Source organism: Streptomyces sp. NBC_01317 (assembly GCF_035961655.1).
Lineage (GTDB): Bacteria > Actinomycetota > Actinomycetes > Streptomycetales > Streptomycetaceae > Streptomyces.
This window is the reverse complement of the sequence record NZ_CP108393.1, coordinates 7710529-7824980: the sequence shown is the minus strand read 5'-3', so window position 1 is coordinate 7824980 and position 114452 is coordinate 7710529. Positions and strand designations below refer to the sequence as shown.

99 protein-coding genes and 2 pseudogenes (2 of these 101 only partly in view) are annotated in these 114452 nt (G+C 72.4%); 46 read left to right on the top strand and 55 right to left on the bottom strand.

Features of this window, described 5'->3' with window-relative positions:
* Positions 1–1121 carry the 3' portion of an N-acetylmuramoyl-L-alanine amidase gene (locus tag OG349_RS33775; protein WP_327238225.1) on the top strand. 880 nt of this gene lie to the left of the window's left edge, so 1121 of the gene's 2001 nt are visible here — the last part of the coding sequence; its start codon lies off the left edge, out of view; its stop codon occupies positions 1119–1121.
* Between the two features lie 100 nt (positions 1122–1221).
* On the opposite strand, the gene OG349_RS33770 is transcribed toward OG349_RS33775, so the two are convergent.
* The 4 genes from OG349_RS33770 to OG349_RS33755 all read right to left on the bottom strand — a co-directional run bounded on the left by OG349_RS33770 (position 1222) and on the right by OG349_RS33755 (position 6096).
* Positions 1222–2334 (bottom strand): baeRF3 domain-containing protein, encoded by a 1113-nt coding sequence (locus tag OG349_RS33770; RefSeq protein ID WP_327238224.1) that lies wholly within the window; start codon positions 2332–2334, stop codon positions 1222–1224.
* A 190-nt stretch (positions 2335–2524) separates the two neighbouring features.
* Entirely contained in the window at positions 2525–4795 is a 2271-nt protein-coding gene (locus OG349_RS33765; RefSeq protein WP_327238223.1) for a glycoside hydrolase family 95 protein, read from the bottom strand.
* Positions 4796–5052: 257 nt separating this feature from the next.
* A complete protein-coding gene (locus OG349_RS33760; protein WP_327238222.1) occupies positions 5053–5553 on the bottom strand; it encodes a hypothetical protein in 501 nt (166 codons plus the stop codon).
* 111 nt (positions 5554–5664) lie between these two features.
* Complete coding sequence (locus OG349_RS33755; RefSeq protein WP_327238221.1) at positions 5665–6096, bottom strand: nuclear transport factor 2 family protein; 432 nt, start codon at positions 6094–6096, stop codon at positions 5665–5667.
* An 86-nt stretch (positions 6097–6182) separates the two neighbouring features.
* Here OG349_RS33755 and OG349_RS33750 point away from each other — a divergent pair, with 86 nt between their 5' ends.
* Both OG349_RS33750 and OG349_RS33745 read left to right on the top strand, forming a co-directional pair.
* Positions 6183–6752 (top strand): PadR family transcriptional regulator, encoded by a 570-nt coding sequence (locus tag OG349_RS33750; RefSeq protein WP_327238220.1) that lies wholly within the window; start codon positions 6183–6185, stop codon positions 6750–6752.
* Entirely contained in the window at positions 6753–7349 is a 597-nt protein-coding gene (locus OG349_RS33745) for an SGNH/GDSL hydrolase family protein (RefSeq protein ID WP_327238827.1), read from the top strand.
* Between the two features lie 68 nt (positions 7350–7417).
* On the opposite strand, the gene OG349_RS33740 is transcribed toward OG349_RS33745, so the two are convergent.
* Both OG349_RS33740 and OG349_RS33735 read right to left on the bottom strand, forming a co-directional pair.
* Complete coding sequence (locus OG349_RS33740) at positions 7418–7660, bottom strand: DUF397 domain-containing protein (protein WP_161307048.1); 243 nt, start codon at positions 7658–7660, stop codon at positions 7418–7420.
* 111 nt (positions 7661–7771) lie between these two features.
* Complete coding sequence (locus OG349_RS33735; protein WP_327238219.1) at positions 7772–9292, bottom strand: alpha/beta fold hydrolase; 1521 nt, start codon at positions 9290–9292, stop codon at positions 7772–7774.
* A 154-nt stretch (positions 9293–9446) separates the two neighbouring features.
* Between OG349_RS33735 and paaK the strand changes: the two genes are divergently transcribed.
* A complete protein-coding gene (gene paaK / locus OG349_RS33730) occupies positions 9447–10730 on the top strand; it encodes a phenylacetate--CoA ligase PaaK (protein ID WP_327238218.1) in 1284 nt (427 codons plus the stop codon).
* A gap of 27 nt (positions 10731–10757) precedes the next feature.
* Here the strand turns inward: paaK and OG349_RS33725 are convergent, their stop codons facing one another.
* The gene (locus OG349_RS33725) at positions 10758–11864 is read right to left on the bottom strand and encodes a calcium:proton antiporter (protein WP_327238217.1); all 1107 of its coding nucleotides are present in this window, start codon (positions 11862–11864) and stop codon (positions 10758–10760) included.
* Positions 11865–12016: 152 nt separating this feature from the next.
* On the opposite strand from OG349_RS33725, the gene OG349_RS33720 reads away from it, so the two are divergent.
* Positions 12017–13729 carry a serine hydrolase gene (locus OG349_RS33720; RefSeq protein ID WP_327238216.1) on the top strand — a complete coding sequence of 571 codons (1713 nt, stop codon included), beginning with the start codon at positions 12017–12019 and terminating at the stop codon, positions 13727–13729.
* A gap of 58 nt (positions 13730–13787) precedes the next feature.
* Here the strand turns inward: OG349_RS33720 and OG349_RS33715 are convergent, their stop codons facing one another.
* On the bottom strand, positions 13788–15320 hold the full coding sequence (locus OG349_RS33715) for a phytoene desaturase family protein (protein ID WP_327238215.1): 1533 nt from the start codon (positions 15318–15320) through the stop codon (positions 13788–13790).
* Positions 15321–15833: 513 nt separating this feature from the next.
* Between OG349_RS33715 and OG349_RS33710 the strand changes: the two genes are divergently transcribed.
* From OG349_RS33710 to OG349_RS33670, 9 genes are all read left to right on the top strand, one after another.
* Entirely contained in the window at positions 15834–17285 is a 1452-nt protein-coding gene (locus OG349_RS33710) for an acyltransferase domain-containing protein (protein ID WP_327238214.1), read from the top strand.
* Positions 17286–17353: 68 nt separating this feature from the next.
* A complete protein-coding gene (locus OG349_RS33705; RefSeq protein WP_327238213.1) occupies positions 17354–23488 on the top strand; it encodes an SDR family oxidoreductase in 6135 nt (2044 codons plus the stop codon).
* Between the two features lie 51 nt (positions 23489–23539).
* A complete protein-coding gene (locus tag OG349_RS33700) occupies positions 23540–24601 on the top strand; it encodes a 3-oxoacyl-[acyl-carrier-protein] synthase III C-terminal domain-containing protein (protein ID WP_327238212.1) in 1062 nt (353 codons plus the stop codon).
* Complete coding sequence (locus tag OG349_RS33695; protein ID WP_327238211.1) at positions 24594–26084, top strand: cytochrome P450; 1491 nt, start codon at positions 24594–24596, stop codon at positions 26082–26084. Before OG349_RS33700 ends, OG349_RS33695 begins: the two co-directional genes overlap by 8 nt.
* Before the next feature lie 4 nt (positions 26085–26088).
* Complete coding sequence (locus tag OG349_RS33690) at positions 26089–27198, top strand: Rieske 2Fe-2S domain-containing protein (RefSeq protein WP_327238210.1); 1110 nt, start codon at positions 26089–26091, stop codon at positions 27196–27198.
* Between the two features lie 39 nt (positions 27199–27237).
* A complete protein-coding gene (locus tag OG349_RS33685; protein WP_327238209.1) occupies positions 27238–28131 on the top strand; it encodes a 3-hydroxyacyl-CoA dehydrogenase family protein in 894 nt (297 codons plus the stop codon).
* Positions 28128–28430 (top strand): acyl carrier protein, encoded by a 303-nt coding sequence (locus OG349_RS33680; protein ID WP_327238208.1) that lies wholly within the window; start codon positions 28128–28130, stop codon positions 28428–28430. The genes OG349_RS33685 and OG349_RS33680 overlap by 4 nt, the downstream gene beginning before the upstream one ends.
* Positions 28423–29529, top strand: coding sequence for an acyl-CoA dehydrogenase family protein (locus tag OG349_RS33675; RefSeq protein WP_327238207.1), 1107 nt, complete (start codon positions 28423–28425; stop codon positions 29527–29529). Before OG349_RS33680 ends, OG349_RS33675 begins: the two co-directional genes overlap by 8 nt.
* A gap of 33 nt (positions 29530–29562) precedes the next feature.
* Positions 29563–30684: an HAD-IIIC family phosphatase gene (locus OG349_RS33670; protein ID WP_327238206.1), complete on the top strand. Its 1122-nt coding sequence runs from the start codon at positions 29563–29565 to the stop codon at positions 30682–30684.
* On the opposite strand, the gene OG349_RS33665 is transcribed toward OG349_RS33670, so the two are convergent.
* On the bottom strand, positions 30662–31324 hold the full coding sequence (locus OG349_RS33665; protein WP_327238205.1) for an O-methyltransferase: 663 nt from the start codon (positions 31322–31324) through the stop codon (positions 30662–30664). The two genes, OG349_RS33670 and OG349_RS33665, sit on opposite strands and share 23 nt — an antisense overlap.
* 86 nt (positions 31325–31410) lie before the next feature.
* On the bottom strand, positions 31411–33705 hold the full coding sequence (locus OG349_RS33660; RefSeq protein WP_327238204.1) for a serine/threonine-protein kinase: 2295 nt from the start codon (positions 33703–33705) through the stop codon (positions 31411–31413).
* A gap of 273 nt (positions 33706–33978) precedes the next feature.
* On the opposite strand from OG349_RS33660, the gene OG349_RS33655 reads away from it, so the two are divergent.
* The gene (locus OG349_RS33655; protein ID WP_327238203.1) at positions 33979–35538 is read left to right on the top strand and encodes an ATP-dependent DNA ligase; all 1560 of its coding nucleotides are present in this window, start codon (positions 33979–33981) and stop codon (positions 35536–35538) included.
* A 79-nt stretch (positions 35539–35617) separates the two neighbouring features.
* Here the strand turns inward: OG349_RS33655 and OG349_RS33650 are convergent, their stop codons facing one another.
* The 6 genes from OG349_RS33650 to OG349_RS33625 form a co-directional block, all read right to left on the bottom strand.
* Positions 35618–36661, bottom strand: a complete 1044-nt coding sequence (locus tag OG349_RS33650; protein ID WP_327238202.1) for a phosphatidylinositol-specific phospholipase C domain-containing protein — start codon at positions 36659–36661, stop codon at positions 35618–35620.
* 360 nt (positions 36662–37021) lie between these two features.
* On the bottom strand, positions 37022–38182 hold the full coding sequence (locus OG349_RS33645) for an NAD-dependent formate dehydrogenase (RefSeq protein WP_327238201.1): 1161 nt from the start codon (positions 38180–38182) through the stop codon (positions 37022–37024).
* Positions 38183–38284: 102 nt separating this feature from the next.
* Positions 38285–39253 carry a LysR family transcriptional regulator gene (locus OG349_RS33640; RefSeq protein ID WP_327238200.1) on the bottom strand — a complete coding sequence of 323 codons (969 nt, stop codon included), beginning with the start codon at positions 39251–39253 and terminating at the stop codon, positions 38285–38287.
* 115 nt (positions 39254–39368) lie between these two features.
* A complete protein-coding gene (locus tag OG349_RS33635; protein WP_327238199.1) occupies positions 39369–41858 on the bottom strand; it encodes an ABC transporter permease in 2490 nt (829 codons plus the stop codon).
* A gap of 40 nt (positions 41859–41898) precedes the next feature.
* Entirely contained in the window at positions 41899–42717 is an 819-nt protein-coding gene (gene modA, locus OG349_RS33630; RefSeq protein WP_327238198.1) for a molybdate ABC transporter substrate-binding protein, read from the bottom strand.
* 177 nt (positions 42718–42894) lie between these two features.
* On the bottom strand, positions 42895–43290 hold the full coding sequence (locus tag OG349_RS33625) for a TOBE domain-containing protein (RefSeq protein WP_327238197.1): 396 nt from the start codon (positions 43288–43290) through the stop codon (positions 42895–42897).
* Positions 43291–43478: 188 nt separating this feature from the next.
* Between OG349_RS33625 and OG349_RS33620 the strand changes: the two genes are divergently transcribed.
* The 3 genes from OG349_RS33620 (at position 43479) to OG349_RS33610 (ending at position 45782) form a co-directional block, all read left to right on the top strand.
* Positions 43479–43898: a TOBE domain-containing protein gene (locus OG349_RS33620; protein ID WP_327238196.1), complete on the top strand. Its 420-nt coding sequence runs from the start codon at positions 43479–43481 to the stop codon at positions 43896–43898.
* Positions 43899–43993: 95 nt separating this feature from the next.
* Positions 43994–44569, top strand: a complete 576-nt coding sequence (locus tag OG349_RS33615; RefSeq protein ID WP_327238195.1) for a TetR/AcrR family transcriptional regulator — start codon at positions 43994–43996, stop codon at positions 44567–44569.
* Between the two features lie 16 nt (positions 44570–44585).
* Positions 44586–45782 (top strand): GDSL-type esterase/lipase family protein, encoded by a 1197-nt coding sequence (locus tag OG349_RS33610; RefSeq protein ID WP_327238194.1) that lies wholly within the window; start codon positions 44586–44588, stop codon positions 45780–45782.
* 41 nt (positions 45783–45823) lie between these two features.
* Here OG349_RS33610 and OG349_RS33605 read toward each other — a convergent pair whose 3' ends face one another.
* The 3 genes from OG349_RS33605 to OG349_RS33595 all read right to left on the bottom strand — a co-directional run bounded on the left by OG349_RS33605 (position 45824) and on the right by OG349_RS33595 (position 48096).
* On the bottom strand, positions 45824–47113 hold the full coding sequence (locus tag OG349_RS33605; protein WP_327238193.1) for a methyltransferase: 1290 nt from the start codon (positions 47111–47113) through the stop codon (positions 45824–45826).
* 76 nt (positions 47114–47189) lie between these two features.
* Positions 47190–47432, bottom strand: coding sequence for a hypothetical protein (locus OG349_RS33600; RefSeq protein WP_327238192.1), 243 nt, complete (start codon positions 47430–47432; stop codon positions 47190–47192).
* Positions 47433–47436: 4 nt separating this feature from the next.
* Positions 47437–48096 (bottom strand): TetR/AcrR family transcriptional regulator, encoded by a 660-nt coding sequence (locus tag OG349_RS33595; RefSeq protein WP_327238191.1) that lies wholly within the window; start codon positions 48094–48096, stop codon positions 47437–47439.
* A gap of 341 nt (positions 48097–48437) precedes the next feature.
* Here OG349_RS33595 and OG349_RS33590 point away from each other — a divergent pair, with 341 nt between their 5' ends.
* Positions 48438–49841, top strand: coding sequence for a DUF2252 domain-containing protein (locus tag OG349_RS33590; RefSeq protein WP_327238190.1), 1404 nt, complete (start codon positions 48438–48440; stop codon positions 49839–49841).
* A gap of 15 nt (positions 49842–49856) precedes the next feature.
* Here the strand turns inward: OG349_RS33590 and manD are convergent, their stop codons facing one another.
* Complete coding sequence (gene manD / locus OG349_RS33585; protein WP_327238189.1) at positions 49857–51071, bottom strand: D-mannonate dehydratase ManD; 1215 nt, start codon at positions 51069–51071, stop codon at positions 49857–49859.
* A 79-nt stretch (positions 51072–51150) separates the two neighbouring features.
* Complete coding sequence (locus OG349_RS33580; RefSeq protein WP_327238188.1) at positions 51151–51723, bottom strand: TetR/AcrR family transcriptional regulator; 573 nt, start codon at positions 51721–51723, stop codon at positions 51151–51153.
* 117 nt (positions 51724–51840) lie between these two features.
* Between OG349_RS33580 and OG349_RS33575 the strand changes: the two genes are divergently transcribed.
* Positions 51841–52299, top strand: a complete 459-nt coding sequence (locus OG349_RS33575; RefSeq protein WP_327238187.1) for a nuclear transport factor 2 family protein — start codon at positions 51841–51843, stop codon at positions 52297–52299.
* Positions 52300–52423: 124 nt separating this feature from the next.
* On the top strand, positions 52424–52987 hold the full coding sequence (locus tag OG349_RS33570) for a universal stress protein (RefSeq protein WP_327238186.1): 564 nt from the start codon (positions 52424–52426) through the stop codon (positions 52985–52987).
* A gap of 39 nt (positions 52988–53026) precedes the next feature.
* Here OG349_RS33570 and OG349_RS33565 read toward each other — a convergent pair whose 3' ends face one another.
* Complete coding sequence (locus OG349_RS33565; RefSeq protein ID WP_327238185.1) at positions 53027–53674, bottom strand: CGNR zinc finger domain-containing protein; 648 nt, start codon at positions 53672–53674, stop codon at positions 53027–53029.
* Positions 53675–53735: 61 nt separating this feature from the next.
* On the opposite strand from OG349_RS33565, the gene OG349_RS33560 reads away from it, so the two are divergent.
* Together OG349_RS33560 and OG349_RS33555 are read left to right on the top strand one after the other, a co-directional pair.
* Entirely contained in the window at positions 53736–54560 is an 825-nt protein-coding gene (locus OG349_RS33560; protein ID WP_327238184.1) for an AzlC family ABC transporter permease, read from the top strand.
* Positions 54557–54856, top strand: a complete 300-nt coding sequence (locus OG349_RS33555; RefSeq protein WP_327238183.1) for an AzlD domain-containing protein — start codon at positions 54557–54559, stop codon at positions 54854–54856. Before OG349_RS33560 ends, OG349_RS33555 begins: the two co-directional genes overlap by 4 nt.
* 28 nt (positions 54857–54884) lie before the next feature.
* On the opposite strand, the gene OG349_RS33550 is transcribed toward OG349_RS33555, so the two are convergent.
* The 3 genes from OG349_RS33550 to OG349_RS33540 form a co-directional block, all read right to left on the bottom strand.
* Positions 54885–55766 carry a hypothetical protein gene (locus OG349_RS33550; RefSeq protein ID WP_327238182.1) on the bottom strand — a complete coding sequence of 294 codons (882 nt, stop codon included), beginning with the start codon at positions 55764–55766 and terminating at the stop codon, positions 54885–54887.
* A 172-nt stretch (positions 55767–55938) separates the two neighbouring features.
* Positions 55939–56376 carry a DUF2267 domain-containing protein gene (locus OG349_RS33545; RefSeq protein ID WP_327238181.1) on the bottom strand — a complete coding sequence of 146 codons (438 nt, stop codon included), beginning with the start codon at positions 56374–56376 and terminating at the stop codon, positions 55939–55941.
* A 157-nt stretch (positions 56377–56533) separates the two neighbouring features.
* Positions 56534–56980, bottom strand: coding sequence for a hypothetical protein (locus tag OG349_RS33540; protein ID WP_327238180.1), 447 nt, complete (start codon positions 56978–56980; stop codon positions 56534–56536).
* Positions 56981–57355: 375 nt separating this feature from the next.
* Between OG349_RS33540 and OG349_RS33535 the strand changes: the two genes are divergently transcribed.
* Positions 57356–58849: a glutamate--cysteine ligase gene (locus OG349_RS33535; RefSeq protein ID WP_327238179.1), complete on the top strand. Its 1494-nt coding sequence runs from the start codon at positions 57356–57358 to the stop codon at positions 58847–58849.
* Between the two features lie 127 nt (positions 58850–58976).
* A complete protein-coding gene (locus tag OG349_RS33530) occupies positions 58977–59282 on the top strand; it encodes a cupin domain-containing protein (RefSeq protein WP_327238178.1) in 306 nt (101 codons plus the stop codon).
* A 91-nt stretch (positions 59283–59373) separates the two neighbouring features.
* On the opposite strand, the gene OG349_RS33525 is transcribed toward OG349_RS33530, so the two are convergent.
* Positions 59374–61926, bottom strand: coding sequence for a sensor histidine kinase KdpD (locus tag OG349_RS33525; RefSeq protein WP_327238177.1), 2553 nt, complete (start codon positions 61924–61926; stop codon positions 59374–59376).
* Positions 61927–62084: 158 nt separating this feature from the next.
* Positions 62085–62588: a hypothetical protein gene (locus OG349_RS33520; protein WP_327238176.1), complete on the bottom strand. Its 504-nt coding sequence runs from the start codon at positions 62586–62588 to the stop codon at positions 62085–62087.
* Between the two features lie 190 nt (positions 62589–62778).
* Here OG349_RS33520 and OG349_RS33515 point away from each other — a divergent pair, with 190 nt between their 5' ends.
* A complete protein-coding gene (locus OG349_RS33515) occupies positions 62779–63288 on the top strand; it encodes a GNAT family N-acetyltransferase (protein WP_327238175.1) in 510 nt (169 codons plus the stop codon).
* 92 nt (positions 63289–63380) lie between these two features.
* Here the strand turns inward: OG349_RS33515 and ppk2 are convergent, their stop codons facing one another.
* The 8 genes from ppk2 to OG349_RS33475 form a co-directional block, all read right to left on the bottom strand.
* The gene (gene ppk2, locus OG349_RS33510; protein ID WP_327238174.1) at positions 63381–64346 is read right to left on the bottom strand and encodes a polyphosphate kinase 2; all 966 of its coding nucleotides are present in this window, start codon (positions 64344–64346) and stop codon (positions 63381–63383) included.
* A gap of 43 nt (positions 64347–64389) precedes the next feature.
* On the bottom strand, positions 64390–64608 hold the full coding sequence (locus tag OG349_RS33505; protein ID WP_327238173.1) for a hypothetical protein: 219 nt from the start codon (positions 64606–64608) through the stop codon (positions 64390–64392).
* Between the two features lie 398 nt (positions 64609–65006).
* On the bottom strand, positions 65007–66770 hold the full coding sequence (locus tag OG349_RS33500; RefSeq protein WP_327238172.1) for a complex I subunit 5 family protein: 1764 nt from the start codon (positions 66768–66770) through the stop codon (positions 65007–65009).
* Positions 66767–67114, bottom strand: coding sequence for a sodium:proton antiporter (locus tag OG349_RS33495; RefSeq protein WP_327238171.1), 348 nt, complete (start codon positions 67112–67114; stop codon positions 66767–66769). The genes OG349_RS33500 and OG349_RS33495 overlap by 4 nt, the downstream gene beginning before the upstream one ends.
* A gap of 10 nt (positions 67115–67124) precedes the next feature.
* The gene (locus OG349_RS33490) at positions 67125–67856 is read right to left on the bottom strand and encodes an MnhB domain-containing protein (protein ID WP_327238170.1); all 732 of its coding nucleotides are present in this window, start codon (positions 67854–67856) and stop codon (positions 67125–67127) included.
* Positions 67853–68185, bottom strand: a complete 333-nt coding sequence (locus OG349_RS33485; RefSeq protein WP_327238169.1) for a Na(+)/H(+) antiporter subunit B — start codon at positions 68183–68185, stop codon at positions 67853–67855. The genes OG349_RS33490 and OG349_RS33485 overlap by 4 nt, the downstream gene beginning before the upstream one ends.
* On the bottom strand, positions 68178–68654 hold the full coding sequence (locus OG349_RS33480; protein ID WP_327238168.1) for a monovalent cation/H+ antiporter complex subunit F: 477 nt from the start codon (positions 68652–68654) through the stop codon (positions 68178–68180). Before OG349_RS33480 ends, OG349_RS33485 begins: the two co-directional genes overlap by 8 nt.
* Complete coding sequence (locus OG349_RS33475) at positions 68651–68827, bottom strand: hypothetical protein (RefSeq protein ID WP_327238167.1); 177 nt, start codon at positions 68825–68827, stop codon at positions 68651–68653. Before OG349_RS33475 ends, OG349_RS33480 begins: the two co-directional genes overlap by 4 nt.
* A gap of 193 nt (positions 68828–69020) precedes the next feature.
* Here OG349_RS33475 and OG349_RS33470 point away from each other — a divergent pair, with 193 nt between their 5' ends.
* On the top strand, positions 69021–69413 hold the full coding sequence (locus tag OG349_RS33470) for a DUF6479 family protein (protein WP_327238166.1): 393 nt from the start codon (positions 69021–69023) through the stop codon (positions 69411–69413).
* A gap of 21 nt (positions 69414–69434) precedes the next feature.
* Here OG349_RS33470 and nrfD read toward each other — a convergent pair whose 3' ends face one another.
* Genes nrfD through fdh form a run of 3 tightly spaced genes read right to left on the bottom strand, consistent with a single transcriptional unit; the run spans position 69435 to position 74739 of the window.
* A complete protein-coding gene (gene nrfD, locus OG349_RS33465; protein WP_327238165.1) occupies positions 69435–70430 on the bottom strand; it encodes an NrfD/PsrC family molybdoenzyme membrane anchor subunit in 996 nt (331 codons plus the stop codon).
* Positions 70427–71440, bottom strand: coding sequence for a 4Fe-4S dicluster domain-containing protein (locus tag OG349_RS33460; RefSeq protein ID WP_327238164.1), 1014 nt, complete (start codon positions 71438–71440; stop codon positions 70427–70429). Before OG349_RS33460 ends, nrfD begins: the two co-directional genes overlap by 4 nt.
* Complete coding sequence (fdh, locus tag OG349_RS33455) at positions 71437–74739, bottom strand: formate dehydrogenase (protein WP_327238163.1); 3303 nt, start codon at positions 74737–74739, stop codon at positions 71437–71439. The genes OG349_RS33460 and fdh overlap by 4 nt, the downstream gene beginning before the upstream one ends.
* Positions 74740–74948: 209 nt before the next feature.
* Here fdh and OG349_RS33450 point away from each other — a divergent pair, with 209 nt between their 5' ends.
* A complete protein-coding gene (locus tag OG349_RS33450; protein ID WP_327238162.1) occupies positions 74949–76190 on the top strand; it encodes an FUSC family protein in 1242 nt (413 codons plus the stop codon).
* Positions 76191–76551: 361 nt separating this feature from the next.
* The gene (locus OG349_RS33445; protein ID WP_327238161.1) at positions 76552–77208 is read left to right on the top strand and encodes an LAETG motif-containing sortase-dependent surface protein; all 657 of its coding nucleotides are present in this window, start codon (positions 76552–76554) and stop codon (positions 77206–77208) included.
* A 334-nt stretch (positions 77209–77542) separates the two neighbouring features.
* On the opposite strand, the gene OG349_RS33440 is transcribed toward OG349_RS33445, so the two are convergent.
* A complete protein-coding gene (locus OG349_RS33440; RefSeq protein ID WP_327238160.1) occupies positions 77543–78073 on the bottom strand; it encodes a DUF6328 family protein in 531 nt (176 codons plus the stop codon).
* Positions 78074–78212: 139 nt separating this feature from the next.
* On the opposite strand from OG349_RS33440, the gene OG349_RS33435 reads away from it, so the two are divergent.
* Positions 78213–79280, top strand: a complete 1068-nt coding sequence (locus OG349_RS33435) for a PHP domain-containing protein (protein WP_327238159.1) — start codon at positions 78213–78215, stop codon at positions 79278–79280.
* 52 nt (positions 79281–79332) lie between these two features.
* Here OG349_RS33435 and OG349_RS33430 read toward each other — a convergent pair whose 3' ends face one another.
* The gene (locus OG349_RS33430; RefSeq protein WP_327238158.1) at positions 79333–80007 is read right to left on the bottom strand and encodes an HAD family hydrolase; all 675 of its coding nucleotides are present in this window, start codon (positions 80005–80007) and stop codon (positions 79333–79335) included.
* 117 nt (positions 80008–80124) lie between these two features.
* Entirely contained in the window at positions 80125–81198 is a 1074-nt protein-coding gene (locus OG349_RS33425) for an NAD(+)/NADH kinase (RefSeq protein WP_327238157.1), read from the bottom strand.
* A gap of 332 nt (positions 81199–81530) precedes the next feature.
* On the opposite strand from OG349_RS33425, the gene OG349_RS33420 reads away from it, so the two are divergent.
* From OG349_RS33420 to OG349_RS33410, 3 genes are all read left to right on the top strand, one after another.
* Positions 81531–82505, top strand: coding sequence for a PRC and DUF2382 domain-containing protein (locus OG349_RS33420; RefSeq protein ID WP_327238156.1), 975 nt, complete (start codon positions 81531–81533; stop codon positions 82503–82505).
* A 157-nt stretch (positions 82506–82662) separates the two neighbouring features.
* On the top strand, positions 82663–82980 hold the full coding sequence (locus tag OG349_RS33415; RefSeq protein ID WP_327238155.1) for a hypothetical protein: 318 nt from the start codon (positions 82663–82665) through the stop codon (positions 82978–82980).
* 325 nt (positions 82981–83305) lie between these two features.
* Positions 83306–83890, top strand: coding sequence for a TMEM165/GDT1 family protein (locus OG349_RS33410; RefSeq protein ID WP_327238154.1), 585 nt, complete (start codon positions 83306–83308; stop codon positions 83888–83890).
* Positions 83891–83945: 55 nt separating this feature from the next.
* On the opposite strand, the gene OG349_RS33405 is transcribed toward OG349_RS33410, so the two are convergent.
* Positions 83946–84302: a VOC family protein gene (locus OG349_RS33405; RefSeq protein ID WP_327238153.1), complete on the bottom strand. Its 357-nt coding sequence runs from the start codon at positions 84300–84302 to the stop codon at positions 83946–83948.
* 153 nt (positions 84303–84455) lie between these two features.
* Between OG349_RS33405 and OG349_RS33400 the strand changes: the two genes are divergently transcribed.
* On the top strand, positions 84456–85370 hold the full coding sequence (locus tag OG349_RS33400) for a S1 family peptidase (protein ID WP_327238152.1): 915 nt from the start codon (positions 84456–84458) through the stop codon (positions 85368–85370).
* Positions 85371–85395: 25 nt separating this feature from the next.
* On the opposite strand, the gene OG349_RS33395 is transcribed toward OG349_RS33400, so the two are convergent.
* Complete coding sequence (locus tag OG349_RS33395; RefSeq protein WP_327238151.1) at positions 85396–86607, bottom strand: MFS transporter; 1212 nt, start codon at positions 86605–86607, stop codon at positions 85396–85398.
* An 80-nt stretch (positions 86608–86687) separates the two neighbouring features.
* On the opposite strand from OG349_RS33395, the pseudogene OG349_RS33390 reads away from it, so the two are divergent.
* Positions 86688–87044 (top strand): annotated as a pseudogene (locus OG349_RS33390) (MerR family transcriptional regulator); the annotation flags it as partial.
* Positions 87018–87605, top strand: coding sequence for a GNAT family N-acetyltransferase (locus OG349_RS33385; RefSeq protein WP_327238826.1), 588 nt, complete (start codon positions 87018–87020; stop codon positions 87603–87605). The pseudogene OG349_RS33390 and the gene OG349_RS33385, both read left to right, overlap by 27 nt.
* Before the next feature lie 43 nt (positions 87606–87648).
* Here OG349_RS33385 and OG349_RS33380 read toward each other — a convergent pair whose 3' ends face one another.
* Entirely contained in the window at positions 87649–89166 is a 1518-nt protein-coding gene (locus OG349_RS33380; protein WP_327238150.1) for a hypothetical protein, read from the bottom strand.
* A 225-nt stretch (positions 89167–89391) separates the two neighbouring features.
* Here OG349_RS33380 and OG349_RS33375 point away from each other — a divergent pair, with 225 nt between their 5' ends.
* Both OG349_RS33375 and OG349_RS33370 read left to right on the top strand, forming a co-directional pair.
* On the top strand, positions 89392–90636 hold the full coding sequence (locus OG349_RS33375; protein WP_327238149.1) for an LLM class flavin-dependent oxidoreductase: 1245 nt from the start codon (positions 89392–89394) through the stop codon (positions 90634–90636).
* Between the two features lie 34 nt (positions 90637–90670).
* A complete protein-coding gene (locus OG349_RS33370; protein ID WP_327238148.1) occupies positions 90671–92029 on the top strand; it encodes an NtaA/DmoA family FMN-dependent monooxygenase in 1359 nt (452 codons plus the stop codon).
* Between the two features lie 46 nt (positions 92030–92075).
* Here the strand turns inward: OG349_RS33370 and OG349_RS33365 are convergent, their stop codons facing one another.
* Positions 92076–92930: a helix-turn-helix domain-containing protein gene (locus OG349_RS33365; protein WP_327238147.1), complete on the bottom strand. Its 855-nt coding sequence runs from the start codon at positions 92928–92930 to the stop codon at positions 92076–92078.
* A gap of 155 nt (positions 92931–93085) precedes the next feature.
* On the opposite strand from OG349_RS33365, the gene OG349_RS33360 reads away from it, so the two are divergent.
* Complete coding sequence (locus OG349_RS33360) at positions 93086–93694, top strand: NADPH-dependent FMN reductase (RefSeq protein WP_327238146.1); 609 nt, start codon at positions 93086–93088, stop codon at positions 93692–93694.
* A 46-nt stretch (positions 93695–93740) separates the two neighbouring features.
* Here the strand turns inward: OG349_RS33360 and OG349_RS33355 are convergent, their stop codons facing one another.
* Positions 93741–94859, bottom strand: coding sequence for a TetR/AcrR family transcriptional regulator (locus OG349_RS33355; protein ID WP_327238145.1), 1119 nt, complete (start codon positions 94857–94859; stop codon positions 93741–93743).
* Positions 94860–95024: 165 nt separating this feature from the next.
* Here OG349_RS33355 and clpX point away from each other — a divergent pair, with 165 nt between their 5' ends.
* A complete protein-coding gene (clpX, locus tag OG349_RS33350) occupies positions 95025–96323 on the top strand; it encodes an ATP-dependent Clp protease ATP-binding subunit ClpX (RefSeq protein ID WP_327238144.1) in 1299 nt (432 codons plus the stop codon).
* 57 nt (positions 96324–96380) lie between these two features.
* Here the strand turns inward: clpX and OG349_RS33345 are convergent, their stop codons facing one another.
* The 5 genes from OG349_RS33345 to OG349_RS33325 form a co-directional block, all read right to left on the bottom strand.
* The gene (locus OG349_RS33345; RefSeq protein WP_327238143.1) at positions 96381–96614 is read right to left on the bottom strand and encodes a DUF5133 domain-containing protein; all 234 of its coding nucleotides are present in this window, start codon (positions 96612–96614) and stop codon (positions 96381–96383) included.
* A 222-nt stretch (positions 96615–96836) separates the two neighbouring features.
* Positions 96837–97559, bottom strand: coding sequence for a DUF1775 domain-containing protein (locus OG349_RS33340; protein WP_327238142.1), 723 nt, complete (start codon positions 97557–97559; stop codon positions 96837–96839).
* 112 nt (positions 97560–97671) lie between these two features.
* Entirely contained in the window at positions 97672–98805 is a 1134-nt protein-coding gene (locus OG349_RS33335) for a pyridoxal phosphate-dependent aminotransferase (RefSeq protein WP_327238141.1), read from the bottom strand.
* On the bottom strand, positions 98802–99446 hold the full coding sequence (locus tag OG349_RS33330) for a helix-turn-helix transcriptional regulator (protein WP_327238140.1): 645 nt from the start codon (positions 99444–99446) through the stop codon (positions 98802–98804). The genes OG349_RS33335 and OG349_RS33330 overlap by 4 nt, the downstream gene beginning before the upstream one ends.
* Before the next feature lie 82 nt (positions 99447–99528).
* Complete coding sequence (locus OG349_RS33325) at positions 99529–101568, bottom strand: ATP-binding SpoIIE family protein phosphatase (protein ID WP_327238139.1); 2040 nt, start codon at positions 101566–101568, stop codon at positions 99529–99531.
* A gap of 474 nt (positions 101569–102042) precedes the next feature.
* Between OG349_RS33325 and OG349_RS33320 the strand changes: the two are divergent.
* A pseudogene (locus OG349_RS33320) lies at positions 102043–102582 on the top strand (MFS transporter); the annotation flags it as partial.
* Between the two features lie 63 nt (positions 102583–102645).
* Here OG349_RS33320 and OG349_RS33315 read toward each other — a convergent pair.
* Together OG349_RS33315 and OG349_RS33310 are read right to left on the bottom strand one after the other, a co-directional pair.
* Entirely contained in the window at positions 102646–103812 is a 1167-nt protein-coding gene (locus OG349_RS33315; RefSeq protein WP_327238138.1) for an outer membrane protein assembly factor BamB family protein, read from the bottom strand.
* Positions 103813–103892: 80 nt separating this feature from the next.
* Positions 103893–105500 carry an MFS transporter gene (locus OG349_RS33310; RefSeq protein WP_327238137.1) on the bottom strand — a complete coding sequence of 536 codons (1608 nt, stop codon included), beginning with the start codon at positions 105498–105500 and terminating at the stop codon, positions 103893–103895.
* Between the two features lie 163 nt (positions 105501–105663).
* Here OG349_RS33310 and OG349_RS33305 point away from each other — a divergent pair, with 163 nt between their 5' ends.
* The 5 genes from OG349_RS33305 (at position 105664) to OG349_RS33285 (ending at position 112284) form a co-directional block, all read left to right on the top strand.
* Positions 105664–106299: a TetR/AcrR family transcriptional regulator gene (locus OG349_RS33305; protein ID WP_327238136.1), complete on the top strand. Its 636-nt coding sequence runs from the start codon at positions 105664–105666 to the stop codon at positions 106297–106299.
* A gap of 247 nt (positions 106300–106546) precedes the next feature.
* Complete coding sequence (locus tag OG349_RS33300) at positions 106547–109078, top strand: SpoIIE family protein phosphatase (RefSeq protein ID WP_442806347.1); 2532 nt, start codon at positions 106547–106549, stop codon at positions 109076–109078.
* Between the two features lie 77 nt (positions 109079–109155).
* Positions 109156–110280 (top strand): sugar ABC transporter substrate-binding protein, encoded by a 1125-nt coding sequence (locus OG349_RS33295; protein ID WP_327238135.1) that lies wholly within the window; start codon positions 109156–109158, stop codon positions 110278–110280.
* Between the two features lie 16 nt (positions 110281–110296).
* Positions 110297–111088 (top strand): ATP-binding cassette domain-containing protein, encoded by a 792-nt coding sequence (locus OG349_RS33290; RefSeq protein WP_327238134.1) that lies wholly within the window; start codon positions 110297–110299, stop codon positions 111086–111088.
* Positions 111085–112284 carry a sugar ABC transporter permease gene (locus OG349_RS33285; RefSeq protein ID WP_327238824.1) on the top strand — a complete coding sequence of 400 codons (1200 nt, stop codon included), beginning with the start codon at positions 111085–111087 and terminating at the stop codon, positions 112282–112284. Before OG349_RS33290 ends, OG349_RS33285 begins: the two co-directional genes overlap by 4 nt.
* 57 nt (positions 112285–112341) lie before the next feature.
* Here the strand turns inward: OG349_RS33285 and OG349_RS33280 are convergent, their stop codons facing one another.
* Both OG349_RS33280 and OG349_RS33275 read right to left on the bottom strand, forming a co-directional pair.
* Positions 112342–113706, bottom strand: coding sequence for an NtaA/DmoA family FMN-dependent monooxygenase (locus tag OG349_RS33280; RefSeq protein WP_327238133.1), 1365 nt, complete (start codon positions 113704–113706; stop codon positions 112342–112344).
* A gap of 10 nt (positions 113707–113716) precedes the next feature.
* Positions 113717–114452: the 3' portion of an LLM class flavin-dependent oxidoreductase gene (locus tag OG349_RS33275; RefSeq protein ID WP_327238132.1), read on the bottom strand. 422 nt of this gene lie beyond the right edge of the window; only the last 736 of its 1158 coding nucleotides appear in the window; its start codon lies off the right edge, out of view; it ends in the stop codon at positions 113717–113719.

Here is a 114452-nt window from a genome sequence, read left to right as displayed (position 1 = left end):
GGCCCGCGTCGCAGACGGTCGACTCCATCGTCATCCACGACACCGAGGGCTCCTGGGACACCACCCTCAAGCTGGTGCAGGACCCGACGTACGTGTCCTGGCACTACACGCTGCGCTCGTCGGACGGGCACATCGCCCAGCACGTGCCGGTGAAGGACGTCGCGTGGCACGCGGGCAACTGGTACACGAACGCCAAGTCCGTGGGCCTGGAGCACGAGGGCTTCCTGATCGCGCCGGACGCCTGGTACACGGAGGCGATGTACCGTACGTCGGCCCGGCTGGTGGCCTATCTGGCGGAGAAGTACGACATCCCGCTGGACCGGCAGCACATCCTGGGGCACGACACCGTTCCCGGGCCGACGGCGGCGAACGTGCCGGGGATGCACACGGACCCCGGTCCGTACTGGGACTGGGCGCACTACTTCGAGCTGCTGGGCAAGCGGTTCAAGGCGACGGCGGGCGCGGACGCGGGTGTGGTGACGATCCGTCCCGACTACGCCGCCCACCAGCCGTCGTACACCGGGTGTGTGACGGCGGGTGACGCCTGCGCGCCGCACGGCTCGGGGGCGGTACGGCTGCGCACGGCGCCGGACGCGAACGCGCCGCTCGTGAAGGACGTCGGGCTGCGGCCCGGCGGCCAGGACTCCACGACCGGGGTGAACGACATCGGCGCGCGGGCCTCGACGGGCCAGCAGTTCGCGGTCGCCGGGCGTCAGGGCGACTGGACGGCGGTCTGGTACCTCGGCCAGAAGGCGTGGTTCGAGAACCCCCGCGAGCAGCCGACGGCGGTGGGGGCCAAGGCTTCGGTGCTGACGCCGAAGGACGGTCTCGCGGAGGTGCCGGTGTACGGGCGCGCCTATCCGGAGGCGTCGGCGTATCCGGCGGGGGTCCCCGTCCAGACCGTGTCCCCGCTGCCGTACAAGGTGCTCGGCGGGCAGCGGTACGTGGTCGGTGACAAGGTGCCCGGTGAGTACCTGTACGCGACGACCTTCGCCACCGCGGGACACCAGGTGGTGCGGGGCAAGGAGCAGTACTACGAGATCCAGTACGGGCACCGGATCGCCTATGTGAAGGCGTCCGATGTCACCGTGCGGTCGTCGGGACACTCGTCGGGACACTGACCACCGGACCACAGAAACGCCGGGCGCCGTCAGCCTGTGGGGGTCCGACGGCGCCCGGTCCTCTGCCCTCGTGCGAACGGTGGTGGGGGTGTCCCGTACCTCAGTAGCGCAGGACGGCGGCGATCCTGTCCTGCCCGGCGAGCGCGTCGTCCGGCAGGAACACCACCTCGGCGCCCCCGTCGAGGGCCGACTCGACCAGTTCGTCGACGATGTCGTCCTGGACGCGCGCGCCGGGACCCTGCCCGCCGGGGTCCTCCACCGGCACCAGATGTCCTTCGCTGATCCGGACGGACTGGCGGTAGTGGTCCTCCACCGCGATCACCTCGGCGCGCTTCTCCCGTACCGACTCCCAGACCTCGTCCAGACCCGCGGCGAAGGTCCTGCGTCCCTTGGCCGCGTCCAGCTTGTCGAACAGCTCGCGCTGCTCCCGCCGGTCGTGCGCCGCCCTCACCGGCTCGATCTCCTGCCGCAGGAGCGGCGCGGGCCCGTCGGCCAGACCGCCCTTGACGAGCCGGCCGACCGCGCAGTGCGCGGCGCCGCCCGCGTCCTCCAGCAGGGCGAGGGCGGGCGCGAGGCCGACGACGTAGAGCGGCCGGGGGTGGCGGGCCAGGACCGACCCCATGGCCCGGTCGACCGACCGCAGGAACTGCCGGGTCTCCTCGTCACGGAAGGCGCTCGGGTCGCCGACGCGCTCCTCGTGCTCCGGGTCCCAGGTGTCCTCGGGCGGGGTCATCGGGAATCCGTCGTCGCGGTGCTCGTGGAGCGTGTCGCCGGACCCGTCCCAGAGCGTCGCGCGGTCGGCCGCGACGCTCAGCGCCCAGTACGGGCGTGACTGGGCGGTGGCGGCCACCAGATTCCGCGTGAGGTAGGTGTCGCCGAGGACGACCTGCTCGGGGACCTCACGGGGCAGGTACCAGATCCGGTAGTCCAGGGTGTCGGCGAGGATCAGCAGCCCGTCGAGCGTCTGCCGCAGGTCCACCTCGGCGACGGCCCGGCCGATCCGGCTCTTGACGGCGGTCCTGGCCGCCCGGTCGAGACCCGGCTCGGTCTCCAGCCTGCGCCACGCCTCGGCGAGGAGGTTGCGCAGCCGTACCGTGTCCTGGTCGTGGTAGGGGTCGTGGCGGTGCGTGGGCATCGTCAGGGACACCGCGGGATAGGGGCGTGGGGTGCGCAGTTCCCGCAGGACGTCGGGCGTCAGAGCGTTGTTGTCCATGCTGTCCCTTCGCTCGATGAAGGTCCGGCAGCGGGCGGACGGCCGGCCGGTGCGCAGGCCCCCATACGTCCATCCATTTTGCGCGCCGGGGCGGCGTTTCGCAGGTCGGCGGGTGTCCTCCGGCCCGCCTGTCCCCGGCCACGCGCGGCGGCCGGGGACAGGGGGGAGCGGGGACGGGTGGAGCGGGGCGTCAGGCGTGGAAGACGTACGTCCTGCCCGCCGTCGCCCGGAACCTGCGCTCGCCGCCCGGCAGCAGGGTGCTGCGTACGGTCAGCTCTCCCGTACGGCTCGCGCGCAGTGTCACGCGGGTGGCCCGGCCGCCGGCCCAGACGAGGTCGAGCGTGGCGCCGCCGCGGGCCCGCAGGCCGGTGACACTCCCGTCCTGCCAGGACGCGGGAAGGGCGGGAAGGATCTCGATCGGCCCGTGCTGGCTCTGTACGAGCATCTCGGCGATCCCGGACGTGGCACCGAAATTGCCGTCGATCTGGAACGGCGGGTGGGTGTCCCAGAGGTTGGGCAGGGTGGAGCTCTTGAGCTGCTCGGAGAGCATCTTGTGGGCGTGGTTCCCGTCCCGCAGGCGCGCCCAGAAGTTGATCTTCCATGCCTTGGACCAGCCCGTCCCGCCGTCGCCGCGCGCGGTCAGGGAGACCTTGGCGGCCTCGGCCCACTCGCCGCCGGCCTGGATCTGCCGGCCGGGGTGCAGCGCGAAGAGGTGCGAGACGTGGCGGTGGTCGTTGGTGGGGCTGTCCAGGTCGGTCTTCCACTCCTGGAGCTGCCCCCAGGAGCCGACGCGCAGGCCGGGGTCGAGCTGCGCGAGCGTGTCCTGGAGCCTGGTGCGGAAGGCGGGGGCGTCGCCGAGGGTCCTGGCGGCCTCCAGGGTGTTGGTGAGCAGGTCGTGGACGATCTGCTGGGACATGGCGGCGCCCGCCGTGAAGTCACCCTGTTCCGGCGAGTAGCTGGGGGTGACGACGAGCGTGCCGTCCCGGGGGTCCGTACGGAGGTTGGCGAGCCAGAACTCCGCCGCCTCCTTCATCACGGGGTAGGCGGTGGTGCGCAGGTACTCGGTGGAGCCGTTGAAGCGGTAGTGGTCGTACAGCTGCTGGGTGAGCCAGGCGGCGGCCTCCGGGAACCAGAAGGACGTGGCCCAGTTGTGGACGCCGGTGAAGCCGTACGGATTGGTCTCGTTCTGCACGACCCAGCCGCCCGAGCCGAAGATCTCCTGGGCGCTGCGGCGGCCGGGGGCGCGCATGGCCTCGACGTAGCGGTCGTACGGGGCGGTGGTCTCGGCGAGGTTGGTGACCTCGGCGAGCCAGTAGTTCATCTGGAGGTTGATGTTGACGTGGTAGTCCGCCGACCAGGGCGGGTTGGTCACGTTGTTCCACACGCCCTGGAGGTTCGCGGGCAGCGAGCCCGCGCGTGAGGAGGCGATCAGCAGATAGCGCCCGTACTGGAAGAAGAGCGCTTCGAGCGCCTTGTCGGCAGGGGTCGTCCCGCCGGTGTAGCCGGCCAGCAGCCGGTCGGTGGGCAGGTCGGGGAGCTCTTGGCCGATGTCGAGCGAGACCCGGTCGAACAGCGCGCGGTGGTCGGCGACATGGCGGCCGCGCAGATCCGTGTACGAGCGGCGGGCCGCCGCGTCGACGGAGCCGGTGACGGCGGCGTGCGGGTCGCTGCCCCGGTAGCGCGGGTAGGTGTCGGCGTAGTCGGTGCCTGCGGCGAGGACGAACCACGCCTTGGTCGCGCCGGTGACGGTGAGGGTGCCGTCCGTCCCGGCCCGGACGCTGCCGCCTTCGGTCCGTACCCGTATCTGTGCTTCGAAGCGCAGCCCGTTGTCCTGGAGCGCGCCCCTCACCGTCAGGCGGTCGCCGCTCGCGGTGGCGGTGAAGTCCTGGCGCGGTGAGGTGTAGCGGAGGGTGAAGGCGATCTTGCCCGGCTGGTCCGCGGTGAACCGTCCCGCGATGACCTTGCCGGGGTAGGAGGCGAAGAACTCCCGTGTGTACGCGACGCCTTGGTGGGTGTACGAGACGGCGGCGAGGGCGGTGGAGAGGTCGAGGGAGCGCCGGTAGGAGGCGTCGGGGGCGGCCGGCGCGCCGGGTACCGCGAATTCCAGGTCGCCGAAGACCTGGTAGGAGCCGAAGCCGTGCTTGGGCTGGCCCAGTTCGGCGACGACGGCTTCGGGGGTGAGCCGGCCCTCGGTGTCCAGACGCTGCTGGACGGAGGCGAGGACGCCCGGCCTGGGCTCGGTCCAGTTGCCGTGGTCGTAGCCGCCGGCGGCGCCGGGGCCGCCGGTCCACAGGGTCTTCTCGTTGAACGTGAGCCGCTCGGTGGCGAGTGTCCCGAACACACTCGCGCCGAGGGCTCCGCTGCCGATGGGCAGGGATTCCCGCTCCCAGTCGGCGGCGGGGGTCTGGTACCAGAGCGTCAAATCATCGGAGGGGTCGGCGGCGGCTGCGGTTCCGGCCATAACCGGAACTCCCAGCGCGACAGCGCCTGTTGCTCCCAGTGCGGACTTGATGGTGGTTCTGCGGCTCATCCCTGGAGTCATGGCCAGCACGGTAAAAGTCCGATGACTGATTTGGCAATAGACATGACAAATCAGCTCCGCGTGCGGGGCGGAGCTGATAACGGCGAGCGGGGGACGTACGGGCCGGGCGGACCCGGGCTTCCCGGCGGGCGCGGGAAGAGGTGGCGCGGAGGAGGGCACCCGGTGGCGCGGGGCGCTCAGCCCTGCTGGAACAGCTCCGCGGGGAGCGGCTTGAGGAGCGCGTAGAGATCGTCGGTGATCGGCCGGTCCCAGCTGGCGATCGTCACGAGGACGTTGTCGCTGCGGTCGAACTGCACGCAGGAGACGCGGCTTTCGGAGAGCTTGAGACGGCGCACGATCATGAGGTTGTCGCCCTGCATGACCGGCATGTCCTCGACGCCGACGACCTCGACGGGCTCCTCGTTCTCCAGCGCCAGCAGCAGCTGGGCCACCTCGAACGGGATCTGGCCGTCGAGCAGTTCCCGGGCCGGGGAGCCCTCGGGGAGGTTGCCGATGATCATCGCGGGGCCGCGGCCACCGAACAGGTCGTAGCGCAGGAAGACACCCTGGCAGCTGCCGTCGGGGGCGGGCAGCAGCCCGGCCCCGAGGTTTCCGGGCCAGTCACCCGGATCCATGGCCAGGACATCAAAATCCGGGCCCGCGGGTGTGGCGGCGCTGCGGCGGCGGAGAAAGGACATCCCACCATGGTACGGGTTCACGACACCCCGGTGGAGCCAGGCGGAAACACTGGCGGAGCCCCGGAGAGCGGTCTCCAGGACGTCTCAGGGGCGGCGCGCCCGGCGCCCCTCCTACCGGGCGACGGCCTCGGGGACGAGTCCGTCGGCGACCAGGCCCGCGAGTACCGCCCGGCCCAGGGCGTGCACAGCGGACTGGGGGCGGACCATCACCGTGAACTCCTTGATCCTGCCCGCCCCGTCGAACTGGAGCAGGTCGATGCCGTGGATCTGTTTGCCGTCCACGGTGGCCCGGAAGAGCAGGATCGCCGACGGAGCGTCTTCGCCGTCGGCAGCGGTCTCGGCCGTGCCCTCGAAGTGCCCGGCGTAGCGGAAGTCCTCGAAGGTGCGCAGCAGGACGCCGAAGAGCCCCAGCACCATGGGCCTGCCCTCGAAGGGCGTGAACTTCACGGGGCTGTAGAGGCGGATGTCCTCGGTGAACAAGTCTTCCAGTGCCGCGAGTTGCCCCTTCTCCACGGCAGCGCGGAAGCGTTCGGCAGTCTCCATGGCTCCTCCTGATACTCAAGGATATGACTAATCATTTTGTTGAGTATGATGAGGTGCGGGACGAGAAAAGGGAAGGGGCTGCTCCGATGGCGCTGCGGCATGCGGTGCTGGCGGCACTGCTGGACGGCGAGTACAGCGGATACCAACTGGCGAAGGCGTTCGACATCGGCGTCGCGAACTTCTGGCACGCCCTGCCCCAGCAGCTGTACGCCGAGCTGACCAGGCTGGAGAAGGAAGGGCTGGTCGCGGGTCGGCAGGTGGTCCAGGAAACCCGGCCCAACAAACGGCTGTTCCGGGTCACCGACGCCGGCCGCGCCGAGCTGGAGACGTTCGCCGCGGCCGTGTCGAAGCCCTCGTTCATCCGCGACGACCTGCTGGTCAAGGTCCAGGTCGCCGACCGTGTCGGCACGGCGCCGGTGATCGGACAGCTGGAGGAGCGGGCGTCCGCGGCCGAGGCCAAGATCGAGCTTCTCGGCAAGCTGCTGCGGCAGCTGCGCGGCGACGCGGACGAGGAGGAGTTCCTCCGCCACGGCGAGCGGATCGGGCCGTACCTGACCTGCCTGCGCGGCCTGGCCTTCGAGCAGGAGCACCGGGACTGGTGCCTGCGGATCGCGACCGTCCTCAAGGAAAGGCAGCCGGCTCGTGCCGAACGGTGAATTCCTGAGGTACGTCGCCCTGGGCGACAGTCAGACCGAAGGGCCCTGCGGCCCGACCTGGCCACCGTTGTCACCGGGGTCAACGACCTGCTCCGGCCCCGGTTCGACGCCGCGGAGGTGGCCGGGCACCTGGAAGAGATGTTCGGCGCGCTCACGGCTGCCGGGGCCGACGTGGTGACGCTGGCCTTCCCCGACGTGGCGAAGATCGTGCCCCTTGCCCGGCCGTTGAGGTCCCGCGTGTGCGAGCTCAACACCCGCATCCGCGCCACGGCCGCCCGTCACGGGGTCGCGGTCGCCGAAACGGGCCGCCAGGCCGTCGCCACCGATCCACGGCTGTGGAGCGCGGACCGGCTCCACGCCGGTCCCCTCGGCCACGAACGGATCGCCGCGGCCCTCGCCCAGGCCGTCCACCTGCCCGGAAGCGACGACGCCTGGACGCTCCCCCTGCCTCGCCGGAAGGTCCCCACGGGCCGGCGGGCCGCGGAAGACGAACTGCGCTGGGCGGCCGCGTTCCTCGGCCCCTGGCTCACCCGCCGTGTGCACGGCCGGTCCTCCGGCGACGGCCGCACCGCGAAACGCCCCAGCTCCTGCCCGTGAATGCCACGCCCGGCTCCGCGGCTGTCACCGGCGGACGGGAAAGCCGCGCCTTCCGGGAAGCCGCGGTGTCAGGTGAGGTCGAACTCCCCCTCGCGTGCGTTGATCACGAAGGCACGCCATTCCGCGGGGCTGAAGATCAGTGAAGGGCTCTCCGGCTTGCCGCTGTTGCGCATCGCGATGAAGCCCTCGACGAAGGCGATCTGGACATCACCCCTGCCCTGGCTGCCCGACCGCCAGTCCGCGTTGCTCAGGTCCAGCTCCGGCTTGTTCCAGCCCGTGAGCGGCTGATGGGTGGTGGTGCTTTCGGCCACGTCCTGCTCCTCCCGCTGCGTCGTCCCGGGCCAGACTATCGACCACCGCCGGTCCCGGACAGGCCGCGACGGTACGACACATGGCCGCGGCCCCCGACCGCACGGACCCGCTCAGATGCCGAACTCCCGCAGCGCCGCCAGGAATTCGGCCGGGCGTGTGCGGTGGACCAGGTGTCCCGCGTCGATCGTGACCAGCCGGGCCCCCGGCACCCGTTCCGCCAGCCACGCGAACTTCTCCTGCGCGACGTGGCTGTCCGGGCCGCCCGCGATCACCAGCGTCGGCGCGGTGATCCGGCCGAACCCCTCCGTCCACGCCGGGTCCGGTGTGTTCAGCTCCGCGTCCACGGCGGGCACGAGCGGCCAGTCGTAGGCGAGTTCGCCCTCCTCCCGCACGGCCGGCGGGCGCGGCGGGTCCAGCGGAAGGAGCGGCGGGCTCTCCTCCAGGACCAGGCGGCCGAACAGCTCCGGTGCCTCCTGAGCCAGCAGGTACGCCGCGAAGCCGCCCATCGAGTGGGCGACGACGTCCACCCCGGTCAGCCCGAGCGCGGCCAGGAAGCCGCGCAGTTCGTCGCGGTAGCGCGCCAGCCCGTACCGGCCCGGCCAGTCGCTCAGGCCGTGCCCGCTGAGGTCGGGGGCGATCACCCACCGGTCGCGCGCGAGATCCTCCGCGATCTCCGTCCAGTCCCGGCTGTTTCCGCACCGGCCGTGCAGGAGCACCACCGGCGGCGCGTCCCGCTCGCCCCACGTGCGGTAGGCCAGCCGTACCCCGGCCACGTCGACGCGGTGCACCCCCGGGTCCAGGAACGCCGCCACCGTACGGACGAACGCGCCCGGTTCGTCCAGCCAGGGGAAGTGCGCCGCGCCCCGGACCACCGCCTCCCGGGCGTCCGGGAACACTTCCACCAGCTCCCGCGCCCGTGCCGGGCGGGGTCCGCCGTCCAGCTCGCCCGTCAGCACCAGTACCGGTACGTCCAGCGTGCGCAGCACGGCCCGCGTCGCGGCCGGGTCGAACGCGCCCGGCGCGGAGTACAGGGCGGCGGCCTCCGGGTTGATCTGCCCGTCCGAGGCGGCGGAGAAGGCCCGCGCCGCGTCGTCCCAGCGTCCGTAGTTGAAGGGCGTGACCGCCTCCCACGCCCCGGGCGACTCCCGGCCGGCCTCGATCTCCTCGAAGGCCGCGAGGCCCGTCTCGTACCAGGGCTCACCGGAGCGCAGCGCCATCGCCTCCCGCCGGTCCTCGTCGGTCGGCTCGATCCCGGCCGCCGGGACGACGGGCGTCACCAGCGTCAGCGAACGCACCCGGTCCGGGTACCGCGCCGCGTAGAGCGCGGCCAGGCTCCCGGACGCCGAGTGGCCGAGCAGGTCCAGCCGCTCCAGCCCCAGGTGGGCGCGGAGCGCCTCGACGTCGTCGGCCTGCCGGTCGCAGCGGTACGTCGTGTGGTCCGCCGGAATCGCGGAGCCGCCGGTGCCCCGCAGGTCGAGCAGGACCAGCCGCCGGTACGCGGCCAGCCCTCCCAGGTCGCCGAGGTACTCCGACGCCCGCATGGGGCCGCCGGGCAGGCACACCAGCGGCTCCCCCTCCCCCACCAGGTGGTAGGCGAGTTCCGTCCCGTCGTACGCGCTGAAGGTGGGCATGGTCCGATCCTCCCCGTCCCCCGCCGATCGTGCCAATGGCGTTCCGCGCCGGGTGAACACACCTCTTGACGGCCGGGAGCGGTCCTGGATTACTGACTCCGACCGGTCGACCGAATGATCGGTCGTCCGGATCCCGACCGGGGAGAACCACGCCATGACACCTCTGCTGGACGCGGCGGAACAGCTCGGCCGCGAGGAGCTGGCCGTACTCCAGCTGGCGCGCCTGCGGGCCACCCTGCGGCACGCGTACGACCAGGTCCCCTTCTACCGGCAGGCCTTCGACAAGGCGGGCCTGCGGCCGGAGGACTGTCACTCGCTCGCCGATCTGGCCCGCTTCCCCTTCACCGCCAAGGCCGATCTGCGCGACAACTACCCCTTCGGGATGTTCGCCGTCGAGCGGTCCGAGGTACGGCGTATCCACGCCTCCAGCGGCACCACGGGACGGCCCACCGTCGTCGGGTACACCGAGAAGGACCTGGACACCTGGGCGGACCTGGTCGCCCGCGCGATCCGGGCGGCCGGCGGGCGCCCCGGGCACACGGTCCATGTGGCGTACGGATACGGGCTGTTCACCGGCGGCCTCGGGGCGCACTACGGCGCCGAGCGGCTCGGTTGTACGGTCGTTCCCGCGTCCGGCGGCATGACCGCCCGCCAGGTCCGGCTGATCCAGGACTTCGAGCCCGAGATCATCATGGTGACGCCGTCGTACATGCTGACGCTGCTCGACGAGTTCGAGCGCCAGGGCGTCGATCCCCGGACGACCTCCCTGCGGGTGGGCATCTTCGGCGCCGAGCCGTGGACGGAGGAGATGCGGCGGGAGATCGAGGAGCGGTTCGCGATCGACGCGGTCGACATCTACGGGCTGTCCGAGGTGATGGGTCCCGGCGTGTCGTTCGAATGCGTGGAGACCAAGGACGGGCTGCACATCTCGGAGGACCACTTCTACCCGGAGGTCGTGGACCCGTTCACCGGCGAGGTGCTGCCGGACGGGGAGGAGGGCGAGCTGGTCTTCACGTCGCTCACGAAGGAGGCGATGCCGGTCGTCCGCTACCGGACGCGCGACCTCACCCGGCTGCTGCCCGGTACGGCGCGGGCCTTCCGGCGCATGGAGAAGGTCACGGGCCGGACGGACGACATGGTGATCCTGCGCGGGGTGAACCTCTTCCCCACCCAGATCGAGGAGATCGTGCTCCGTACGCCGGGGGTCGCCCCGCACTTCCAGCTGCGGCTGACCCGCGAGGGGCGGATGGACGCGCTGACGGTACGGGCCGAGGCGCGCGCCCTGGCCGGTCCCGAGGTCCGGGAGGACGCGGCGCGGGCGATCGCGGCGGCCGTGAAGGACGGCATCGGGGTGTCGGTGAAGGTGGAGATCGTGGATCCGGAAACGCTGGAGCGTTCGGTGGGGAAGATCAGGCGGATCGTGGATCTGCGGGACTGAGCGGGGAGGACGGCCCGGTCCCCGGCCTCACGGGCTGATCGCCAGGAACACGAACGCGGCGAAGATCCCCAGGTGCACCCCGCCCTGGAGCAGCGTGGCCCGGCCGGGTGCCACGGTCAGCGCGCCGACCACGACGGTCAGGGCGAGCAGGACCATGTGGACGGCGTTGAGCCCGAGCACCAGCGGCCCGTCCAGCCAGATCGTCGCGAAGGCGATCGCCGGGACGGTCAGCCCGATGCTCGCCATCGCGGATCCGAGCGCCAGGTTGAGGCTGGTCTGTACGCGCTCGTGGCGTGCGGCCCGTACGGCGGCGATGGTCTCCGGCAGCAGGACCAGCAGAGCGATCACGACCCCGACGACGGCGTGCGGCAGCCCGGCCGACTCCACCCCGGACTCGACGGTGGGCGAGACGGCCTTCGCGTCCCCGACGACGGCGATCAGCGCCACGAGGAGCAGCACCAGGCTCACGGTGGTCTCACGGCGGGTGGGCAGCGGGGCGTGCGTGTCCTCCTGTTTGAGCTCACCCTCCTGGGTGACGGGCAGGAAGTAGTCGCGGTGGCGCACGGTCTGGACGGCGACGAACAGCCCGTACAGGAGCAGTGAGGCGACCGCGGCGAAGGCCAGCTGCTCGGTGGAGAACTGGGGACCCGGGCGGCTCGTGGTGAAGGTCGGGAAGACGAGGGTGAGGGTCGCCAGGGTCGCGACGGTGGCGAGCGCGGCGCCGGTGCCCTGCGCGTTGAACACGGCGATCCTGCTGCGCAGCGCCCCAACGAGCAGGCAGAGGCCGAGAATACCGTTGCAGGTGATCATGACGGCGGCGAAGACGGTGTCCCGGGCCAGGGTGGCGGTCTTGGGGCCTCCGTCGATCATCAGGGTGACGATCAGCGCCACCTCGATGATCGTCACCGCGACGGCGAGGACGAGCGAGCCGAACGGCTCGCCGACGCGGTGGGCGACGACCTCGGCGTGATGGACGGCGGCGAGCACGGCGCCCGCGAGGCAGAGGGCGATCAGGCCGACCGCGTACGGCGGCACGTGCCGCCCCCAGCTGAACACGAGGGCGACCACCGCGATCAGCGGCACCACCACGGTCCACCGGGACGTCAGTGCCCGGATTCCGGTGCCCGTCCTCATGCGCGTCACGCTGCCAGAGGTGGCGGAGGGCCGCGCGGCGGGCTGCGCCGTACGCGACGCGGGGGTTTCATTGCCTCAGGGCTTCGGTGCGCGCGGAGTTTCGCCGCCTCACCGCTGATGTTCCTCTCAAGGAGGCCGAAGGAGGCTGCCGCATGGCCGAGGACGCCGCGGGCGCCGTCCCGCCCCGGCTGCGGCGGCGGACCACCCTGCGGCGCGGTTCCCCGGAGCGGGCCGGGCTGCTCGCGGCGCCACTGGAGCGGCTGGTCGCGGACGCGACCGCGTTCCTCGGCCCCTCCCCCACCCGTCCCTGGTACGCGGGCGCCGTCGTCCTCGCCGGGCGCGGCGGGACGGTGGCGCTGCACCGGGCCCTCGGGACGGCGGTGCGCTACCGCGCGTACGACGAGAGGACCGGCACCGGGGTGGAGTTCCCGGCGGATCAGCGGATCGCGACGGCCGAGGACACGGTCTACGACCTCGCGTCCGTGTCGAAGCTGTTCACCGCGATCCTGGCGGTCCGGCGGATCGAGAGCGGGGAACTGGACCTGGACGCGCGGGTCACCGCGTATCTGCCGGAGTTCGGGGCCGGGGGCAAGACGGACATCACGGTGGGTCAGCTGCTGACACACACCTCCGGCCTGCGCGCGTGGGTCCCGCTCTACGGGGCGCCGACGCGGGAGGGCAAGCTCCGGATCCTGTGGAGCGAGTCCCCGGCGCATCGGCCGGGCAGCGGCTACCTGTACTCGGACCTCAACCTGATCACCCTCCAGCTGATCCTGGAGAAGATCACCGCTCGCACGCTGGACGTCCTGCTCCACGACGAGATCACCGCTCCGCTCGGGATGCGTCGCACGCGCTACAACCCGCCCGCCTCGTGGAAGCCGGAGATCGCCGCCACGGAGGACTCCCGTCCGCCGTGGTCGGGGCTCGACCGGGGGCTGGTACGGGGCGAGGTCCACGACGAGAACGCGTACAGCCTCGGCGGGGTCGCGGGCCACGCGGGGGTCTTCTCCCGCGCCCGGGACCTGGCGATCCTCGCCCGTACGCTCCTCAACGGCGGCGCGTACGGCCGGGCGCGGATCCTGCGGCCCGAGTCGGTGCGGCTGATGTTCACGGACTTCAACACGGCTTTTCCCGGGCACGCCCACGGTCTGGGGTTCGAGCTCCACCAGCACTGGTACATGGGCGCCATGGCCACCCCGGGCTCGGCGGGGCACACCGGCTTCACCGGTACGAGCCTGGTCCTCGACCCGACGACCGACTCGTTCCTCGTGCTCCTCAGCAACGCCGTGCACCCCGTGCGCGGTTGGCGTTCCGGGAGCGCCCCGAGGGTCGCGGCGGCGAACCGGCTGGCGCGGGCGGTGCCGGTCAGGTCCGTTCGGGGTCGTACGGCGTGGTTCCGCGATCCGGCGGACGCAGGGTCCCCGGCCACGCTCACCCTGCCGCCGCTGCGGCTCGCCGGCGGACCGGCCGTGCTGGAGGCCGCTCTGTGGTGGGATACCGAGCCCGGGGCGGACGTGGCGTTCCTGGAGGCGTCCGTGGACGGCGGGGCGGGTTGGCGGCCGGTGCCCTTCACGACCGTACGCGCCGGTGCCCGGGACCGTCAGGAGCCCCGGGCGCACCCGGCCGGCTCGGTGGGGGGTTGGTCGGGCCGTGTGTGGCACCGGGTGACGGCGGATCTGACGGGCTGGCGCGGCGGCGGGGTCCGGCTGCGCTGGCGGTACGACACCGACCGGCCGCACGCCGGGCGGGGCGTGTACGTGGACGGGCTGCGGGTCGGGGACGGCGGGCGTCTGGTCTTCGACGAGGCGCGGGAGGGGGACGCGGCGGGGATCGAAGCGGTGGGGTGGGCGGCGTCGGAGGACTGACCACCGCGATCCCCCCATCCGTACGACCGTCCCGCCCCCACCTGCCGCGCGCCGGCCCTCACCTGCCCAGCGCCGCCATCGCGGCGTTGTGGCCGGGGACCCCGCTGACGCCGCCGCCCCGGACGGCGCCCGCGCCGCAGAGCAGCACGTTCGCGTGCGCCGTCTCCACGCCCCAACGGCCGCCCCCGGCCTCCGCGTAGGGGAAGGAAAGGTCACGGTGGAAGATGTGGCCGCCGGGGAGCCGCAGTTCGCGCTCCAGGTCGAGCGGGGTCTTCGCCTCGATGCACGGACGGCCGTCCTCGTCCACGGCGAGGCAGTCGGCGATCGGCTCCGCGAGGTGCGCGTCGAGCTGGGCGAGGGTGGCGGCGAGCAGTTCCGCGCGTACGGCGTTGTTGTCGTCCGCGAACAGCCGCGCGGGGGTGTGCAGTCCGAACAGGGTGAGGGTCTGGAACCCGGCCGCCGCGAGGCCCGGGCCGAGGATGGACGGGTCGGTCAGCGAGTGGCAGTAGATCTCGGACGGCGGCGCGGCGGGCGGCCGGCCCGCGGCGGCTTCCTGGTACGCCGTCGCCAACTGCCCGTATCCCTCGGCGATGTGGAAGGTCCCGGCGAAGGCCTCGCGCGGGTCCACGGACGCGTCGCGCAGGCGCGGCAGCCTGCGCAGCAGCATGTTGACCTTGAGCTGGGCGCCTTCTGCGGGCGGGGGCGGTTCCTCGCCGACGAGCGCGGCGAGGGCCTGGGGCGAGGCGTTCACGAGGACCTGCGCGGCCGCGACCGCACCGTCGCCGTCGTCCGTACGGTACGAGACCTCGGCGCGCTTTCCGTCGGTGTCGACCCGGGTCGCCTCGTGGCCGGTGAGGATCTCGGCCCCGGCGGTCCGCGCGGCGGCGGCCAGCGCGTCGGTGAGGGCGCCCATCCCGCCGACGGGCACGTCCCAGTCGCCGGTGCCGCCGCCGATCACGTGGTAGAGGAAGCAGCGGTTCTGGACGAGTGAGGGGTCGTGGGCGTCGGCGAAGGTCCCGATCAGCGCGTCGGTCAGCACCACGCCCCGGACGAGGTCGTCGGAGAACCGCTCCTCGATCGCGACGCCGACGGGCTCCTCGAACAGCGCGCGCCACGCCGTCTTGTCGTCGATCCGCGCGCGCAGGTCCTCACGGGTGGGCAGCGGCTCGGTGAGCGTGGGGAAGACACGCCGGGCGAGCCGCGCCGTCATGCCGTAGAACTCCTGCCAGGCGGCGTACTCGGCGTCGCCGCCGGTGAGCGCGGCCAGCGACTCGCGGGTGCGCCCCTCGCCCACCAGCAGCCCGCCGCCGCCCTTCGGGGTGTACGAGGAAACGGTGCGTTTGCGTACGGCGAAGCGCAGCCCCAGCTCCCGGACGATCTTGTCCGGCAGCAGGGAGACCAGGTAGGAGTAGCGGGAGAGGCGGGCGTCGACCCCGGCGAAGGGGCGCGTGGAGACGGCGGCGCCGCCGGTGTTCCCCAGGCGCTCCAGCACCAGGACGGAGCGCCCCGCGCGGGCGAGGTAGGCGGCGGCGACCAGTCCGTTGTGGCCACCGCCCACGATGACGACGTCGTACGAGGCGAGTGCGGGCATGGCTCTTGGTAACACGCGGACGAGCGCGGGGCCAGGGCACCGGCCGACACCCCGGCCGGGGTCGTACCGCGACTCGCGCGGTGACGCACAATACGCTCATTATTTAAATGAATTCTTGCGTGTTGCGGTTCATTGCCTCATCGGTCCCGGCCACGAATTCCCGTCGGGATGTGGCGAAAATCCGGACCGAACACCCCAATCACACCCGGATCAAAGTGGGTTATGTCGGACCAATCTCCACAATTTTTCGGTCGTGGCGGACACGTAATGAAAAGCAATGGGCACGATTGGCGAATGACGGCCCTCATGAATTTAGGCCGGATCTGAGGCGCGCCTCCGCGGTTATGCATTCGGCGGAATGGCAATCAATGAGGAGAGATCAGGGTCGCATTTACCGGGACCCACGAATTCGTCGCGCCGTCCAGGCGTGCCAGGGCCCCGGCCGCCGAGGTGACCTCGCCGGCGGCCGGGACAGGGATGAGAGTGATGCACGTGGTGGATTCAGTCTTTGTCATGCCCGGCACAGTTGCCGCCCCACGCGGGGGCATCCTGGGCGATCTGCACGACCGTTACGCGACGGTGCGCGAAACGCTGTCCCGCATCGACAAGGCGGCCCGGGAAGCGGGACTGCCCGACATCAGCACCCGGTTGATCAAGGACAACGGGACGAGCGACCGGCGCGGGCCCGAGGTGCAGTATCTGGAGATCTTCGCGGTCAGTATCGCGACGCACGACATGCTGATCGCCGAGGGCCTCCGGCCCGTCGCGATCGTCGGGCAGAGCATCGGGGAGCTGTGGGCCCTGGCCGCCGCGGGACACCTGTCCGTGGAGGACGCCGTACGGCTGGCCGTGGCCCGGTCGCAGGTGCTGACCCGGCAGGGCTGGCAGGGAAAGATGCTCGCGGTCGGGGTGGACGGCCGCCGCGCGGAATCGCTCGCCGGCCTGGCCGACCATCCCGACCTCGTCCTGGCCTGCGAGAACGCCCCTCGTCAGAGCGTCATCAGCGGCCCCGAGGCGTTGATCGAACACGTGGAGCGGGTCGCCGACGCGCTCGGCTGGCCGAGTTTCCGCCTGGACGTCCCGCACCCGACCCACACACCGGCGATGGCGCAGGCCGCGCGGGACCTGCGGGCGACCGCGCCACGGGTGCCGTACGGAGCCGGGCGCTGGCGGGTGTGCTCCCCCTGGCTGGGGCGGGACGTCGGCGACGACGACCCGGTCGACCTGGTGGCCGGGGCGCTCACCGCCCGGGTCAGGATGCTGCACACGATCCGTGACCTGCACGCGGCGGGCGCCGACGTCTTCGTGGAGTGCGGGGAGTGGCCCGTCGTCACCAAGTTCGTCGAGGCGTCGATCCCCGGCGTGCGGTGTGTCGTCCCGCTGAGCGAGAGCGACCCGGTCGAGGCCGTCCGGGCGCTGGCCGCCGAGCCCGACGGTGGCGGCGGCCCGTTCCGCCCGCGCCTGCCGGTGCCGTCGGGCCAGGAACGTGCCGCCGAGCGGGTGGGCGTACTCACACCCGCCGGCCCGGCTCCGGCACTCCCCGACGCCGCTCCGTCGTACCGGGCCGTCGTACCCACGCCCAGAGCCCCCGTGTCCTCCACGGCCTCCGTCTCCTACGCGGCCCCGGCCGCCCCGGCCGTGGTCGCCGCGGCCCCCGCCGCCCCCGAATCCGCCCCCGAATCCGCGCCCGAATCCGCCGGGCTGGACTACACCACGGTGCTGGCCGAGTTGCGGACGTTGTACGGCGACTTCCTCGGCTACCCGCCGGACCTGCTCGGTGAGGACGACGGCCTGGAGTCCGAGCTGGGGGTGGAGTCGCTCAAGCAAGTAGCCCTGCTCGGGCGGGTGTCCGACCGGTACGACCTGCCCGGTCTGCGGGCGAACTCCTCTCTGCTGACCCTCGGCACACTGCGCCGGATCGCGGAGGCCGTCGTGCGGGCCCGGAGAGAGGCGGCCGGGCTGTGACCTCCGCCCTGACCTCCGAACCGACTGCCACCCTGACCTCCACCGTGACCTCCGGCGTGACTTCCGGCGTGACTTCCACCGACAGCCTGCGGGGCCGGGTCGCCCTCGTCACCGGCGCCGCGAAGAGCCTCGGCGCGGACATCGTCCGCCGTCTGGCGGAAGGCGGCGCGCACGTGATCGTCAACTACTTCCACTCGGTGGAGCAGGCGGAGCTGCTGCGTACGGAACTGGAAGAGGCAGGTCACAGCTGCGAGTTCATCCGCGCCTCGGTGGCCAAGACCAGCGAGATCGACCGGATGTTCGACCTGGTCCAGGAGCGGCACGGCGGCCTGGACTTCCTGATCAACAACGCGGCGGGCGGGGCGTTCCTGCCTTTGTTCGACGTCGACGACACCTACTGGCAACGGGCGTGGTCCACCAATGTGATGGGCGCCTACCACTGTTCGCGCCGGGCGGCCGAGCTGATGGCGGGCAGGAAGGGCGCGAGCATCCTCTGCCTGTCCAGCGTCGGGGCGCGCCAGCCGGTTCAGGGGTACGGCCCCGGCGGCGTCACCAAGGCGGCCCTGGAGTCGCTGGTCCGCTATCTGGCGCTCGAACTGGTCGGCCAGGGCATCCGGGTCAACACCGTGCTGCTGGGCTCCGTCGTGAGCGAGATCCTCGTCAATCTGGACGGCCCGGCGGCGGTGCCCGGCGGCCCGGCCGAGAACAGCGAGCTGATGGGCCGTACGCTCTCGACGCCGGAGGCGGCCCGGCTGATCGTCCACCTGCTGCACGAGGACACCGCTTTCATCACGGGGCAGACCGTCGTCGCCGACGGCGGTATCAGCATCGGCGGGATGCAGGGCCTGCGGCTGCACAGCAGGCTGGCGGACCGGGTGACCGGTCCCGCCCGGCGCCGACCGGTCCCGGCCGCCGTGGTGGCGACACCGCCCGTGGTCACGACACCGCCCGCGGTGGACCTGTCCGCGCCCGAACGACCGGCTGCTGCCTACGCGGCGCCTGCCCCGGCGCCGATGCCGGCGCCCGTACCTGCCCCCGCATCGGCAGCGGCACCCGCGACCGTCACGTCCCCGGAGCCGGAGCCGGACCGAGCCCCGGAGACCGACCCCGGAGCCGTCGCGGTGGTCGGGCTCGGGCTGGCCCTGCCCGGCGCGAACAACACGGCGGAGTTCTGGGACCGGTTGCGCGAGGGCGCCCTGCTCTCCAGCGAGCCGTCCGCCTTCGACCTGAAGCACTTCTGGGCACCCACCCGGGAGGACACCGACTCCTTCTACGTCCGCGAGGCCGGGTACCTCCACGACTTCGTCCCCGATCCCGCCTCGCTCACCGAACCGGACGGGAACGCCGGCCACCCCGGGTGGCCGCGTACCACCCGCTGGCTGCGGCACTGCGCCGTCCAGGCCCTGGCCGGGGTACGGCGGCGCCCGGCGGACCGGTGGCTCGCCGCGACCACCGGTATCCACGACCAGACGGGGCTCGGTCCCCAGGGTGTCGTGCTGGGGGACGAGTACCGGCGCATGGTGCGCGAGGCGATCCCCGCCGGCGGGGACGGCGAGTGGCTGGCCGAGCTGGCCGACCACGCCATCGGCGCGCACTACGGAGGCGACGGCGGCAACCCGCAGGACTACCTGCCCGCGTCCGTCTCCCGCAACGCGCTGCGCGGCCTGATCCCCGCCGACGCGCAGCACCTGACCCTCGACGCGGCCTGCGCCAGCGGGTTGTTCGCCCTGGACGCGGCGGTCAAGGCCCTGCGCGAGGGCTCCTGCGACGTGGCGCTCGTCGGGGGTACGTCGATCATCGAGCCGATCGGGTTCACGCTCTTCTGCCGGGCCCAGGGCATCTCGATGAGCGGCCGGATCCGCCCCTTCGACCGGGCGGCCGACGGGACCATCATCGGGGAGGGCGCCGTCACGCTCGCCCTGAAGTCGTACGCGCGTGCCGTGGCGGACGGCGACCCCATCCTCGGTGTCGTACGGGGCACCGGGCTCGCCGCCGACGGCCGGGGAAAGGGCATTCACGCCCCGGCCACCCGGGGGCAGGAGCTGGCGATCTCCCGGGCCTGGGCCGACGCGGGCGTCGAGGCCGACGACGTGGACTGGGTCGTGGCACACGGCACGGGTACGCCGGTGGGCGACGAGATCGAACTGCGCTCGCTGCTCTCGCGGTTGGGGCCGCGGCGGCGGGCGTGCCTGCTGACGTCGAACAAGCAGGTCTTCGGGCACACCGGTGTGCTGGCGGGCCTGGTCTCGGTCGCGCACGCGCTGGTCGCCCTCGAACGCGGGGCGGTTCCCGGCCAGCCCGTGGTCACCGATCCGCATCCCCTGCTGGAGGACGGCACGCGGCTGACCGTACCGGTCAAGGACGCGCCCTGGCCGCCGGAGGACGCACGGCCCCGCGTGGTCGGGGTGTCGTCGTTCGGCCTCGGCGGGGCGGACGCGCACGTGGTCCTGTCCGACCGCGTGCCGCGGGCCGCCCCCGCGCGGAGACAGGGCGGTGACGTGGCCGCCGACACGGAGGACCTGGTCGTCGTGGGCTGGAACACCCACCTGCCCGGTCTGGACCGCGCCCAGGTGCCCGCCTGGCTGCGGGGTGACGGCCCGCTCCCGGAGGCCGGCTTCGGTACGCCGTACCCCTTGCCGTCCCCGCGTGAGGTGCGCATCCCGCCGCTGACGATGCGGCACATGGACGCCGCTCACCTGATGGTGCTCCAGGCCCTCGGCCCGCTGCTGGACGACCTCGGCGAGCCGGGCGTCGGCCTGCGGCCCACCACGGCGGTGATGGTGGGATCGACACTGCCGACCACACACAACACCCGGGCCGCGCTGCGGGTGCACGCCGCCGAGTGCGCCACCACGTTCGACATCCTGCCCGACCCGGCGCATGCGGAGACCCTGAAGGAGTACCTGACGAAGGGGATGGCCGAGTCCGAGGGGGTGATCCCCGGCGGCCTGAACGAGGACGACTTCACCGGGGCGGTCTCCTGCATCCTGTCGGGCCGGGCCGCCAACTACTACGACTTCCGGGGCATGGGGACCAGCCTCTACGCCCAGCGGGACTCCGCGCACACGGCGGTCGACCTGGCCCTGCGCCAGCTCCGGCACCGGGCCTGCGACCTGGCGCTCGTCGGTGCGGTGTGCCTGCGGCCGATCAGCGGCTGGGACCGCCACCTGGCCGGGCTGGTGCCGGAGGGCCGGTCCATCGCGGAGGGCGCCGCCGTCCTGGCGGTCACCCGGCGCTCCACCGCCCTGGAGCACCACCTGCCCGTGCTCGGCACGCTCTCCACCACGGTCGGCGGCGCCGGTTCCGGGGACGCGGGCACGCCCGCGCACTCCCTTCCCGTGCTGGCGGGCGCGGGACACACCTACCTGTCGCTGGACGCCCTGCTGACGGTCGTCCGGGCCGTCGTCACCGGGACGGACACCGTCGTGACGCCCGCCGCCGCCGGATCACCGGCGATCCGGTTCACCCGGCCGGCCGGGCCGCCTCACCGCGGCCAGGACCGGGAAGAGGCGGAGGAGCCGTTACGCACCGGGCCGGGGGACCCCGCGCCTGACCGGACCGAACCGGGGCACCTCACTCCTGACCGGACCGCGCCCGAACACAGCGCACCGGACCGGATCGTGACGGAACGCAGCGCACCCGGCCGCGCCGGATCCGAACACTCCGGGGTCTTCACCGGCCGCCGCCAGACCTTCCGTCTCGTCCCGGCACCGGCACCCCCGCCGCGTGGAGGTTCGGCCACCCCGCCGCTCCCGCCGGGCACCGTCGTCCTCACCGACGTCCCGGATCTCGCCGCGGCGGTCACCGCCCCGGACGTCGCCGTCTGGTCGCCCCGGCCGGGCCTCCCGGGTGCCACCCACGTCCCGGCCGAGGAGGCCCCCGGCGCCCTGGCCGGCCTGCCGTTCGTCCCCCGCCACATCCGGGTCCTGTCCCGGCTGCCCGTCCCCGGCAGCGGGAGCGACGACGCCGACGCCACCCGGATGGAAGAGCTCCAGGACCTCACGTTCACCACGCTCCAGGCGGCGCTGCCCGCGCTGCGCTCCGGCGGGTCGCTCGGCGGGGTCCTGCTCGGGGAGCTGCCGGACGACCTGCCGCCCCCGCTGAGCGGGCTGTTCTCCGGCCTCGTCCGCTCCGTACGGTCCGAGGTCCCGCAATGCGGCGGGGTGCTCCTCCTCACCGACGCGCCGGACGCGGCGACCGCCCTCGAACAGCTGGCGCGGGCGGGCACCGCCGAGGTGCCGACACACACGCTGGCCTGTCGCGGCGGCGCCTGGTCCGCGCTGGCCGTCGCCGACGACGACACGGCACCGCCCCCGGCCGGGGACGCGCCGCTGCCGCCCGGCGCGGTCGTGGTCGCCTTCGGTGGCGCCCGGGGGATCACCCCCGAACTGCTCCAGGCGGTCGCCCGCGCCACCGACCGGCCCCACCTGTACGTCGTCGGCCGCACCCCGCTGCCGGACACCGGCGACGCGCTGCCGCCCCAGGCCGAGTTCATCGCCGCCGAACGCCGCGGACACCCCGGCGCGTCGGTGGGTGAGCTGCGGGCCACCTACGAGAAGGCCCAGGCACGCCTGGAGGTGCGCCGTACGGTGGAACGGCTGACGGAGCTGTGCGGCCCGGACCGGGTCCACCACCGGGTGTGCGACGTCCTCGACGCCGAGGGCACCGCCGCCCTCCTCCACGAGGTGCTCGACCGGCACGGACGGATCGACCTGCTCGTCAACACCGTCCTCGACCTGCGGTCGCGCGCGCTGCATGCCAAGACCCTGGCCGACTTCCGGGCGGTCCGGGCCACCAAGGCGACCGGTTACCGCAACCTCAAACGGGCCCTGGCGGGGCGTTTGCCCCGGATCTGGTGCAACTTCAGCACACTGGCGACCCTCGCTCCCGCGCCCGGTGACATCGACTACTGCGCCGTCAACGAATACCTGGCGTACGCGAGCCACCGGGCCCAGCGCCACGGCCCCGACGGCCACCAGGAGTTCGCGATCCTCTGGAGCGGCTGGCGGGAGGTCGGCGTCGCCAGCAGCGCCACCATGCGGGAGACCCTCAAGCGCAACCGGATGGACGCCTACATCAGCACCGCGCAAGGATGCGCGCAGTTCCTCTCCGCCGTGACCCGGCCACCGGCCAACGGGGTCGCGTTCTTCATCCGCGAGGAGGAGCGGGTCCTGCTGGCCCGGCGCGGCATCAGTACGTACGGTTCCGCCGCCGAGCCGCCGGTCCCCGCCCCGGACGCGCCGCCGCCCGCGCCGCCCGACCCGGCGCTGACCACGCCGCTGCTCGACGGTGTCCTGCACCGGGGCGGCACCTGGGCCGTCTACACCAAGACCTGGGATCCGCGCACGCTGGCCGAGCGGGACGGCCGGTGGATGCGCCACCACCGGGTCAACGGGGAGTACACCCTGCCGGGCACGTTCGTCCTGGAGGCCGCGGCCGGCGCGGCGGCGCCCCTCTGCCCCGGCCTCGTGGTCACCGGGTTCCGCGGTCTCGTCTGCCGGACGTCGGTCACGGTCAGGCTCGCCGGGCCGCCGCGCACCGTCGCGGTGGAGGCCCGGGTCACGAGCCGGAAGCGCGACCGCGCCGAGGTGGCCGTCCGGATGACCGCCCACCGCCTGGGCAGGAACGGCAAGGTGCTGCGCTTCAACGACCTGCTGTGCGAGACGACGGTCGTACTGGCGGACCGCTTCCGCACGCTCGCCCGGCCCCCCGACTCCTCGTCCTACGAGCCCGAACCCGATTTCGCGATGCCGGTCTACTCCCCCGACCCGCCGATCTCGCTCACCGGCCCGTTCGCGGGCACCCGCGACTACGCCCTCGGGCCGGACGGGAGCAGCGCCAGGTTCGGTCTCGACCACGCCGCCTGGGCCCCGGCCCTGGCGGGGATGACCGTACCGGCGCTGCTGCTGGACGCGATGGCGCAGCTGTTGCTGCTGCCGCCGCGCGGTGAACGCCCGCCCCCGTTAGGCCCGATGGCCGGCCTCGACGAGGTCGATCTCGGCGGGCCGGGCAACGACTGCCAGCTCAGCGCGGAGAACCCGGTGATCCGGCTGCACTGCGACTTCGCCACCGGGGCCCTGACCGCCGTGACCGGGTACGGCCGGGTGCTGGCCCGGATCACCGGTGTCGGCGCGCACGCGCCGGACCACAGCGGAGAGGTGCTCAGGCCCGGCGCCCGCGTTCACCGGTCGCCCCTTCTGTGACACGTCGCCCTGTGACACGTCGCCCTTTCAGTGACAACCGAGGAGACCGCAGTGTTGTGGCAGGACATCACGATCGCCGGGACGGGTGCCTGGGTACCCCCCGTCAAACCCGAGCAGGACCCGTGGGACGGCCCGGCCACCGGGCCTCCCTCCCTGCTGGCGCTCAACGGATTCACCTCGGCCGCCGTCTCGACGGACAGCACGGCGACGCAGATGGCGGCCCGGGCGGGCCTCAAGGCGCTGCGCCACGCGGACGTCGCGAGTGCCGACCTGAGCCTGCTCGTGCACGCCGGGTTCCAGGACGGGGACCACTACACGCCCGCCGCCTACCTGATGCGGGTGCTCGGGGGAAGGGACACGGCCTGGATCGAGGTCGGCGCGGCCAGCGACGGCGGGGCCGCCGCGCTCGTCACCGCGGCCGAACACCTCACCGCCCGGCCGGACGCGAAAGCCACGCTGGTCACGACCGGGGTCCGGTTCCCGGACGAACGGTGGGGCTATGCGCGGGAGTTGGGTTACGTGGCGGGGGACGCGGGCGCCGCCGCCGTCCTCACCCGGGGCACGGGCTTCGCCCGGCTGGTGGCGACCGCCCATGTCACGGAGCCCCAACTGGAGGCGCAGACCAGGGCCCGGCACGGGTACACCGGTGCCGCCCGGCGGTTTCCCGTCGAGGAGACCGGGTTCCTGCCCCACATCGACGTGCTGCGACGGGCCACCCACCGCTGCGTCGAGACCGCTCTCGACGAGGCCGGGGTGAAAGCGGCGGACGTCTCGCACGTGGTGCCCATCGCGATCGGGTCGGTCGTGCTCGACATGCTCCTCAGCGGCTCACCGCTCGGTCTCCGTGCCGACGACACCAGCTGGACCTACGGCCGGCACCTCGGGCACGCCGGTCCGTCCGACATCCTGCTCGCCCTCGACCGGTCGTTCCGCGCCGGCACGTTACGGGCCGGGGACCGTGTCCTCGTCGTGAGTTTCGGGGTCGGTTTCCGCTGGACCACCGCGCTGCTGGAGATCACCCGCGATCCGTCGCCACAGCACCCGCCGGTCACCCACCGACAGGCGACCCACCGACAGGCGACCCACCGACAGAAAGAAGCTGTCCATGGCTGACACGAGTACGGCGACCGCCGCGTCGGTTCCCCTCGCTCCGCGCGCCCTGCCGCTGCTGGGCCACGCGCTGCCCCTGCTCCGCGATCCGCTGGCGTTCATCATGTCGCTGTCCGGGTACCGGGAGATGGTCCGGGTCCGGCTGGGCCCCAGTACCGCCGTGATGATCTGTGATCCGGCCCTGACCCGTCAGGTGTTCCTGAACGACCGCGTCTTCGACAAGGGCGGCCCGATCTACGACCGGATCCGCGAGGTCATCGGCGACGGCCTGTCCACCTGCGCGTACCCCCTGCACCGGCGGCAACGGCGGCTGTGCCAGCCGTCGTTCCACCCCTCCCGGCTGGCCGGGTACGGGGCGGTGTTCGCCAGGGCGGCCGAACTGAAGACCGGAACCTGGCGCGACGGCGACGTCCTGGACATCACCCAGGAGATGATGACGCTGACGACGCGGGGCACCATGGAGACGATCTTCAGCGGGGCGCTGCCGGCGGAGACCATGCGGCAGGCCCTGGCCGACACCGCCACCATCGTGAGCGCGTTCTTCCGCCGGATGATGACACCGGCCCTGCTGCGCCGGCTGCCGACCCGGCAGAAGCGCCGGTACGACCGGGCCCGTGACCGGCTGGCGGCCACCATCTCGGAGATCATCGCCGAGCGGCGTGCCGATCCGACCGATCACGCCGACCTGCTCTCCACGCTGGTCGCGGCGGTCGACGAGGAGAGCCAGGACGGCGAGAAGCAACTGAACGACGCCGAACTGGCGGACGAGGCCCTCACGTTCTTCCTCGGCGGGATGGAGACCACGGCCATCACCCTGGCCTGGGCGCTGCACCTGCTGGCCACGAACCCGGACGTCCAGCACCGCCTCCAGGCCGAGACCGACACCGTACTGAACGGGGAGAAGCTCGATCCCGCGCACCTGCCCTCGCTCGGGCTGGCCACCCGCGTGGTGACCGAGGCGCTGCGGCTGTATCCGCCCGCCTGGATGATGACCCGCGTCCTGAGGGAGGACGCCGAACTCGGCGGCGTACGGCTCAAGGGCGGCAGCACCATCGTGCTGAGCCCGTACCTGCTGCACCGCAGGCCCGACCTCTATGCCGAGCCGGACCGGTTCGACCCGGACCGCTGGCTCGGGGCCCAGCCCGACCGGGCCACCTACATCCCGTTCGGCGCGGGTGCCCGCAAGTGCATCGGGGACCAGTTCGCCCTGAGCGAGGCGATCCTGGCCCTGACCGCCATCGTCGCCCGCTGGGAGGTGTCTCCCGTCGGCGACGAGCCATTCCGGCCCAAGGTGGAGACCAGCCTGAGTTCACGCGGGCTGAGTCTGCGGCTCGGTGAGCGGCGGACGGGCGGCGACGCCGGGCTCCGCGCGGCGGTGCCGCGGCCCGGGTCCGTCCAGCCGCCCGTCCAGCCGCCCGTCCCGCGGTCCTTCCAGCCGTCCACGCAGCCGGGCGTCACCGCCTGCCCGGTGACCCACCAGGAGTGATGCCGTGAAGCCTCACCTGAAGCCGCTGGTGAAGCAGCTTCTCTCCGCCCGGAGGGTCGCCCTGCCCGGTGCGGCCCCGGCCGACACCCTGCGCGCGCCCTCCCTCCCGTACCCGGACGGGTGGTTCTGCCTGGCCTTCACCGACGAGGTGCGGCCCGGGTCCGTCGTCACCCGTCCGCTCGCGGGCGCGGAGGTCGTCCTGTACCGGACGGCCAAGGGCGTGCTGCGGGCCGTCCCGCCCCGGTGCCCTCATCTGGGCGCGCATCTGGGCGTCGGCGGATCGGTCGAGGGCGAGAACCTCGTCTGCCCCTTCCACCGGTTCGCGTTCGACCCGGCCGGCACCTGTGTGCGTACGGGCTACGACAAGCCGCCGCCGAAGGCGTCGCTGGCGCAGTACCCGGTGTGCGAGGCCAACGGCGCGGTCTACGTGTGGTGGCACGCCCTCGGGCTGCCCCCGCGGTGGGAGGTCCCGGTCCTCCCCCTGGACGACCGGCAGCCGTTCAGCCACGACACCTTCGACCTCGCCGGCCACCCGCAGGACGTCATCGAGAACGCGTTCGACTGGGGTCACCTGCCGGCGCTGCACGGGCTCAAGGGTCTCGACATCGATGGCTCACCGGTGGCCGGGGAACCGGTCAGTACGGTCACCGCGACGGCTCGCGGCACCATGATGCGCGGGTTCCGCCAGTCGTACTCGCTCACGGTGATCGGGCTGGCCACGATCGCGGCGTCGACAGCCCTGCCCCGGGACGCGGGCCACCTCTACGTGATGCTCCACGCGACGGCGACCGGCCCGGGACGTATCCAGCTCCGGTTCGGTACGAAGCTGGAGCTGAAGGGCGTCCCCGGCGTGCCGGAGCGGATCGGGCGCGCGGCGGCGATGCCCGCCGCCCGGCTGCTCAGCACGGTCCTCCAGCGGGTGGCGCGCGTCGACACCGGCGCGGACCTGCTGATGTGGCACCACCAGGAGCACGTCGAGCGGCCGAAGCTCGCCAAGGGCGACGGTCCGATCGGCCGGTACCGGCAGTGGGCGCAGCAGTTCTACACGGAGCCCACGGGCGGCGTGTCGGCCCCGCGGCCCGCCCTGACCGAGATGAGCCGCGCGGAGGAGTGAGTGCCGGCGACGACGGGCGGGGACCGAAGGAGAGGCGACATGACAGCGGAGAGCGGTACGCCCGGCGCCGGGCTGCGACTGGCGGTGCTCGGAGCGGGGGTGATGGGGTCGGGCATCGCCGCGCTGGCGGTCGGGCACGGGATGGCGGTGTCGCTGATCGACCTGGACCGGCGCCGGCTGGACGACGCTCCGGCGCGGATCGGTCACCAGGTACGCACGGCACGGCTGATGGGCGCGTTGCCGGACGGGGCCGTTCCCGGCCATCTGGTCACGGGCCTGTCGCTCGCCGACCTGGTGACGGCCGGCGACGCGGCCCCCACCGCGGTGATCGAGGCGGTCACCGAGGACGCCGACGCCAAGGCGAAGGTCCTCGCGGACGTGTCCGCGCTGGTCGCGCCGGGCACTCCGATCATCTCGAACACGTCGGCGATCCCCATCGACGAACTGGCCAGGGCGACCGTACGGCCGGTGGACCTGATCGGCACCCACTTCATGAATCCGCCCTATCTGATCCGGACGGTCGAGGTCATCCGGGGCACGCACACCGGCGAGGCCACCCTGGACGCGCTGCGGGCCCTGCTCGCCGCGCTGGGCAGGCAGCCGATCGTGGTCAACGACGCGCCGGGTTTTGTCACCAGCCGGATCCTGCACCCCATGATCAACGACGCGGTCCGGGTGGTGGCGGCGGGGACCGCGAGCGCCGAGTCGGTCGACCGGCTCATGCAGGGCTGCCTGGGTCATCCGACGGGCCCGCTGCGCACCGCCGACCTCATCGGGCTGGACAACCTGGCCGATTCGCTGTGGGTGCTGCACCGCAGGACCGGCGACGAAGGGTGCCGCCCCTGCGACCTGCTGCTGGACATGGTGCGGGCCGGCCACCTCGGCCGCAAGAGCGGGCGCGGCTTCTACGAGTACGAGGGAGAACAAGCATGACCACGTCATCCGACCGGCAGGTGCCGGAACCCGTCGGCGACCCCGGCGTCGTCCAGGCGGACCTGCTCCTGTTCCTGGCGAACCGTACGGGGCGGGCCTGGGCGGCCGACACGGACGTCTTCGGCTCCGGTGGGCTGTCCTCGCTCTTCGCCATGGAGATGGTGGTGCACCTGGAGAGGACGTACGGCGTCTCCATCCGCGGCGGCGATCTGCGGATGGAGAACTTCCGTACGGTGCACCGGATGTCCGCGCTGGTCGAACGGCTCCGGCAGCCGGCCCCCGGCGGCCCTGGTGCGTGAAGCCGTCGCCGCGGCGGCCTCGGCGGTCACCGGGCTGGTCGGCGACCGGGCGTCCGGCTGGGACAGGGCGGGCCGGCTGCCCGAGGACGTCGTACGGAAACTGGGTGCGGCCGGGCACCTCAGCGCGCAGATCCCGGAGCGGTACGGCGGGCCGGGGTGGAGCAGCGCGGACAGCGGCGAGTTCACCGCCCACGTCGGCGGTCTGTGCGGTTCGCTGCGGAGCGTCATGACCTCGCAGGGCATGGCCGCGTGGGCCGTCGAGCGGCTGGGCGACCCGGCGCAGGCGGCGGCTCTGCTGCCGCGGCTGGCCTCGGGCGACACGGCGGCCGTGGCCTTCAGCGAACCGGAGGCGGGCAGTGATCTGTCGGCCGTCACGACCACGGTCACCGTCAACGGCGACAGCCTGTCGCTGACCGGCCGCAAGTCGTGGGTGACCGCCGCCGAGTACGCCGACCTCTTCCTGGTCGTGGCACGGATGGACGAGGGGGGTGCGGTGGCGGTGGTGCCCAGGACCGCCCCGGGCGTCACGGTGCGGCGGGTGGCCGATCCCCTGGGCTGCCGGGCGGCCGGGCACGCGGACGTCCGATTCGACGCGGTGCGGTTGCCGCTCGGCAGCCTGCTCGGTGGCGGGCGGCAGCCGCTGCCCCTGCTCGTGACGACGGCTCTGGCCTACGGCCGGATCTCCGTCGCCTGGGGGTGTGTGGGAATCCTGCGGGCCTGCGTGGCGGCGGCCGTCGGCCACGCCCGGTCCCGGCACCAGTTCGGCCGGCCTCTGGGGCGCCACCAGCTCGTCGCCCGGCACCTGGCCGACCTGTGGGCCGCCGAGCAGGTCGCCACCCGGGCCTGCGAGTACGCCAGCCGTTGCTGGGACGAGAACGCCGCCGACCTGGTCAGCGCCGTCGTGCTGGCGAAGTACGTCAGCGCCGGGCACGCGGCCAGGGGCGCGGCGGCGGCGGTCCAGGTGCTCGCGTCGGCCGGGGCCCAGGACGGTCACGTGGTCGCGCGGGCGTACCGCGACGCCAAGCTGATGGAGATCATCGAGGGCAGCAACGAGATGTGCCAGCTGATCCTGGCCGACCACGCGCTCGGCCTGCCGTGACCTCGCCCGTGACCTCCGGAAAAGGAGCCGAAGTTGAGCGACACCGCGCCGCCGGTCCCGCCCGTGGCCGTGAAGTGCCTGGTCTGGGACCTCGACAACACGCTGTGGCAGGGCACGTTGCTGGAGGACGAGGATGTCGTCCTGTCCGAAGCGGTCCGCGAGGTGGTCGCCGGCCTGGACGCGCGGGGCGTACTCCAGTCGGTGTGCAGCCGGAACGACCACGACCTCGCCTGGGCGCGGCTGGAGGCGCTCGGTGTCGCCGACTACTTCGTCGTGCCGGAGATCGGCTGGGGCCGCAAGTCCGACGCCGTACGCCGGATCACCGAACAGCTGGGCTTCGCTCCCGGCACCGTCGCCTTCATCGACGACCAGCCGGCGGAGCGGGCGGAGGTCGCCCACCACCTGCCGGAGGTGCGCTGCTACCCGGCGGAGGACGCGGCGGCGCTGCTCGGCCTGCCCGAGTTCAGCCCGGGGCCGGTGACCGTCGACGCGCGACAGCGGAGGCAGCGGTACCAGGCCGGCTTCCGGCGCACGGACGAGCGGGCGCGGTTCCCCGGCTCGCACGAGGACTTCCTCCGCTCGCTGGAGATGGTGATGCGCGTCGGGCGGGCCACGGAGGACGAGCTGTCCCGGGTCGAGGAACTGACCCTGCGCACCAGCCAGATGAACGCGACCGGGGTGCACTACCCGGACGCGGTGCTGCGTTCGCTCCTCGCCCGGCCCGGCTACGAGGTCCTGGTCACGACGCTCTCCGACCGCTTCGGGCCGCACGGCGCGGTGGGTGTGCTGCTGCTCAGGAAGCACGCGGAGGCGTGGCATCTCAAGCTGCTCGCCACGTCGTGCCGGGTGGTGGCGTTCGGCGTCGGCACGATCATCCTGAACTGGCTGGCCGACCAGGCCGCCCGGGCCGGGGTGCATCTGCTGGCGGACTTCCGCGCCACCGACCGCAACCGGATGATGGAGATCGCCTACCGGTTCGCGGGTTTCGACGAGCGGCCGTGTGACTGCCGGGCCGCTGTCCCGGGCGGTTCCGGCGAGGACGTCCAGCTGCTGCACCTGGTCCCCGGGCGGCGGGACGCCCCCACGACGGCCCGGCTGACCGCTCCGGACCTCAGCGACCCAGCGGCGGCCGTCACCTCCGGCGGACCAGAGTGATGCCGTCCGCCATCGGGAGCATGCAGAGGTCGACCCGCCGGTCGTCCCGGATCCTGGCGTTGACCTCGCGGACACCGGCGGTGTCCGCGTCCACGGCGAGGGGGTCGATGACCCGGCCGAAGAAGAGCGTGTTGTCCACCACCACAAGACCGCCCGGCCGCACGAGCCGCAGGGCCAGTTCGTAGTACCGCGGATAATTCGCTTTGTCGGCATCGATGAAAACCAGACCGAAACGGCCGGACAAACCGTCGGCGAGCATTTTCTCCAGCGTTTCCGCCGCCTCGCCGATTCGCACATCGATCCGCTCGGACATCCCCGCCCGCCGCCAATACGCGGCACCGATCTCGGGCCACCGCTCACTGATGTCGCAGGTGACCAATCGGCCGTGCGGCGGAAGGGCGCGCGCCATGCACAGGGTGCTGTAGCCGGTGAAGGTGCCGATCTCCAGCACCTCCGTGACACCGGTCGCCGCGATCAGGAACGCGAGGAGCTGCCCTTCCTCCGCCATGACCTGCATCGCCTCGCCGGCGGGCAGCTCCGCGGTCGTACGGCGCAGATCGCGCAGAATCCCGTCCTCCCTGAGTGAGAACTCCCGCACATATTCGAGAAGGTCAGGGCCGGCCGCAATCTGATTCGCCATATCAAAACCGTAGAGGGTTTTCCACCGTCATTCAATGGCGCATTCCGGCACCATCGCGGGGTGCTGCGCGCCCCGCGCCTCCCGGTTCACGCGCGGGGTTCCCGGCGTTCGCCGCGCAGGGCGGAAACCCGGCGGTACAGCTCCGTCGCCTCGGCGTTCCTGCCCAGCTGTTCCAGGCAGTGCGCCTCGTCGCCGCGGCTGGTCAGGGTGTCCGGGTGGGACGCGCCCAGGACCCGTTCGCGGGCGCCGGCGACCTGGCGGTAGCCGGCCAGGGCGTCCTCCCAGCGACCCAGCCAGCCCAGGCCGACGGCGACCTCACGGCGGCTCACCAGCGTGTCGGGGTGGTCGGGGCCGAGGACCCGCTCGCGGATCGCCCAGACCTCCCGGGCCTCCCGCAGCGCCTCCTCCCAGCGCGCGAGCCGCCCCAGGTTCACACCGACGCCGTGCCGGGCGCGCAACGTCTCCGGGTCGGCCCCGCCGCTCACCCGCCTGAGGTCGTCCGCCAGCGCGCGGTAGAGGTCCAGCGCCTCCGTGTCGCGCCCGAGGCGGCCCAGGCAGATGCCGACCTCGTAGCGCGCCGCGAGCGTGTCGGCGTGGTCGGGACCGAGCGCCCGCGCCCGCGCCGCCTCGACCTCGCGGTAGCTGCCGAGCGCCTCCGCCCAGCGCCCCAACAGCCCCAGGGTGCGGGCCACTTCGCAGCGCGTGGCGAGCGTGTCGGGGTGCGTGGTGCCGAGGACGCGGGCCCGGACCCGTACCACTTCCCTGGCGAGCTGGTACGCGTCCTCCAGCCGGCCCAGCCTGCTCAGGTTGCCCGCCAGGTGGTGACGGCACCGCAGGGTGTCCGGGTGCTCGTCGCCCTTCGTGCGTTCGTGGGAGGCGAGCACCGAGGCGTACAGGTCGTGGGCCTCGAAGTGCCGGCCGAGCCGCCCCAGCGCGTACGCCGTCTCCTGACGCGCCGCGAGGGTGTCGGGATGGTCGGGGCCCAGCGCGCGCTCGCGGCCCTCCGTCACGCTCCCGAACTCGCGCAGCGCCTCCGCCGTGCGTCCCGTACCGCTCAGGGCGACACCGATCTCGTACCGGCTGGCGAGGGTGTCGGGGTGATCGGGGCCGAGGGTCTGGGCGCGTTCGGCGGCGACGTCGCGGTGGGTCTCCTCCGCCTCCGCCCAGCGGCCCGCGCGGCCGAGGCTCACCCCGGCGTCGTGGCGGCCCGCGAGGACGGCGAGGCGCTCGGGGGACGGGCCCAGGGTGTGGGGCTCGTACGTCCGGTCGGGGAGGAGCGCGGGGTGCGGGCCGGCCGGGCCGGTCCATCCGCCGGTCAGGGTCGTGGGGTCGGGGAGCGGCGACGGCAGGACCGTCGTACCGGTCGCCTTGTGCCCGGTGGTCATGCCCCGGGTCCAGGACGGCAGCGGGGCCGCGCCGGGGAGCTGGGGGCCGGAGTCGTACACCTGGCCGGTCCCGTACCCGAGGCTGTGCCGCCCACGCCCGTAGTCGTGCCCGGGACCTGGTACGTACGCCACCGCGAGCCCCTGCCCTCCGGCGCCCGCGCCGAGCCGCCGCCGCAGGTCGCCCGCGTCCGCCGGCCGTTCGTCGGGGGTCTTCGCCAGCAGGTCGAGGACGATCCGCTCGAAGAACACGGGAAGTTCGGGCCGGTGCGTGCGCGGGGGCTCGGGCACGGTGTCCCGGTGCCCGACGAGCACCGACCAGGCGTCCTCCAGGTCGAACGGCGGTGCCCCCGTGGCGATTTCGTACAGCACACAGCCCAGCGAGTAGAGGTCGGAGCGGTGGTCTATGTCGCCCGCGCCGATCTGCTCGGGCGACATGTAGTGCGGCGTCCCCATCGCGACGCCCATACCGGTGAGTTGGGAGGTCTGTTCGAGGTCGCGGCCCAGCCTGGCGATGCCGAAGTCGCAGATCTTCACCGTGCCGTCGGTGAGCCGCATGATGTTCGCGGGCTTCAAGTCGCGGTGGATGATGCCCTGTTCATGGGTGTACGCGAGGGCGTCCGCGACCTGCTCCGCGATGTCGACGACCTCGGCCACCGGCAGCGGACCGCGTTTGTTGTCCTCCAGGAGCTGGCCCAGGTCCCGGCCCTCCAGCAGCTCCATCACCAGGTAGAGCACACCGTCGTGTTCACCGAAGTCGTGGACGACCGTGACCCCGCGGTGCTGGAGCGCCGCCGCGACCCTGGCCTCGCGCCGGAACCGCTCGCGCATGACCCGCCCGGCCGCGTCGCCCTGCGGGGGACCCACCGGCTTGAGGCACTTGACCGCGACGCGCCGGCCGAGCGACTCGTCCCGCGCGCGCCACACCTCGCCCATCCCCCCGCGCCCGATCAGTTCGAGCAGCCGGTACCGGCCCTGGATCAGCCTGGTGTCCGCCATCGCGTGCTGTCGCCCCCGTCGCCTCGCCGCGCCCTCCCCGGCCCGTACCCAGTATGGCCGCCCGGCCGTGTGGTGTGTACGGGGACGGGCCGTGTGACGGAACCGTGTCACGGCGTCGCGCACGCCGACCACGACATCCCGCGGGCCGACCACGGCGTCCTGCGGGCTGATCACCACGCCCCGCCGGCCGATCATGGGGAATCCGGGCGGCCCGGAGGACGGCGGCTGCCGTTTCGCCGGGCGGACGCGCGCTCGGCGTAGCACGATGGCAGCATGCTGCTGGCACCGCTCGCCCGCGTCTCCCGGGAGGTCGCCGAGACATCGGCGCGCTCCCGGAAGATCTCCATGCTGGCCGGACTCTTCCGTACGGCCGGTCCCCAGGACGTGCCCGTCGTCATCCCCTACCTGGCGGGACGGCTCCCCCAGGGCCGGATCGGGATCGGCTGGAACGCGCTCAAGGACCCGCCGCCGCCGGCCGGCCGGGCCACCCTCACCGTCCACCATGTCGACGACACCTTCTCCGCTCTCGCGGCCGTGTCCGGGCCCGGCTCGCAGGCCGAGCGGCGGCGGCTGGTGCAGGAGCTGCTGGGGGCGGCCACCGGGGAGGAGCAGCGCTTCCTCGTGGGACTGATCTCCGGCGAGGTACGGCAGGGCGCGCTGGACGCCGTCGCCGTGGAGGCGCTGGCCGAGACCTCGGGCGCGGCGGCGGGCGCCGTGCGGCGGGCCGTGATGCTGGCCGGTTCGCTCCAGCACGTGGCGGAGCGGCTGCTGGCGGAGGGCCCGCACGTGCTGGAGGAGTTCCTGCTGACCGTGGGCCGGCCCGTGCTGCCGATGCTGGCGCAGAGCGCGGCGGACGTGGCCGAGGCGATCGGCCGGCTCGGGGCGTGCGCCGTGGAGGAGAAGCTGGACGGGATCCGGGTGCAGGTGCACCGCGACGGCGGGACGGTACGGATCTTCACGCGCACGCTCGACGACATCACCGACCGGCTGCCCGAGGTGGTGGACATCGCCGCCACGCTGGACGGCGACGGTTTTGTGCTGGACGGGGAGGTCATCGCGCTGGACGAGCGGGGCCGGCCCCGGTCGTTCCAGGAGATCGCGAGCCGGGTCGGGTCACGGACGGACGTGGCGACCGCCGCGACGGCGGTGCCGGTCTCCCCCGTCTTCTTCGACATCCTGTCGCTCGACGGCGAGGATCTCCTCGACCTGACGTTCGCGGAACGCCACGAGGCGCTGGCGCGGCTGGTCCCCGAGCCGATGCGGGTACGGAGGATCGTGGTGCCGGGTACGGAGGGGCGCGGCGGGGACACCGCCGACACGCGCGCCCGGGACGCCGAGGCGTTCCTGGCGGACACCATGGCGCGGGGCCACGAGGGGGTCGTGGTGAAGGCGCTGGACACCCCGTACAGCGCGGGCAGGCGCGGGGCGGGATGGCTGAAGGTCAAGCCGGTGCACACGCTGGACCTCGTGGTGCTGGCCGCCGAGTGGGGGCACGGCCGGCGCACCGGGAAGCTGTCGAACCTGCATCTGGGCGCGCGCCGGGACGACGGGTCGTTCGTCATGCTCGGCAAGACCTTCAAGGGCCTGACGGACGTGATGCTGGAGTGGCAGACCGGCCGGCTGCGCGAGCTGGCGGTGCGCGACGACGGCTTCACCGTGACCGTACGGCCGGAGCTGGTCGTCGAGATCGCGTACGACGGGCTCCAGCGGTCGTCCCGCTACCCGGCGGGGGTGACCCTGCGGTTCGCGCGGGTCGTCCGCTACCGCGAGGACAAGCGGGCGGCGGACGCCGACACGGTGGAGACGGTGCTGGCCGCCCACAGCCCGGGATGAGCGGTCCGGCGGGGACCAGCGGCCGGCCAGGGAAGGTGAAGGGCCCGGGACCGGTGACGGCCGGTCCCGGGCCGCGCGGCTACTGAGCGGTGCCGCGCGGGACGACCGACGAGAGAACCGTCGGAAGCGAGCGCCAGTCCGCGGAGATCAGGCTGGCGTTCTTACCCGCCAGCAGGGACAGCCGATCCCGGGCCTGCTGCTCGGTGGGGTTGCTGCCGTCGATGGCGGGCGCCACGTTGTGGGCGTCCGTCATCAGGACGAAGTAGTGGCGCTGGTTGTACCAGGCGGTGTCGATCCCGCCCGCGACCCACGCGGAGGCGTCACCGTCGAAGAAGACGAACCACGGGCGGATCGAGGCGTCCGCGTAGCGGGTGCGCGGGTCGCCGGCCGCGACGTTGTGCACGGCGGGGAAGGCCGTGGCCTCGCCCAGCCGGCCGGCCGCCTTGAGGTCGCGGAGGTAGGTGGCGTACTCCCGGTCCGTCCACAGCGTGTCGAAGGGGTTCTGCTCCTCGACCGTGCCGGGGATCAGCTCGATGATGAACTTGCCCGCCAGCTGCGCGCGGGTGGGCCAGGCACCGGCCTGGGACGCCTCGTCGAGGGTGGCGCGGTTGCCGACCAGGTCACCGGGCCGGTAGACGGCGTCGCCGAGCTTGCTGGTCACGAGGGCGTCGAAGGCGGCGGGGCCGCGGCCCGCCGAGCCCAGGAAGCCGTCCTTCATCTCGACCTTGAGGACGATGGGCCGGTGGCCGGGGTTGGCGTTGTGCCACGTTCTGAGGTCGGTGAGGCAGCCGCCCAGGTCGCGGTTCTGCGTGTTGGTCCGCAGCTGCGCGACGGTGGTGGCGTTCGCGCAGTTGTTGTTGTTGCTGACCGGACTGTCGTGCGACACGCGCCAGGAGGCGCCGAACACGTTGGTCCACACGTCGAGTTCGAGCATCCCGGCGCCGGAGTCCAGGGCGTCGGCGAAGTACGGGAACGTCGTCTTGACGTAGGCGTTGTGCACGCCGACCCCGGTGGTGGAGGAGTACGGCAGCTGACCGGTGTCGGCCGCCCGGGCCGAGGTGGTGGCGAGGGCGAGAAGTGCGACGGCACCGGCGGCCACCGTCGTACGAAGGAGCTTTGCCATAGTCCCTGATCCTCCTGGAGCGCATGTGTGGGGCATGTCAACCGAGGAGGAGCGTAGGGGAGTTCAGTGACGTACGGGGGGACACGAGCTTACGGGTGCGATCACGCGGGCGACGCACGGAAGGCCAACACACCGCGCCCGGGCCCCCATACGCCGCTGCCCCGGCCGAGGGCGCGGCCGGGGTAGCGGGGTCAAGCTCAGCTGTCTGCGGATGTTCAGCCGTGTGCGAGGTTCGGCCGTCCGAAGAGCCGGTCACGCGCGGCCGCCACTCGTGCGAAGGGGCGGGCGCGGTGCTGACGCTTCGTCACATCCTTACTCCTTCGAGGACTTGCTCTTTGAAGGACTTGCTCCTTGAAGGACTTACTTCTTGACGGAGTAGGAGTGCGCTCCCACACCGGCGAGGGCGCCGCCGTCGACGATCAGGTACTCGTCGCGCTGGGGCGTGCCCGCGAAGAAGTTCTCCAGGATCTCGCGCGTACCCGCGGCGTAGCGGGCCTGGGCGGAGAGCGAGGAGCCCGAGATGTGCGGCGTCATGCCGTGGTTCGGCATGGTCCGCCACGGGTGGTCGGCCGGGGCGGGCTGCGGGTACCACACGTCGCCCGCGTAGCCGGCGAGCTGGCCGCTCTCCAGCGCGCGTACGATCGCGTCGCGGTCGGTGATCTTCGCCCGCGCGGTGTTGATGAGGTACGTGCCGCGCTTCATCTTGGAGAGCAGCTCGTCGCCGAACAGGCCCTCGGTCTCCGGGTGGAGGGGCGCGTTGATGGTGACGACGTCGCAGTGCGGGACCATGGCCTCGGCGCTCTCGTGCCAGGTCAGGTTCAGCTCCTGCTCGATGGCCTCCGGGAGACGGTGACGGTCGGTGTAGTGCAGGCCGACGTCGAAGGGGGCGAGGCGGCGCAGCACCGCGAGGCCGATGCGGCCGGCGGCGACGGTGCCGACCTGCATGCCCTCCAGGTCGTACGAGCGGGCGACGGCGTCGGCGATGTTCCAGCCGCCGTCCAGGACGATCTTGTTCGACGGCAGGTAGTTGCGTACCAGGCCCAGCGTCATCATCACGACGTGCTCGGCGACGCTGATGCTGTTGCAGTACGTGACCTCGGCGACGGTCACACCCTTGGCGATGGCCGCGTCGAGGTCGACGTGGTCGGAACCGATGCCGGCCGTGATGGCGAGCTTCAGGTTCTTGGCCTTCGCGATGCGCTCGGCCGTCAGGTACGCCGGCCAGAAGGGCTGCGAGATGACGATGTCCGCGTCGACCAGCTCCTGGTCGAAGACCGAACCGTCACGGTCCTTGTCGGAGGTGACGACCAGGGTGTGCCCCTGGGACTCCAGGTAGCCGCGCAGGCCCAGTTCGCCGGAGACACTGCCGAGGAGGTGACCCGGGGTGAAGTCGATGCCCTGAGGAGTGGGCGCCGTCTGACCGCCGGGGTAGCTCTCGATCTTCGGGATGTCGTCACGCGCGTACGTCTTCGGGTACCCGTCGATCGGGTCGTCGTACAGCACACACAGCACCTTTGCCATGATGGCGGCTCCTCATCGTTCGGTGCGGGAAGATGGTTGAAAGGATCCTCCTGACCAGCGGGGACGGCAAAGCGAAAGTGTCTATGCCGGGATAGGCAACGGCTATCCGCGGTCGCGGCGCGGCCTGTCGGCCGGTGGTCCCGCCGGGCGCAGGTAGGTGTCCAGGAGACCGTCGAACGCTTCCCGTACGCCCGCTTCCCTGGCGATCTGCAACAAAGCCCTGGCCAGGACGGGTTCGGGGGTGCGGTCGGCGATGACCAGGCCGACGCGCGGGCCGTGCGCCGGCTTCTCCAGGGGCACGACGCGCATGCCGTCGGGCACGCCGAACATGTGCAGCCAGGCGTGGGAGATGACGCTGGACCAGCGTCCCGCCGTCAGGTGCGCGTAGAGCGCGGCCACGGAATCGGTCTCGATGGCGGGCGTCACGGCGGGCGCGCCGTCGGCGGCGAAGTACTCGTCCATGATGCGGCGGTTGCGCATCTGCGGGGAGAGGAGGCAGAGCGGCAGCGCGGCGATCTGGGCCCACCGCACGACGTCCTGTCCGGCCATGGGGCCGTCCTGCGGGGTGAGGAGGAGGTAGCGCTCCTCGTACAGCGGGGTCCTGCGGACATGCGAGAGGCTGTCGTCGTCCAAGTAGGTGACGGCGATGTCGAGTTCGAACTCGGCGAGCCGCTGGTTGATGTCCCGGGAGGAGAGGGAGTCGAGCGAGACGCGGGCCTGCGGGTGCCGTTCGACGAACGGGGTGGTGAGCAGGGAGGCGGCGGCGAGCGCGGTGGGGATGGCGCCCATGCGCAGGGTGCCGGCGAGGCCGTCGTGCATCGCGGACAGCTCGTGGCGCAGCGCGTCGCGCTCGGCGAGGATCCGGTGGGCCCAGAGCAGGACCCGCTCGCCTTCGGGCGTCAGTCCTTCGAAGCGGCGGCCGCGCCGGACGATGGGGACGTCCAGCTCGCGTTCGAGTTTGCGGATCGCCGCGGAGAGCGACGGCTGTGACACGTAGCAGGACGCCGCCGCCCGGGCGAAGTGCCGTTCCCGTGCGAGCGCGACCAGATACTCCAGTTGTCGCAGCAACATCGTGTGCTCCCCTGCTCTCTTCCGCCCCTCCACCCTGCCAGGCCCCGGGCCGCCGGCCACCCCCTGGACCGGCCTGATTCCCGGCGGGACCGGCCGGATTCCGACCGGTCGGCTCTCACAGGGCCACCAGAGTCACTTCGGTGGCCTTGACGCTGGTCCAGACGGCGGCGCCGTCGGCCAGGCCGAGTTCCGCGGCGGCCTCGGGGGTGATCTCGGCGACCAGGTCGGGCGCCTCGGGCGAGGTGATCAGGATCCGCAGCCGGCTGCCGAGGGCGGTGATCTCCCGGACGGTGCCCGGCCAGACGTTGCGGGGGCTGCCGGCCGGGCGGTCCCGGTGTACGGAGACGGCTTCGGGGGCGATGATCGCGAGGGCGGCGGACCCGGGGGCCAGCGGGTCCGCGACGACGAGGCCTCCGCCGCCGCCGAGCACCAGCCCGTCGGGGCCGAACGTGCCCGGCCAGGCGTTGCGGCCCAGCATCCGAGCGACCCAGGGCGAGCGCGGGTTCCGGGTCACCTCGGTGGGCGGGGCGTCCTGGAGGGCGCGTCCCGCGTCGAGTACGAGGACCCGGTCGGCCAGGGAGACGGCTTCGACGGGGTCGTGGGTGACGATGAGGCAGACACCGCCGAAGCCGTCGAGGTGGCGGCGGAGGGTGTGCCGTACCTGCCCCCGAGTGGTCTGGTCGAGGGCGGCCAGCGGTTCGTCGAGGAGCAGCAGCCGGGGCCGGGCGGCGAGTGCGCGGGCCAGGGCGACCCGCTGGGCCTGGCCGCCGGAGAGCTGGTGGGGGCGGCGGGCCGCGAGATGGCCGACGCCGAGCCGGTCGAGCCACTCCTGGGCGTCCCGGCGCGCCTCGGCACGGCGCACGCCGTGGGCGCGCAGGCCGTAGGCGGTGTTGGCGAGGGCGTTGAGGTGGGGGAAGAGCGCCCCGTTCTGCGGCACCCAGGCGACGTCGCGCCGGTGGGGGGCCAGGGCGGTGACGTCCAGGTCGCCGAGGCGCAGCGTGGCGTGGGAGCGGGGGGTGAGCCCGAGGAGGGCGCGCAGGAGGGTGGTCTTGCCCGCACCGTTGGGCCCGACGACGGCGATGGTGGTGCCTGGCTCGGCGTCGAGGGTGAGGTGGGTGAACCCGGTGACCTCGGCGTGCAACCGCCACGCGCCTGCGGCGGGCGCCGCCGGATCCGTTGGACCGCCCTTGCCGCGCGTGCGGCTCGGACGCCCGGCACGCGCGCCTGCGGCGGGCGCCGCCGGATCCGTTACGGCACGCTTGCCGCGCACACGGCCCACGTGTCCGGCGCCTGCCGCCGGCCGACCCGGGTCGCTCGACGCCGCGCCGGCCGGGTCGCCCCCCGGCAGGCGCCGGACGCCCCCGGCGGGACCGTCCGCAGGGTGCGCGCCGTACGGCTCCTGCCGGTCCTGCGCCCCGCCCGAAGGAAGCCGCTCCTGCGGGTCGTGCCGGTCCCGCGCGCCGTGCGGATCGTGCGTGTTCCCCGCACCGGGCGGAAAGTCCGACTCGCCCCCGGCGGACGCGCCGCCCGAGCCGCGCGCACGCCTCAGACGCCCCGCACCGCCGGGGCGCGTCGCACCCGGCCGGCCGACCGGACCGGCCCCGGCCGGGTCGGCCGACGGCCCGTGACCGCCGGCCTCGGCGGGACCCTCCGAGCGGTGCGCGCCGCGCGGCTCCCGCCGGTCCTGCGCGCCGGACGCGCCGCCCGGATCGTGCGTGTTCCCCGCGCCGGGCGCGGAGTCCCGCTCGCCCGGGGCGTCTGTGTCGGGGACCTCGTGGGTGGCGCGCTCGCGGGTGCCGCCGCCCGTCCAGCGGCCGCGCAGGGCGATCAGGACGGCCATCGCGATGGCGAGCAGCAGCAGGGAGACGGAGGTCGCCGCCTCCGGGTCGTCCTGGAGCAGCAGGTAGACCCGGAGCGGGAGGGTCTGGGTGGTGCCCGGCAGGTTGCCCGCGAAGGTGATCGTCGCGCCGAACTCACCGAGCGCCCGCGCCCAGGTCAGCGCGGCGCCCGCGGCCAGCCCGGGCGCGACCATGGGGAGGGTGACGGTGAGGAACACCCGTACCGGCGAGGCGCCCAGGGACGCGGCGGTCTCCTCGTAGGCGGGCCGCAGACCGGCGAGGGCGCCTTCGAGGCTGATGATGAGGAAGGGCATCGCCACGAACGTCGCGGCGAGGACCGCGCCCGAGGTGTGGAACGGCAGCGTGATGCCGAAACTGTCCTCCAGCCAGGGCCCGAGCAGCCCCCGCCGGCCGAAGCCGAGCAGCAGCGCGACCCCGCCCACGGTGGGCGGCAGCACCATGGGCAGCAGGACCAGGGAACGCACCAGGGTCTTGCCGGGGAACCGCACCCGGGCCAGCAGCCAGGCCAGCGGCACCCCGAACAGCAGGGACAGCCCGAGGGACCAGAACGACACGATCAGCGAGAGCTTCAGCGCCTCGACCGTGTCGGGTTCCGTCAGGTGCGTGCCGAGCCTGCTCCACTCCGTACGGGCGAGGATCCCGACCAGGGGCAGCAGCAGGAACGCGATCGCGGCCAGCGCGGGCAGGAGCAGGGTGAGGGGAGCGCCGCGGGGGCGGAGGCGTCCGCCCGGGGACGCCCGGTTCACCGGGCGTCCCCGGAGGCGGTCCGCCCCCCGTCGGGAGGGGTCACGGCTTCTGGAACCCGGCGTCCTGGAGGATCTTCTGGGCCTCGGGACCGCTGAGCCAGGCCACGAACGCGGCGGCGGCCTCGGCGTGCTTCGACGTCTTGAGCGTGGCGGCCGGGTACTGCGCGATCGCGTTCTGCGCGTCCGGGATCTCGATGGCGTCGACCTTGTCGGGCGCGGTCTCGGCGTCGGTCTTGTAGACGATGCCCGCGTCGGCCTCGCCCAGTTCGACCTTGCTCAGCACGGCGCGGACGTTCGGCTCCTGGGAGACCGGCTTGACGTCGATCTTCTGGGCGTCGAGCACCTGCTCGCTGTAGCGGCCGACCGGCACCTCGGGCGCGGCCAGCACGACCTTGAGCTTGGGGTCGGCGAGGTCCTTGAGGTTCTCGACCTTGTCCGGGTTGCCCTCGCCCGTGGCGATCACCAGCCGGTTCTTGGCGATGATCGTGGGGGTGCCGGTGTCGGACTTGAGCCCGTCGATGGTCTTGGTGTCGGCGGTGACCAGCGCGTCCGCGGGGGCGCCCTGCTTGACCTGGGCGGCGAGTTCCTGCGAACCGGCGAAGGAGAACGTCACCTTCGTACCGGGGTGCGACGACTCATAGGCGGCACCGGCCGTCTTGAACACGTCGGTGAGCGACGACGCGGCCAGGACGGTCAGGTCCGCCGAGGCGGGCGCGTCGGAGGCCGCCCCGGACGTCGTCGCGGCGGCCTCGGGCTTCTTGTCGCCGTCGTCGTCACCACCGCAGGCGGTCAGGGGGACGAGGAAGGCGACGGTCACGAGCGCGGCGGCGGCGCGACGGCGGGTGAAGGTGAAGGTCATGAGGGTGGGGGCTCCTTGGCAGTGCGTCCCTGCGGTCCACAGGGACGGAACGGACCTGACGCGCGACGGATGTGGCGCGGAACGGACCTGGTGCGGGAGGAATCAGGAACAGGAAGAGCAGCAAGAGCAGGAAGGGGTACGGATCGCGAGGCGGAGGTGATCGCGAGGCGGAACGGGTCAGGTGCGGTCGATGTGCACGCTGGTGGACTTCACACGGGCGGTGGCCTGCATGCCGACCTCCAGTCCCAGCTCCTCGACGCCCTCCCGGGTCAGCAGGGAGACCAGCCGGTGCGGGCCGGCCTGGATCTCCACCTGGGCCGCGACATCGCCGAGTTTGATGGCGGTGACGATCCCCGGGAACGCGTTGCGGGCCGAGGTGTACGACACGTCGTCCTCGCCGGCACCACCCTGCGCGACCTCGACGGAGAACGCCGCGAGATCTTTGCCGTCGATGAGCCGGCGGCCGCCCTCGTCACGATGGGTGGCGACCCGGCCGGCATCGGCCCAGCGGCGCGCGGTGTCGGGACTCACCCCGAGAAGCCGCGCCGCCTGACCGATTGTGTAGGACTGCATGTGCGACAAGATAGGCCGATTTCCCTGGCATTCACAATTCTTTGGTGCGATCTCTCTGGCAGATGCGAGTTTTGTCGGAGAAACATCCAGACCACCCCGTGTCGCCGCGCCGACGCCGAGTGTGATTAGAGTGCGGAGATATTTGATCGATAAAATCCGCATTTCACCCCTTCTGTGAGGCGCATCCCATGAGCTTGAGCATCCGGAACCAGCTTTCCGGGACCGTCACGGCCGTCTCCCCCGGAGAGGTCATGGCCGCGGTCAAGGTCCGGCTGGCGGGCGGGCAGGAGATCACCGCCGCCGTCACGCAGGAGGCCGTGACGGAACTGGGGCTCGCGGCGGGCACACCCGTACGCGCCCTGGCGAAGTCCACCGAGGTCGCGCTGGCGACCGGCTCGGTCGAGGGGCTGAGCATCCGGAACCACCTCCCGGGCACCATCACGGAGATCACGTCAGGTGGCGCCATGTCGGGCGTCAAGGTGGCGGTAGAGGGCGGCATCCTCACGTCCGCCGTCACGACGGACGCCGTCACGGATCTCGGCCTGGTGGTGGGCACCTATGTCGTGGCGCTCATCAAGTCGACCGAGGTCTCGCTCGCCACGCTCTGAGGGGACGACCAGCACCTTCCGCCATCACGACTGGCCGATTTGCCTAAAGCTGTTAGGCAAATGCATGATGGTTGTAGTCGAACAGGAGGAAGGTTATGGTTCGAGCAGGGCTGACCCCGGAGCGTCTGACGCGGGCGGGGGCGGAACTGGCCGACGAGGTCGGCTTCGACGAGGTGACCGTCTCGGCGCTCGCCCGGCGGTTCGACGTCAAGGTCGCGAGTCTGTACTCGCACCTGAAGAACTCCCAGGACCTCAGGACGAGGATCGCCCTGTTCGCGCTGGAGGAACTGGCCGACCGGGTCTCCGCCGCGGTCGCCGGACGGGCGGGCAAGGACGCCCTGGCCGCCTTCGCCGACGCGTACCGCGACTACGCCCGGGAGCACCCCGGCCGGTACGACGCCGCCCGCCTCCGGCTCGACCCCGAGACGGCGGCGGTCGGCGCCGGGGTGCGGCACGCGCAGATGACACGCGCGATCCTGCGCGGCTACGACCTGACGGAGCCCGACCAGACCCACGCGGTCCGGATGCTGGGCAGCGTCTTCCACGGCTACGTCAGCCTGGAGATGGCGGGCGGCTTCAGCCACACCGCCGTCGACCCGCAGGAGTCCTGGGCCTGGACCCTGGACTCCCTCGACGCGCTGCTCCGTACCCGGACATCCCACACCTCTTGATCAACAGGCTGGAACGATGAGCACCGACCACGAGACGCACGCCGCACACCACTGGATCACCACCCCCGTCACCGCGGACCTCCTGCGCGGCTTCCTCGACCTGGAGCGGACCGCGCACGGCCTGCTCCCGCACCGGCTGCCCGCCCGGGCCCGCCGGCAGATCCCCGACGACCAACTGGCCGTGGCCGAGGCCCAGCCGTCCGGCGTGCGCCTGGTCTTCCGTACCCGGGCCACCACCGTCGAACTGGACACCCTGCCCACCAAGCGGGCCTACCGGGGATTCCCACCCCCCGCGGACGGCGTGTACGACCTGCTGGTCGACGGCCGTCTCGCCGCCCAGGCCACCGTGCCCGGCGGGAACGTCCGCACGATTGTCGACATGATGACCCAGTCCGCCGAACTGGCCGAGGGGCCTCCTGGCACCGCCCGGTTCACCGGTCTGCCCGCGCGTGACAAGGACGTCGAGATCTGGCTTCCCCACACGGAGACGACCGAGCTGATCGCCCTGCGCACCGACGCTCCGGTCGAGCCGGCGCCGGCCGGCGGGCGGAGCGTGTGGCTGCATCACGGCAGTTCCATCAGCCACGGCTCGAACGCCGCCCACCCCACCGGCACCTGGCCGGCCCTGGCCGCGGCCCTGGGCGGGGTGGAGTTGGTCAACCTGGGGTTCGGCGGCAGCGCACTGCTCGACCCGTTCACCGCCCGGGCGATACGGGACACCCCCGCGGACCTGATCAGCCTCAAGATCGGCATCAACATCGTCAACGCCGACGTGATGCGCCTGCGCGCCTTCGCCCCGGCGGTCGACGGCTTCCTCGACACCGTCCGCGAGGGGCACCCGACCACCCCGCTGCTGGTCGTGTCCGCCCTTCTGTGCCCGGTCCAGGAGGACACCCCCGGCCCCCTCGCCCCCGACTTCGACGGCGGCACCCTGCGGTTCAGGGCCACCGGCGACCCGGCCGAACGAGCCGCCGGGCGCCTGACGCTCAACGTCATCCGCGACGAACTCGCCCGGATCGTGGCGCGGCGGGCTGCCGACGACCCGAACCTGCACTACCTCGACGGCCGTGAGCTGTTCGGCGAGAAGGACCACGCCGAGTTCCCGCTGCCCGACGGGGTCCACCCCGATCCGGCGGGACACCGCCGCATCGGCGAGAACTTCGCGCGGCTGGCGTTCGCCGACGGCGGCCCGCTCACCACCGGGACCGGCTGACCGTACGCGGGGCCACGTGACGGTCACCCGGCGCCCGCCGGTCAGTTCTTGACGGACCGCAGGATCACGAACTTCGGGTCGCTCGTCACGACCTCACAGTTGCCGAAGAGCCGCTTGAGCTTGGTGTGGTAGCCGAGGTGCCGGTTGCCGATGACCCAGAGTTCGCCGCCGGGGCGCAGCGCGGCGCGTGATCCGCTGAACATGCGCCAGGCCGTCGCGTCGGTCGTCGACTGGTGGGTGTGGAACGGCGGATTGTTCAGCACCAGGTCGACCGACTCTGCGGGGATGTCCGACAGGACGTCACCGAGGACAAACGCGGCCTCGGTTCCGGCGTCGACGTTCTTGCGGAAGGTCGCCTCCGCCGACGCCACGGCGGAGAACGACTCGTCGATGAAGGTCACCCGCGCCTCGGGATTGGCCAGGGCCATCGCCGTACCGACCACGCCGTTGCCGCAGCCGAGGTCGACCACGTGCTCGGCGCCCTCGCGGCGCGGCAGGTGATGCAGCAGGAAGCGGGTGCCGACGTCGAGCCGCTCCGCGCAGAAGATGCCCGCGTGGTTGACGACCGTACGGCCGGACACGGTTCCGAGCCCGTCGGGCAGGGCGTAGCTGTGCGGCCAAGGGGACGGCGCCCGTACCCGGCCCGGCGAGGGCGAGGTGTGGATCAGCCGCGCCTTCCTGACCGCCAGCGAGGTGGTGGTCGGGCCGAGGATCTGGTCGAACAGCTTGAGCGTCGAGGTGTGGATCTCGGTGACCCGTCCCGTACCCACCACCACGGTGTCCGGGTGGACGGCGGGGGCGAGCCGGTGCAGCTGGTCCTCCAGCTGCGCGAGGCTCCGGGGCACCCGGATCAGCAGGACGTCGACGCGCTCCGGCGGGGTGTCCCGGGCGGAGAGGAGCCGTACCTCGTCGGCCTCCGCGCCGTCGCGGCGCAGATTGGCCAGCGTCGCCTGCTGGGTCAGATACGAGTCGGTGATCTGTACGAGGGGTCCCGTGGTGGCACTCCCCCGCCGGTGGGCGGCGAGAGCGGTGGTCAGGGCGCCCCAGCGGTCCCCGACGACCACCACGGCGCCGGAGAGGTCCGTGGCACCGGGGCCACGGCCGCTGCCGGGCTCCAGCAGGGCATCCGGCCCGGACGGCGAACCGTCCCCCGGGGCGGTGTCCGGGTCCGGGCCCGGCACGGTGTCGGGCCCGGCCTGTGGACCTTCCGTTCCCGCGAGGTGCCGCAGCAGGTACTCGTCTGCGCTGTCCCACGCGCGCAGCGTCTCGCGGGGATGCTCGGGAAATCGGGTGAGGCCGAACTCGCCCCAGAGTGTCGTCAAACGGTTCATGGTCCGCCCAGGCTAGCCCCCGTGGCCGCACGTCCGCGCCGCGCGGCCACCCGGGACCGATGCTGGAGGGCCCTGGTCAGGGCGCGGTGTCGCTCTCCGGGGGCCGGCGCGCGCTGTCGAGGGCCGCCCGCGCCTGGCGGTACGTGAGGACCGCAGCGAATTCGGTACGGGCGATCTCCAGGACCACCTCGGCGTCGGCGGGCGGATGGGGGTGGTCGCGCAGGGCGATGTCCGCCGCGGCCCGCGCGAGCAGGTCGTCGTCCGGGAACGCCCCGGGCTGGGACATCGTGCGCAGCACCTCGTGCCAGAGGCCGGCCATCGAGTCACTTCCCTTCGTACGCGGGGGTGCCGAGCGTGGCGAGAACGTGGTGGATCATCTCGTCGGTGAGCCGGTCGCGGGAGAGCGAGGCGTGGTGGCGGGCCCAGTGCGCGACGAGTTCGTTGATCGCGCCGATGAGCGCGACCACCGCGAGGGTGTAGTCGCGGGGCACGGCCTCGCCGCGCCCGACGGCGCGGTCCGCCTCGCCCAGGAAGAAGTCGGTCCACAGGCTGCGCCAGAGCAGCCGGTGTTCCTCCACCGCCGGTCCGGCTCCGATGACCTCGACAAACGCGACCCGGGTGGCGGCGGGGTCCGCGGTGACGGTCGCGAGGTAGGCGCGGCACAGGGCCGTGACCCTGGCGCGGGTGGAGGCGGAGGCGACGGCGGGGTCCCCGAGGACCACCAGGGCGGCTTCCATGCCGGCCCTGGCGATGTCGTTGTGCAGGGCGATCAGCAGGGCCTCGCGGCTCTCGAACTCCTCGTAGAACGCCCGGATGGACACATGGGCGGCGGCGCAGATCCGTTCGATGGACGTGGCCGCGAAGCCGCGTGTGGTGAACAGTTCGAGGGCGGTGGACAACAGGCTCTCGCGGCGCCGGGCGCGCCGCGCCTGTCCCGTGAGGGCCGCCGGGGGCGTACCCCCTGATTCCCCGTACTGATCCATTCGACCTCCCCCATGGGCCTTGCCGAACACGCGGTCGCGGCTTCGGTAAGGGCGCTTATCGAGCATGCCACGCACGGGAGAGCGGTAGGGCCCGTTCCGCGAACAATCCGGGTTCCCGGCCGCCCGAACGGACACCTGAGCGGTCACCCGGGTGGTCACCCCGGCCAGTCACTCGGCCGGTCACCCGAACGGCCGTCACGCCGGGCTGCCGGGCCGCCGTCGCGTGATGCTCGTACGGAGTACCGGACAGGGTCTTGTCAGGGGCCGGCAGGAGCTTGCCGGTTCCGGGCAGGAACGTGTCAGGACCGGCCAAGGCGCCGTCGCGAGCGAGAGGGGCCGCCATGACCACTCCCGCCGACCGGGCGCTGACCGGCCGCGCGGCACGCCACCACGCGTCCCGCTCCTCGCACGGCCTGTGGATCCCGCCCGCCCACCGGACCGATCCGCTCGCGGTGCTGGCGAGCCGGAACAGCGGACGGATCCCCGAACTGCTGCCCCTGCACTACGCGCGCATGGCCGCCTCCCCGTTCGCCTTTCTGCGCGGGGCCGCCGCCGTGATGGCCGCCGATCTGGCGCACAGTCCCCGCACGGGTCTGACCGTTCAACTGTGCGGGGACGCCCACCTGTTGAATTTCGGCTTTTCCGCCTCTCCCGAACGCACGCTCCTTTTCGACCTCAACAACTTCGACGAGACGCTGCCGGGGCCGTTCGAATGGGACGTGAAACGTCTCGCCGCGAGCATCGCGGTCGCGGCCCGCGACAACGGACAGCCGGACGACCGGGCGCGCGGGGCCGCCCTGGCCGCCGTGGAGGCGTACCGGACGTGGATGCGGCGGCTGGCGGACCTCGGCGAACTCGACGTCTGGTACCGGCATCTGGACACGACGGACCTGCTGGCGCTCGTACGGGCCGGGCAGCGCGGCCCCGCGGAGGAGGACACCGAGGGACCTGTGGACCTCGCCGACCCCGCGGACCCCGCCCGCTCCCCGGATCCCTCCGCCGCCTCGGACCCGTCCGCCACCCGGCACCGGACGAGCCTGCGCGCCCTGGAGAAGCTGACCGACACGCCGGGCGGCCGGCGCCGCATCACGCCCGACCCGCCGGTGCTGGAGCCGGTGGGCCGCATCGACGCGGCGGCGCTGCGCCGGATCTTCATCGGCTACCGCAGCACCCTGCCCGAGGACCGCAGGGTGCTCCTGGACCGGTTCCGTTTTGTGGACGCGGCCCGCCAGGTCGTGGGGGTCGGCGGCGTCGGCGTCCGCTGCCACCTCGTCCTGCTGGAGGGCCGCGACTCGGCGGATCCGCTGTTCCTCCAGATCAAGGAGGCCGGGCGCTCCGCTCTCGACCCGCCGCTGCCGCGCGGCGCGTACGAACACCAGGGGCATCGGGTGGTCGCGGGGCAACGGCTGCTCCAGGCGGCTGCCGACCCCTTCCTCGGCTGGGTGACAGGACCGGAGGGCCGTCACTTCTACTGGCGTCAGCTCCGCGACGTGAAGGGCGCGAGCCGTGTCGGCGACCTGACACCGGCCCTCCTGCTGGACCACGCACGGCTCTGCGGTACGGCCCTGGCCCGCGCGCACGCCAGGTCGGGCGACCGGATCGCCATCGCGGCCTACCTCGGCCGCGCCGACACCTTCGACCGGGCCGTCGCCGACTTCGCGCTGCGGTACGCCGACCGCACCGCCCTCGACCACGCGGGCCTGCGGGCGGTCCTGGCGTCGGGACGGATACCGGCGACGGGCTGAGGGCCCGACCGCTCGCTACCAGTCGTGGACCGTACCGTCGCCCAACCGGTTGACGGGCAGGTACGCCGGTTCGTACGGGAAGCGGGCGGCGATCTCGTCGTCGAACTCCACCCCGAGGCCGGGGGCGTCGGACGGGTGCAGCAGACCGCCCGTGAACCGGTAGGACGGCCGGAAGACCTCCAGGGTCCGCGCGGAGTGCGGCGCGTACTCCTGGATGCCGAAGTTGTGCACGGCCAGGTCCAGATGGATCGCCGCCGCCATCCCGACGGGCGAGATGTCGGCGGGACCGTGGATGCCGGACTTGACGCCGTACACCGCGGCGAGGTCGAGCAGCTTGCGCATCGCGGTGACACCCCCGACGTGCGTGACCGCCGACCGTACGTAGTCGATCAGCCGCTCACCGAGCAACGGGCCGTAGTCGTGCAGGGAGTTGAAGACCTCGCCGAGGGCCAGTGGGGTGGTGGTGTGCTGCCTGACGAGCCGCAGGGCGGTGGGGTCCTCGGCCGGTGTCACGTCCTCCAGCCAGAACAGGTCGTACGGCTCCAGGTCCTTGCCCAGCCGGGCGGCCTGGATCGGTGTCATCCGGTGGTGCCCGTCGTGGAGGAGCGGCAGCGCGGGGCCGAACTCCGCCCGGACCGCCTCGAAGACGCCGGGCATGTGCCGCAGGTAGGCGGGGGTGTCCCAGACCTCCTCGAAGGGCCTCGGGTGGCCGCCGACCGCGGCCGGCGCGTCGGCCGCCGCCCCGTCCACGCCGTACACCGAGTCGAGTCCCGGGATCCCGGACTGGATCCGGACGGCGCGGTAGCCCCGCTCCAGGTGGGCGCGTACGGAGTCGAGGATCTCCGGTACGTCCCGGCCCGAGGCGTGTCCGTAGGCGAGGGCGCCCGACCGGGAGGCGCCGCCGAGGAGTTGGTAGAGCGGCATGCCCGCCGTCTTGGCCTTGATGTCCCAGAGCGCGGTGTCCACGGCCGCGACGGCGGCCATCGTGACGGGGCCCCTGCGCCAGTAGGCGCCCCGGTACAGGTACTGCCAGATGTCCTCGATCCGCCCGGCGTCCCGGCCGATCAGCAGGGGTGCGACATGGGCGCGCAGGTAGCTCTCGACCGCCAGCTCCCGACCGTTCAGGGTGCCGTCACCCAGCCCCGTGACGCCGTCCTCGGTGGTGAGGCGCAGGGTGACGAAGTTGCGGCCGGGGCTGGTGACGAGGACGTCGGCGGCGATGATCTTCATGGAGGGCGCGGCTCCTGTCGGTGGTGGAAGCGGGGCCAGCCCACCGTACTCAGGGGGGAAGCGGGGCACCCCACCGCACTCAGCGGTCCGCCGCCGCCGTCAGCAGAGCCGCCGCCTCCCGCGCCTGGAGGGCGGGCTCCGGCGTCCCGGAGATGCCGGCGGTCACCATGGCGCCCTCGGCGAGGAGCAGCAGCTGGCCGGCCGTGCTCGCGGGCAGTCCCGCGTCGGCCGCCAGCCCCTCCAGGTAGCGGAGGAAGGCCGTTTGGTGCGTACGGGCCTGGGCGGCCACGCGCGGGGAGGTGGCGCCGAGTTCCCCGTACGCGTTGATCCAGGCGCAGCCCCGGAAATCGGGCTCGCCGAACCACGCGTGGAGATGGTCGAAGACGGCCAGGACACGCGCGCGGGGATCGCTCTCCTGGTCCACGCGGTCGGCGAGCCGCCGCCGCCACACGAGGTCCCGCCGCTCCAGGTAGGCCTCGACCAACTGCTCCTTGGCCGGGAAGAGTTGGTAGAGCCGCTTGAGCGACACACCCGAAGCACCGCGGATGTCGTCCATGCCGACGGTCTGGATGCCCCGGCCGTAGAACAGCTGCTCAGCGGCGTCCAGCGCCCGCGACCTGGCCGCCGCCCCGTCCTTCACCTGATCATTCACTCCTTGACCCGAGAACCAACGTTCTCTACGGTATCAGGAGGAGAGAGAACGTTGGTTCTCCCCAGGTTGCGCTCATCCGCCTCCGGCCGCCCGTCACACTCCCCCGAGGACGTCACCATGACCGCCCGACCGCCGCTTCCCCCCTTCACCCCCGACACCGCCAGGCAGAAGGTCCAGGCCGCCGAGGACGCGTGGAACACCCGCGATCCCGAGCGCGTCTCGCTGGCCTATACGGAGGATTCGCGGTGGCGCAACCGCGGCACGTTCGTCACCGGACGGCCCGCCATCGTGGAGTTCCTGACGGCGAAGTGGGCGCACGAGCTGGACTACGCGCTGCGCAAGGAGCTGTGGGCGTTCGACGGCGACCACATCGCCGTGCGTTTCCAGTACGAGAGCCATGACGCGGCGGGTCAGTGGTGGCGCAGCTACGGCAACGAGCTGTGGGAGTTCGACGAGAACGGCCTCATGGCACGCCGGGAGGCCAGCATCAACGACGTGGCCATCGAGGAGAGCGAGCGCCGGATCTTCGGTCCCCGCCCCGAGGCCGAGCGGGGTGTGCCGTTCCCACTGCGGTGAGTGAGGCGGGAGACACGCCAGTGACGCGTCAGGAAAAGGCCGCCACCTCGCGGACCCGTACCGGACGGCTGTTCAATGGAGGGGTACCCCGGCGCACGCGGCGCCGGCGAGGAGTGTGAGTCCCATGCACCCATCGGGCAGGCCCCCGTCGAACGACCGGCGTGTGGTGGTGGGGGTGAACGGGTCGCTGGGCAGTCTCGCGGCCCTGCACCGGGCCGCCGCCGAGGCCCGCCGGACGGGCGGGCAGCTGTGGGCCGTACTCGCCTGGGACCCGCCACCCGCCGAATTCACCCAGCACGGCTATCTCCCGTCCGTCCCCCTGCTGGAGGCCTGCCGCCGCGCGGCGGGCCTGGAACTGGCCACGGCCCTGCGGAACGCCTTCGGGAACGCCGGTCCCGGCGTGCCGGTGGACGGACTCGTCAGCCGTGGCACTCCCGGCCGGGCGCTCGTCCAGATCGCCTCGCGCGAGGACGACCTGCTGGTCGTCGGTACGGGCCACCGGGGCCTGCTGCACCGGGCGCTGTTCCCCTCGGTGGCGCGGTACTGCGTCGCCCACGCGGCGTGCCCCGTACTGACGGTGCCGCCCCCGCCGTTGCAGCAGGAGCTGGAGACGGCGAGCAGGCGGAACGCCCTGCGGCTGCCACTCGACGCGCGGGAACTGGACGGCGGCCGGATCTCCGAGGTGTGACGGCGCCCCCGTACGGTCGCCCCCGCACCCGCGTGGTCATCAGTGCTGCCGGCTGCGGGAGTAGTGGCGTCTCGCGCGGTCCCGGTTGCCGCAGTCCTGCGAGCTGCACCAGCGCCGGGTCCCGCTCCGGGAGCGGTCGAGGAAGAACCACCCGCATCCCGGTCCCTCACAACGCCGGACCCGGTCCACGCCGTCCCCGCTCAGCAGGTCCTCCGCCCGCAGCGCCAGCGCGTGGCGGAGGCCGTCGAGACGGTCCGTACCGGACTGCCACCGCAGAGGGAAGGCGGGGAGCAGGGCGGCGTCCTCGCGGGCCAGCACCAGCACCCCGCGCAGTGCCTCCCACTCCCCGGCAGGAGGCTCCTCGTTGTCGACGAGGGCGTCCAACACCGGCCAGAGCGTGGCGCGCAGGTCCCTGAGCGCCGCGATCGCGGCCTCTCCGGGCACGGAGTCCACCCTGTCGGTACGGAGCAGCGCCTCCGCGCGGTCGGCGGTGAGCAGTCCGGCGGCGACGGCCCAGCGCGCCCACGCCTCCGCGCCCTGGACACGGTCGGCGATGCGGGCGGGGTCCAGGCGCCAGGCAACGGTGTTGGCGAAGTCGAGGACCGGGTGGCCGCCCACGAATGACGCGCCGGAGTCGTGAGGGCTTCCCGAGGCGGTGGGAGCGCTGAGAACAGGTTGCTTGCTCATGATCCCTCACCCTACTCCCCTTCTAACAACCATAGGCGTTTTTGACTGTTAGTCTTGTGCCATGGACAGTCTCCGATCAGCGAAGGCCGCCGTCTCACCGCGTGCGAGCTTCCTCTCCGGGCTCAGGACCGGGTCCGGGCTGGCGACCGCTTCCTTCCTCCTCGCCGTCAGCTTCGGCGCGATCAGCGCCTCACAGGGCTGGGGACCTCTCGCACCGGTGATCTGCTCGATGATCGTGTTCTCGGGGTCCGCCCAGTTCGCCCTGCTGGCGACCCTGGGCTCGGGCGGCGGCCTCGCCGGCGCCGTGACGTCCGCGGCACTGATCAACAGCCGTTTCATCCCCATGGGCATCGCCGTCGCCGGCGATCTGCGCGGCGGCCGGTTCCGCCGCGCGCTCGAAGGCCAGGCGGTGGTCGACGGGTCATGGGCCGCCGCCCATCTCGGCGGCGGACGGTTCGACCGGCACCTGCTCTTCGGCGCCACCGCGGTCCAGTGGCCCGCCTGGGTCGCGGGCACCGCCCTGGGCGTAGTGGTGTCCCCCGACCCCGATCTCCTGCACCGGCTCGGGCTGGGCGTCCTCACCCCGGCGCTCTTCGTCGGGCTCCTCTTCGACGAAGTCCGCCGGGAACGGATCAACCGGCTTCCGGCCCTGCTCGGCGCCGTACTCGCCGCCGGCCTCGTCGTCTTCCTGCCCGCCGGACCCGCCCTGGTGGGCGCGGCGCTCGCGGCACTCGTCGCTCTCTTCAGGGCACCAGCCCCACGACTCGCCCGACCCGAAGAGGCCGAGGACACCGAAGACAGGAACCGGACGGAAGCGGCAGGAGCAACCGGGCAGACCGATGAGGCAGCGCGACCTGTCCACTCCGACGAAGAGGTCGCGCCATGACCCTCTGGTTCACCATCGGCGCCGTCGCCGTCCTCAGCTTCACCTGCAAAGCCTTCGGCCCCGCGCTCTTCGGCGGGCGCGTACTGCCCCCACGGGCACGGTCGGTGATCGCCCTCACCGCCCCGGCCCTGCTCGCCGGCTTCATCGTCGTGGACGTACTGGGCCCCCGCTGGAACGCCCTGGACCTCACCGTGATCGCCGGACTCGCGGTCGTCCCCCTGCTCCTCTGGCGCAGGGCCCCGCTGCCGGTGGCCCTGGTGGCCGCGGTCGCCGTAACGGCGCTCCTGCGCCTCTAGGTTCGGCGCGGATGCCTGCGGCGCCTGTTCAGCGCACGCGGTCGTACGTGTGGTCCGGGGGCTGCGGAGGCCAGGCGAGGCCGTCCCCCTTCTGCCAGATCTGGTTGCACGAGCCGGTGTTCGCGCATGTGGTGGCCCGGTCGCGCCAGCCGGCCATGTTCATCAGCCCGGCCTTGTCACCCGGGGTCCACACGTCGTTCCAGCTGGAGACGTCGTCCGCGACCCGTACGGAGGACATCAGGGTGTTGTAGTCGCGGAAGGGGGTGTTGTAGTGGGCCAGGCCGAGGGTGTGGCCGATCTCGTGCATCACCGGAATCGCCATCGCGTAGCGGGACCACCGGTCGCCGTCCTCGCTGCCGTCGACCAGACGGGTCCAGGTGTCCGAGGCGGTGAGGCGGATCAGACCGCCGTTGTAGATCGCTCCCCGGTTGTCCAGAGCGGTCGACGGACTGGCGATCCCGGTCGCGGGAATGGTGTCGAAGACGAGGGCGATCTCGTCCGAGGGGCGGGAACCGGGCCACGTATCGCCGTCGTTGGGCTCGTAGCGCAGCCGCCCGCCCACCCATTTGTTGGTCTCCAGGACCATGGTCGACATGACGTCGTCCAGACCCTCCACCCAGTGCCTCTCCTTCGCCTTGGTCGCTGAGTCGGTCGAGCCCCGGTAGTTGAAGTAGAGCTTCACGGTGTAGCTGTCGCGCAGTTCGTAGTAGGCGGGATTGTCGAGACCGCCGACCCTCACCAGGTTGAAGCCGTACGAGTTGGCGGTGTTTCCCCCCGCCCCGGGATTCACGAGCATGGGGCCGGGCTGGTACGGAGTGCGGCCGATGCTCGGGTCGTAGGGCGGAGCGGCCGAAGCCGGCCCCGCCGCCAACAGGATGAGAGGCAGAGCGACCGCGGCCGTGACACTCACGCGCAGTCGCCGCCAGGTCGTTAAAAGGGCGCCCATCATTCTCCGTCCCTGAGGACACACGATGCCGACGGACCGCGTGCCGGACCAGAAGAGCACTGCTCGATCGCTTCACAGTAGGAGAGACCTGACAGCTCCCGCTGAGAAACCGCTGGTTCCGCGGCGCCGCGTCGTCTCAGGCGGCCTGGGCGTGCGGGGTCCGTCCGAACAGCGGGGCGTAGCTGGCGGGGAGCTGGACCAGGAGGCGCGGGAGGAGGACAGGGCCGGTGAGGGCGGCGAGGTTGGTGAGAACGGTCTCGGTGTCCCAGCAGGCGACGGCGTAGGCGGAGCCGGTCCGGTGGGCGACGTCTTCGACGAAGTCCCGGTCGGTGAGCGGCTCCATGGCGGGCGCGGACGCCTCGGCGGCGAGCAGTTCGGAGGCCTCGACCGGAAGGCAGCCGGCGAGAACGGCGCGGCCCTCATCCGTCAGCTGCCGGCCGAGAACGGGGAGCACGGCTCGCAGGGCTTCCTCGGCGCGCCGGCGGGTGGGGTAGACACCGTCGTACCGGACCTTCTCCAGCAGCTGTCCGTACGTCGTCATGGGGGCGCGCTGAGTCGACTCGCGGCGGGTCATGGCTTTCCGTTCGCCTTTCTGACGTTGACCGGTACGGCCCTTGAGGGCGCGGATCAAGGAATCGGACGCCCGCTTCCGGGCACCCGGCCACTCGTCTGCCCGCAACTTGATCCGCCACACCCCCGTAGTCAGAACATGGCGACATCTCGCCGGGGCTTCATCGGGGCATCCGGAAGTAGGCGGCCGGCGGGAGGGTCAGCGCGAACACCGTCCCGTATTGACAGCGGATATCGTCCGTGCCGGTCGCCCTGGGGGGTTCGCACACGAACCGGTAGGCATCCGCGGACTGTCCGGGCCAGGGAACCGGAAAACCTGGCTGATCCCAGGTCAGGGTGTGCCCGGCACGGGACAACTCGCCCGGTCGGTCCTGCCGGACGGTGCCGCGGGTGAAGGGGATGCCGGACAGTGCCCGCTCCCCCGCGCCGAGGATGCCGGCGAGAGTTTCGGCCACCGGCAGTGGTGAACTGAAGTAGGCCGTCACACGCAGCGCGCAGGACACTCTGTCGGCGGCCCTCACCGGACGAAACAGATCCCAGCCGGCCACTCCGGGTGCACAGCGGTCCTCGACCACCAGGAGACGCAACACCAGCGGCGTGCTCTCCACGTAGGCCCCGACGATGCCGCGCAGCCGCGCCTCGGCAGTCCGCCCAGCCTGCCGAGCGGCGTCACTGCCGGCTTCCCGGGGGCCATGCGCCTGGCGCTGCCGACAACCCGCAGCTCTCTTCCTCTTACCTGCTCGGCGCACGCCCGGCCCGTCGCCCCCAGCTCAAAACGCTGGACGTCTGGTGTCGCACCGGTCAGTTCAGCGGCGACATGCCGCCCGGGGGAATTTCCCTGCGCGGCTGAGGGTGATGGGCAAAATGGCGCCTTGCTCGGGCGGCTCCGCCTCCCCCAGCCTTGGGGGGTGCATGATCCGAGACGACGGCCGGTCGCGGTGGGAGCCGCGTGTCCGGTCCACGACGACAGCCGGGAGCAGGCCATGGGACGTGATCTTCCGCAGGGCGACTTCACCGATGAAGACGCTGTGCGGTTCGCGGCGCGGTTGCGCGCCTCGCTCGGTCTCCTCGACGGGCTCCTCTCCTCGCCCGGCTTCGGGGACGAGGAAAGGACGATCGGCGCCGAGCTGGAGATGTTCCTGGTGACGCCGGACGGTGTCCCCGTCCCCCGGAACGAGGAGGTGCGTGCTGCGGCCACCGACCCCCGCCTCGTCCTGGAGGTCAACCGCTACAACCTGGAGGCCAACCTCACCCCTGTTCCCCTCCGCTCCCGTCCGTTCTCCGCACTCCACGACGAGGCCGCGGCCCTGCTGGACGTGGTGCGCGAGGCGGGTGCCGGGTACGGAGCCGAGCCGTACTGCGCAGGCATCCTGCCGACGTTACGCCCCCGCGACCTGACGCGGCGCAACGTGTCCGCCAGGCGCCGGTACGCGCTGCTCGACGACGCGCTGGGGAGAGAACGGCGCGGACTGCGCGTCACCGGGGAGCAGCGGTACCGGATGCGCTCCGACACGATCTGCGCGCAGGGCGCCGCCAGTTCCTGGCAGGTCCATCTCACCGTACGGCCCGAGGAGTTCACCCGGGTCCACAACGCCGCCCAGCTCATGACGGCGCCCGTCCTCGCCGTCGCCGCCAACTCGCCGCTGCTGATGGGCAGACGGGTGTGGGACGAGACCCGGATCCCCTGGTACGAGCAGGCCTTCGGCCAGCACCGGCGCCGGGTCGTTCCGGCGGACCGGCGTTCCGGCTTCGGCCAGGACTGGCTGGGCGGGGACGTACGGGAACTGATCGAGGCGTCGGTGAGCCGGTACGCGCCGCTGATGCCGTTCAACTCGGAGGGGCCCTGGGGCCGGCCCGACCGGCCCGGCGGTCTGCCGGCGCTGGAGGAGCTGCGGCTGCATCTGGGCACCCTGTGGTGGTGGAACCGCCTGGTCTACGACCCGGCCGGGGCCGGGCACCTGCGGATCGAACTGCGCGCGCTGCCGTCGGGCCCGACGCCCGCCGACATGGTGGCCAACACCGCGCTGCTGACCGGGCTGGTCCTCGACCGCGCCGCACGCGAACCCCGCTCCGAACTCCCCTTCGCGCTCGCGCGGGAGAACTTCTACACCGCGGCCCGCGACGGCATGGCGGCCCGCCTGTGGTGGCCGTCCGGCTCGGCGGCGCCTGTCCGGGTGACCGCCCGTGACCTGGTGGGGGCGCTGCTGCCGCGGGCCGCCGCGGGGCTGGCGGGCGCCGGGGTCGCGGACGACGAGGTGCAGCGGTGGCTGGGGGTGGTGGACGCTCGTGTACGGGCGGGGCGTTCGGGGGCCCATTGGCAACGCCGGGCCCATCGTGTGCTCGGCTCGGACACCGCGACGGCCCGCCACTACCTGAAGCTGAGCGCGACCGGCGCCCCGGTCCACAGCTGGCCTGCGCCTCAGCCCGCCGTGGGTGCGAAGGCGAAGGTGGGGACCGCGAAGCCGCCCGGCGATTGAGGCGAGGGGCTTTGCCAGCCGGTCGACCACTTGTTCTTCCTGGTCAGGTAGCTTTCACGGCATCCACTGATTCTGATGTACGGGCCCGTTCGGCACGACCGACCGGGTCCGTGGGGAAGGGTGCGTCGTGAGCACGGTCGATCTCGCGGAGACGGCAGCCGGTCTGCCACAGGCCTGGAGCTCTCGCCTGCTGGGCAGGGTGGGGGCGGCCTGCGTGAAGGTGCTGCGCATGGACGGGTCGCCGGTCGAGGAAGAGAGCCATGCGGCCGACGAGGCTCTGCTGGTCCTCGACGGCCGGCTGGAACTGGAGGTGGCCGGCACGGAGGTGTCGGTGCGGGCGGGCGAGTTGTTCATGGTGGCGGCGGGAACCGCGCACACGGTCCGCCCCGGCAGCCGGGGCACGTTGGTGATCGTGGAACTGCCCGAGATGTAAGGGCACTTCACCTGGTTTCGTTGCCGAGTGCGCGGCCGCACGGGACCTTTCCGTCCGCGCCCGGAGCCGACCCGGCCGCGCGAGGGCGTCCTCACGACACGGCGGTCGCCGGGAGGTCAGGGAGCGCGGGACTGTGGTTCGCCGCCGGGCGCAGGGTGAGGACCATCGTCATGCCGCCGCCGGGGGTGTCCTCGGCGGTGAGGGTGCCGCCCATCGACTCCGTGAAGCCGCGGGCGACCGCCAGGCCGAGGCCGACCCCGGCGCCGCGCGGGGCGTCGCCATGGCGCTGGAAGGGTTCGAAGATGCGGTCCTTGGCGTCGTCGGGGACTCCCGGACCCCGGTCCACCACCCGCAGCTCCACCCGGCCGGCGATGGTCCCCGCCGTGACCAGCACCCGTACACCCTCGGGGCTGTACTTCACGGCGTTCTCCACGATGTTGGCGACCGCGCGCTCCAGGAGGCCAGGATCGACGGCCACCATCGGCAGGTCCTCCGGGACGTCCAGGACGACGCTGCCGTCGGGGACACCGCCCAGCGCCATCGGGACGACCTCGTCGAGGTCTATCTCGCGGATCAGGGGGGTGACGGTTCCCGTCTGGAGCCGCGACATGTCCAGCAGGTTCCCCACCAGGTTGTCGAGGCGGTCGGCGCCGTCCTCGATGCCTTCCAGCAGTTCCGCCCGGTCTTCCTCCGACCACTCCACGTCGTCGGAGCGCAGGGAGGTGACCGACGCCTTGATCCCGGCCAGCGGGGTCCGCAGGTCGTGGCTGACCGCCGCGAGCAACGCCGTACGGATCCGGTTGCCCTCCGCCAAGGCACGCGCGTGCTCCGCCTCCCCCACCAGCCGCTGCCGGTCCAGCACCACCGCCGCCTGCGCCGCGAAGGCCGCCAGGACCCGGCGGTCCTCCGCCGGCAGCACCCGCCCCGACAGCGCCAGCGCCATGTGATCCCCCACCGGCATGTCCACGTCCGCGTCCTCCGGGCGGTCCACGGGAGCCGGACCCACACTGCCCGCGCGGGTCCAGGGCTCGACGTCCCCGCCGCGCTCCAGGAGGGCGACCGACTCCATGGCGAAGGTCTCCCGTACCCGCTCCAGCAACGCGTCCAGCGTCGTCTCCCCCCGCAGCACACTGCCCGCCAGGAACGACAGGATCTCCGACTCCGCCCGCAAACGCGCGGCCTGATGCGTACGGCGGGCCGCCAGGTCCACCACCGACGCCACCGACACCGCGACCGCCACGAAGATCACGATGGCGACGATGTTCTTCGGGTTGGCGACGGTCAGCTGGTGCAGCGGTGGCGTGAAGTAGTAGTTGAGCAGCAGCGAGCCGAAGGCGGCCGACGCCAGGGCCGGGACCAGCCCGCCGAGCAGGGCCGCGGCCACCGTCAGGGCCAGGAACAGCAGCATGTCGTTGGCGAGGCCCACCTCCGGCGCCACCTGGTTGAGCAGCAGGGTGAGCAGGGCGGGGCCCGCCACCCCCGCGAGCCAGCCCCAGATGATCCTGGAGCGGCCCAGGCGCGCCCCCCTGGCGGCCGGCAGACCGCGCCCCTTCGCGACCTCACCGTGCGTGACGATGTGGACGTCGAGGTCGGGGCCCGACTCCCGGGCGACGGTCGTGCCGACGCCGGGACCGAACACGTATTGCCAGGTCTTGCGGCGGCTGGAGCCCAGCACGATCTGCGTGGCGTTGACCCCGCGCGCGAAGTCGAGCAGCGCGTGCGGCACGTCGTCCCCGACGACGTGGTGGAACGTGCCGCCGAGATCCTCGGCCAGCGTGCGCTGGACGGTCAGCTCCTTCGGGGAGGCGGAGGTCAGCCCGTCGCTGCGCGCGATGTACACCGCGAGCACCTCGCCGCCCGCACCCTTCTCGGCGAGGCGGGCCGCGCGCCGGATGAGCGTACGGCCCTCGGGCCCGCCCGTGATCCCCACGACGATCCGCTCACGCGCCTGCCAGGTCGAGCGGATGTTGTGCTCGCCCCGGTACACCTGGAGGTATTCGTCCACCCGGTCCGCCACCCAGAGCAGCGCCAGCTCACGCAGCGCGGTCAGATTCCCGGGCCGGAAGTAGTTCGACAGGGCCGCGTCGAGTTTGTCCGGCTGGTAGATGTTGCCGTGGGCCATGCGGCGCCGCAGCGCCTGCGGGGACATGTCGACCAGCTCGATCTGGTCCGCCCGCCGCACCACCTCGTCCGGCACGGTCTCCCGCTGCCGTACCCCCGTTATCGACTCGACCACGTCCCCCAGCGACTCCAGATGCTGGATGTTGACGGTGGACACCACGTCGATCCCCGCGTCGAGCAGTTGCTCGATGTCCTGCCAGCGCTTGGCGTTGCGGGAGCCGGGGACGTTGGAGTGGGCCATCTCGTCGACCAGCGCGACGGCCGGATCGCGCTCCAGGACGGCGTCGACGTCCATCTCGGTGAACAGCGTGCCCCGGTACTCCAGCTCCCGGCGCCGGATCTCCTCCAGGCCGTGCAGCATGACTTCCGTACGCGGCCGGCCGTGGTGCTCGACCAGGGCCACCACACAGTCCGTACCGCGCTCGACCCTGCGGTGGGCCTCGGAGAGCATCGCGTACGTCTTGCCGACCCCGGGCGCCGCACCGAGATAGATCCGCAGCCTGCCGCGTCTGCCATGTCCCATGGATCCACAGACAACCCCGGTTCCGGAGGGCGCGGCGCGCCGTTGACGGGTCCCTTACGGCCGTCGCGACAGCTTTGACAGATTCCTTACGCGCGGCCGTGGAGAAGGCGCCCCGGAACCGCGCCTCCCCCGGTCAGCGGTCGGCGGTCACCGATCGGTCACCGGTCTGCCACGGGCCTCGCGGTGTCCAGCGCGGCCCCCGCGTGGTCGGCGAGCGTCACGGCGACCAGCCGTACCTGCCGGGACGGTACGGTCCCGGGCGCGGGCAGGATCATGAAACGGCCGCAGTAGTGGCCGTTGGCCGCCGCCCGCAGTTCGATCTCGCCCTCCGGCCAGCCACGCCGCTCCAGGTCCCACGGCTGCCGGTCCACCATCACCTCGCCGTCCTGCGTCAGCCGCGCGGGATGGCCCATGAGGTTGCCGTACTCGAAACGCCAGCCCCGCAGCGCCAGCGTGTCGGCCAGCTGGCGGCCGACCTGGTCGACCACGGCGTCGGGAGCGCCGGCGGCCTGCGACAGCTCGGCGGTGTCGTGGAGGCGTCGCAGATACCCCGCGTCGGCTGCCGCGATGATACGCAACCTCCGTACGTAGAGGGCCAGTTGGGACACGATCAGCCCGGCGCCCAGCCCCAGTGCGACGCGGTTGCGCAGGGGGAAAGCCATGATGCACCTCTTCGGTTCTCGCGGGGCCGGGAACCGGCCTCCCTTCCAGGGTGCTCCTCCGTGGCCCGTCCGGCTCGCGCGGTGCGGGCCCTGACAGGACCCTGGCGGTCTCCCGCCGTACGTTGACGCCCTGTTGACGCCCGGAGGCGCCGGTGACACACCGCGCCGTCCCGTGATAGTCCTCCCTGTCATGGACGATCTTGTGACAGAGCGGCTGGTACTGCATCCGTTGAGTGTCATGGAGGCCGAGCGGGTGGCCGCGGGGGAGCCGGACGACGGGGACCGGTGGGCGCCGGGCTATCCCGCCGACGGGGACATGGTCGGGGCCAGGCGTTTCCTGACGACCTGCGCGATCACCGGGGATCCGCAGCCGTTCGGTGCGTACGAGATCCGCCGCCGCGAGGACGGCCGGGCGGTGGGCGGGCTCGGCTTCCACGGAGCCCCCGACGAGGACCGTACGGTCACCGTCGGCTACGGCCTGATCCCCTCGGCGCAGGGCCTGGGGTACGCCTCCGAGGCGCTGCGCGAGCTGCTCCGTTTCGCGCGGTCGCGGGGCATCACGCGGGTGGACGGCGACGCGGACCAGGACAACGTCGCGTCCCATCACGTCATGAGCGCGGCGGGGATGGGCCTGGTGTCGGAGGACGAGGAACTCAAGTACTACCGGATCACGTGGCCGGAGGCGTCCGGGGTCTCCTGACCGGACACGGCCCGGGGCCCGGGACATCCTGCCCCGGGCCCCGGGACGGCGGATCATGCCGCAGGATCACGCCGCCGGTTCATTCGGACGGATCATTCGGACGGATGGTCGCCCGGTCCTTCTATGCGGTCGGCGAGCGGGGTGGGCGAGAGGTCCGTGCTCTCCTCCCCCGGCTCCAGCAGGGTGTCCGCCGGGCCCACGATCAGCGGATCCGGCTCCCCGACCACCTTCTCGTCCTTGTTCGCGTAGTCGAAACGCCGGAGCAGACTGCGCATCGCCTCCAGCCGGCCGCGCTTCTTGTCGTTGCTCTTCACTACCGTCCAGGGCGCCGCCGCCGTGTCGGTCGCCCGGAACATGTCGATCTTCGCGGCCGTGTACTCGTCCCAGAGGTCCAGCGAGGCGAGATCGGTCGGCGACAGCTTCCACTGCCGTACGGGATCGATCTGGCGGATCGCGAACCGGGTGCGCTGCTCCGCACGGGAGACCGAGAACCAGAACTTCACCAGCAGGACGCCGTCCTCGGTGAGCATCCGCTCGAACAGCGGGGCCTGCTGGAGGAATTGCCGGTACTCGTCGGGCGTGCAGAAGCCCATCACGCGCTCCACGCCCGCCCGGTTGTACCAGGAGCGGTCGAAGAAGACGATCTCCCCGGCGGACGGGAGGTGGGCGACGTACCGCTGGAAGTACCACTGGCCGGCTTCGCGTTCGGTCGGCTTCTCCAGGGCGACCACCCGGGCCCCACGGGGGTTGAGCCGCTCGGTGAACCGCTGGATCGTGCCGCCCTTGCCGGCCGCGTCCCGTCCCTCGCACACCACGACTATGCGCTGGCCGGTGTCCTTGACCCACCGCTGGAGCTTGAGCAGCTCGATCTGGAGGACACGCTTGGACCGGTCGTACTCCGCCCGCCCCACCTTGCGGTCGTACGGGTAGTTCTCGCGCCACGTCCGGACGGCCCGCCCCTGGCCGTCGAGCAGCACCGGCTGCTCGGGGCGCCGGTCGTCCACGGTGAGGCCGTCGAGCAGAGGACGGTCGCCGTCCTTCGGAAGTTCCGATTCCATACCCGGTCGCTTACCCGATTCCGTACCCGTCATGAGGCGGCTCCTACGAGCGGCGCGGGGCGGAGGTGCGGCGGCGTACCGGAACAGGGGGTCTGACGAAGAAGCTCTCGCTCTCGCCGTCCATCTCGTCCTCCGGGAGAGGCGGCAGTTCGACGGTGTAGCGGGGCTCAAGAAAGATGTCGTGGTGCTGCGGGCGCGCGTTCAGCGCGCCCTCGGCGGCCGGTTCCTGCGACGGATCCTGGCGCGACGGTGAAGAAGGCATGCACAACCGTTCGGATAGTCGAGCGGACGCGCGGCCTGAATGCCGGTCGACCCGCTGGCAAGCTGTCTCCCTCATCATTCCCCGTCAGGCACGGCCACACGTCGCCTGTGCTCGGCGTGGCCGGTCAATGATCACTCACTGATCGCCCACCGGTCGGTGGGCGTCCCCGTACGGAGCTGGGTGAGGGTGCGCGAGAGCAGCCTTGAGCGGCATGCGTCTGCGAGAGGACCAGTGTCTCACCGATCTCCGACTGGGTCATCTCCCGGTCGGCCGCAATTCGGCGCGTCCTGGGTCCCGTCCCTGATCGCGGCCCTGAACCGGCCTCCGAACCCGCGCTGATCCCGGCTCCGGACCCCCCTCCGACCCGGTCCTGGTCCCGGCTCCGGACCCGCCCCCGCTCAACTCGCGAGATACCCGGGAAAGGTGAGCGCCCCGAGCAGCGCCATGCCCACCAGCAGCCAGGCGACATAGTCCCCGATGTGCCCGGAGTGGAGGCGGCGCAGCGGCGCGGTCCAGTCGCGCGCCGTGGCGCCCGGGGGACGGAGGACCGCGTACGTGCCGATGACCGCGGCGAGGGCGGCCGAGAGGAGCCCCAGGAGCACGCCCGTGGTCGTCCATTCCGGCGCGACCGACGCCGTACCGGGCAGCGCCTCGTCCACGGCGCGCCCGACCTGGGTCGCGATGGCCGGGACGACACCCACGACCAGACCGCCGAGCAGCAGGACGGCCGGCACCGCCACCATGGTGTCGGGGACGCGTCCGAAGGTCCCGCTGGTCTCCGGTTTCTCCCGCTCACCATGGGTCTCGTACGTCTCGTCGCCGACGGGCCGGGGTCCCCAGCCGCCGAAGACCCCGGCCGCCACGCGCAGCACCGCTCCCCCGGTGAGCGCCGACACGCCGACGAAGAGAACGGTCAGCGGGGTGCCCGCGGCCTCCTCGGTGAGCGCCTTGCCCAGGGCCGTACCGAACGGGGGCAGTCCGGCGAGGGCCAGGCCGCCCGCCGTGAACAGTCCCGCCACCAGCGGGAGCCTGCGCGCCCTGCCGTGCAGTTCGTGCGCGTCGACGCTGCCGTACCGGTCCAGCAGGATGCCCACGCAGGCGAACAGGGCCGCCTTCACACCCGCGTGGGCGAGTACGTAGAGGGCGATGCCGGTCGTCGAGTCGGGGCCGAGCAGGCCGAGGCCGACCAGGAACAGGCCGGTGTGGGCGACGGTCGAGTACGCCAGCAGCCGTTTGAGGTGGCGCTGTTGCCAGCACATGACGGCTCCGACCAGGGCGGACGCGGTGCCCAGCGTGACCAGGGCGCGTTCCGCGTCGGAGGACGCCACGCCGCCGGGCCCGGCGAAGACGGTCCAGTACACGCGCCCCACGCCGTACACCCCCAGCTCGACCATCACCCCGGACAGGAGCATGCAGACCGGGGTGGGGGCGACGGCGTGGGCGTCGGGGAGCCAGAAGTGGAAGGGGACGGCGGCGGCTTTGACGAGCAGTCCGGTCAGGACGAGCGCGAAGGCCACGAGGACCAGCGCGTCGGGCCCGCCCCTCGCGTCGAGCTGCGCGCCGATCTGCCGCATGCCCAGCTCGCCGGTGCGCGCGTACAGCAGCACGAGGCCGGTCAGCGTGACGTACGCGCCCAGCGAGTTGACGACGCCGAAGGTGAGCGCGCCCTGGACTGCCTTGGCCTCCTCGACGCGGTAGCCGGTCAGGGCGTAGGCGACGACGCTCATCAGCTCGAAGAAGACGAAGGCGTTGAACAGGTCGCCGGTGAGGACAAATCCGCACATGCCGGCCTGGAAGAGCAGCACCAGCGCCGGGAAGGTCCCGGTCTGCTGCTGCGGCGGCTCCTCGAAGTACCGCCAGGAGTAGGCCAGTACGGCGACGACCAGCAGGGAGATCAGGGTGGCGAGCCCGAGGGCGATCCTGTCCCCGACGAGCACGATTCCCACGCTGTGCCCGTGCCGCGGTGTCCACCCGCCGGCCCATTCGATCAGGGGACGCGAGGAGGACCCCACGAGGAGGTACACGGCGAGACCCGCGGTGCCCGCGGCGACGGCGCACCCCACGGTCTCGGCGACGATCCGGCGGAGCCCTCGGCCGGTCGCGACGAGGAGGGCCGCTCCCAGCAGCGGCGATGCCACGATCAGCGGCAGGAGCTGGTTCATCCGCGCAGCTCGGACAGTTCGTCGGGATCCACCGTGCCGTGCCGCTTGGAGACCTGGATGACCAGGGCGAGCAGCAGCGCGGTGAGGGTGGCGCCGACCACGACATCAGTGAGGGCGAGGGCCTGGACGACGGGGTCGACGACCGGCCGGGAGCCCGGTGCCAGGTCGGAGAAGACGGGGGCGGTGCCGCCGTCGCGGTAGCCGACCGCGAGCAGCAGCACGTACGTGGACGACTGGCACACGGCCAGACAGCCGACCGCGTGGAGGAGATTGCGGCTGGTGGCGAGCCCGTAGCAGCCCACGAGGAAGATCCACGCGGCTACCAGGTACGGCAGTACGGACATCGGTCCCCCCTCACCCGGCCTTCTCGATCTCGACCGCCTGGTCCAGGAAGCGGGCGAGCAGGACGACCACCGCGCAGGCGACCTCCACGCCGATGGCCGCGTTCAGGAGCGGGACGGTCCCTCCGGAGGAGAGGGTGTTGAAGGTGCCGAGCGGCACGAAGTTGGCGAGGAACGCCGTCCCCCAGACGAGTCCGGCGATGCCCAGCAGGGCGTACGCGCTCTCGCCGACCGCGTCGCCGAGGGCGAACAGCCAGATGGGTCTCACCCGTTCCAGGGCGCGGTAGTCGACGGCGATGTAGAGCAGGTGCAGCGAGGTCGCGACCACCACCCCGCCCTGGAAGCCGCCGCCGGGGCTGAGCTGGCCGTGGGCGACGATGTACAGGCCGACCAGGAGCGTGACGGGCAGCGCGTAGAGCGCGTACCGGCGTACGAAAGCGGCCACCTGGGCGGGGGCGGGCTCGACCTGGCGTTCGTCGCGGGTCTGGCGCAGCAGCACGACGGTGCCGAGGACGGCGGCGAAGAGGATGCTCTCCTCCCCCAGCGTGTCGAAGCCGCGCTGGTCGAAGTTGACGGAGGAGATGACGTTCGCGGTGCGGTGGGCCAGTGAGGCGCTCACCGCGCGGTCGCCGTAGGGGTGGGAGTCGCCGCCGAAGCCGGGGAGTTCCAGGTACGCGGTGACGAGCAGGACGGCGACCCCGGCGGTGCCGAGCGCCAGCACCCACATCCGCAGCCTGCGGCTCATGCCGTCCCCCTCCGGCCGCGCTCCCCGGACGGTGACGGCGACCCCGACGGTGACGGCTGCCCGGACGGTGACGGCTCCGCGGGGCGCGGGAGGCCGCGCCGCCGGATCTTCCGTACGGAGAGAAGCAGCAGGAGCGGTGTCAGCGCCGAGCCGACTGCGAGCTGGGACAGCGCCACGTCGGGGGCCTGGAGAACGGTGAACAGCAGGGCGAGGGTGAGGCCGAGCAGGGACAGGACGAGCGCCTGGCGCGCGGGGTCGCGGACCACGACGGCCGCGGTGGCGGCCGAGGCGACGAGCAGGAGGGTGACGACGATCAGTACGTCATCCATGGCCGGCGGCCCCTTCGGTGTCCGGGGGCAGGGGCGGAGGGCTGTGCCGCAGGGCCCGGGAGGAGATCAGGTTGCCCGCCACCAGCAGCGTCCCGATCACGAGGAGTTTCACCGTGGCCCTGCCGGGGTCGGTGACCACACACAGCGGTACGACGACCGCGGCCGACGCGGCGACGGAGAGGACGTCGGAGGCGCGGCCGCGCGGCGGGTCGGCGACCAGTTCCTCCACGAAGAGCCGTGCGTAGATCAGCGTGCCGGCGGGGCCGAGCACGGCGAGGACCAGCGCGGAATCCAGATAGGCGGAGCGCCGGTACCCCTGCGCCAGCAGGAGCAGGACGAGGCAGCCGGTGAGGGTGGCGAGGTTCTGGGCGAGGACCCGGCGCCTGACGGGTCCCGTGGCCACGCCCAGGATCGCCGGAGCCGTACCGCCCAGGAGCAGGACGATCGCGGCGAGGAGCCAGCCGTTCACCGGTCGGTCACCGCCCGGCGGGCGCCGAGGGCCGCTACGGCGCCGAGCAGCGCGGCGGAGCCGCCGACCGCCCACTCCAGGGGCTCGACGGGACCGATCAGCATCAGCCAGAGCACGAGCAGGCCGCCCCACCAGAGGGCCAACTCCGTGACGAGCACGATCCCGCGCGCCATGGAGCTCACCTCCGTACCCTGCTGCTCCGGTCCGCACCCTGCTGCTCCGGCATCCGGCCATGAAAGCACCGGAGGGGGTCAGGGCCGGGAAGGCGCTGGGCCGGTGCCCGGAATTCGTTCCTCCGGGTGAAGAATGCGCGGCCTCCGGCCGAGCGCCCGTCTGACGTCACCGACATGGGGTACGCGGATGACCATGAACCCACCGAACACGCACCACGCGAGCCCCGTCCACGCCGGTGATTTTGTCGATCTGGCGGCCAGCGGGGTCGGGACGAAGGTCATCGCGTTTGTGGTGGGCCTGATCGTCGTGATCATTCTTCTCGGCGGTTTCTGGTACGGGGCGCGGCTGCGCTCCCGGATGGGACCGCCGCCGAAGCCCTCGGAGCAGCCGGTGAAGCCGGACCACCAGGCCCACATCGAGGAGAACACGGACTCCTCCGACCGGTTCCCCGGCCATGGTGAACGGCTCTACCCGCATCAGCTGGGCGGTCACGGCGAGGAGGCCTACCAACCGCCGGCCGAGGACGAGCCGGAGTCCGGCGACGGCAGTCGGCGCGGCGGCGGCGAGGAGCCTCCGCGCCGCTGAGGCGCGCGGGGGAGGAGTCACTCACTCCGAGACGGCGGCCCGCGCCTTCTCCGCCTGCTCCCGCGCCTTCGCGGCGCGCTGGGGACCCACCGTGTAGGCCGGGTCCTCGGCCGAGGCGACCCCGGCCGCGAAGATGCCGAAGCGGGTGCAGGCGGAGCCGGCCAGCAAAAGGGCGCCGCTGAGTGCGGCGGGCGCCCGGCCCCGGCCGCCGCACACGGCCGCGCCCGCCGCGCCGGCGACGGTCAGGATCCGGGCCGTACGGAGCAGCACGCCGCCACGGCCTTCCCGGTAGGTCTCGGCGACCGGTCCGAGCCGCCGTTCCGCGGCCCACATCGCGGAGACCTCGCCGGCCGCGCCGAGCACGGCGGCCACCCGCGCCGGGGCGCTCTCGCGCGGCGGGGCCACCACCAGCGCCATCCCGGCGGCGGCCGCCGTCGCCGACGCGGTGAAGACGTACGGCAGTTCACGGTGGGCCCCGTGCCACGCGGGGACGGCGGTGTCGGCGGCCAGGACGGCGGTGTACGACGCGATCGCCGGACCGAACAGCGCGGCGGTGCCCGTGGCGAGCGCGCCGATCCTGGGCAGCCGGCCCGTGACCGCGCAGAGGGCCGCCACCCCCGCGGCGGGACCGTACGCGGAGAGCAGCCAGGAGCCGACACTCATCGGTGACGTCGGTTTGAAGACCCGCAGCATGTTCACGAACCGCTCGGGCCTGCCGAGGTCGTTGACGAGGGCGGCGGCGGAGAGGGTGACCGCGCCGAGCGAGGAGACCTTCATGGCCCTGGCCAGGGTGGGGCGCCCGGTCAGCTGCGCGCCGGCGGCGAGCACCGAGCCCGCTCCCGCCAGACCGCCGAGGAAGAAGTACCCGGCGATGTCACGGGCCGACCAGGACGGCGGTTTGATGACGGGCCTGCCGTAGTACGAGTCGAACTCGGCGCGCGGCACCATCAGTTCCTCGCCGCGCCGCTTGCGCCGCCGCCCGCGACCGGCGTTCCGGGTGACCTGGGAGCCGGTCATGGCCGTCCCTTCCTTCCGTTGAGCTTTCCGGTGAGTGTGCCGAGGGTGCCGGTGGAGGTGGCTAGGGCGGGGATCGCGTACGAGACGGCGAAGCCGCCCACCAGGCAGAGCGCGGCGGTGGCCGCGTGTTTCCACATCCGGGGCAGGTCCCGGGTGGTGACGACCGGGTGCGGCGGCAGGCCGTACACCTCCGGTTCGTCGAGGAGGAGGAAAAACGCGCCGTCACCCCCGACGCCGTCGTCCGGCTCGTGCCCGTACAGCCGCGCCTCGGCGACGCCGGCCTCGTGCAGCTGGCCGACGCGCAGGGCGGCGCGTTCGCGCAGTTCGTCCAGCGGGCCGAACTGGATGGACTCCGTGGGGCACGCCTTGGCGCAGGCGGGTTCCTGTCCGGCGCCGAGGCGGTCGTAGCACAGGGTGCATTTGAAGACCCGGCCGTCCGACGGACGTTGCTCGATCACGCCGTACGGGCAGGCGGGCACGCAGTAGCCGCAGCCGTTGCAGATGTCCTGCTGAACGACGACCGTGCCGAATTCCGTACGGAAGAGGGCGCCGGTGGGGCACACGTCCAGGCACGCGGCGTGCGTGCAGTGCTTGCAGACGTCGGAGGACATCAGCCAGCGCATGTCACCGCTGCCCGGGTCGGTGACAGGCGTCGAGCCGGTGCCGGTGCCCGCCAGGGGGAGTTCCGTCCTGCCGTCGGGCGCCGGTACGGAGGGGGTCACCGGCGCGGGAGACGCGGCGGACGCGGGCTGTTCGACGAACGCCACGTGCCGCCAGCTGGAGGCCCCGAGGCTCCGCGTGTTGTCGTACGACATGCCGGACAGCGACAGACCGTCCTCCGGGATGGCGTTCCACTCCTTGCACGCCACCTCGCAGGCCTTGCAGCCGATGCAGACGGAGGTGTCGGTGAAGAAGCCGACCCGCGGCGGCGCGTCCTCGTGGCCCGCGTCCCGCGCGGGGTCCGGTTCGGGACCGGCGAGCAGGTTCTTGCCGAACAGGTCCTCGATCACGTGCCGACCTCCGTACCGGTCTCTCCGCTGATGCCCGCGCGCCTGCGGTACTCCGCGACCAGGTCGGGCAGGGCCGGACCGCGCGGGCGGCGGCCCGCGACGATGTCCGCCGTCAGCGCCTTGTCCTCCTGGATGTGGGCGTTGGGGTCGAGCGCCATGGCGACCAGCTCGTTGGCCGCGTCGCCGGTGGACAGCCCGTTGGGCCCCCAGTGGAACGGCAGCCCGATCTGGTGGACCGTACGGCCGTGCACCGTCAGCGGGGTGAGCCGGGAGGTGACCATCACCCGCGCCTCGACGGCGCCCCGCGCGGTCACGATCGTCGCCCATCCGCCGTGCTCCAGGCCGCGTTCGGCGGCGAGCTGCGGGGAGAGTTCGCAGAAGAACTCCGGTTGCAGCTCGGAGAGATACGGCGACCAGCGGCTCATCCCGCCGGCGGTGAAGTGCTCGGTGAGCCGGTGGGTGGTGACGATGTACGGGTAGACGCCCGCGCCCGGCTCGTCGCCGCTGGGGTGGTAGCGGTTGCCCTCGCGCGCCACCAACTCCCGTACGGGCGAGCGGGACCGGTGCGGGTACAGGGTGCTGGTGAAGGGCGAGTCCTGCGGCTCGTAGTGGGTGGGCAGCGGCCCGTCCTCCAGCCCGGCGGGCGCGAACAGCCAGCCCTTGCCGTCCGCCTGCATGATGAACGGGTCGTCGCCGCGCAGCGCGTCGGGTCCCTTCGCGCCGTCCTGCGGTACGTGGTCGGGCGCCCGGTCGGGGATGACGTCGGGGACGTCGTGCCCGGTCCACCTCCGGCTCTCCTCGTCCCACCACAGGTACGCCTTGCGGGCACTCCACGGGGTGCCGTCGGGCGCGGCGGAGGCGCGGTTGTAGAGGATGCGGCGGTTGGCGGGCCAGGCCCACGCCCACTCGGCGGCCACCCAGTCCTGTTCCCTGCCCGGCTTGCGGCTCGCGGCGTGGTTGACGCCGCCGGCGTAGACGCCGCAGTAGATCCAGCAGCCGCAGCGGGTGGATCCGTCGTCCTTGAGTTCGGTGTAGGCGCTGAGCGGTGAGCCGTCGGCGGCGTACCCGTTGATCTCGGCGAGCACGGCCTCGGCGGACGGTTCCTCCGTGGGGCCGTGTACCGGATAGTCCCAGGTGAGGTCCTGTACGGGGCGGTCCATGGGGTCCGCCGAGCCGGCCAGCCTCTCCTTGATCCGGCGGCCCAGGTGGTACATGAACCACAGGTCGCTGCGGGCGTCGCCCTCGGGCTCGACGGCCGCGGGGTGCCACTGGAGCCAGCGGTTGGTGTTGGTGAAGGAGCCGGACTTCTCGGTGTGCGCGGCGGCCGGGAAGAAGAAGACCTCCGTGCCGATGTCCTCGGTGCGCAGCTCGCCGGTCTCGGTCTCCGGGCCGTCCTGCCACCAGGTCGCGGACTCGATGAGGGAGAAGTCGCGGACGACCAGCCATTCCAGCTTGGCCATGCCGAGCCGCTGGAGGCGGGTGTTCGCGGAGCCGACGGCGGGGTTCTCGCCCATCAGGAAGTAGCCCTTGCAGACGCCTTCGAGCTGGGCGACGACGGTCTCGTACGTGGAGTGGGAGCCGGTCAGGCGCGGCAGGTGGTCGAAGCAGAAGTCGTTCTCGGCGGTGGCGGCGTCGCCGTAGTAGGCCTTGAGGAGACTGACGAAGTACGCCCGCATGTTGCCCCAGAAGCCCTTGTCCGTGCGGCCCGCGTCGATGAACGCGTCGAGGGTCTCGTGGGCGTGCGCGTGCGGCATCGGGAGGTAGCCGGGCAGCAGGTTGAAGAGGGTGGGGATGTCGCTGGAGCCCTGGATGGAGGCGTGCCCGCGCAGGGCCTGGATGCCGCCGCCGGGGCGTCCGATGTTGCCGAGCAGCAGTTGGAGGACGCTCGCGGCGCGGATGTACTGGGAGCCGACGGTGTGCTGGGTCCAGCCGACGGCGTAGCAGAAGGCGCTGGTGCGCTCCCGGCCCGAGTTGGCGGTCAGGGCGTCGCACACCTGGAGGAAGGTCGCGCGGGGGATGCCGCAGACCTCCTCGACCAGTTCGGGCGTGTAGCGCGCGTAGTGGCGTCTGAGGATCTGGTAGACGCAGCGCGGGTGCTGGAGGGTCTCGTCGCGCGGGGCGCGGGCGTCCGCCTGCGCCCCGCCGGACCCGTGGCTCTCCGAGCCGCCTGCCTCGGAGAGCCGCGCCCGTACGTCGGGGTCGGTGGCGGGGTGCCCGTGTCCCGGGTCGGCGCCTTCGCGTTCCTCGTACTGCTCGTCGACCTCGCCCGAGGGGGCCTGGACGCGGGCCCCTTCGTACTGCCAGCTCGCCGGGTCGTAGTGGTGGCGCTCCTCGTCCAGTCCGGAGAAGACCCCGCCGAGATCCTCGGTGTCCCGGAAGTCCTCGCCGACGAGCGTGGCCGCGTTGGTGTAGGCGAGGACGTACTCCCTGAAGTCCTTCTCCTCGGTCAGCACGTGGTTGATGACCGCGCCGAGGAAGGCGATGTCACTGCCCGCGCGGATCGGTACGTGCAGATCGGCCAGGGCACTCGTACGGGTGAACCGGGGGTCCACATGGATGATCCGCGCGCCGCGCGCCTTCGCCTCCATCACCCACTGGAATCCGACGGGGTGCGCCTCGGCGTAGTTGGAGCCCTGGATGACGATGCAGTCCGCGTGCTGGAGGTCCTGCATGAACGTGGTGGCGCCGCCGCGTCCGAACGAGGTACCGAGCCCGGCCACGGTGGAGCTGTGGCAGACGCGCGCCTGGTTCTCGACCTGGACCACGCCGAGCCCGGTCAGCAGCTTCTTGATGAGGTAGTTCTCCTCGTTGTCGAGGGTGGCCCCGCCCAGGCTGGCGATGCCCAGCGTGCGGGCGGTGCGCAGGCCCTCGTGCTCCCACTCCCAGGTGCGCCGGCGGGTCTCGACGACCCGGTCGGCGACCATGTCCATGGCCGTCTCCAGGTCGAGCGGCTGCCAGTCCTTCGCGTACGGCGGCCGGTAGAGCACCTGGTGCCTGCGGGCGGACCCGGTGGTGAGCTGGAGCGTCGCCGAGCCCTTGGGGCAGAGCCTGCCCCGGCTGACCGGGGAGTCGGGGTCGCCCTCGATCTGGACGACCCGCTCGTCCTTGACGTACACCTGCTGGCCGCAGCCGACCGCGCAGTAGGGGCACACGGACTGCACGACACGGTCGGCGGTGGCCGTACGGGGCGTCAGCCCTTCGGTACGGGACGACATCGCCGCGCGGCCCCGCCCCAGTGGATCCGACCCGGTGAGCTGCCGGTAGGCCGGCCAGTCACGGATCAATCTGCGGACACCCATCGCTTCCTCCAGCGCGTGTGCGGTCCCTGGCCCGGGAGAAGACCTGTCCCAGCGTCACCCGGCGGGCCCCGGCGTGCGACCCGGGGAGCGGCCCCGCGGCACGGAGCGGACAGACAGCGGGCGGACCCACGGCGAGCGGACCCACGGCAATAGGACGATCAAGGGCACTGTTCCGGTCTGGGTCGCTCCCGGGCGGGAAGGGACTCTGCGTGCCTGATGTCCGAAACACCGTGAGGGCGCCGGTCGCGGAGCTGGTGAAGCGGCGGCGCGAGCCGGCCGTCGCCCAGACCCTTCGCTCGACCGTCGCCGCCACGATCGCCTACGTCGTCGCCCTGCGCCTGAGCAACGAGCCGGCGCCGCTCACCGCGCCGCTGACCGCCCTGCTCGTCGTACAGGTCACCCTGTTCTCCACCCTCACCACCGGGGTCCGCAGAGTGAACTCCGTGGTGGCCGGGGTGCTGGTCGCCATCGGTTTCAGCGCGCTGGTCGGGCTGACGTGGTGGAGTCTCGGCCTGATCATCCTGGCCTCGCTGGTGGTGGGACGTATCGTCCGGGCGGGCGAGTTCGTGCCGGAGGTGGCGATCAGCGCCATGCTGGTGCTCGGGGTCACCCAGGTGGCGGACACCGCCTGGGACCGGGTGCTGGACACGCTGATCGGGGCGGTGGTGGGGCTGCTGTTCAACGTCCTGTTCGTACCGCCGGTGTGGGTGGCCAGCGCGGGAGAGTCCCTCGAAGGCCTGGCCCGCCGGCTGCGCCAACTGCTGCTGGGCATCGGGGAAGGGCTGACGTCGCCGACGCCGGTCGCGCGGGCCGCGGCCCGGCTGCACGAGGCGCGCCGTCTCGACCACGACATCAGCGAGGTGGACGCGGCGCTGCGCCAGGCGGAGGACAGTCTCCGGCTCAATCCCCGCGTCAAGGAGGGGCTGCTCAACCGGGTGGTGCTCCGTACCGGACTCGACACGCTGGAGATCTGCACGGTCGTCCTGCGGGTGCTGGCCAGGACCATGACCGACCTGGCCAAGAACCGCACGGAGGAGCCTCTGTTCACCCCCGACGTGGGGTTCGCGCTCCAGGAGCTGCTCGGCCATGTCGCGGACGCCGTCGTGAGCTTCGCCGTCCTGGTGACCACCCAGGTGAGCGAGAGCGCGGAGATGGCGGAGAACCGGCTGGCCGAGGATCTCGCGGCGGCGGCCACGAGCCGGGAGCACCTGGCGCAGCTCCTGCTGACAGGCGTTCAGCGGCATCCCCGCCAGTGGCAGCTCCACGGCGCCCTCCTGACGGAGATCGATCGGATCCTGGACGAACTGGACATACAGAACCGGTCCCAGCGGTTGATGGAGGAGCTGGACCGCGCGTCGCGGGAGCAGCGGGAGCGGCATCCGCGACTCGCCGCGGCGCGTCAGTGGGTCAGGGACAACACGCCGCGCCGGTGGCGCACAAATCGGTCCTAATCCGAGCAACGGGAAACCGGCGCGCCTTTGTTGACGAAATCTTTACTTAAACTCCCAAGGATCACCGTTATTTGAGGGAAGGGAAGCACCTCAGCCGGTCGGCGAACCCTTGTGGTCATGGGCTTCATCAGGGGTAACGACACGAATATGCCAGCCGGGCGCGACGGCGGGACGTTTCATCCCTTCGCTCGGCGTGAAGTGACCGCCGACAGCCCTTATGGGGCCCATACACCCTTCTCCCTCCCGCACGAGGCGCGCGGAGGCCGAGAGTTGGGTGGGGCGGTTGAGAACCTCCGGGTTGATGGCGGTACTGTGCGCGCGCGCCGTCAATATGGACGGCGCGGTTATCGCGGAGGATTCTGTGACTGTATTCAACAGATCGTTGAGGCGCCCCGGCGCACTCATAGCGGTCGCGGCAGCGGGTGTGCTGGGAGTCGGTCTCTCGGCCGGCACGGCCGCCGCGCACACGCCGAACTGGACCGTTTCCTGCTCGTCGGTCACCGTGGACCTGAAGTCCTACGGCCACGGTGACGACCTCGTCAACGAGGTGTCCCTCACCGCGGACGGCGCGTCGCTGATCAGCGAGAAGTTCGGCGACAAGTTCAACAAGACGCTGGCCATCGCCAAGCACTCCAAGCCGGTCGAGCTCCACCTCGTGGTGAAGGCCGCCGACGGCGGTCAGTACAACGTCGACGAGAAGAAGACCTCCGAGGTCTGCCCCGGCGACGAGGAGCCCACCCCGACGCCGACGCCGACGAAGACGCCGGAGACCACGCCGCCGGTCACGGAGACCCCTTCGGGGACCCCGACGACCGGCACGCCGACCCCGACCGAGGAGCCCACCAGCTCTTCGCCGGCGGCCGTTCCGTCGTCGCAGCCGAGCCCGGCCGGTGACAACCTCGCCGAGACCGGTTCCTCCAGCTCCACGCCCATCATCGCGGGCGCGGCCGCTGTTGTCCTGGTCGCCGGTGCGGGCATCATGTGGGCCGCTCGCAAGCGTCGTACCGCTCAGGGCTGATCCACCGCTCCACCGCACCACCATGCGGCCACCACCGGATCAGCCATGACCCGGCCCGCTCTGCCCCTGTCGCCATGCCGGACGCCGTTCAGAACTTCCACCGCCACCATCCGGCGGCCTGGACGGTGACCATCCCGGCCATGAGGCATGGAGCCCACGGCAGCGCCCCCTCCGGGCGCGTCGGCCGGGCTCCGTACGGCAGGGGCCGCGCGTGTCGTCCCACCGTTCGGCGGTGACGACGAGGTCCGGTCAGGGCCGCAGTGTGAGACCCCGCAGCGTCCTCCGCTCGCGGGGTCTCATCATGTCCGGACCCGGCCGGTCCTCCCCGGACCGGTCAGGCGTCCCGCTCCGACCCGTGCCGGTGGCTCGCCCAGAGCGGCAGGACGAACCAGCACAGCAGGTACCAGGCGACGATCCCCGAGACGATCCACGGGACGAAGTGGTTGTGGGTCGCGACCCGCAGGATCAGCAGCAGCGCGGACACCAGCGTGGCGAGCAGCAGGCACAGGCCGGTGACGGTCAGTCTGGACGCCCACGTCACCGCCCGGGGCTTCATACGGCGGCCGGAGACGACCCGGTGGAAGGCGACCGGACCTATCAGCGCGCCGGTCGCGGCCGCGCCGAGAACGACGGTGATCAGGTAGATGTTCTTGTCCGCTCCGGCGAGCGTGGCGAAGCGCGGGGTGAAGACCACGGTCAGCAGGAACCCGAACATGATCTGTACGCCGGTCTGCGCCACCCGTACTTCCTGGATCAGTTCGGACCACTGACGGTCCGCCCGCTCGTTCGCCGTCTCCTCGCGCCCGTCCTCGTACACGTCCACATCGGCTTCCGTCGCCGCTTTTTCTTCCGCTGTCGAAGTCATGACGCTCTCCCCTGTTCCGCATGTCCTGTGGTGCGTGTTCGGCTACCCCGTGCCCGCGCGGACAGACCCGTGCGAGATGCACGTCGTGGGGTCCGCACGGAGAATGGGCGGCAGGCGAACCGACCCAGTGGGGGCGCGCATGGATCCGGTGGAGGCTCTCGACAGGATCGCCTTTCTCCTGGAGCGGTCGCGGGCGGAGACGTACCGCGTCAAGGCGTTCCGTACGGCGTCCGCCGCCGTGGCGGCCCTGCCACCCGACGAGGTCGCCCGGCGTGCCGCCGGCGGCACGCTGTCCCGGGTGCCGGGCATCGGGCCGAAGACGGCCCAGGTCGTCGAGGCGGCGGTGGCCGGAGCCGTACCCGACTATCTGCGCGGTCTGGAGGAGACGGCGGGCGGGCCGCTCGCCGAGCGCGGCCAGGAGTTGCGTGCCGCGCTGCGCGGCGACTGCCACCTGCACTCGGACTGGTCGGACGGCGGCAGCCCCATCGAGCTGATGGGCCGTACGGCCGCCGCGCTCGGGCACGAGTGGGCCGTCCTCACCGACCACTCGCCCCGGCTGACCGTCGCGCGGGGCCTGTCACCGGAACGGCTGCGGGAACAGCTCGACGTGATCGACCGGCTGAACGCGGGCTGGGCGCCGTTCCGGCTGCTCACCGGCATCGAGTGCGACATCCTGCCCGACGGCTCCCTGGACCAGGAACCGGAGCTGCTCGAACGGCTGGACCTGGTCGTGGCGTCCGTCCATTCGAAGCTGCGGATGGAATCGGCGCCGATGACCCGGCGTATGGTCGCCGCCGTCCGCAATCCGCTGACCGACATCCTCGGGCACTGCACCGGACGGCTGTTGACGGGCCGTGAGCGCCGCGGGAGCAGGGGCGGCGGTACGGGCGGGAGCCGGCCGGAGTCGGAGTTCGACGCGGCGGCCGTGTTCGCCGCCTGCGCCGGGTCGGGCACGGCGGTGGAGATCAACAGCAGGCCGGAGCGGCTCGATCCGCCCCGCCGGCTGCTGCGCGAGGCGGTCGCGGCCGGGGTCTTCTTCGCCGTCGACACCGACGCCCACGCGCCCGGACAGCTCGATTGGCAACTCCTCGGCTGTGCGCGGGCGGAGGAGTGCGGCGTACCGGCCGGCCGGGTGGTCAACACCTGGACGGCCGAGCAGCTGCGGGAGTGGACCCGCACGCGCGAGGCGCCGTCCCCCGGCGGCTGAGACCGGGCTCGTACGGCACCGTCCTCCGGCCGGCCCCGTCCGACCCGGGCCGTCAGCGGGCTTCGAGGTCCGCGAAGAGTCCGGTGTCGAGGTTGGCCAGCACGTCGAGCGGGTTGACGAAGGCCGCCTCGGCGCCGCCCGCTTGGAGCGCGGCGCGCGGAACTCCGCCTGTCAGTACGGCGAGCGGGCGCACGCCCGCCTTCGTCGCCGCCTCCATGTCCCAGACGGTGTCCCCCAAGAACAGCGCGCGGTCCGCGGGCACCCCGGCCAGGTCCAGCGCCCTGAGCACCGGTTCCGGCCCGGGTTTCCCGGCGGCCACGTCGTCCGCGCCCGCCACCCCCGCGATGACGTCGTCGGCCCCGATCGCGCGCCGCAGGGCCGCCAGCTCCGCCCCGCCCGCGGAAGTCGCGAGCACGACGACCCAGCCCCGGTCGGCCAGTGACCTGAGCAGGTCCTGTGCCCCGTCGAGCACGGGCAGCCGGTCGTGGAACGTGGCGTACAGCGCCGCGTGCGCGGCCTTGATCTCCGCGTCCTGGTCCACGTCCCGCTCGTCACCGAGCAGATGGGCGATCAGATCGCCGGAACCGAGGCCGATCGCACGGTGGATCGCGGCCATCCGCACCGGCTGCCCGGCCTGGTGGAACGCTTCCCACCAGGTGGTCACGTGGAGGTAATTGGTATCGACGAGGGTCCCGTCGACATCGAATAGTGCCGCACGCGTCGCCATAGGTGTCCCGCTCCTGTCCAGGTCGGCCCTTGCGGTTTCGAGCCATGTCCTGATCATGCCCTCGATACCGGGCTCAGGCGGGCGGCGCCCCGCCCCGTTCGGGTGAGCGGCACCCGGTCAGGCCTGTCCTGGCGGTTCCGGCGCCGGCGGCAGGCGGAGGTGGGCCAGGTCGTCGGGCACCGGGCTGTCGGGGCGGAACAGCGGCGGGGCCTGCCCGTCCACCGCCGAGGCGGGCGCGTCGGTGAGCCGGAAACGGTCCCGCAGACGGCTGTAGAAGTCGGTGGGACCCAGCCGGACCAGGCGCAGGCGGTACTCGGCCCCGTACACGCCGACCCAGTCCCCCGGCTCCAGCACCCCCTGGAGCTGACCGTCGATGCTGAGGGCCGCCTCCCCGGAGTGCGGCAGGACGCGCAGGGCGACCGGCTCGTCGGGCGCGGCCACGACCGTACGGCCGAACGTCATGTGGGGGGCCACCGGAGTGAAGACGACGGCGTCCATGTGCGGCGAGAGGACCGGGCCGCCGGCCGCGAAGCTGTACGCGGTCGAGCCGGTCGGCGTCGCCACGATGACGGCGTCCGCCGAGTACGACGCGAGGAGCCGGCCCGCGATGTAGACGCCCAGGCTGACCTGGCGGTCCCTGGCGAGCTTCTCCAGCACGACGTCGTTGATCGCGACGACGTCCAGCGCCATGCCCCAGCCCTCCTCCTCGGTGGTGTCGAGCCGGACGTCGGGCGGCGGCAGGGTGGGGCGGCGCCCGTAGCGCAGCAGCGCCTCCATGGCGGAGGGGATCTCCAGGGCGCGCGAGGCGCGCATGGTGAGCGTCATCCGCTCCTCGTAGGTGGCGCGCCCGTCCTGCACCGCGTCGAGGGCCTGTGCGATCTGGTCGGCGGGGACTTCCGTGAGGAAGCCGACGCGCCCCAGGTCGACACCGAGCACCGCCGCGTCGCTCTTGGCGGCGATGCGGGCGCCGCGAAGGAACGTACCGTCGCCGCCGAGCGTCACCACCAGATCGGGGTGGCCGGCGGCGGAGGCCTCCTCCTGCCCGCCGTGGCGCGGTTCGTCCGCCTTCCAGACGTCGATCTCCTTGCAGGGGACGTCGTGGGCGTCGCACCAGGCGTGCACGGTGTCCGCCGCTTCGACGGCCGTTTCACGGCCTTGGTGGACCACGAGACCGACACGATTCACCGTCATGCTCGTGCTCTCCGTACGTTCGTTTCCGGGATCCGGTCGCTCGACGACCGCTCGGCTGCCCAGCTGGTCGCTCAGCAGTCCAGCATCTCCGAATTGCGCGGATCCGGCACGCCGGACCAGCCATTCACCCGAATGGCGGATAGGTCTTTCACCTGCGCCTTATGCGGTGAACACCGGGCGGGCGGCCTCCCACGGCGGTCCCCGGCCTCTCCCCCGTCCGCCACCGGTTGCCTCCGGTGGCGGACGGGGGCGCGATGGAGAGGTACGCGCGACTGCCCCGGAGGGGCCCGGCCCCACGGACGCGCAATTCCCCGAGCGAGGAGTGATCGCTGATGTCAGCCGACGGCGTGTTCAACAGCCCCAGTGAGCTGAGCGGCCTGACCGTGTACGGCAAAGAGGGCGACAAGATCGGCAATGTGGGCCAGGTCTATGTCGACGACGTCACGGGCCGGCCCGAATGGGTGACGGTGAAGACCGGCATGTTCGGGATGAAGGAGAGTCTCGTCCCGCTGTCCGGCGGCCGCCGGATGGGCGAGGACCTCCATGTCCCGCACACCAAGGAGACGGTCAAGGATGCCCCGCGCCTGGACGCGGACGAGCATCTGGATCCCGCGCAGGAGCGGGCGCTGTACGAGCACTACGGACTCTCCGGCGCCGGTATGGGGGCGGAGACCGGCGCGGGCACGGGGGAGGCGTCGGAGTCGGGGGCCAGGGCCGACACGGGGACGGCGGACGCGACGAGCACGACGGACACGACAGCCGCCGCCACGGGCACCGGAACGGCCGCCGCCATGGGGACGAACGCGGGAGCCGCCGCGGCGGCCGACACCACCGGCGGCCACCAGGCGTACGACCCCGACAAGGCGCCCGCCGCGTCCGCCGACCTCCACAACCCGGAGATGATCCGGTCGGAGGAAGAACTGCACGTCGCCACCGTGGAACGCGAGGTGGGCACGGCGCGGCTGCGCAAGGTCGTGGTGACCGAGAACGTCACCACCTCCGTACCGATCAGCCACGAAGAGGTACGGGTCATCCACGAGCCGATCGACCCCGCCTCCGACGCGGCCTCACGGCCCAACATCGGTGAGGCGGAGACCCGGGTGACGCTGCACGCCGAGCAGCCGGTCGTACGGAAGGAGACCGTCGCGGTCGAGCGGGTGCGCCTGGAGACCGAGAAGGTCACCGAGGAGCGGGAAGTGACCTCCGACGTCCGCAAGGAGCAGATCGAGTACGACTCCGGGCGGGACGACAAGGGGGCGGACGGCCGGCGGGACCGCAAGGGCATGGGCGACGACCCGATGCGCTGACCCGGCAGGACAGACTTCTCTCTCCGCCTTCTCTCTCCGCCTCTCTCCACCGGCCGCAGCCCTGTGACCGGCGGAGAGAGGCGTCTCGGCGTCCGTACCCCCGGGGTAAGGCGAAGTCGTCGGGAGTGGGCGGCCCGAGGCGGGATAGATAATGAATATGACCACTTACGTAGTGACGATCCCCGGGACGCTCCACACGGAGCTGACCGACGACGCCAAGACCGTCCTGCTCCAGGCCCTGCGGCCGGCGGATCCGCAGGGGACGGATTTCGGGGCGGCCGAGGATCTGGACCTGCTCTCCGTGGACACCGAGGAGTCGCGCTTCACGCTCCGCCTGGAGGTCACGGCCGACGATTCGAACGGCGCGGAGCAGGAGGCCCGGCGCCTCGCGACCGGCGCGCTGGAGAAGGCGGGCTTCACCCTCGCGACCGCGCCCATCGGGCAGCCCTTCATCACCGGCATCGACCGGGAGTGAGGGGCGGGATGTGACCCGGCCCGCCTCACGGACTGCCTCCCCGTCCCCCGCGCGGGAGCGTCGGAGGGGGTGAGGTATCGTAGACGACTGCGAAGGGGAGTAGCCCCGAAAACCTGTCGTCGACACACTGGAACCTCCGGGTTCCCGGTGGCAGGGCCCCTGGATTCACACGAGTGGATTCACACGGGCGGGCGAGACCTTCGGTCAGGCATTGACGTATCCACGGACCTCGTGGGTGCACCGTCGTGCCGGGCCGAATGGTCCTCCGGTTGCCTCAGGCACGTCGCGAAGATCCGGGTCCGGCCCCCAGAGAAAGCCACCCGGCATGCATCTCGACCCCCTGGCGATCCTCACCGCCTTCGGGCTGATCTTCCTCGCGGAGCTCCCCGACAAAACCATGTTCGCGTCCCTGGCGATGGGCACGCGCATGCGTCCGCTCTACGTCTGGTTCGGTACGTCGAGCGCCTTCGTCGTGCATGTCGCCATCGCCGTCGGGGCGGGCAGCCTCATCGGGATGCTGCCCGACTGGATCGTCAAGCTGGTGTCGGCCGTGCTCTTCGGGGTCGGCGCGTTCATGCTGTTGCGGAGCGGGAGCGGTGACGACGAGGACGAGGCGGACTCGAAGACCGTGACCGGCTTCTGGCCCGTCTACACCACCGCGTTCATGGCCGTGTTCATCAGTGAGTTCGGCGACCTCACCCAGATCACCACCGCCAACCTCGCCGCCACCAACGGCACGTGGTCCACCGCCATCGGCTCCGCCGTCGCGCTGATGTCCGTCTCCGCCCTCGCCCTGCTCGCCGGCCGTTTCATCGCGAAGCGTGTCCCGCTCAGGACGGTGCAGCGGATCGGCGGTCTGTGCATGCTGGGGCTGGCGCTCTGGTCGGTGATCGAGATCTTCGTGGGCTGACGCGCGCGAGGCCGACCGAGGGGAGGGGGATCAACTCCCCCTCCCCTCACCCGTGTCAGGTGCGACGCGGCCCGAGAACGCAAAACTCGTTACCCTCCGGGTCCGCCAGTACGACCCAGGGCTCCTCCCCCGTCTGACCCACGTCGGCGTGGCGCGCGCCGAGGGCCAGCAGGCGGGCGACCTCGGCGTCCCGGTCGGCCGGGCGGAAGTCCAGATGCAGCCGGTTCTTGGCGGTCTTCGCCTCCGTGACCGGCGTGAACAGCAGGCCGGGCAGCCGGTCGGGGGCGGCGCGGATCTCGTACTCCTCGGGCGTGTCGTCCACCACGACCCAGCCGAGCGCCTCGGCCCACCAGCGGCCCAGCGCCACCGGATCCGCCGCGTCCACCACCAGCTGTTCCCACTCCAGATCCATGCGCGGGAGCCTACCCGTCCGCCCTCGCCCCACGCGGGGACCCGGCGTGGCCGTGCGCGGTGCGAGCGGTGAGGCGTGGTTGCCCGGTGGGGCCCCTGCGTCAACAATGCTCATGACAACCGCATACTTCGGTCACAGAGGGGACCCCCCACCATGAGAAAGCCTCTCCTCGGCGCGCTCCTCGCCGTCCTGCTCCTCGGAGCGGGAGCGGCACCCGCGACGGCCACCGGCCTGGACGCGGTCGCTCCGGCGAAGACTTCCCCGATTGCCCCGATTGCCCCGTCCGGCGCCCGGGTCGGCACCACGGCCCCCGACGGGACGGGTGTGGCCGTCAAGGCCGTGAGCTACGCCGGAACGGTCGCGCTGAGCAACTGCTCGGGATCCGTGGTCCGTACGCCGGGATCGCAGCCCAACGACTTCGCCCTGGTCCTGTCCAACGGCCACTGCATCGAGAGCGGTTTCCCGGCCGCGGGCCAGGTCATCGTCAACCAGCCGTCGACCCGCTCCTTCACCCTCCTGAACGCCGCCGGCACCGGCGTGGCGACCCTGCGGGCCAGCAAGATCGCGTACGCGACGATGACCGACACGGACGTGTCGCTGTACCAACTCACCAGCACGTACGCGCAGATACAGAGCCGGTACGCGATCACCGCGCTGGACCTGAACACGACGCGCCCGGTGCAGGGCACCGCCATCAAGGTCGTCTCCGGGTACTGGAAGCGCATCTACACCTGCAACGTGGACGGCTTCGCGTATCAGCTCAAGGAGGGGCAGTGGACCTGGAAGGACTCGGTCCGCTACACCTCGGCCTGCAACACGATCGGTGGCACGTCGGGCTCCCCCGTCATCGACAACACCACGGGCAAGGTCGTGGCCGTCAACAACACCGGTAACGAGAGCGGGGGGCGCTGCACGGACAACAACCCGTGCGAGGTCGACCAGAACGGCACCGTCACCGTGCGCCAGGGCATCAACTACGCGCAGGAGACCTACCAGATCGTGCCGTGTGTCGGCACGGGCACCACGATCAATCTGAGCCTCCCGGGCTGCACCCTGCCCAAGCCGTAAGCCGTAAGCCGGCCGCTGTCCTTCGTCAGGACGGGTTGGCCTCGGTAGCCACCCGCGCGTGAGCGTCGACCGGGCGGCGGCGCCCCGGGAACGCGTACCGGCGCGCCGCCGCGACGGTGGCCAGCGCGGCGGCGAACAGCGGCAGCGCGGTCCAGGGCAGGGCGCCCGCGCCGCCCCCGGCGGTCTCCAGGACGAGGCCGCCGGCCAGGGACCCGGCGGCGATGCCCGCGTTGTAGACCGTGGTCTGCAAGGAGGTGGCGACATCCGCGTCGCCGGGTCCCGAGATCCGGATCAGCGCGGTCTGGAGCAGGGTGGGCGCGCCTCCGAAGGCAACTCCCCACACGGCGACGGCCGCCAGCAGGACCGGGGGCGTACCGCCGTACAGTCCGAGGGCCGGCATCGAGGCCGTGAGGAGCGCGAGGGCGCCCAGCAGGGTGGCGCGCGGACGGCGGTCGATCAGCGCGCCCACGCCCCAGACGCCGGCGACGGTGGCGGCGCCGAAGACGAACAGGACCACGCCGGTACGGCCGAAGCCCGCGCGCTCCGAGAACGGGGCCAGGTAGGTGTACATCACCTGGTGTCCCAGCAGCACGAGCAGGGTGATCGTCAGGACGGTCCGGATGCCGGGCAGCGCCGCGATCCGGTGCGGCGGGACGCGCGCCCCGGCCGGTTCCCCGGGGAAGTCGGGGACGTACCCGCTCACCCAGACCACCAGGAGCAGGGCCAGCCCGGCCACCGCCGCGAAGGTCGCGCGCCACCCGAGGAGCGCGGCCGACGCGGTGGCCGCCGGGATGCCGAAGGAGAGCGCCACCGTGATCCCCGCGAGGACGACGGCGAGGGCGCGGCCCCGGCGCTCCGCGGGCACCATCCGGGCGGCGTGCCCCGCGAGCATGGCCCACATCAGGCCGCCCATGACACCGGCCAGCAGCCGGGCGCAGAAAGTGAGAGCGTATGAGGTGGAGAGCGCGGTCACGGCGTTGCAGAGCGCGAAGCCGGCGATCGCGCCGACGAGCACCGGGCGCCGGCGCAGACCGCGCAGGGCCGCCGTGAGCGGGATCGCGGCGAGGAAGGACGCCGCCGCGTAGCCGGTCACCAGGAAGCCGACGCGGCCCTCCGACACCCGCAGGCCACGGCTCATCTCCGGCAGCAGGCCGGCAGGCAGCAACTCGGTCAGCACGGCGGTGAACGCGGCCGTGAACAGGGCGAACAGTCCCCCGTAGGGGAGTTTGGCGGTCATGCGACCATGGTGAATCCTTCACATCAGTGTGAAGGCAAGCACACCATTCGCCCCGCCTTCGCCCTGGGGGAGGAAACGCCATGAGGATCGGCGAACTGTCCGCGCGCACCGGCATTCCCACCCGGATGCTGCGCTACTACGAGGAGCAGGACCTGCTGCGCCCCGAGCGGGCCGGCAGCGGCTACCGCGCGTACGAGGAGTCGGCGGTGGGGCGGGTCCAGCAGATCCGCGGGCTGTTCGACTCGGGGCTGACCACGGAGATCATCCGCGGGATCCTGCCGTTCCTGGACGAGCCGGACCAGATCCACCTCCGCCCCGAGTCCCTGACCCCGGAGACGTCGGCACAACTGCGCGCCGAGGCCGGCCGTATCCAGCGGCGCATCGACTGCCTGGCCCGCAACCGCGACGCCATCGAGGGGTACCTCGGCGCGATACGGACGCGGGACACCGCCGGGCCGCGCGGCGGACAGGGGACGATCGAGGCGGACGGGCTGCGGCTGCGCCCCTTCACCCGGGCCGACATCGAGTGGGTGTACGAGGTGTCGCTCGACTCCGCTCTCCAGCGGTTCGTCCGGCTGCCGTCCCCGTACCACCGACGCGACGCGGCGTTTTTCGTGGACCAGGTCGCGCTGGCGGGCTGGGACGGCGGCCGGCGCGCGGAGTTCGTGGCCGAGGACCCGGCAACGGAGCGTCCCCTGGCCCGAGTCGGCCTCGGACTCCACCCGAACGGCGCGGCGGAGATCGGCTTCTGGACCGACCCGGCCGCCCGTGGCCACGGGGTGGCCACCACGGCGGTCGGCGCGGTGTGCGGCTGGGCGTTCCGCACGCTGGGCCTGGGCGTCGTGGAGTGGCGGTCCGAGGTCGGCAACGAGGCCGCGCGCCGGGTGGCGGAGAAGGCCGGTTTCCAGGTGGAGGCAACGCTGCGACGCCGCCTGGTCCGCCGGGGTGAACGGGTGGACGTCTGGGTGGGCTCGCTCTTGCCCGAGGACGTGGCGTAGGTGTGACCGAGCCCCTGAGCCGTGGATCGGTGGCCGGGAGCGACTAGCGCCGGGCCACCAGGTCCGACATCACGGCGAGCGGCAGTGAGGGGTTGGCCGCCGCCGCTTCCGCCACCCGTGGGTCGGTGTCCGTCAGCAGCTCCGCGATGACCGGCTGCGGCAGCGCCGGGTGGCAGGCGGCCAGTGGCCCCGCCTGTCTGTCGGCGAGGCACGCGAGCAGAGCCGGCGCCGTCGCCCGGGGATGCCGTGCGACGGCGCGGAGCGCTTTCCGTACGGGCGGTTCGTGCCGGGTCAGGTCCGCCAGCAGCGATGGTGTCGCGTCCGGATTGGCCGCCACCGCGGCGACGACCCGGACCCCGTGCCGGTCGACCATCGCCCGCAGCGTCGCGTCGGAGAGACCGGGGTGCGGGGCGACGGACTTGACGACTTTCGCGTCGGGGTCGGCGGCCAGCGCGTCACGGATCTCCGGCGGCAGGTCACGGCGCTGGGCCACGAGCATCCGTACCTCCGGATCGGGCGACTGCGCCAGCTCCTCGACCTCGTCCGGAGAGGCGGCGGCGACCCGGGGCAGGAGAGTCGAGCCGATCCTGGTCGTGCCGGCCAGGTGGGCGAGTACGTCGAGCGGCACGTGCGGGTTGCGTGCCAGCCCGCGCCGTACGTCGTTGTCGGGGTCGCCCGCCATGGCCCGGATCAGCGTGGCGCCGATCGCGGGATTCCCGGCGAGGTCGGCCCGGACACCAGGAGAGGGATCCACTGCGAGCCGCCCCGACACCTCCGGCGGGAGGTCGGGGCGGCCCGCGAGGTCCCACCGGAGCAGTGACGAAGGGTGGTCGGCGAAGCCGACGACGGCATGGGTCGGCGTGGCCGGGTTCCGCAGCGCCTGCTGGCGCATCCGGTGCACGGTGGAGTCATGGGAGCCGTCGCAGGACTCGCCCGGCCGCAGATCGCAGTCGCGCCGCGGGCACTCCGAAGGGTGCACGAACGGCGTCTCTTCCCAGTCGCACACCAGGCACCACCGCGCCGGAGGCAGCCCCTCGCCGCTCATCAGCGCCGCCAACACGTCAGGAGGCGCCGCCTCGTTGGCCGCCACCGCCCGGCGTACCTCGGCATGCGGGTGTCGCGCGAGGACGGCCGCCCTGTCCGGTGTCGTCCACATGGCCAGCTCCGCGACGACCCGTACGTCCGGGTCCGCGGCGAGGGTCTCCACGGCGTCGGACGGGAGGCCGGTACAGGCGGCCAGTCTCTCCCGGTTCCGGACGAGTGGATCCTTCAGGAGGACACGCGCCCATTCCGGGTTGCCCGCCCGCCGGTCGAGCAGGGTGAGAGCGGCATCCGGGTGTGTCGCGGGATCGACGTCGGCGGCGGTCAACAGGCCCTCGTAGGCGAGCTGTTGATCGGTGTCCGCGTCCCTGGCGACCAGTGCGACCGCCTGCTCGTGGGTGAGGTCCTGGCGACCGGCGAGTACCCCGGCGGTCTCCGCGTCCGCGACCGCGATCAGCCGGTCCACCAGCGCCGACGGCAGGGCCACGTTGGCGGCGAGTCCGTACAGGAGGTGATGCACAGAGGGCATCCTGCCCGGACCGCGGGCGAACGGCTCCTGGTTTCGGCCCGGGTGCCGTGCCACACGATGTACACGCGGCCGCAACACTGGGCGGGAACAGGGGGAAATCGCCTCCGGTTGGACTGGGGGCGGGGGCGGTGCGCCGACCCCGGCAGGACGCCTGATCACGAAGCCCGGCCGCCTTTCCCTCTTCTGTTCGTGTCTCCCTGGAAGCGGTGTACCTCCATGCCCGAGTCCGCCCCTCTTCATCTCGCGATAGCCCTCGACGGAGCCGGCTGGCACCCGGCCGCCTGGCGCGCGCCGGACGCCCGCGCCGCTGACCTGCTCACCCCGGCCTACTGGCTCGACCTGGTCCAGGAGGCCGAGCGCGGCCTGGTGGACTTCGTCACCATCGAGGACTCCGTCGGGGTCCAGCCCGCGCGGTACGACGCGTCCGACCCGGGGGAATCACCCGGCCGGGTCCGCGGCCGGCTCGACGCGGTGCTCACGGCGGCCCGGGTCGCCCCCCTGACCCGTCACATCGGGCTGGTGCCCACGGTCACGGTCACCCACAGCGAGCCCTTCCACGCGTCGAAGGCGATCGCCACCCTCGACTACGTCAGCGCGGGCCGCGCGGGCCTGCGGGTCCAGCTCTCGGCGCGGCCCTACGAGGCCGCGCTCTTCGGCCGCCGTACGTTCACGCTCCGGTTCGAGGACCGCGAGGAACCGGCGGCGGTCGCGCTGGTCGCGGATCTGTTGGACGAGGCCGCCGACTACGTGGAAGTGGTCCGCAGGCTGTGGGACAGCTGGGAGGACGACGCGGTGATCCGCGACGCCGCGACCGGCCGGTTCGTCGACCGCGACCGGCTGCACTACATCGACTTCTCCGGCAAGTGGTTCAGCGTCAAGGGTCCTTCCATCACCCCGCGTCCGCCGCAAGGGCAGCCGCTCGTCACCGCCCTCGCGCACGCCACCCTGCCGTACCGCTTCGCCGCGCGCTCCGCCGACGTCGTCTACGTGACGCCGTCCGACGCCGAGCAGGCGCGGACCGTCGTGAGTGAGGTCCGCGCCGAGCAGGACGCCGCGGGACGGGCCGGCGAGCCGCTGCACGTCTTCGGCGACCTGGTGGTGTTCCTGGACGAGACGGAGGCCGCGGCCGTCGCGCGCAAGGAGCGGCTGGACGAACTGGCCGGTGAGGCCTTCGTGTCGGACGCGCCGGTGTTCACCGGTACCCCGGCCGGGCTCGCGGACCAGCTGCTGGAGTGGCGGGCCGCCGGGCTCTCCGGCTTCCGGCTGCGGCCCGCCGCCGTACCGCACGATCTGCTCGCCCTCACCCGCGGGCTCGTTCCCGCGTTGCAGGCGCGGGGGGCGTTCCGGCGGGAGTACGAGGCCGATACGCTGCGCGGCCTGCTCGGGCTGGGCAGGCCCGCCAACCGGTACGCGACCACGACCGCGACCGCCACCAGCGCCACCTCCCCCGCCACCGCCTGACCCGGCGCCGACCCCCGAGCATCGAGGACGTGAGATGAGCAAGCCCGACAAGCCCCTCAAGCAGATCCACCTCGCCGCGCATTTCCCCGGCGTCAACAACACCACGGTCTGGGCCGACCCGGACGCGGGCAGCCAGATCGACTTCAGCTCCTTCGTGCACCTGGCGAGGACCGCGGAGCGCGCCAAGTTCGACTTCCTCTTCCTCGCGGAGGGGCTCAGGCTGCGTGAACAGAACGGTCTCATCTACGACTTGGACGTCGTCGGCCGCCCCGACACCTTCACCGTGCTGAGCGCGCTGGCCGCCGTCACCGACAGGCTCGGACTGGCCGGCACGATCAACTCGACGTTCAACGAGCCCTACGAGGTGGCCCGGCAGTTCGCCAGCCTCGACCACCTGTCGGGCGGGCGCGCCGCCTGGAACGTGGTCACGTCGTGGGACGCGTTCACCGGTGAGAACTTCCGGCGCGGGGGTTTCCTGCCGCAGGACGCCCGGTACGCACGCGCCGAGGAGTTCCTGGCGGCGGCGAAGGTGCTGTTCGGCTCCTGGCGTGGCGACGAGATCGTGGCGGACAAGGAGTCTGGTGTCTATGTCGGCGACCCGCTGGCCGGGCAGTTCGACCACCACAGCGAGCAGTTCGACATCACCGGACGGTTCAACGTGCCGCGCAGCCCGCAGGGGCGCCCGGTGATCTTCCAGGCCGGGGACTCGGAGGCGGGGCGGGAGTTCGCCGCGTCCGGCGCCGACGCCATCTTCACCCGGCACGGGACGCTGGAGGCGGGCAAGGAGTTCTACGCGGACGTCAAGGGCAGGCTGGCGCGCCACGGCCGCTCCCGTGACGAGCTGAAGATCCTCCCGGGGGTCACGTTCGTCCTCGGCGACACCCCGGAGGACGCCGAGGAGAAGGCGGCGCTGGTCCGTCGTCAGCAGGTCAGCGGACAGACCGCGATCAAGCTGCTGGAGCAGGTGTGGAACCGCGACCTGAGCGCGTACGACCCCGACGGGCCGCTGCCCGACATCGATCCGGACCCGGGTGAGCACACCGTCGCCAAGGGCCGGGCCAGCGTACGGCAGCACGGCGACCCGCTCGCCGTCGCGCGCCGGTACCGGGAGATCGCCGAGGCGAAGAAGCTGTCGATCCGGGATCTGATCATCGAGGTCTCCAGCCGGCAGTCCTTCATCGGCACTCCGGAGACCGTCGCCACCGAGATCAACGAATTCGTGCAGTCCGACGGGAGCGACGGGTTCATCCTCGTGCCGCACCTGACACCGGGCGGGCTCGACACCTTCGCCGACCAGGTCGTACCGCTGCTCCAGGAGTGGGGGGTGCACCGGACGGAGTACGAAGGGACCACGCTGCGCGAGCACTTGGGGCTGTCACCCGACCACTTCTAGCGGGCACGCGGCACTCCGGGAAAGCAGCGGGAGTCAGCCGGCGAGATCAGCCGCTCACCGCGCGCAGCGCGCCGGGGCGGCGCCCGGTGAGCCGGTCGAGCGCGGCGGCCGTGGCCTCGTCGGCGGGCAGGTGGACGACGAGGCGCTGGTCGTCGTCGGCGGCGAGTTCGAGGATCTCGTACGCCAGCCGCAGTTCACCGGCCTCGGGGTGGACGAGCCGGGTGACGCCGTTGCTCCTCGGCAGGCCGGGGACGGTGTCCACCCGACCGCCGAAGGCCGCGCCCGCCGTGACCGTCAACTCGTCGGCGAGAGCGGCCACATGGGGATCGGCGCGGAACGGGCCCTGTTTGAGCGCGGCGACCTGTTCGTCGGCGACCAGGGCCCAGTCCGGGTAGACGGTACGGGCCCGCTCGTCGGCGAAGACGAAGCGGGCGAGGTTGGCGGGGTCGCCGTCGAGCAGTCCGGCGGGGCCCGCCAGCCGTTCGTACGCCGCCGTGCGGGCCACGATGTCGCTCAGCCGGTTGAGGAGCACGGCGGGGGCGGGTTCGAGGGTGCCGAGCAGGGCGCGCACGGTGGGCCGTACGGTACGGACGGGCGAGGCGCCGCCCATGCAGGTGAAGCCGCCCTCCGCGCCCTTGCTGAGGCGGTGCAGGTGGACGCGCTCGCTCGTGGACAGGTGCAAAACGGCGGCGAGCGCCGCGAGGACCTGCGCGGACGGCCTGCGGTCGCGTCCCTGTTCCAGGCGGGTCACGTACTCGACGCTGACCCCGGCGAGCGTGGCCAGTTCGGCCCTGCGCAGGCCCGGTGTGCGCCGGCGGGTGCCGGCCGGGAGCCCCGCCTCGCCGGGTGTGATCCCTTCACGGCGGCTGCGGAGGAACAGGCCCAGCTCGTTGTCGCTCACCCTTCGAACGTAACAGCACGGGCCGTCCGGAGCGTGGCCCTCTCCCTACCACTCTCCGCCCGGCCTTCCTCGCTCCCGCCGGGGCCCGCAGGGTGAAGGGGAGGAACGGAGCCCGTTCTTCAGTCCCTTCGAGCCTTTCGACGAGGAGCACAGCCATGCCCCAGGAGAATCTCCGTCTCGCCGTGATCACCGGCAGTGTCAGGGAGGGCCGGTTCGGTCCCGTGGTGACGGACTGGTTCCTCGAACAGGCGGCGCTGCACGGGCGGTTCACCGTACGGCCGGTCGATCTGGCGGACGTCCCGCTGACGCTCGAACTGCCGCCCGTCTCGCCCGCGCGCGAGCCGGAGCCGGTCCGTCCCGCCGGTATGGAGGAGCTGACCCGGGAGCTGGGCGAGGCGGACGCCGTCGTGGTCGTCACGCCGGACTACAACCGCAGTTTCCCCGCCTCGCTGAAAGCGGCGATCGACTGGCACTACACGCAGTGGCAGGCGAAGCCGATCGGTTTTGTCGGCTACAGCGGGGCGAGCGGCGGACTGCTGGCGATCGAGCAACTGCGCCAGGTCTTCAACGAGTTGCACGCCCACACCGTCCGCGACTACGTGTCCTTCCCGCGCTACTTCGAGCTCTTCGGCCCCGACGGCAGGCTCAAGGAGCCCGAAGGCCCCGCCCTGGCCGCCACGATCCTCCTCGACCAGCTCCACTGGTGGGGCTCGGTCCTGCACGAGGCGCGCCGCGACCGTCCGTTCACCACCGGGCGGGCCTGAGCGGAACGCCGTACGGGCCCGACGGGAATGACGGGACGGGCGCCCTTCAAGGCATCGGCGCCACGCCCGCCGACGCGACCGCGTGGCACGCGCCACGGCCCTCGGCGCGGGCGACGATCCGGCTCGCCTCGACGCGGACGGCGGCCTCCGTCGCGTCACTGACGGACGAGATGCCCGCCGCCGAGGCGACCGCGCCGGACGTGTCGACCACCACCTGGAGCCGGGGCCAGGCGGACGCCGGGAAGGCGTGGCGCAGCGGGCCGCACAGGTCGGCCACGGCGAGCCGGGCCAGGGGGGCCAGCTCGTCGGGGTCGCCGGTGACCAGGACGGCGGTGACCTCGGCGCCGGCGGGAGCGGCCCGTACCGCTTCCTCGACGGCTTCGAGCCGGTGCAGTCCGAGGATGGCCAGCACACCGTCGCCCGCGAGGCGGGCGGGCTCGCGGCGTACGGCGTCCAGGGTGCGCGGCGGGGCCCACGGCTGGTCGGCCGGGAGCGCCGGGGTGAGGACGTGCGAGGGCGGCCACCAGCCGCCCAGGTCGAGCCCGGCGAGCTGCTCGCAGGCGCTGACGACGTTGAACGGTTCGATGAACCCCGGCGCCGCGGCGGCCAGTTGGCTCGCGCCGTGCAGGGCGGTGAGGACGGCCTCGGCGACGCGCACCCGGCTGCCGGGCGGCGCGCCGGGCGGTCCCAGCCGCTCCAGGGCGAGCCCGAGGAGTATCGCGTCCAACTTCATGAGCTGGGCGAACGGCCGCCGGATCCACTCCTCGGCGAGCACCTCGGGCAGGACGTCCATGCCGAGCCGGGCCGCGCCGTGCTTCTCGTCCGTGTCCGCGAGCGGCAGCCGGGCGAGCCAGGCGCGGGCGAAGGCGCCCAGCGCCTCACGGGCGGTCGGCGGGGACGTACCCGTACCGCCGCCCGCTCCGGCTCCCCTGTCCGGGGCGGGCGGGTCAGGGGCGTGCTCGGCGAGGTCCGCCAGCACCTCGAAGTAAAGGGCCCGTTTACCGGGGAAGTTGGAGTAGACGGCGCCCCGGGTGAGGCCGGCGCGCTCCGCGATCCCGTCCACCTTGGCGTCACGGAAGCCGCGTTCGGCGAATTCGTCCCCGGCCGCGGCGAGTACCCTGGCGCGATTGCGCTCCCGCAGCTCCACCCTGCTGAGCCGACTCATCGCCCTCTCTCATCCCGGCCGTACCGGCGCGATTGGCACGGCGTTGCCGTCCGTTCGGCATCAAGATACCGTGGCCATTCAGATGGTGACGTCATGTGATCTCACCATGTGAATGTCCGGTTTCGCGCGTCCGGTTCCGTAGGTCCGGTGAGGAGACGTTTCGCAGTGGCACCCATCGGGGACAGCGGCGACCTGCTGAAATGCACGTTCTGCGGGAAGAACCAGAAGCAGGTCAGAAAGCTGATCGCGGGTCCGAGCCCGCTGTGCATCTGCGACGAGTGTGTGGGGCTCTGCAACGAGCTGATCGAGGAGGAGCGCGACCAGGTCGCCTCCACCGGTCCGTGGGAGTCGCCGAAGCCGCGCGAGATCCACGCCTTCCTGGAGGAGTACGTCATCGGGCAGGAGGGCGCCAAGAAGGCGCTCGCCGTCGCGGTCTACAACCATTACAAGCGCATCCGGCCGAGGGCCGGCGCGGAGGCCCGGGACACGGCCGGGGACGAGCCCGTCGAACTCGGCAAGTCCAACATCCTGCTGATCGGCCCCACGGGCTGCGGCAAGACGTACCTGGTCCAGACCCTCGCGCGCATGCTCGACGTCCCGTTCGTGATCGCCGACGCGACGGCCCTCACGGAGGCCGGCTATGTCGGGGAGGACGTCGAGACGATCCTGCTCAAGCTCCTCCAGGCCGCCGACTTCGACGTGGAGAAGGCCGAGACGGGCATCGTCTACATCGACGAGATCGACAAGATCACCCGCAAGAGCGAGAACCCGTCGATCACCCGTGACGTGTCGGGCGAAGGCGTCCAGCAGGCCCTGCTGAAGATCCTGGAGGGCACGACCGCCAGCGTGCCGCCGCAGGGCGGACGCAAGCACCCGCACCAGGAGTTCATCCAGATCGACACGGGGAGTGTGCTGTTCATCGTGGGCGGCGCGTTCTCCGGCCTGGAGCGGATCATCGAGCAGCGCGCCGCCCACCGGGGCATCGGGTTCGGCGGCTCGGTCCGCACCCGGGAGGAGCGCGAGGGGGAGGACGCCTTCGCGGACGTGATGCCCGAGGATCTGCTGAAGTTCGGCCTGATCCCCGAGTTCGTGGGGCGGTTGCCGGTGGTGACGACCGTACAGCCGCTGGACCAGCCCGCGTTGACCCGGATCCTGACCGAGCCGCGCAACGCGCTCATCCGGCAGTACCAGAAGCTCTTCGCCCTGGACGGGGTGGAGTTGGAGTTCACCGAGGGGGCCGTCGCCGCGATCGCCGAGCAGGCGCTCCTGCGCCGTACCGGCGCCAGGGCCGCCCGCGCGATCCTCGAAGAGGTCCTGCTCAACGTGATGTACGAGGTGCCCAGCCGGGACGACGTGGCCCGGGTGGTGGTCAGCCGGGAGACCGTCCTCGGCAACGTCAATCCGACGCTGGTACCGCGCGAGAGGCCGGACGGCGACCGCGGACACCACGAGAAGTCGGCCTGACCGGCCGGGTCACGGGCCGGCGCCCGCGCCCCGGCCGGGTCCCCGCTCCCGCCCGCCTCAGGCGGAGAGCCGTACGTCCGTCTCGGCCGGGTCCAGGGCCGCGGCCAGCTGCTCCTCCGCGACTCTGAGCGCGTCCTCGATCGTCCGCGTCCCGGTGGAGACGCACAGGGTGTAGGTGACGTCCTCCAGCCGCCGCCGGTTCTCCAGGGAGTCCTTCGCTGTGCCGGCGACCTGGAGTTCCTCGTACCGCTCCACCAGGTTCCGGAGTATCGCGGGGTGAGCCATCAGCACGGTAACTCTCCACTTCGTCGGGCCTCGGCGGCGGTAGGGGTCCACCCAGGGGCTGGGGGGCGCATGCCCGCGGCACGCCGTGCCATGCGTGCGCGGGTCCGGATGCCTCTGTGAAACGAATCACTTATTGCGCCCATACCGGTCGGTCTGACGGATCGACAGGCCTCCTCCGTCACGTGCGCCGCCCCGTCAGGCACGCCCCTTCGTCAGGTGCGCCCTCCGTCAGGCCCTGCTCGCTCCCCCGCGGCGCCTGAACCACCATGTGCCGCCGACCAGCGCCACCACGACCACCACGAAGCCGATGATCAGCGCCGGGTTCGCGCCGCCGCTCGTCTCCTCGGACGCCCCGGCGCGCGACGACGCCCCCGGTATCTCCCCGGGTACGGCATCGGCGGACGCGGTCGCCCCGGCGGCCGGCTTCGCGCCGGGCGCGGCGGGCGCCAGCACCAGGACCGGTGCGGGCTTGCCGTGTTTGGCGTCGTGCGCGCCCGAGGGCTTGGCCGGCTCGACCCACCGGTCCACGCGGCCGTCGCCGTACGTCTGGAGCGTCTTGAAGGCCAGGGACTTGAGGTACGGCAGCTGCCGTACGGTCACCGCGTAGGCGGCGGGCTGGCCCACCGCCATCTCGGGGCCGGAGACGGTGTAACCGCCGGCCGTGGGGGTGAGTTTCCAGCCCTCGGGACCTCCGGCGTAGGTGATGTCGGCCGGGACGATCCCGTCGGGCAGGATCACCTCCAGCGCGGTGATCCCCGCCGTGTCGGACTCGGTCGCCGCGGTGAAGCGCAGGGAGACGTTCTTGTCGAGGGCGCGAGCACCCGCCGCTTCGACCTGTACATGGGCCGACGCGGGAGTGGAGAGGGCGATCGAGGCCGCGAGGGTGACGGCGGCGACCACGGTGGCCGCGTACGAACGGCGGCCGGTGCGTGGCCGGTTGATGCGGGACACGGGCAACTCCCCTGGTGGTGTGGGCCGGTGGGGCGGGCGGAGCCCAACGTACCGGGGGACGAGCCGGAGTCGTAGACCTTGGTCAACGATCTGTCGGCACAGATCGGGAAGCTCAGCGGCGCTTCCGCAGCCAGGCCGAGAAGGCGTCCAGCGCCGGTCCGGGGTCGGCTCGGCCGACGCCGACGCGGAACCGGTCGGCCGGGGTGGCGGTGAGTTCGGAGCGGTAGATGCTCGCGGGCAGCAGCAGGACCCCGGCCTCCTGGACGAGGCGGGTGCAGAACTCCTCGACCCCGTCCGCTCCCCGGTAGCGGGGGTAGGCCACACAGCCGCCGTCGGGGGCCCGCCACTCGAACAGGTCCGGGAACTCGCCGAAGAACGCCTCGAACAACGGCAGATTGGCGTCGATGACGGCGCGGTTGCGGGCCAGGATGGGGGCCCTCGCCTTGATCGCGATCCGGGCGAGGATCTCGGCGGGGGCGGAGTTGCAGATGGTGGTGTAGTGCTTGGCCCGCTCCAGGCGGGAGCGCAACTCCCGGTCGCGGCAGACGATCCAGCCGATCCGCAGTCCGGGCAGGCCGAGGGACTTCGAGGTGACGTTGAGGGACAGGGCGCGCTCCGAGAGGTCCGCCGCCTGCGGCAGCCTGCGGGACTCGTCGCGCTCCAGGCCCCGGTAGACCTCGTCGCTGAACAGGTGGATCCCCCGTTCGTCGCAGAGCGCCGCGAGCCGGGCGAAGCCGGCCGGGTCGACGACCTTCCCGGTGGGGTTGTTCGGGAAGTTGACGGAGACGACCCGGGTGTGGGGCCGGATCGCCGCCGCCACCCGGTCCAGGTCCAGGGCCCAGTCCCGCGCGGGGTCCAGGGCCACCCCGGTGACCTCGCAGAGCGACAGCGGTACGGTCTCGGCGGCCTGGTAGTTCGGCGTGACGACCACGGCGTGGTCGCCGGGGCCCAGCAGCGCGTGCATGGCGAGGTAAAGGCCCTCCTCCGCACCGGCGAAGCAGATCACGTCGTCGGCGTCCGCGTGGGTGTACGTCGCCGCGATCGCCCGGCGCAGGCCCGGATCGCCGAAGGTCTCCGTGTAGCCGAGGGACAGTGTGTCCCAGGCGTGCCGGTCCTCGTCGTCGGCCAGGCCGAGCAGTTCGCCCATCGGCATGGTCTGCGCGTCGGAGGCGGTCAGGTGGTGACGGGCGGTGAACTCCCAGCGGGAGAAGTACGTTTCGAGCCGGAAGTCGGGCAGCCGGGTCATGGGCGGGTCCTCTGCGCTCGGTGCTCGGCGAGCAGGGAGTAGACGGTGGAACGTGAGGTCCTGAGGGTGTCCGCGACGGCGGGGACGGCACGGCGTACCGCGAAGATCCCGTCCCCGTCGAGTGCGCCGACCAGGGCGAGGCGGTCCTCGCGGCTGAGCCGGTCGACGGGACGGCCACGGGTGCGGACGAACGTACCGACGGTGTGCCGGAGGCGTTCGGTCCAGTCCTGTTCGAAGAGGGGCTCGGGGCGCGGCGTCACGGGGGAGGCGAATCCGGCGAGGAGGGCGGCGGCCTGCTCCAGGGGGGTGCGGTCGAGGTTGACGCAGAGCACGGCCGACGGCTCGCCGTCCGTATCCCGCAGGACCGCGCTGACCGAGGACAGGCGCCGCCCGTCGGCCAGCAGTTTCTCGTACGGTCCGAACACGTCGCGGGCGGACGGGTCGAGCCGGTCCAGCTCCCCGAGCAGCGAGGGGCTTCCGGGGCCCCGGTCCGTCATCGGGTTCCAGACGCCCAGGACCGTGTCCTCCCGGACGTCGTGCAGCACCACCTCGGCGTAGGGGCCGAGGAGCAGGGCCACCGCGTGGCACACCGGTGACCATATGCGTACCCGGGGGTCGTTCTCGCCCACCACCACATCCATGGACTGGACTGTAATTCCAGCTCGGACAGAATGTCCAGGCGCGAGGTCCGGCGTACGGGATCCGGCGCTGCGGCCGGCCGGTTCAGAGCGGGATCTCGGCCCAGATCGTCTTGCCCGCCCGCGTGTAGCGCGTGCCCCAGCGCTCCGTCAGCTGGGCGATGATGAACAGGCCCCGGCCGTTCTCCTCGTCGCCGCGGGCCCGGCGCAGGTGCGGGGAGATGCTGCTGCGGTCGGACACCTCGCAGATCAGCGTGTCCTCCCGGATCAGCCGGAGCTGGATGGGCCCGTTCCCGTACCGGATGGCGTTGGTGACCAGTTCGCTGACGACAAGTTCGAGCGTGAAGATCGCGTCCGTCAGCCCCCAGGCCTCCAGGCGGCCGACGGCGAACTCCCGGGCACTGCCGACGGCCCGGGGATCGGCCGACACCTCCCAGGTGGCGACCTGGGCGGCGTCCAGGGCGTGGGTACGGGCCAGGAGGAGCGCGATGTCGTCCGCGGGGCCCCCGTCCAGCATCGCCTTGAGTACGGCTTCGCAGGTGGCGTCGAGCGAGGCGTGCGGGTGCGCGAGGGCGGACCTGAGGGCGTCCTGCGGGTTGCGGCCGTCGTCCTTCCGGGGCGCCGACAGGAGGCCGTTGGTGTAGAGCGCGAGCAGGCTGTTCTCAGGAATCCGCAGCTCGGTCGCCTCGAACGGGAGCCCTCCCGTACCCAGCGGTGGCCCCTCGGGGATGTCGACGAAGTCGGCGCTGCCGTCGGGGAGCACCAGCACGGGAGCCGGGTGTCCGGCGCGGGCGAGGGTGCAGGTGAGGGAGACCGGGTCGTAGATCGCGTACAGGCAGGTCGCGCCGGTCGCACCGGCCGTGTCGCCCTCGTCGGACTCGGCCCGCAGCGGCCCGAGGACATCGTCCAGATGGGTGAGGAGCTCGTCGGGGGCCAGGTCCATGTCGGCGAGGGTCCGTACCGCTGACCGCAGGCGGCCCATGGTGGCGGAGGCCTGGAGGCCGTGTCCCAGGACGTCTCCCACCACGAGCCCGACGCGGGAGCCGGAGAGCCGGATGACGTCGAACCAGTCGCCGCCCATCTCCGACACCGAGCCGGCGGGCAGATAGCGGGTCGCGGTCTCCACGGCGGCCAGCTCGGGCAGCCGCTTCGGCAGCAGGCTCTGCTGGAGCTTGAGCGAGGTCCGGTGCTCGCGGCTGTAGCGGCGGGCGTTGTCCACACACACCGCCGCCCGCGCGCCGATCTCCTCGGCCAGGATCAGGTCGTCGTCGTCGAACGGATCCGGGCGCGCGTCCCGTACGAACACCGCCACGCCCAGGGTGACCCCCCGCGCCCGCAGGGGTACGGCGATGCCGGAGGGAGGGCGGTGGCCCAGGGCCCGCGCCCCCGGCCGCGGCCCGCTCGTCGTACCGAGCCAGCCGGCCGCGTCGCTCCTGCTGTCGATCCCGGCCCGGGTCGGCCGGCCGAGCGCGAGGGAGCGTCCCGGCACCGAGTCGGGCGGGTACGCGTTCAGCTCGCCGGGCTCCCACGCCGTCTCCGGGTCCGGGTCGCCCACCGAGCTGCGGGCCACCCGGCGGAGCGTGATCGGTCCGGACTCGGGCAAGGGGGGCGGTTCGTCGCCGTGCAGCACCGTGTCGAAGAGGTCGACCACGGCGAGATCGGCGAACCGGGGGACGGCCACGTCGGCCAGTTCCTGGGCCGTACGGGCGGTGTCGAGCGTCGAGCCGACCCGTACACCCGCGTCGGTGAGCAGCGTCAGCCGGTCCCGGGCGAACATGAGCCGCCTGATGCGCTCCTCCCGGTCCAGCCGGATGCGGGACACGAGAATGCTGACCGAGGTCGCCGCGGCCACCAGGGTGATGGTCACGACCCGCTGGACGGTGGGCAGATGGTCGACCACACCTCCGTAGACGACGGAGATTCCCGCCAAGGTCACGCCGCAGATGATGAGCGTCTGCCGGAACGAGAGCAGCGCGCTCGCCACGAGCGGGGCCAGGACGGAGAATCCGCCCAGCCTGATCACGCCGTGGTGCGAGGTCGGGACCTGCGCGAGCGTCAGCAGGACCACAAAGATGAGCAGTACGACAAAAACGCCGATCTTGCCGCCGTGGCGAACGGAAGACACCCAGACCCACCTCCCGGGGCGGGACACGTGGTGCCGTCATGCCCTTGATCAACGGTAACGCGAACGGACAAACGCGGCGATGCCGACGCAAGCCGGAACCCTCCTCCGGCGTTGTCACTCCCACGGCCCCCGCGCCGCTTTCCGCCCCCGGCAGGATGCGCGGCGGTACGGTCCTGTGGGTCACCCTCGCGGTGGTTGCCCAGGAGTCGGTGTGGAACTTCTCCGACGCCCAGGTCCCCACCCAGCTGCGCCACTACCTGACCTCCGCCGGTCTGGTGGGCCTGTTCATGGGCCTGGACAACGTCCTGGGCGTCTTCGTCCAGCCGTGGACGGGCCACCTCTCCGACCGTCACGCGCGAGGACGGCGCGGCCGGTGGCCGATCATCCTCGTGGGCGCGTCGCTCGCCAGCGTACCGTTCGCGCTCATCCCCCGGGCGGGCAGCCTGCCGGTCCTCCGCGATCCCCCCGCTCCTGATGCTGGTCATGCTCGGCCTGTCCTGGACGTTCCCCGGCCGCCACCACGCCACGGCCGTCCTGCCCGACCCGGCCGGAATCCCGCCTCTCCCCGCCCGGCCGGCCACGACGGGCGGGGAGATTCCCTCCCCGTGGGCCGTCGTCAAGGACCTGGTCCGCGCCCCCACCGGCGCCAGGGCGCTCCTGATGACCGGCATCTTCTGCTTCGCCGGGATGTGGTCGGCCCCGCGTTCCCTGCTCACCCCGTACGGCACCGAGGTCCTGGGGCTGTCGCGCGGCGAGGCAGGGGCGCTGGCGCTGCCCGGCGCGGTCGCCTTTCTCTGCGCCGTCGTCCCGCTCGCGTACGTCTCCGGCCGGCTGGGCCAGATCCGGGCGATCCGGTACGGCGTCGGCCTGTTCGTCGTCGGACTGCTGGCCGGGGTCCCCTTCCCCACACCGGGCGTCACGGTGGTCGCGATGGCCGTGGCTTCGATCGGCTACGCCGTGTTCGCGGTCAACGCGCTGGTCGCGCTCTGGAGCCTGGCCCCCGACAGCCGGGTCCTGGGCACCTACACCGGCCTCTGCACGGTGGCCTCCGCCTCCGGGATGGCGTTCGGCCCCGCGCTAGGGAGCCGTGACCGAGCGGAGGGCGGGGCGCGTTCCCGGCTGGAGGACGAGGTGGGTGCCGTAGGCCGTGAGCCGCGGGGATCTGCCGTCCGAGGCCTCCGCGTACACCCGCGAGCGGCGTGGTGCGCCGACGCCGGTGGCGTACGGGCCCGTGCGCGGGTCGACGGAGACCAGCCGTCCCCCGGAGATCCACACGGCCCGGGATCCGGCGAGGACGACGTCGTCGTTCGTTCCGCCGTCCTCGGGGCCGGTGGTCGTCCACAGGGTCTTGCCGGTCCTGAGGTCCAGGGCGGTCCAGCCACCGCTCGACGCGTCCTCGGCGTTGACCGTACGCAGCACCAGGACGCCGTCCGGGGAGATCACCCCGCCGTACGGTTTGTCCCCCGGCCGCCAGAGCGTCCTGACGAACCTGAGCGTCGCGGGGTCGACCCGTACGACGGGCGGGAAGGTGTCGCCGGCCGCGGAGCCGCTCTCCGTACAGACCAGATAGCCCGGCGCGGCGATCAGGGACGGGCAGGGGTGGGCGGGATCGGACGTGGCGACCACCTCGCCGGTCCGCCCGTCCCGTGCGACGGCGCGGGCGCCGGACTCGACGGTGAGGACCCGCCCGCCCCGCGCGAACGGCGCGGTTTCGGTGGTGTCCCGCTGCCAGAGGGGGGTTCCGTCGGAGGCGCGGTACGCGAACAGCGTCTGGGGCTCGGCGGCGGTCGCGCCGTACGTGGCCGCGTAGACGACGCCGTCGGCCGTGGCCGGCGGGCCGAAGGTACGTCCTGCGGGGAGCACCTTGGTCCACGCGACGCGGCCGGCGGTCAGATCGACGGCCCGGAGAGTACGTCCGCCGGCGGAGACGGCACGATCCCCGTCCGCGGCGGCCCCGGCGTTCCTGCCCTTCGCCCTGTCCGCACCCACACTCCACACGGCCTCACCGGTGGAGGCGGAGTGGGCCACGAAGCCGGCCGGTGCCACGGGACACAGCAACAACCGCTCGGTGGGCAGGCACGTGCCCGAAGGCGCCGGACCGGTGAACCCGGCGGCCCAGGTCCGCCATCCGGCCCGCGCCCCTGGCTCGGGGGCCCCTGACGCCCCGCCACAACCGGCGGCGAACACGAGCAGCACCACCCCCGCCAGTCGGCAGGCGACTTGCCGCACCCTCGTTCCGCCCATACCCCGTACCCCCGCCCCGCTCGCCTGCCCGGCACAGTACCGCCGCCGCCCGACCGGGCGGGTTCCAGGCCGGGTCCGGGCTACGCCACCGGTGTCCTGGCGCTGTCGGCCCCGGGCGCCGCGTCGCGTGTTCGGGTGTGCTTGCGGCTCGGGAGGAGGGCCAGGACGATCATCGTGCCCGCTGCCATGATGATGCCGCCGACCAGGCTGGTGGTGGCGATGGCGTCGGAGAACGCGGTGTGGGCCGCCGAGACGAGGCCCTGGGCCTGGGCCGGGGTCGGGGTCGCCTGGGGGTTGCGGGCCAGTTCCCCGGCCACGGCGAGGGCTCCGCCGATGGAGTCGCGCGCGACGTCGAGCGGCTCCGGGGGAAGTGCCTTGCCCACGGCCTCCGTCAGGTTGTCGCGGTACGAAGTCGCCAGCAGGGAGCCGAGGATGGCGATGCCCAGCGAACCGCCCAGTTCGAGGGCGGTGTCGTTGACGCCTCCGCCCACGCCCAGTTGGTCCTCGGGGAACGAGCCCATGATGGTGTCGGTGCAGGGCGCGACGCTCAGTCCGACGGCGAAGCCGAGCAGGATGAACGGGACGAGGAAGTCGCTGTACGTGGAGCCCGCGTCGATACGGGTCAGCAGCAGGACGGCGACCGTGCCGAGGGCCATGCCCGTGACCACCGTCGTCCGCATGCCGAGCAGCGGCGTCAGGCGCCCGGTCACCGCTGCGGCGACACACACGCCCGCGGCGAGCGGGAGCATGCGGACGCCGGTTTCGAGGGGGCTGTAGCCCAGGACGAACTGGAGGTGCTGGGTCATGTAGTAGAGCGCGCCGAACGTGCCCAGGAAGAACATCAGGACGGCGATCGTCGATCCGCTGAACGCGCGGTCCCGGAACTTGCGTACGTCGAGCACCGGGTGCGGATGGCGCAGTTCCCGGACGACGAAGCCGATGATCGCGAGAACGGCGACGACGGCCGCGGCGACCGGACCCGTACCCCATCCGAAGTGCGGACCCTCGATGATGGCGTACACCAGCGCTCCGACGGCGACGACGGACAACAGGCCGCCGACCACGTCGATCCGGCCCATGGCGCGGGCGCGGGACGGCGGGACCAGCACGAACGCACCCACGATCGCCGCCAGCGCGATCGGCACGTTGATGAGGAACGTCGAGCCCCACGCGTGGTCCTCCAGCAGCCACCCGGCGATGAGCGGCCCGAGGGCGACGCCGAGACCGGAGGTGGCGGTCCAGGCGGTGATCGCCCGGGCCCGTTCCTCACGCGGGAAGGTCGCCACCAGCAGCGAGAGGGTCGCCGGCATGATCACGGCGGCTCCGACACCCATGACGGCCCGGGCCGTGATGACGGCCCCCGTGGAGTCCACCAGACTCCCCGTCACGGCCCCCGCCGCGAAGACGCCGAGGCCGGCCACCAGTGCGCCCCGGCGGCTGTACTTGTCGCCTATCGCACCCAGGAGCAGCATCAGCGCCGCGTAGGGAACGGTGTACGCGTCGATGACCCACTGCAACCCGCTGCTGTCCAGACCGAGGTCCCGGGTCATGTCGGGCGCGGCCACGATGAGCGCGGTGTTGGCCATCACGATGATCAGCAGACTCAGGCACAGCACCAGGAGCGCCCACCACCTCTTGGAGTAAGGGGAGCGCATTTGATCGACCGGGGTCGAGGCGAGAAGAGGCATGGCGGCTTCCTTCAGGGAGCGACGGCTCTTATTTGCTCAGCGATGTGCACGTTAGCTTCTTGCCCATAGGTGTGCAAATATCAGACCGCCGCGACCCCCCTCCGCGTCCCGGCCCCGCCCGGAGATTGCGACTCTGCCCACGCATGTGCAGACTGGATCTCCCATGACAAAGACCGCCCCCGAGCCCCAGCGCCGCAACGCCCGTGCCAACCGGGCACGCATCCTGGCTGTCGCCCAGGTCGAACTGAGCCGCAATCCGGACGCGACGCTGGAAGAGGTCGCGCGGGCCACCGGGGTCGTACGCCGGACCGTCTTCGGGCACTTCCCGGGGCGGCCCGCGCTGCTGGAGGCCGTGGCCCAGGAGGTGTCGCGGGTCCTGGGTGAGGCGGTGGAGGCGGCCGTGTCGGCGGACGACCCGCCCGAGCGGGCGCTGGCCAGGTTCGTGCTCGGCATCTGGCCGGTGGGTGACCGCTACCGGATGCTGATCGGGCTGGCCCGGCGCGATCTGGGCGTCGAGCGGGTCTCGGAAGTGCTTTCCCCCGCACGCGAGAGGGTCACGAGCATCCTGGAGCGGGGACAGTCCGTCGGCGCGCTCCCCGCGCATGTGCCACCGCGCGTTCTCAGTACGGCCCTGGAGGCCATGGCGCTGTCGCTGATAGAGAGCGTCGGCGCCGAGGCCTGGCAGGACGACGGTACGGCGACGGCGACGGCCACGCTGATCGCGGCCGGCGTCCCCGCGCGGCGCGCGGAGGCCGAGGTGCACGACCTGTCAGCGCTGTTGGCCCGTACGGCGAAGTAGCGTCGTAGAGGGCGCGGCGGTTCCCCGGTCCTGGGCGGAACGGTCCTCCGGACGGGCAGCTCGTGGCGTCGCAATGATGGCGCTCGCGCGGGACAGCGGCAAAACTGGGTGGTACCCGGCACGACGACGCCCCGGGTCGTACGGACGACGGACCACGACAACAGCGAGGTCCCCGTACCGGCGGCGCCGCCGGACTGGCCCCCATGTACGCCGCGAGTGGATGATGGGACGTAGGTGATACTGCGGAATGTCCGGTGATGGTGGCACCGAGGTCGAAGTCCCGAGGCTGTGGGCGGACCCGGCAGGCGGGGCCGACAGCGGTCTGCCGCCGGGCACGGACGAGCAGGAGGCCGTCGCGGGGCAGATGCTGGCGTTCGCCGGCGCCGCGCTCGTCGCCGTCTACGTCCTGGACGCGGGCGGAAGGGCGCTGCGGCTGGCCCAGTCGTCCGGGCGGCTGCGCGACCGGATCCCGCTGCCGGACGGGTACGCCCTGTCGAGCAGGTCGCCGGTCACCGACGCGTACTGCACCGGACACCCCGTCTGGCTCGGCCCCGGCGAACTCGCCTCGTACGGCGAGACAGGACAGCGGACCCTCCCGGTCGACATCTCGCTGGGCGCGCTGCCCTGGCGGCTGGGCTGCCTGCTCGTGGTGGACGACGACGAAGGGGGCTTTGACGTCGAGCGGCGCGATTTCCTGGAGGTGTACGCCGACCAGGTCGCCGCGCGGCTCGAAGCGCACGGTGAGCCGGGCAGTGTCCTGACCGCCGGCCGCCCGCCGCCGTCGGTCCTGCCCGCCGCCCCTCCCGACGCGCTGCGGGTCGGGAAGTTCAGCCTCGTCCTCAGCACCGGGCGGATCAAGGCGGACGCCCGGGTCCTCGAACTGGTCGACATGGCGCCGGACGACTTCGACGGCCGCGTGGAGACCCTCCTGGCGCACTCCGTCCCCGACGACCTGCCCGCACTGATGTCCCTGATGGAACCGGGCAAGGTGACCTCGGGCAGCCGGGAACTGGAGTTCCGCGTCCGCCGGATCACGGGCGAGCTGCGCTGGCTCCAACTGCGCTGCCGTGTGGTGGCCGACAGCTCCGGCCGGCCGGACCGGGTGGTGGGCGTGGTCGCCGACGCCCACGCGCTGCGGCCCAGCGCCGACGAGGTGTCCCGCGTGCAGCGGCTCGCCGCGGCGCTGGCGGGCGCGAAGAGCGTCCGGGACGTGGGCCGGGTGCTGGTCTCCGCGCTCCGCGGCCCGCTGGGGGCCGACCGGGTGGCGTTCGCCGAGATCGAGTCGGACCGGCTGGTCGTCCTCGCGCTCGATCCGCCGGAGCCCTCCGCGTGGCCGGACGTCTGGCAGTCGGAGTGGCGTTCGGAGTGGCCCGACCTGCCGATCCGGTCCCTCCCCACGCTGGCGGACACGCTGCGCGAGGGCCGGGTCAGCCTGTGGCCGGAAGGCCCCGCGAGCGAGGGCGGTCTCGCGGACGTGGGCCCCGGCGGGCTCGCCGTCCTGCCGCTCCCCGCCGAGGGGCGGGTGGTCGGCGCGTGCCTGGTGGGCTGGGACGAGCCGCACGAGTTCCGCCCCGAGGAGCGGTCCCTGCTCACCGCCACGGCGGGCCTGGTGGGGCAGGCCCTCAAGCGCGCCCGCGCCTTCGACGCCGAGCACGAACTCGCCACCACGCTCCAGCGCAGCCTGCTGCCCCGCAGGCTCCCGCCGCTGGCCGGCGGGGTGGCCGTCGCCCGCTACCTTCCCGCGATGGCGGGACTCGCCGTGGGCGGCGACTGGTACGACGTCATCCCGCTCTCCGAGGGGCGGGTCGCCCTGGTCATCGGCGACGTGCAGGGACACAGCGCCGCCGCCGCGACGATCATGGGCCAGATGCGTACGGCGATCAGGGCGTACGCGGTCGAGGGCCACCCGCCGGACGTGGTCGTCTCGCACGCCAACCGCCTGCTCGTCGGCATGGAGACCGACCTGTTCGCCACCTGCTGCTACGTCGAGCTGGACATGGAGGAGGGCGACGCCTGGTTCGTACGGGCGGGGCACCTCCCGCCGCTGCTGCGTCACCCGGACGGCTCCACGGAGGAGATGGCAACCGAGGGCGGCCCCCCGCTGGGTGTCGTCGCGGACGCGGAGTTCCCCATGACCACGCTCGGGCTGGCCCCCGGCACGGTCCTCGCCCTGCTGACCGACGGCCTGGTCGAGTCCCAGATCCTCCATCTGGAGGACGGCATGCGCCGGATGTGCGAGGTGCTCGGCTCCACCGACACCTCCGACCCCGGCCGGATGGCCGACACGATGCTCGGCGGCGGCGGGCGGCGGGACGACGACGTGGCGCTGCTGCTGATGCGCTACGACGGGATGAAGGTCCGGCCGGTCCGGGCCAGCTGGACGGTGTGGCGGCTGCCGGACGCGGTCATGCACGCGCGCCGGTTCACCGCGCGGACCCTGCGCACGTGGAGCCTGTCCGACGAGGCGGACGTGGTGCTCCTCATCGTCTCCGAGATGGTCACCAACGCCCTGGTGCACACCCAGGGATCGGTGCGCCTCGACCTCGCGCTGGCCGCGGACCGGCTGCGGATCGCCGTGACCGACGGGTCCCCCCGCGCGCCCGCCAAACCGGTGATCGTCGACTGGGAGTCCACCGGCGGGCGCGGCATCCTGCTGGTCGAGGCGATGTCGGCGGCCTGGGGTTCGGTGCCGGTGAGCGGCGGCAAACAGGTGTGGAGTGAAATCACGGTGCCGCCACGCGAGGCGCCGGGCCCGGACGCCGGGCCCGTGGCAGGGTAGGCCGCGTCCGACCTGCCCGTACCGCCTCCGGTGCCGGGTCAGGAGGGCGCCGTCGAACGGGCGAGGAGGAACTCCGAGTGTTCCGGACCGCACCACCTGCCGGGCTCCGTCCCACCGCCGTCACCCTCGCCGTGTCGGTGGTGGCCGCGGGCCTCGCCCTCTCCGCCTGCGGCGACGGCGGTGGGGGCGGCGGGGGAAACGGTTCGAGCGACAGCGGGGTGACGATCGGCCTGCTGCTCCCGGACAGCCGTGCCTCCCGCTGGGAGAAGTTCGACAGGCCGCTGATCGAGCGCAGGGTCAAGGAGCTGTGCGACAACTGCCGGGTCAGGTACGGCAACGCCCGGGGCGATGTGGCGGCCCAGCAGCAGCAGGTGGACTCCATGATCACCCAGGGGGTCGACGCGCTGATCCTCACCCCCGTCGACGCCAAGGCGCTGACCTCCTCGGTCAAGGAGGTGAAAGCGGCGAACATCCCGGTCATCTCGTACGACCGGCTGAGCGAGGGCCCGATCTCCGGGTACGTCTCCTTCGACGGGGAACAGGTCGGCAGACTCCAGGGCACGGCCCTGCTCAAGGCCCTCGGCCCGCACGCGGCCGACCGCCAGATCGTCATGATGAACGGCGACCCGTCCGCCGACCCCAACGCGAACCTGTTCAAGCGGGGCGCCCTCTCCGTCCTGCGCGGCAAGGTGCGTATCGGCAAGTCGTACGACACCGCGGGATGGAAACCGGAAGTCGCCAACAGCAACATGTCGGGCGCGATCGGGTCCCTCGGCGCCGACCACATCAACGGGGTGTACGCCGCCAACGACGGTCTCGCCGCCGGTGTCATCGCGTCCCTGAGGGCGAACGTCGTCAGCCCGCTGCCGCCCGTCACCGGCCAGGACGCCGAGCTGCCCGCCGTACAGCGCATCGTCGTCGGTAGTCAGTACATGACGGTGTACAAGCCCTTCGCGCCCGAGGCCGATGCCGCCGCCGAGATGGCCCTCACCCTGGGCCGGGGCCAGAAGCTCGGCAAGCAGGCGCCCGACCGGGTGAACAGCCCCACCACCGAGGACATCCCGGCCGTCCTGCTCAACGGGATCACGGTGACCGTCGGCACCATCAAGAGCACCGTCGTCAAGGACGGCATGTACACGATTGGCCAGATCTGCTCTCCGAGGTTCGCGTCGGCGTGCGAGAAGGCCGGACTCACCACGTAACGGGGCGAGGAGGGAGTTGGTGACCGTGACCGCCGCGCCCCTGCTGGCCGTGCGAGGCGTCTCCAAGCGCTACGGCGCCGTGCAGGCGCTCACGGACGTCGAGCTGGAGGTCCGGGCCGGTGAGGTCGTCGCCCTGATGGGCGACAACGGCGCCGGCAAGTCCACGCTCGTCAAGGTGATCGCGGGCGTCGACCCCGCCGACACCGGAGTCATCGAGTGGGAGGGACGGCCGGTACGGATCAAGCGCCCCCACGACGCCAAGGGCCTGGGCATCGCGACCGTCTACCAGGACCTCGCGCTCTGCGACAACCTCGACATCGTCGGCAACCTGTTCCTCGGCCGTGAGATCAGCAGGTGGGGCATCCTCGACGAGGTCGAGATGGAACGCCGTACCCGCGAACTGCTGGAGACGACGCTGCCCCTCCACGTCCCCCATGTGCGCGTCCGGGTCGCCTCGCTGTCCGGAGGGGAGCGGCGGACCGTCGCCCTCACCCGCTCGCTCCTCGGCGCGCCGAAGATGCTCCTCCTGGACGAGCCCACCGCAGCCCTCGGCATCCAGCAGACCGTCCGGGTCCTCGACCTGGTCGAGCGGCTGCGCGACCAGGGCCTCGGCGTGCTGATCATCAGTCACAACATGGGGGACATCAAGGCCGTCGCCGACCGGGTGGCGGTCCTGCACCTCGGCCGCAACAACGGCTCCTTCGACGTGGGCACCACCTCCCAGGAACAGATCCTCGCGTCCATGACCGGCGCGACGCGCAGCGCCGTGACCCGCCGCCCACCGGGCGTGGGGAGGGACGAGTCCTGAGCACGTTCGTCACGGCCCTCTCCCGCGTCGCCCGGGCGTTCGGCCGCAGACTCGGCAGCGGCGAACTCGGCTCGGTCCCGGCGGTAGTCGGGCTCGTCGTGATCTGGATCGTCTTCCAGAGTCTCAACTCCCGCTTCCTGTCGCCCCGCAACCTGTCCAACCTCAGCGTGGACATCGTCGGCACCGGACTGATCGCGGTCGGGATCGTCTTCGTCCTGCTGATCGGGGACATCGACCTGTCGGCCGGTTCGGTCAGCGGCCTCGCGGCGGCCGTGTTCGCGGTGCAGAACGTGCTCCACGGGGTGACCGAGTGGGTGGCGGTGGTGGTGGCCGTGCTCGTCGGGACGGCCGTCGGCGCCTTCCAGGGCTACATCGTGGCCAGGGTCGGCGTACCGGCGTTCGTGGTGACGCTCGCCGGGCTGCTGGGGTGGAGCGGCCTCATGCTCTACATCCTGGGCACCAGCGCCACGATCAACCTCGACGACCAGGGCTTCGTCGCCCAGCTGACCAGCTATTACTTCCACGACGACGGGGTCGCGTACGGTCTCGCGGCCTTCGGCACCGCCGCGTTCTTCCTGGTGTCCTGGCGGGACCGGCGGCGTCGCAAGGGCGCCGGGATGCCCACCAAGCGGCTCGCCGAGACCGGGGTGCGGACGGCGGTGGTGGCGGTCATCGCGTTCGCCGCCGCCGCCGTGCTCAACCGGTTCCAGGGGCTGCCGCTGGCCCTGCTCATCTTCCTCGTCCTGATCGCGGCGCTGGACATCCTCCTCCGCCGTACGCCGTACGGACGGAAGGTGTACGCCATCGGCGGCGGCATCGAGGCCACCCGGCGCACCGGGGTCCATGTGGTGCTCGTGCGTATCTCGGTCTTCATGGTGTCCGGGACGATGGCGGCGGTGGGCGGCCTGTTCCTGGCCTCCCGGATCACCGCGGCGAACCAGACGTCGGGCTCCGTCATGCTGCTGATGAACGCGATCGCCGCGGCGGTCGTCGGGGGCGCCAGCCTGTACGGCGGACGGGGGACGACCTGGTCGGCGCTGCTCGGCATCCTGGTCATCCAGTCGATCGCCTCGGGCATGGCGCTGCTGGGGATCCAGTCGGCCGTACAGCTCATGATCACCGGGGGTGTGCTGCTGGCGGCGGTGGTCATCGACTCGCTGTCGCGGCAGTCGCAACAGGCGCACGGCAGGGCCTGATCCGGGGAGGGGGCGGCCCGTGCCGTGGGCGTGTCGCGGTCCTGCTCGGGTCGCGGATCAGGCGCCCGGGACGGCGGGAAGCGGCGGCAGGTCGAGGTGTTCGCGCAGGGTGGTGCCCTCGTAAGCGGTCCGGTACACACCCCGTTCCTGGAGTTCCGGGACGAGCTTGTCGACGATGTCCGTGAGCGAGGCGGGGAGCAGGTGCGGCAGGAGGTTGAAGCCGTCGACGGCGCGGGTGCGGACATAGCGGGTCCACTCGTCGGCGACGGTCGAAGGGGTGCCGACGAAGGACGGGTGGCCCGGCGACACTTCGAGCACCAGCTCACGGATCGACAGGCCGCGTTCGGCCGCGAGGTCGCGCCACTTCTGGATCAGGGCCAGCTTGCCGCTGCGGTGCGAGATCGCGATCGTGCCCCGGGAGGGATCGAGTTCGTCCTCACCGGGCTCGATGTCGGGCAGCGGTCCGTCCGGGTCGTAGGCGGAGAGGTCGGTGCCCCAGTACTGCTCCAGGAAGGCGATCGCCCGGGGACCGTTGACCTGCTCCCGCCGTACCCAGCGGGCCTTCTCCTCCGCCTCGGCCGGTGTGTCGCCGAGGATGAGGCTCGCGCCCGGCAGGATCCGCAGCGAGTCCGGTGTGCGGCCGTGGCGGGCCAGCCGTTCGCGCAGGTCGGCGGCGTACGCGACGGCCTTGCCGTACTCCGCGTTGGCGGAGAACACCACGTCGGCGTGGCGGGCCGCCAGTTCCCGGCCGCCGTCCGAGTCCCCGGCCTGGAAGAGCACGGGACGGCCCTGGCGGCTGCCCGGCACGGTGGCCGTGGCGCGCAGCCGTACAAGATCGCTGTCCCGCCCGACCGGGGTGACGGAACCGGTACGGGCCCAGCTCGCGGCCCGCCCGCCGGGCGCGACGGCGTCCGGGGCCCAGGACGACCACAGCTCCTTGGCCGCTTCGACGAACTCCCCGGCCCGCTCGTAACGGCGCTCGTGCTCCAGCCAGCCGCCGTGGCGGAAGTTGGCGCCCGTCCAGGCGTTGTCGGTGGTGACGATGTTCCAGCCGGCCCGGCCCTCGGACAGCAGATCGAGGCTCGCCAGACGGCGGGCCAGATCGGCCGGATAGTTGTACGTGGTGTTCTGGGTCGCCACCAGGCCGATCCGCTCGGTGACGGCGGCGAGCGCGGAGAGCTGGGTGATCGCGTCGGGGCGGCCGGCGACGTCGAGGTCGAAGACCCGGCCGCGGTTCTCCCGTACGCGCAGTCCCTCACCGAGGAAGAACGCGTCGAACAGGCCGCGTTCGAGGGTCTGCGCGATCTGGACGAACGTGTCGACCGCCGTGTGGGAGAGCGCGTCCGGGTCGGTCCAGATCAACTGCGGCCCGACGCCCGTGAAGAAGACGCCGAGGTGGAGCTGGGGAGGGGTTTCCGGCATGGCACTCACCTCAGGCGTGGGTGGCCGCGGGGGCGGCGAAGCGGTTGGCGGGACGGGGAAGACCGAGTGTTTCGCGCAGGGTGCCGCCGGGGCGCGGCGCGTGCCACAGGCCCGTGGCGGACAGCTCCGGCAGGACGTGCTCGATCAGGACCGGCAGGTCGGCGGCGAGGACGGCGGGGTGCAGCCTGACCCCGTCGACCGACTCGGCCAGGTGGCGGAGCAGGTCGACCAGGGACTGCGGGGAGCCGACGTGGCGCAGCCGTCCGGACCCGGGCCAGTCGGCGGCCTCGTCCAGTGCGGCGAGCCGGTCGGCGGCCGGGGCGTCGGCGTCGAGGACCACCTCCACCTCGGCGAACACCAGGGGCGCGCCGGACTCCCTGGCCGTGGCCGCGCGGGCCGCGACGGCGGCGAGGTCGGGCCGCGCCACCAGGACCACGTCGGCGCGTGTGTCGGCCTCCAGGGCGTCCGGGGCCAGGACGACGACCTGGCCCTGCGGCGGGCGCGGGGTGATCAGGGGGCCCTTGACGGTGAAGGACGCGCCCTCGAAGTCGATGTGATGCACCCGGTCCGCGTCCAGGAAACGGCCGGTCGCGACGTCCTTGATGACCGCGTCGTCCTCCCACGAGTCCCACAGGGCGCGGGCGGTGTCGATGACGTCGGCCGTCTCTCGGCGCAGTTCGGCGGCGGAAAGCGGCGCTCGTCCGACGGTGGCGAGGGCGGCCTCGCCGGCCGCCGCGCCGACCACC

Bases quoted from the DNA above. Each gene is read 5' to 3' on its own strand.
- OG349_RS33435 (WP_327238159.1), top strand. From the start codon at position 78,213: ATGGATCCGGTGGAGGCTCTCGACAGGATCGCCTTTCTCCTGGAGCGG.
- OG349_RS33425 (WP_327238157.1), bottom strand. From the start codon at position 81,198: ATGACGGTGAATCGTGTCGGTCTCGTGGTCCACCAAGGCCGTGAAACG.
- OG349_RS33430 (WP_327238158.1), bottom strand. From the start codon at position 80,007: ATGGCGACGCGTGCGGCACTATTCGATGTCGACGGGACCCTCGTCGAT.
- OG349_RS33525 (WP_327238177.1), bottom strand. From the start codon at position 61,926: ATGGGACATGGCAGACGCGGCAGGCTGCGGATCTATCTCGGTGCGGCG.
- OG349_RS33595 (WP_327238191.1), bottom strand. From the start codon at position 48,096: ATGGATCAGTACGGGGAATCAGGGGGTACGCCCCCGGCGGCCCTCACG.
- OG349_RS33495 (WP_327238171.1), bottom strand. From the start codon at position 67,114: ATGTCCGTACTGCCGTACCTGGTAGCCGCGTGGATCTTCCTCGTGGGC.
- OG349_RS33375 (WP_327238149.1), top strand. From the start codon at position 89,392: ATGCCCGAGTCCGCCCCTCTTCATCTCGCGATAGCCCTCGACGGAGCC.
- OG349_RS33660 (WP_327238204.1), bottom strand. From the start codon at position 33,705: ATGGCGGACACCAGGCTGATCCAGGGCCGGTACCGGCTGCTCGAACTG.
- OG349_RS33405 (WP_327238153.1), bottom strand. From the start codon at position 84,302: ATGGATCTGGAGTGGGAACAGCTGGTGGTGGACGCGGCGGATCCGGTG.
- OG349_RS33545 (WP_327238181.1), bottom strand. From the start codon at position 56,376: ATGACCCGCCGCGAGTCGACTCAGCGCGCCCCCATGACGACGTACGGA.
- OG349_RS33640 (WP_327238200.1), bottom strand. From the start codon at position 39,253: ATGTTGCTGCGACAACTGGAGTATCTGGTCGCGCTCGCACGGGAACGG.
- OG349_RS33310 (WP_327238137.1), bottom strand. From the start codon at position 105,500: ATGCCTCTTCTCGCCTCGACCCCGGTCGATCAAATGCGCTCCCCTTAC.
- fdh (WP_327238163.1), bottom strand. From the start codon at position 74,739: ATGGGTGTCCGCAGATTGATCCGTGACTGGCCGGCCTACCGGCAGCTC.
- OG349_RS33370 (WP_327238148.1), top strand. From the start codon at position 90,671: ATGAGCAAGCCCGACAAGCCCCTCAAGCAGATCCACCTCGCCGCGCAT.
- OG349_RS33605 (WP_327238193.1), bottom strand. From the start codon at position 47,113: ATGAACCGTTTGACGACACTCTGGGGCGAGTTCGGCCTCACCCGATTT.
- OG349_RS33335 (WP_327238141.1), bottom strand. From the start codon at position 98,805: ATGACCCGGCTGCCCGACTTCCGGCTCGAAACGTACTTCTCCCGCTGG.
- OG349_RS33330 (WP_327238140.1), bottom strand. From the start codon at position 99,446: ATGGATGTGGTGGTGGGCGAGAACGACCCCCGGGTACGCATATGGTCA.
- nrfD (WP_327238165.1), bottom strand. From the start codon at position 70,430: ATGACCGGCTCCCAGGTCACCCGGAACGCCGGTCGCGGGCGGCGGCGC.
- modA (WP_327238198.1), bottom strand. From the start codon at position 42,717: ATGACCTTCACCTTCACCCGCCGTCGCGCCGCCGCCGCGCTCGTGACC.
- OG349_RS33680 (WP_327238208.1), top strand. From the start codon at position 28,128: ATGACCACGTCATCCGACCGGCAGGTGCCGGAACCCGTCGGCGACCCC.
- OG349_RS33315 (WP_327238138.1), bottom strand. From the start codon at position 103,812: ATGGGCGGAACGAGGGTGCGGCAAGTCGCCTGCCGACTGGCGGGGGTG.
- OG349_RS33620 (WP_327238196.1), top strand. From the start codon at position 43,479: ATGAGCTTGAGCATCCGGAACCAGCTTTCCGGGACCGTCACGGCCGTC.
- manD (WP_327238189.1), bottom strand. From the start codon at position 51,071: ATGAAGATCATCGCCGCCGACGTCCTCGTCACCAGCCCCGGCCGCAAC.
- OG349_RS33515 (WP_327238175.1), top strand. From the start codon at position 62,779: ATGGACGATCTTGTGACAGAGCGGCTGGTACTGCATCCGTTGAGTGTC.
- OG349_RS33735 (WP_327238219.1), bottom strand. From the start codon at position 9,292: ATGCCCACCTTCAGCGCGTACGACGGGACGGAACTCGCCTACCACCTG.
- OG349_RS33755 (WP_327238221.1), bottom strand. From the start codon at position 6,096: ATGGAGACTGCCGAACGCTTCCGCGCTGCCGTGGAGAAGGGGCAACTC.
- OG349_RS33750 (WP_327238220.1), top strand. From the start codon at position 6,183: ATGGCGCTGCGGCATGCGGTGCTGGCGGCACTGCTGGACGGCGAGTAC.
- OG349_RS33400 (WP_327238152.1), top strand. From the start codon at position 84,456: ATGAGAAAGCCTCTCCTCGGCGCGCTCCTCGCCGTCCTGCTCCTCGGA.
- OG349_RS33610 (WP_327238194.1), top strand. From the start codon at position 44,586: ATGAGCACCGACCACGAGACGCACGCCGCACACCACTGGATCACCACC.
- OG349_RS33420 (WP_327238156.1), top strand. From the start codon at position 81,531: ATGTCAGCCGACGGCGTGTTCAACAGCCCCAGTGAGCTGAGCGGCCTG.
- OG349_RS33475 (WP_327238167.1), bottom strand. From the start codon at position 68,827: ATGGCGCGCGGGATCGTGCTCGTCACGGAGTTGGCCCTCTGGTGGGGC.
- OG349_RS33665 (WP_327238205.1), bottom strand. From the start codon at position 31,324: ATGGCGAATCAGATTGCGGCCGGCCCTGACCTTCTCGAATATGTGCGG.
- OG349_RS33695 (WP_327238211.1), top strand. From the start codon at position 24,594: ATGGCTGACACGAGTACGGCGACCGCCGCGTCGGTTCCCCTCGCTCCG.
- OG349_RS33600 (WP_327238192.1), bottom strand. From the start codon at position 47,432: ATGGCCGGCCTCTGGCACGAGGTGCTGCGCACGATGTCCCAGCCCGGG.
- OG349_RS33645 (WP_327238201.1), bottom strand. From the start codon at position 38,182: ATGGCAAAGGTGCTGTGTGTGCTGTACGACGACCCGATCGACGGGTAC.
- OG349_RS33360 (WP_327238146.1), top strand. From the start codon at position 93,086: ATGCCCCAGGAGAATCTCCGTCTCGCCGTGATCACCGGCAGTGTCAGG.
- OG349_RS33395 (WP_327238151.1), bottom strand. From the start codon at position 86,607: ATGACCGCCAAACTCCCCTACGGGGGACTGTTCGCCCTGTTCACGGCC.
- OG349_RS33565 (WP_327238185.1), bottom strand. From the start codon at position 53,674: ATGAGCAAGCAACCTGTTCTCAGCGCTCCCACCGCCTCGGGAAGCCCT.
- OG349_RS33710 (WP_327238214.1), top strand. From the start codon at position 15,834: ATGCCCGGCACAGTTGCCGCCCCACGCGGGGGCATCCTGGGCGATCTG.
- OG349_RS33440 (WP_327238160.1), bottom strand. From the start codon at position 78,073: ATGACTTCGACAGCGGAAGAAAAAGCGGCGACGGAAGCCGATGTGGAC.
- OG349_RS33725 (WP_327238217.1), bottom strand. From the start codon at position 11,864: ATGAGGACGGGCACCGGAATCCGGGCACTGACGTCCCGGTGGACCGTG.
- OG349_RS33765 (WP_327238223.1), bottom strand. From the start codon at position 4,795: ATGGCCGGAACCGCAGCCGCCGCCGACCCCTCCGATGATTTGACGCTC.
- OG349_RS33590 (WP_327238190.1), top strand. From the start codon at position 48,438: ATGACCACTCCCGCCGACCGGGCGCTGACCGGCCGCGCGGCACGCCAC.
- OG349_RS33760 (WP_327238222.1), bottom strand. From the start codon at position 5,553: ATGTCCTTTCTCCGCCGCCGCAGCGCCGCCACACCCGCGGGCCCGGAT.
- OG349_RS33505 (WP_327238173.1), bottom strand. From the start codon at position 64,608: ATGCCTTCTTCACCGTCGCGCCAGGATCCGTCGCAGGAACCGGCCGCC.
- OG349_RS33500 (WP_327238172.1), bottom strand. From the start codon at position 66,770: ATGAACCAGCTCCTGCCGCTGATCGTGGCATCGCCGCTGCTGGGAGCG.
- OG349_RS33650 (WP_327238202.1), bottom strand. From the start codon at position 36,661: ATGGCAAAGCTCCTTCGTACGACGGTGGCCGCCGGTGCCGTCGCACTT.
- OG349_RS33490 (WP_327238170.1), bottom strand. From the start codon at position 67,856: ATGAGCCGCAGGCTGCGGATGTGGGTGCTGGCGCTCGGCACCGCCGGG.
- OG349_RS33575 (WP_327238187.1), top strand. From the start codon at position 51,841: ATGACCGCCCGACCGCCGCTTCCCCCCTTCACCCCCGACACCGCCAGG.
- OG349_RS33615 (WP_327238195.1), top strand. From the start codon at position 43,994: ATGGTTCGAGCAGGGCTGACCCCGGAGCGTCTGACGCGGGCGGGGGCG.
- OG349_RS33300 (WP_442806347.1), top strand. From the start codon at position 106,547: ATGTCCGGTGATGGTGGCACCGAGGTCGAAGTCCCGAGGCTGTGGGCG.
- OG349_RS33520 (WP_327238176.1), bottom strand. From the start codon at position 62,588: ATGGCTTTCCCCCTGCGCAACCGCGTCGCACTGGGGCTGGGCGCCGGG.
- OG349_RS33470 (WP_327238166.1), top strand. From the start codon at position 69,021: ATGAACCCACCGAACACGCACCACGCGAGCCCCGTCCACGCCGGTGAT.
- OG349_RS33280 (WP_327238133.1), bottom strand. From the start codon at position 113,706: ATGCCGGAAACCCCTCCCCAGCTCCACCTCGGCGTCTTCTTCACGGGC.
- OG349_RS33535 (WP_327238179.1), top strand. From the start codon at position 57,356: ATGGGACGTGATCTTCCGCAGGGCGACTTCACCGATGAAGACGCTGTG.
- OG349_RS33415 (WP_327238155.1), top strand. From the start codon at position 82,663: ATGACCACTTACGTAGTGACGATCCCCGGGACGCTCCACACGGAGCTG.
- OG349_RS33355 (WP_327238145.1), bottom strand. From the start codon at position 94,859: ATGAGTCGGCTCAGCAGGGTGGAGCTGCGGGAGCGCAATCGCGCCAGG.
- OG349_RS33655 (WP_327238203.1), top strand. From the start codon at position 33,979: ATGCTGCTGGCACCGCTCGCCCGCGTCTCCCGGGAGGTCGCCGAGACA.
- OG349_RS33555 (WP_327238183.1), top strand. From the start codon at position 54,557: ATGACCCTCTGGTTCACCATCGGCGCCGTCGCCGTCCTCAGCTTCACC.
- OG349_RS33625 (WP_327238197.1), bottom strand. From the start codon at position 43,290: ATGCAGTCCTACACAATCGGTCAGGCGGCGCGGCTTCTCGGGGTGAGT.
- OG349_RS33720 (WP_327238216.1), top strand. From the start codon at position 12,017: ATGGCCGAGGACGCCGCGGGCGCCGTCCCGCCCCGGCTGCGGCGGCGG.
- OG349_RS33560 (WP_327238184.1), top strand. From the start codon at position 53,736: ATGGACAGTCTCCGATCAGCGAAGGCCGCCGTCTCACCGCGTGCGAGC.
- OG349_RS33715 (WP_327238215.1), bottom strand. From the start codon at position 15,320: ATGCCCGCACTCGCCTCGTACGACGTCGTCATCGTGGGCGGTGGCCAC.
- OG349_RS33685 (WP_327238209.1), top strand. From the start codon at position 27,238: ATGACAGCGGAGAGCGGTACGCCCGGCGCCGGGCTGCGACTGGCGGTG.
- OG349_RS33770 (WP_327238224.1), bottom strand. From the start codon at position 2,334: ATGGACAACAACGCTCTGACGCCCGACGTCCTGCGGGAACTGCGCACC.
- paaK (WP_327238218.1), top strand. From the start codon at position 9,447: ATGACACCTCTGCTGGACGCGGCGGAACAGCTCGGCCGCGAGGAGCTG.
- OG349_RS33305 (WP_327238136.1), top strand. From the start codon at position 105,664: ATGACAAAGACCGCCCCCGAGCCCCAGCGCCGCAACGCCCGTGCCAAC.
- OG349_RS33410 (WP_327238154.1), top strand. From the start codon at position 83,306: ATGCATCTCGACCCCCTGGCGATCCTCACCGCCTTCGGGCTGATCTTC.
- OG349_RS33570 (WP_327238186.1), top strand. From the start codon at position 52,424: ATGCACCCATCGGGCAGGCCCCCGTCGAACGACCGGCGTGTGGTGGTG.
- ppk2 (WP_327238174.1), bottom strand. From the start codon at position 64,346: ATGGAATCGGAACTTCCGAAGGACGGCGACCGTCCTCTGCTCGACGGC.
- OG349_RS33485 (WP_327238169.1), bottom strand. From the start codon at position 68,185: ATGGATGACGTACTGATCGTCGTCACCCTCCTGCTCGTCGCCTCGGCC.